The sequence below is a fragment of the Streptomyces sp. NEAU-W12 genome (assembly GCF_026242095.1).
Lineage (GTDB): Bacteria > Actinomycetota > Actinomycetes > Streptomycetales > Streptomycetaceae > Streptomyces.
Window position 1 is genome coordinate 57672 of the sequence record NZ_JAPJDM010000012.1, and the last position, 112063, is coordinate 169734.

Here is a 112063-nt window from a genome sequence, read left to right on the forward strand (position 1 = left end):
GGGCATCGCCGCCTTCGCCGCCGGACTCCTGCTGGGCGGGACGGCGGGCGCGATGTGGCCGTTCGTCCTGGGCCGGGCCGTGCAGGGCCTCGGCGGCGGCATGGTGATCGTCGCGCTGTACGTCGTCGTGAGCCGGGCCTATCCGCAGCGGCTGCGTCCGGCGATCATGGCCGCGTTCGCGGCGAGCTGGGTGGTGCCCTCGATCGTGGGCCCCCTCGCCTCCGGAGCGGTGACCGAACACCTCGGCTGGCGGTGGGTGTTCCTCGGCATCCCGGTCCTCGTCGTGCTCCCCCTCGCCCTCGCCCTCCCGCAGATACGCCGCCTGGCGTCCGGCCCGACGGGTGACGGCACCGACGCACCGGCCTCCTCCGGCGGCCGCCGCATCCGCCTCGCCCTCGCGATCTCCTTCGGCGCCGGGCTGCTCCAGTACGCCGCCCAGGACCTGCGCTGGCTCTCCCTGCTGCCCGGTGCGGCGGGTGTCGCCCTGCTGGTGCCCGCGGTGCTGGGCCTGCTCCCGCGCGGCACCTACCGCGCGGCGCGCGGCCTGCCCTCGGTGGTGCTGCTGCGCGGCGTCGCCGCGGGCTCCTTCATCGCCGCCGAGTCCTTCGTCCCGCTGATGCTGGTCACCCAGCGCGGCCTCAGCCCCACCCTCGCCGGGTTCTCCCTGGCGGCGGGCGGCGTCACCTGGGCGCTGGGCTCCTGGCTCCAGTCCCGGCCCCGCCTCCAGCCCCACCGGGAGCGGCTGACGACCCTGGGGATGGCCCTGGTGGCCGGCGCCATCGCGGCGGCCCCGAGCGTGCTGATCGAGGCGGTCCCCGCCTGGGCCCTGGCCGTCGCCTGGGCGTTCGGCTGCCTCGGGATGGGCCTGGTGATCTCCTCCACCAGCGTGCTCCTGCTCCAGCTCTCCGCCCCCGAGGAGGCGGGCACCAACTCGGCCGCCCTCCAGATGTCCGACGGCCTCTCCAGCGTCCTCCTGCTGGCCGTCGGCGGCGCCGCCTTCGCCGCCCTCGGCGGCGGCACGGTCACCCACGGCGCCGCCCGGGCCTCCGGCTCCCACCCGGCCGCCTTCGCCGCGGTGTTCCTGCCGATGGCGGCGGTGGCACTGGCGGGGGTGTGGGTGACGACGCGGCTGCGGGAGCGAGAGCCGTAAACCGGTCGCATCGGGATGATCACGAACAGTAGTCTGCGGCCATGTCCGATTTCTTCCTTCAGCTCGACCCCGCACGCCTGCACGCACTCCAGGATCTCGCCGACGCGCAGGGCCGCACGCCCGAAGCCGTGGTCGAGGAGGCCGTGTGCGGGTACCTGCGTGACGAGCGCCTGACGGTGCGCGCCGTCGGCGAGCGCCTCGCGCGCGAGCACGCCGACCTGCTGCGGAGGCTGGGCGAGTGACCACGCACCGGAAGTCGGCCGCTCCGCGGGGAGCGGCGAGGCACCTCACCGTCGACGAGGTCACCGTCCTCGCGGAGGTCGCCTTCGGCGGCCGTCCGCCCGAGACACGGGAGCCCGGACTGCTGGCCTCGGCCGTGCACCGCCCCCGCGCCCGGATGTTCGGTACGGCCGCTTACCCGGGCCTGTACGAACAGGCAGCCGCCCTCCTCCACGCCATCGCCACCAACCACCCCCTCGTCGACGGGAACAAGCGCACCGCCTGGCTGGCCGCCGTGACCTTCCTCGCCCTCAACGGCGTCGATCTCGCCGCCGTCGATCAGGACACGGCGTATGCGCTGGTCATCGAGGTGGCCTCAGGGGTGGAGACGGACGTGGGAAGCGTCGCGGAGCGGTTGCGGAGGCTGTGACGTCGGTCCCACCCCCGAGTGCCCCAGCCCGGTCCGGGCGTTGTCCGGACCGGGGCGCGGATAGGGTGGCCCGGTTGCCGTACGCCGACTGCCGGGTGTGGCCGGCTGCCTCGTGCGGCCGGGTGCCCGGTGCGGCCGAGCTGCCCGAACCCGCCCCCGTCCCCCAGCGGAGACCGTGACTACCACCGCCGCTTCTGCCTCGCACCACCTGTCCCCGGCCTTCCCCGGCCGTGCCCCCTGGGGCACCGCCGGGAAGCTGCGCGCCTGGCAGCAGGGGGCGATGGAGAGGTACCTACAGACGCAGCCCCGCGACTTCCTGGCGGTCGCCACCCCCGGCGCCGGCAAGACGACCTTCGCGCTGACGCTGGCCTCCTGGCTGCTGCACCACCACGTCGTGCAGCAGGTGACCGTCGTCGCGCCCACCGAGCACCTCAAGAAGCAGTGGGCCGAGGCCGCCGCGCGGATCGGGATCAAGCTGGACCCCGAGTACAGCGCCGGCCCGGTCGGCAAGGACTACGACGGCGTCGCCGTCACCTACGCCGGTGTCGGCGTGCGCCCCATGCTGCACCGCAACCGCGCCGAGCAGCGCAAGACCCTCGTCATCCTCGACGAGATCCACCACGCCGGTGACAGCAAGTCCTGGGGCGAGGCCTGCCTGGAGGCGTTCGAGCCGGCCACCCGCAGGCTCGCGCTCACCGGTACGCCGTTCCGGTCCGACACCAACCCCATCCCGTTCGTGGCGTACGAGGAGGGCGACGACGGCATCCGCCGGTCGGCCGCCGACTACACCTACGGGTACGGTTCCGCGCTCGCCGACGGCGTCGTGCGTCCCGTCATCTTCCTCTCCTACAGCGGCAACATGCGCTGGCGCACCAAGGCCGGCGACGAGGTCGCGGCCCGCCTCGGCGAACCCATGACCAAGGACGCGATCAGCCAGGCCTGGCGCACCGCCCTCGACCCGCGCGGCGACTGGATGCCGTCCGTGCTGCGCGCCGCCGACCAGCGGCTGACCGAGGTCAGGAAGTCCGTCCCGGACGCCGGTGCCCTCGTCATCGCCGCCGACCAGGACTCCGCCCGCTCCTACGCCAAGCTGATCCGCGAGATCACCGGCAGCAAGGCCACCGTCGTCCTGTCCGACGACACCGGCGCCTCGAAGCGGATCGACGACTTCAGCGGCAGCGACGACCGGTGGATGGTCGCCGTCCGCATGGTGTCCGAGGGCGTCGACGTACCGCGCCTCGCCGTGGGCGTGTACGCGACCACCATCTCCACCCCGCTGTTCTTCGCCCAGGCGGTCGGCCGTTTCGTCCGGTCGCGGCGGCGCGGCGAGACCGCCTCCGTGTTCCTGCCGACCGTCCCGGACCTGCTGGGCTTCGCGAACGAGATGGAGCGCGAGCGCGACCACGTCCTGGACAAGCCGAAGAAGGAGGGCGAGGAGGACCCGTACGCCGAGTCCGAGAAGGAGATGGACGAGGCGAACCGGGAGCAGGACGAGGACACCGGCGAGGAGATGCTGCCCTTCGAGGCGCTGGAGTCCGACGCCGTCTTCGACCGGGTCACCTACAACGGCGCCGACTTCGGCATGCAGGCCCACCCCGGCAGCGAGGAGGAGCAGGACTACCTGGGCATCCCCGGGCTCCTCGAACCCGACCAGGTGGAACTGCTGCTGCAGAAGCGGCAGGCCCGGCAGATCGCGCACAGCCGCAAGAAGCCGGACACCGAGGCCGACCTGATCGAACTGCCCGCCGAGCGGCGCCCCGTGGTCTCCCACAAGGAGATGATGGAACTGCGCCGCCAGCTCAACAACATGGTCGGCGCCTACGTCCACCAGAGCGGCAAACCGCACGGCGTCATCCACACCGAGCTGCGCCGCGTCTGCGGCGGACCGCCCGCCGCCGAGGCCACGCCGGGACAGCTGCGCCAGCGGATCGCCAAGGTGCAGGAGTGGGCGACCCGCATGCGGTGAACTCCCTCCACCCTCCGCGCATAGCGGGACGAAAGGTGCCACTTTGCGATCGCCGGTGCCCGGATTCTGGACGGAGCCTTCCGCTGACCGAACCGGCTCGCTACTGTCCCGCTACGCACACGCCCCGTGGCAGCGCCGCCGCGGAGCGCAGCCGTGAAGCGACTGCGCCCGGGACACAGCCGGGCCGCCGGCCGATCGGCGGCCTCTGGAGCGCGTCACCGACGGGACTCGGTGACGCATACGCCGTGAGAGGGCCGCCGACCTGACCACGAAGGAGTGGGCGTCGTGACCGCGGAGACCTCCCAGACGCTCGACCGGGGACTGCGGGTCCTCAAGCTGCTGGCCGACACGGACCACGGTCTGACCGTCACCGAGCTATCCCACAAACTGGGCGTGAACCGGACCGTTGTGTACCGGTTGCTCGCCACACTGGAACAGCACGCGCTGATCCGCCGTGACCTCGGCGGACGGGCCCGGGTCGGGCTCGGCGTGCTGCGGCTGGGCCGCCAGGTGCATCCGCTCGTACGCGAGGCCGCGATGCCGGCCCTGCGGTCGCTGGCGGAGGACATCGGCGCGACCGCGCACCTGACCCTGGTGGACGGGGCCGAAGCGCTGGCCGTCGCCGTGGTGGAACCGTCGTGGACGGACTACCACGTGGCCTACCGGGCCGGGTTCCGGCATCCGCTGGAGCGGGGCGCCGCCGGCAAGGCGATCATCTCGGCCCGCCTGCAACGGCCCCACGACCCCGGATACACCCTCACCCACGGCGAACTGGAGGCCGGCGCCTGCGGAGCGGCGGCGCCGCTGCTCGGGGTCACCGGCGTCGAGGGCAGCGTCGGTGTGGTGATGCTGGCCGACGTGGTCCCCGAACGGGTCGGCCCGCGGGTCATGGACGCGGCCCGCGAGGTCGCGGACGCACTGCGCTGACACCGGTGCGGGGGCCCGGGACGAGGCCCCGGTGCGGGGGCCCGGGACGAGGACCCGGGGCGGGCGGCCGGGGCAGGCACGGGGCGCCACGTTAGATTGATCCCGTGCTCTCTCGCCTCACGCGCCCCCGGGCCCTCGCCGTCTGCGCCGTTCCCGTCGTCGCCCTGCTGGCCACGGCGGTGTTCGCGCCGCTGCCGTTCTCGGTGGCACAGCCGGGGCTGACGGCCGACGTGCTCGGCGAGGACCGGGGCACGCCGGTCATCACCATCTCCGGCGCGCCGACCCGCGAGACCACCGGCCAGCTGCGGATGACGACGATCGAGGCGACCTCCCCCGACACCCGGGTGAGCCTCCCGGACGTCCTCGACGCCTGGTTCGGCACCGACCGGGCCGTCATGCCCCGCGACTCGGTCTACCCCAGCGGGAACGACCTCGAGGAGATCGAGCGGTACAACGAGGACCAGATGCGCAGGTCCCAGGACGAGGCGACCCTGGCCGCGCTGGACTACCTGGACCTGGACGGCAAGGACGTCGAGGTCGACCTGGAGCTCGCCGACGTCGGCGGCCCCAGCGCCGGTCTGCTCTTCTCCCTCGGCATCGTCGACAAGCTGAACGGCGGCGACCTCACCGGCGGCCGGACCATCGCCGGTACGGGCACGATCGACGCCGGGGGCAGGGTCGGCGCCGTGGGCGGCGTGCCGCTGAAGACGCAGGCCGCCCGGCGGGACGGCGCCACCGTCTTCCTGGTGCCCGAGGCCGAGTGCGCCGACGCGCAGGCCGAACTCCCCGACGGCCTGCGCCTGATCCCGGTCACCACCCTCGAGACCACCGTCGACGCCCTCGTCGCCCTGGAGGAGGACGCGGGCGGGGTCCCGAGCTGCTGACGCGGCCCACCTGCCCGGCCGTGCCTACCCCTCCTCGACGAACCCCTCGTCCACCATCCAGTCCAGCGCCACCTGGTGGGGGTCCTCGCCGTCCACGTCCACCCTGGCGTTCAGGGTCCGCGCCACCTCGTTGTCCAGCTCCGCCGTGACCGGGTCGAGGACCTCGGGGATCGCCGGCCACTCCTCCAGGGTGTCGGTGTTGACCGTCGGCGCCGCGTTGTAGTGAGGGAAGAACGTCCTGTCGTCCTCCATCACCTCCAGGTTCATGGACTTGATCCGTCCGTCGGTGGTGAAGACCTCGCCGTACGTACAGGTGCCCTCGGCCGTCTGGGTGTAGATGATCCCGGTGTCCATCTGGGTGACGTTGCCCGCGGCGATGTTCATGCCGTACGCCTTCTCCATGCCCGGCAGCCCGTCCGCCCGGTTGGCGAACTCGCCCTCCACGCACAGGGTCACCGCCGCCGGATCGGACTTCGTCAGCGCGGCCACGTCCGACAGCGTCCGCGTGCCGTACTTCCTGAAGCCGGCCTGGTTCACGGCCAGGGCGTAGGTGTTGTTCAGCTCCGACGGCTCCAGCCAGGTCACCCCGTTCCCCCGGTCGGCCTCGCGCACCGCCTCCCACTGCTCGCGCGGGTCGGGGAGGGGCCTGCTGTTGCCCTGGTAGGTGATCCACGCTGTGCCGGTGTACTCGTACCCGGCGTCCGCGTCCCCGTTCACGACCGCCTCCCGGGAGCCGACCGAGCCCTGGATGCCGGTGCGGTCGACGACCTCGGCGCCGGCCGCCTGGAAGGCGATGCCCATGATCGCGCCCAGGATCAGCTGCTCGGTGAACTCCTTCGACGTGACGGTGAGGGTCGCGCCCTCGAGCGGTCTCCCCCGCCCGATCGAGCCCGGCTCCACGTCGTCGACCATGGGGGAGCCGCTGGTCAGCCCGCAGGAGGAGACCCCCGCCAGCAGCACACCGGCCAGCAGCACACCGGTGAGCAGCGGACACCCGCGCCGCCTCATCCGCCGGCCTCCAGCCCCCGCGGCCGCAGCAGCAGTTCGGCCAGCGAGGCCAGCCAGTCCACCAGCAGGGCCAGTGCGACGGTGAGGACCGAGCCCAGCATCAGCACCGGCATCCGCTGGCTGGTGATCCCGGTGGTGATCAGGGCGCCCAGACCGCCGCCCCCGCCGAAGGTCGCCAGGGTGGCGGTGCCGACGTTCAGGACGAGGGCCGTACGCACCCCGGCGAGGATCAGCGGGACGGCCAGGGGCAGTTCCACACGGGTCAGCACGCCCAGCGGGGACATGCCGATGCCGCGCGCCGCCTCCAGCAGCGTCGGGTCGTTGGCCCGCAGACCCGCGATGGTGTTGGAGAGCACCGGCAGCACGGCGTAGGCGATGATGCCGATGAGGGCGGCCCGGCGGCCGATGCCCAGCCAGATCACCAGCAGCGCGAGCAGACCGATCGCGGGCGTCGCCTGGCCCGTGTTGGCGAACGCCATCACGGCCGGGGCCGCCCTGCGCAGTGCCGGCCGGGTCAGCAGGACGCCCAGCGGGATCGCGATGACCAGCACGAAGAACGTCGAGATCACGGTCAGCTCGATGTGCTGCCGGAGCGCCCTGGTCACCCGCCCGCCGGAGAGCGCGTTCTGGGACAGCGCGTCCAGGTCGGCCTGCGTGAACCACAGCCAGGTCGCGCACAGGACGACGACCAGCACCACGGGCAGGGCCGTCAGCTTCTGCCACGTCACCCGGGAGGCGTCCGCCGCCGCGGACCCGGCCGGACGTCCCGTCGTCCCGTCTCCGGGCCCGCCGTCGTCCCCGCCCCGGCCCTCGTCGTCCCCGCCCCGGCCCTCGTCGTCCGCGTCCTGGTTCCCGCTCCCGTCCCGGAAGGAGAGTCCCGCGGCCTCGTGCCCGCCCGGGGGACGGCGTCCGCCGGGCGGCTGCCGCGAAGAGGCGCTCACGCGTCCGCCTCCCCGCCCGCGCTCTCCTGCTCGGCGTGCGTCCTCACGGCCCGCTGCCCCTCCAGTTCGTGCTGGGCCTCCATCGCCTCCAGCCGGTCGGCCTCCAGCAGTTCGTGGACGGAGTTCATCAGCGTCTCCACGTCGACGACGCCCTCGTACGCGCCGCGCCCACCGGTGACCGCCACCCGGCCGGAGCTGTCGGTCAGCACCGCCTCCAGCGCGTCCCGCAGGGTCGCGTCCCGGGTCACCGTGTCGTGCACCAGGGTGCCCGCGCGGGCCAGCGAGCCCTTGGCCCGCATCAGGTCGCCGCGCCGGAGCCACTTGTAGGGGCGGCGGCGCCGGTCGAGCAGCAGGATCTCGTTGGAGCCGCTGGAGCGGAGCAGGTTGAAGATCTCCTGGAGCGGGTCGTCGACGGTCACCGTCGGATAGTCGGTGATCTCCACGTCCCCCACGCGGGTGAGGTTCAGCCGCTTCAGCGCGGCCCCGGCGCCGACGAAGCCGGACACGAAGTCGTCCGCCGGGTTGGTGAGGATCGCCTCCGGGGTGTCGAACTGGGCGATGTGCGAGCGCTCCCGCAGCACCGCGATCCGGTCGCCCAGCTTGATCGCCTCGTCGAAGTCGTGGGTGACGAAGACGATCGTCTTGTGCAGGTCGTGCTGCAGCCGGATCAGCTCGTCCTGGAGGTGGTCGCGGGTGATGGGGTCCACCGCCCCGAACGGCTCGTCCATCAGCAGCACCGGCGGATCCGCCGCCAGCGCCCGCGCCACGCCCACCCGCTGCTGCTGCCCGCCCGAGAGGCGGCGCGGATAGCGGCCGTGGAACTCGCCCGGGTCCAGGCCGACCAGGTCCAGCATCTCCTCCACCCGGGCCCGTACCCGGGCAGCCGGCCAGCGCAGCATCCTCGGCACCAGCGCGATGTTCTGGGCCACCGTCATGTGCGGGAACAGCCCGCTGGACTGGATCGCGTACCCGACCTTGCGGCGCAGTCTCACCGGGTCCATGTCGGTGACGTCCTCGCCGCCGATGCGGATGCGGCCGCCGCTCGGCTCGATCAGCCGGTTGATCATCTTCAGCGTGGTCGACTTCCCGCAGCCGGACGGGCCGACGAGGATGACGGTCTCGCCCGCCCGGATCTCCAGGGTGACGTTGTCGACGGCCGGCTGCGGGCTGCCCGGATACCGCTTGGTGAGGGCCTCCAGCTCGATGGTCGCGCCGGTGGTTTCGGTGGTTCCGGTGGTTCCGGTGGGTTCGCCGGCCCCGCCGCCGGGTGCCCCGGGCGTGCCGGGCGTCCCGGGTGCCCCGGGTGTGCCGGGCGCCCTCGGAGCCGGTGGCTCAGGCACGGATCCCCCTGGAGACGGTCAGCCGCCCGATCAGGACGTACCCGGCGTCGAACAGCAGCGCGAGGACGATGATCAGGAGAGTGCCCGCGAGCACCTGGTTGAGCGCGTTGCTGCTGCCCAGCGAGGCGATCCCGCGGAAGATCAGGTTGCCCAGGCCGGGACCGGAGGCGTACGCGGCGATGGCGGCGATGCCCATCAGCATCTGCGTGGAGACCCGGATGCCGGTGAGGATCGGCGGCCAGGCCAGCGGCAGCTCCACCCGCGCCAGCCGGGCCGTGCGGGACATGCCGATGCCGGTGGCCGCGTCCACCAGCGCGGGGTCGACCCCGCGCAGCCCGACGATCGCGTTCCGCACGATCGGCAGCAGCCCGTACAGCGTCAGCGCGATCACCGTCGGCGCCACCCCGAGCCCCACGACCGGGATCAGCAGACCGATCATCGCCAGCGACGGGATGGTCAGCAGGGTCGAGGTGGCGGTCGTGGCCAGGTTGCCCGCCCAGTCGCTGCGGTACGTCGCCACCCCGATCAGCACCCCGATCACGGTCGCCGCCACCATGCACTGGAAGACCACGCTCGCGTGCTGGTACGTGTCGACGAGCAGCTGCTGGTGGCGGTTGCCCAGGTACTCCCAGAAGTTCACGTCCCCTCACCCCAGCTCGGCCATGCCCGTCCGGTCAGTCCGGTCCGTCCGGGTCCCCGCCCGGCGGTTCGAGGAGGGCGGCCTGCTCCACCAGCGGGATGATCCGCAGCGGAACGGGGTTCTCCATCACGATCGCCGTGGCGGCCCGGACGATGCCATCAAAACCGACGACACGGTCGATCACCCGCTGGAGATCGGCGTTGGAGCGGGCCACGAGCCGGCACAGCATGTCCCCGCTGCCGGTCGTGGTGTGCAGTTCCAGGACCTCCGGCACGGTCGCCAAGTGCGCCCGGACATCGGCCCCTTGGCCCTGCCGGATCTCCAGTGTCGCGAACGCCGTGACCGGGTAGCCGAGGGCCGCCGGATCCACCTGGGGACCGAATCCGCGGATGACTCCGTTCGACTGAAGCCGGTCCAGCCGCGCCTGCGCCGTCCCCCGCGCCACCCCGAGCCGCCGGGACATCTCCAGCACCCCGATCCGCGGCTCCCGCGCGAGGAGCAGGATGATCCGGCCGTCCAGCCGATCGATCGCCACGCCGGCCTCCCCTCCTGGTCGCCGGCTCGCCCGGTCGCCTGGTCATCCTGTACGGACAGTCCGCCGATCCCGGCATCCCACTGGACAGAATGCCCAGTGAAGACGCGAACTATTGCGCACCTTGCAGAGCTGTCCCACCCTGCACCTATGACGCAGACCACACACCACACTCCCGACACGACCACCCGGCAGGCCGATCCCTTCCCGGTCAAGGGAATGGACGCGGTCGTCTTCGCCGTGGGCAACGCCAAACAGGCGGCGCACTACTACTCCACCGCCTTCGGCATGACGCTGGTCGCCTACTCCGGACCGGAGAACGGCAGCCGCGAGACCGCGAGCTACGTCCTGGAGAGCGGCTCCGCCCGCTTCGTGTTCACCTCGGTGATCAAACCGTCCACCGAGTGGGGCACCTTCCTCGCCGACCACGTGGCCGCGCACGGCGACGGCGTCGTCGACCTCGCCATCGAGGTCCCGGACGCGCGCGCCGCGTTCGCCTACGCCGTCGAGCACGGCGCCCGCCCGCTCGCCGAGCCGTACGAGCTGAAGGACGAGCACGGCACCGTCGTCCTCGCCGCGATCGCCACCTACGGCAGCACCCGGCACACCCTCGTCGAGCGCACCGGCTACGACGGCCCCTACCAGCCCGGCTTCGTCGCCGCCGAGCCGATCGTCGAACCGCCCGCCCGGCGCTCCTTCCAGGCCGTCGACCACTGCGTCGGCAACGTCGAACTCGGCCGGATGAACGAGTGGGTCGCATTCTACAACAAGGTCATGGGCTTCACGAACATGAAGGAGTTCGTGGGCGACGACATCGCCACCGAGTACAGCGCGCTCATGTCGAAGGTGGTCGCCGACGGCACGCTCAAGGTCAAGTTCCCGATCAACGAGCCCGCCGTCGCCAGGAAGAAGTCCCAGATCGACGAGTACCTGGAGTTCTACGGCGGCGCCGGCGTCCAGCACATCGCGCTCAACACCAACGACATCGTGCACACGGTCCGCCAGATGCGTGCGGCCGGTGTGCGGTTCCTGGACACCCCGGACTCGTACTACGACACCCTCGGCGAGTGGGCCGGCGACACCCGGGTGCCGCTCGACACCCTGCGCGAGTTGAAGATCCTCGCCGACCGGGACGAGGACGGCTACCTGCTGCAGATCTTCACCAAGCCGGTCCAGGACCGGCCGACCGTGTTCTTCGAGATCATCGAGCGGCACGGCTCCATGGGCTTCGGCAAGGGCAACTTCAAGGCCCTCTTCGAGGCCATCGAGCGGGAGCAGGAACGCCGCGGCAACCTGTGACCGGGTGACCGGGTGACCGGGTGACCGGGTGACCGGTAACGGGGGGCGGGGGCAGGGCACCGGCGAGCACCACTCCGTGTCCGGCCCCCGCCGGTTCTCGCCGGTCCTCCTCACGACCAGTCCGGCGGCCCGTCCCCGACCGGTGGCTCGCCCAGCCGTTCCAGTGCCGCGCGCGCCTCGGGCACCCGGAGCGGGGAGAAGTACGGGTTGATGCTCAGGGCCTCCCGCAGATGCCGCCGCGCGGCCCCGTACCGCTCCAGCTCGCGCTCGATCATGCCCCGGTGGAAGGCGTGCAGTGCGCTGCGCACCCCGCCGCCGCGCGTCCCCTCCGTGGCCCGCACCGCGAACTCCAGCGCCTCCTCGGACCGCCCCGACCGGTGCAGCGCCCAGCCCAGCGCGTCGGCCACCGCCGTCGACGGCTGCCGCTCCCACTCCGTCCGCAGCAGCCGCACCGCGGCCCGGGGGTCCCCGTGGTCCGCCTCGAACCGGCCGAGGACCAGGTTCCCGTCCGCCCCGTGCGCGGCGGCCTTCCGCACCTGTGAGCGCAGCTGGTCGTAGGGGGCCCGGGCGGCCTGCCGCAGCCCCAGGGACTCGTACAGCTCGCCCAGTTCCAGCGCGTACTCCGGCAGCGGCTGCCGGGCCAGCGCCTCCCGGTAGGCGCTCAGTGCCTCCGCGTTCCGGCCGAGCGCGGCCAGCGCCCTGCCCTGTCCCGCCTGCGCCGCCCGCTGGTCCGGATCGACCCGCACCGCCTCCCGGAAGTACCGCAGCGCGTCCTCCCGGTCGCCGCGCTCCCAGGCCAGCTGCCCGGCCCGCTCCAGGTACGAGGCCCGCTCGGCCGGTTCCCCCGCCGCCGCGACGGCGTCGGCGAGCTGGGCCGCCGCATCCTCCCGCCAGCCCTTGTCCCGGTACACGGCCGCCGCCCGCGCCATCACGACCGGACCCGACCGCAACTCCTTCAGCCGGTCCAGCATCCTGCCCGCCGCCTCGCCGTCGCCGAGCCCGGCGTACGCCTCGATCAGCGGGGGATACGTCGTCCACCGCTTCGGCTCCAGCTTCAGCGCCCGCTCGCCCCATTCGAGAGCGGTGGGATGGTCACCGCGCGCGTTCGCCAGCACCGCCAGCCCGCGCAGCGCCTCGGCGTTGCCCCGCGGCCTCACCTTCAGCGAGGTGCGCAGCGCACGCTCGGCCCGCGAGTACCGCGCGGGGTCCGCCAGCCGCCGGCCCTGCTCCACCCGGGCCGCCCCGAGCAGCGCCCAGGACCGCGCGTCCTTCGGACGCTCCTTCAACAGCCGTTCCCGCTCCTCGACCAGCACCTCCAGATCGGGCAGCGACGCAGGCACCCCGCCGGCCACCGCCGCCTGCGCCCGCACCCCGGGGGCCGGCCCGGGCGGCCCCTCCGCCCGCTGCCCCCACGGCAGCAGCACCAGCACCCCGCCGAGCACGGCACACCCGGCGGCCGCCGAACCGAACCGCACCCGGCGCCCGTGCCCCACCCGCCCGCGGGTCCCGTCCCCGCCCCCGCTCTCCCGCGGTCTTCCGCCCCCGGCCCTCTGTGGCTTGTCGTCCATGGCGCCCACTGTGCGTCACACCATCCGCCGGTACGACGAACCACACCCCGGCCCACCATGCCGTACGTCCGGGTGACGTACGTGGGGTTCACACCGATGGCCCCGGCTGTCACGCTGTGATCGTGAGCCGTATCGAAGCGCGACGCGATGAAGACGCGGTGGCGGCCGGCCCTCTCGTCGACCGGCTGCTCGACGGCCTGCCCCCCGAGGCGGTCCTCACCGACCCCGGCGTCACGGCCTCCTACGCCAACGACATGGCGAGCTTCTGCCCGGCCGGCACCCCGGCGGTGGTCGTCCTGCCCCGCACGGTCGAACAGGTGCAGCACGTCCTGCGCACCGCCACCGCCCTGCGCGTCCCCGTGGTCCCGCAGGGCGCCCGCACCGGCCTGTCCGGCGCCGCCAACGCGACCGACGGATGCATCGTGCTCTCCCTGACCAGGATGGACGCCATCCTGGAGATCAACCCCGTCGACCGGGTCGCCGTCGTCGAACCCGGCGTCGTCAACGCCACTCTCTCCCGCGCCGTCGGCGAACACGGCCTCTGCTACCCGCCCGACCCCTCCAGCTGGGAGACGTGCACCATCGGGGGCAACATCGGCACCGCCTCCGGCGGGCTGTGCTGCGTGAAGTACGGCGTCACCGCCGAGTACGTGCTCGGCCTCGACGTGGTCCTCGCCGACGGCCGCCTGATGTCCACCGGCCGCCGCACCGCCAAGGGCGTCGCCGGATACGACCTGACCCGTCTGTTCGTCGGCTCCGAGGGCTCCCTCGGCGTCGTCGTGCGCGCGACCCTCGCCCTGCGGCCCCGACCGCCCGAGCAGCTGGTGCTGGCCGCCGAGTTCGCCTCCGGCGCCGCCGCCTGCGACGCCGTGTGCCGCATCATGGCCGGCGGACACGTCCCCTCACTCCTCGAGCTCATGGACCGTACGACGGTCAAGGCCGTCAACGACATGGCCCGGATGGGACTGCCGGAGAGCACCGAGGCCCTGCTGCTCGCCGCGTTCGACACCGCCGACCCCGCCGCCGACCTCGCCGCCCTCGGCGCGCTGTGCGAAGCGGCCGGCGCCACCCGGGTCGTACCGGCCGAGGACACCGCCGAGTCCGAACTGCTGCTCCACGCCCGGCGCCTGTCCCTGGTCGCCCTGGAGGCGGTCAAGGGCACCACGATGATCGACGACGTGTGCGTGCCCCGCTCCCGGCTCGGCGAACTCGTCGACGGCGTCGAGCGGATCTCCGAGAAGTACCGGCTCACCATCGGCGTCGTCGCCCACGCGGGGGACGGCAACACCCACCCGACCGTCTGCTTCGACGCCCGGGACCCCGACGAGTCGCGCCGCGCCCGTGAGTCCTTCGACGAGATCATGGCACTCGGCCTGGAACTCGGAGGCACCATCACCGGCGAACACGGTGTCGGCTTCCTGAAGAAGGAATGGCTGGCCCGCGAGATCGGCCCGGTGGGCATGGAGATGCAGCGGGCCGTCAAACAGGCCTTCGACCCGCTGAACCTCCTGAACCCGGGCAAGCTCTTCTGACCCGCTGACCCGCTGACCCGCTGACCCGCTGACCCGCTGACCCGCTGACCCGCTGACCCGCTGACCCGCTGACCCGCTGACCCGCTGACCCGCTGACCCGCTGACCCGCTGACCCGCTGACCCGGTGGCCCGGTGGCCCGGTGGCCCGGTGGCCCGGTGGCCCGGTGGCCCGGTGGCCCGCTGGCCCGGTGGCCCGGTGGCCCGGTGGCCCGGTGGCCCGGTGGCCCGGTGGCCCGGTGGCCCGCTGGCCCGGTGGCCCGGTGGCCCGCTGGCCCGGTGGCCCGCCACGTCCCCCGTACTCCGCGCCGTCACGGGGCGAGCAGCGCGGCCAGTTCGTCGTCGAGACCGAGCTGCTCGCTCTCTCTGCCCGGCGGCACCACCCGCAGCGTCCGCTCCAGCCACGACGACACCTGCGCCGCCGGTGCCTCCAGCAGGCCGTCCCCCTCGGGCGAGCTCAGCGCCACCAGGACGACACCGCGCCCCTGCGCCTTCGACGGCCACACCCGCACGTCGCCGTGCCCGCAGGGCCGGAACACGCCCTCGATCAGCAGTTCGCGGGCGAACGTCCAGTGCACCGGCTGCCCGGAGCCGAGGTGGAAGGTGAGGTGCACGGCGTAGGGATCGTCGGTGCGGTAGCCGAACAGGGTTGGCACCGGGACGTCCCGCTCCGGGGACAGGATGAGCCGCAGTTCCACTTCGTGCTCCACCACGATGTTCATGGCGCGGGTCCTCTCTCTCGTGAACTCTCGTACGCATGCCCGCGAGGGGCCGTCACAGGTGGAGAGGGGGAGGGCCGGGAGCATTACGCGGGTGCGCGAAAGGTCTTTCGTGGTAGCACATCGGTGCCCGAAAGGGGTGGGTCCGGCCGGACGGGCCCTGATGCCCGCGCCCGTCTGATAAATGTGGTTCCCCCCGACCCACCCGCGAGCAGATACGGGACGACGGACATGAGCGCCCCAACCCCGGCCCCCGGCGACGACACGCCGCGTGAAGGCTTCTACCCGGACCCGTCCATTCCCGGATACGTCCGGTACTGGAACGGTGCCTCCTGGGTACCGGGCACCAGCCGTCCGGCCCCGGAGGGCAGCGGTGCACCGCTCGCACCGTCGGTGTCCGCCGGTGCCGCGCCCCCCGGTTTCGCCCCGGCGGTGCCCACCGTCGAGGAGACCGGCCCGCACTTCTTCGACGATGACCCGGTCGACCAACCGCCGCCGTCACCACCAGCAGCGTCTTCTTCCCTTTCGGCTTCCCCGTCCCCGTCCCCGTCGGCTTCGCTCTCCCCGTCTCCGTCCTCTCCCTTCTCCCCGTCCCCCTCGTCGGCCGACTCGCAGCACGGCAGCCGGCCCGAGCCCGCCTCGGCGTGGGGCGCCGACCGCTCCCGCCAGTCCGGCTTCGGCGGGGACCAGGACCGCCGGATCTCCTGGGGCGCGGACCCGGGAACGGCGCACGCGTCCGGCCCGGCGGGCGGCGAGTCCGCGGGCACGGGCGGTGCGGATGCCGGCGCGGCGCCCGCGGGCAACACGTTCGTGTTCCGTCCGCCGACGGCCACGTCGCAGAGCGCGGACAGCGGTTCCGGCGCGGCCTCCGCCACCGCCGCGCCTTCCGACGGTGCGCCCGCGGACGAGGGGACCATGACCTTCCGTGCCGTCGGCCCGCGGCAGGGCTCCGGCGCCGCCTCCCTCGGGCGGCCCGGTTTCGGTGCGGGGAAGGCCGCCGCCGCCCGTGCCGCGGGTACCGCCTCCGGACAGGCGGGCAGCGGGAGCCCGGCCGCGGCACCGGCGTCCGGGCCGCAGCAGGCCTCCCCGGCCCCGGCCGTCCCGTCACAGGCCACCGCACCGGCACCGGTACCCGCGACCGGGCCCGCCCCCACCACGACCCCCGCCCCCACCACGACCCCCGCCTCCGTCCCCGGACCCTTGACGAGCGGTCACGGCGGCGGTCAGTCGTCCTGGGCGCAGCAGGTGCACCGGCTCGGGGACGGGGAGGAGCCGCCGGTCGCGCCGTGGAAGCCGCCGGTCGAGGACGTCTTCCAGGCCGCCGCCAGGCGTCAGGCCTCGGCCCGCCCCGCGGCGCTCGGCAAGCGGCTGGTCGCGCGGCTGCTGGACACCGTGGTCCTCGGCGGCGTCACCGCCCTGGCCGCCGTACCGCTGGGCATCGCGGCGGCGGACCACATCGACGAGAAGATCGACGCGGCCAGGCTGTCCGGCGAGACCGTCACGGTGTGGCTGCTCGACGGCACCACATCGGTCTACCTGGGTGTCGTCCTCGCCGTCCTGCTCCTCGGCGGCATCCTCTACGAGGTGCTGCCCACCGCCAAGTGGGGCCGCACCCTGGGGAAGAGGCTGCTGGGTCTCGAGGTGCGGGACATCGAGGGGCACGACCTGCCCGGGTTCGGGGCGGCCCTGCGCCGCTGGCTGGTCTACAGCGTTCCCGGAGTGCTCGTCGTCGGTGTGGTGGGCATCCTGTGGTGCCTGTTCGACAAGCCGTGGCGGCAGTGCTGGCACGACAAGGCCGCGCACACGTTCGTGGCGGGCTGACCAGGCCGGAGCCCCGGGGAAGCACAAGGGGAGTCACGCGGGGAACCACACGGGGACCACCCTTGCGGACCGGCCGCGCCGGTGGCCGCGGCGCCGGTACTCCGGACGGCGGCTCGCCGGATGCGCGGCCGGGGGGTTCGCGGTCGACTCGGGCCATGAGCACCGAACCGCCCCCCGGCTCCGGTCAGCAGCCGCCGGACGACGACCCGTTCAAGAAGCACCCGCCACCCGGCAGCCGGCCCCCGCCGCAGCAGGGCGACGGCCCCTACGGCGGCGGCCCGTACGGGAGCGGGGGCGGTGACCCCTACAGCGGAGGGGGAAGCCCCTACGGCGGTGGCGGCGGCGACCCCTACGGCGGCGGCCCATACGGGGGCGGCGGCCCCTACGGTGGCGGCGGTGGCAGCCCGTACGGTCCCGGCCCCGGCGACCCCCTCGCCGGGATGCCGCCGCTCGCCGACAGCGGCAGACGTACCCTCGCCCGCATCATCGACATGATCCTGGTGGGTCTCGTCGTCTGGCTGCTCACCTGGCCGTTCGGCGTGAGCGAGTACACCATGGCCGGCGCCGAGGTCAACGTGGGCAAGTCCTTCACCCAGTCCCTGATCGCCGCGGTCCTCTACATCGGCTACGACACCTTCATGACGTCCCGCTCCGGGCAGACCCTCGGCAAGAAGTGGCTGAAACTGCGGGTGGCCGACCTGTCCAACGGCTCGACGCCCTCCGTGCAGACGTCGCTGATCCGCGCCCTCGTGCTGTGGGTGCCCTTCGCGTTCTGCTGTGCCTGCGTGTGGACCGTGATCGCGGGTGGCTGGAGCTTCTTCGACAAGCCCTACAAGCAGGGCCTGCACGACAAGGCCGCCAAGACGGTCGTGGTCAGCGCCGGGTGACGTGGGGCCGGGTGACGTGGGGCCGGTCGGCGGACCCCGGTGGGAGGGAGCCCGCGACCGGCCGGTGTCAGGAGGCCGCCCGCTGGCGGGCGGCCTGCCGCACGGTCTCCCGGGCCACCGGCACGGCCGCCGGTGACGGCAGGGTCGCCCGGACCTGCTCCCGCGGCACCGACCGCCGCACCGGGGCGGGGCGGGACCTCTGCTGAGGCACCGTCATGGCCACCAGCAGTCCGAGGACGAGCGCCGCGACCACGACGAGCGCGATGCCCCCACCCGAACTCGCCCGCGACAACAGCAGCAGGGCGAAGGCGGAGAAGACCACGGTGCACGAACCGTAGGCGAACTGAGCGACAGTCGGACGGGGCATGGCCATCGTGTCCTCGTGAGTCGGGGGTGTCGTCCTGGCGTGCCACCGGCTCAACGGTGTGCCGCCGGGCGACTCTCACCGCGAGGGTGCCCGAGCGGAACGCACAGTAAGCGTGACCTGACCCACGGGGCCGGTGCACAGGGGGCGCACGGAGTCATCCCGACGGCGAAACGGGTCCTCCGTGTCCGGCGGCGGGCCCTCCGTGTCCGAAAAGCGAACCCCGTCTCCGCATAATGTAGTTGAACTGTTCAAGTCAAGGTCTGTTTTTTCTGCTGAACCTTTAGTCAAATGTGGTCACTTGGCTACACGCGTTGATTACGTGTGCGCGGTCATCCGTCACCCGGACCCCACCTTCGCGCGCACGCACGCCAGAGGAGATCTCAAGTGACCAGTAGATCCTGGACGTTCAGAGCGGCCGCGACAGGCGTGGCACTCGCGGCGGTCACCGCCACCTGCTCTGCGTTCACCGTGGCCCAGGCCGACACGACCGACGGGGCCGACCGGCCGGCCGGTGTGGACCGGCAGGACCCGGCGGAGCACCACCACGTCGAGCACGACCTCGAGGGCCCGCTCTCCAAGACGCAGGACGCCCAGCGCCAGGAGGCGCTGCAGCAGGTCATATCCGGCGACTCCTCGGTCAAGGACCGGGACGGTTCGAAGGTCGTCGAGCTCAAGGGCAAGGGCAGGAAGGGCACCGGCAAGTACGTCGAGCTCGGCCGCGAGAAGACCGACAAGATCTTCACGATCCTGGTCGAGTTCGGCGACGAGATAGACAGCCGCTACGGCGGCACCCCCGGCCCGCTGCACAACCGGATCGCCGAGCCGGACCGCAGCACGGACAACTCCACCGCGTGGCAGGCGGACTACGACCAGAAGCACTTCGAGGACCTGTACTTCGGCACCGGCAAGGGCGTCGAGTCGGTCAAGACGTACTTCGAGAAGCAGTCCTCGGGCCGCTACTCGGTCGAGGGCCAGGTCTCCGACTGGGTCAAGGTCCCCTACAACGAGGCCCGTTACGGCAACAACGCCTGCGGCGCCAGCACCTGCTCGAGTGTGTGGAACGTCGTCAGCGACGGCCTGAACGCGTGGGTCGCCGACCAGAGGGCGGCCGGCGCCACCGACGCCGAGATCAAGACCCAGGTCGCCGAGTTCGACGAGTGGGACCGCTACGACTTCGACGGCGACGGCGACTTCAACGAGTCCGACGGCTACATCGACCACTTCCAGGTCGTGCACGCCGGTGAGGACGAGTCCGCCGGGGGCGGCGCCCAGGGCGAGGACGCGATCTGGGCCCACCGCTGGTACGCCTTCGGCAGCGACGCCGGCGCCACCGGCCCCGACCGGAACAAGCTCGGCGGCGCCCCCGTCGGCGACACCGGCATCTGGGTCGGCGACTACACCATCCAGCCGGAGAACGGCGGACTCGGCGTCTACGCCCACGAGTACGGCCACGACCTCGGTCTGCCGGACCACTACGACACCGCCGGCGGCGAGAACTCCACCGGCTTCTGGACCCTGATGTCCTCCGGTTCCTGGCTCGGCCGGGGCGAGGGCGAGATCGGTGACCTGCCCGGCGACATGACCGCCTGGGACAAGCTCCAGCTGGGCTGGCTGGACTACGACACGGCCAAGGCCGCGACGAAGTCCCGGCACAAGCTGGGCTACGCCGAGTACAACACCAAGGACAAGCAGGCCCTCGTGGTCGAGCTGCCCGAGAAGGCGGTCACCACCGAGGTCGTGGTCCCCGCCGAGGGCGAGACGCAGTGGTGGAGCGGCAGCGGTGACGACCTGCGGAACACGCTGACCCGTTCCGTGGACCTCACCGGTGCCTCGAGCGCCGAGCTGACCCTCGACGGCTGGTACGAGATCGAGGCCGAGTACGACTTCCTCTACGCCGAGGCCTCCACCGACGGCGGCGCCAACTGGACGGCCCTGGACGGCACGGTGGACGGGCAGCCGATCTCGCGCGACGGCAGCGACAAGCCGGCCCTGTCCGGCACGGTCGACGGCTACAAGCCGCTGGCGTACCCGCTGGACGCCTACGCCGGCCAGAAGATCGACCTGCGCTTCCGCTACCAGACCGACGGCGGCCTGGCGATGAAGGGCTTCGCGGCCGACCGGATCTCGGTGACCGCGGACGGCACCCCGCTGTTCACGGACAACGCCGAGACCGCGGACGACGCGTGGACGGCGAACGGTTTCTCCCGCATCGGCGCGTCGTTCACCAACGACTACGCGCAGTACTACATCGCCGAGAACCGTCAGTACGTCTCGTACGACACGACCCTCAAGAGCGGCCCGTACAACTTCGGCTTCGCGAACAGCCGTCCGGACTGGGTGGAGCACTTCCCGTACCAGAACGGCCTGTTGATCTGGAAGTGGGACACCTCCCAGGCGGACAACAACACCAGCCAGCACCCGGGCACCGGCCTGGTCCTGCCGGTCGACGCCCACCCGGCCGCGCTGAAGTGGTCCGACGGCACGCTGATGCGCAACCGCATCCAGACGTACGACTCGACCTTCAGCAAGTACCGCACCGACGGCCTCACGCTCCACAAGAACGACGTCGCGACCAGGATTCCTTCGTCGAAGGGGGTGTCGGTCTTCAACGACCGGGCCCACACCTACTACGACGAGACGAACCCGGCCGGCGGCGTCAAGATCACTGACACCAACACGAAGATCAAGATCGTCAAGGAGGCCAGGAACGGCTCGACGATCCACCTCGAGGTAAGCCCCGCAAGGAGGTAAACCGCCTCTTACCAGGTCAAACCGTGATCGGCGGCAACCCCACTGGCGGGTTGCCGCCGATCCGTGTTTAGGTGCGTCCTGTGACGTCCTTATTGACACCTGGCCCGACGGGGGTATGAATTCCATGGCCGCAGGAGGCTTCAGCAAGCTGCCGAACGGCACCGTGGTGGTGGCACTGAACCTGCCCAGCCCCGCCGCCGGCTCCGCCGGCTCCGTGCGCGTCCTCGTGCACGCGGGCAACAGGGCGCGCGCCCTGACCAGGCTGCGCAACCTGGGCCTGCGGGCCGTCTACCTGAGAGGCAACGCGGCCCCTCCGAGCCCCGACGAGATCACCGCGGTGCTGCACCACCCCGACGGCCTCATATGGCGCACGGCCCCCGACGGCCCGGCCCCCGGCAGCACGGCCCTGACCGGCCGGGACCTGCCCGGCCGCGACGACCTGGTGGTCGAGCTGTGGCACCCGATCCGGGCCCTGCTCAGGCGCCCCACGGCCCCTGCCTGACCGGGACCCGCCCGGACCGGCGCGCGCCCGGCCACGGCCTGTCCGGGCCGGGGCGTGTTCGACCGGGGCCTGCCCGGGCCGGAGCCTGCCCGGGCCGGAGCCTGCCCGGGCCGGGGCCTGCCCGGCTCGGCGCGCGGCTCCGGCGAGGCTCGCCCCTACTGCACGACCGGCTTCCCCGCGAGCTCCACGCCCGCCCCGCGCAGCTCCTCGAGCGCCCGTTCGGTGGTCTGAGCCGCCACGCCCGCGGTGAGGTCCAGCAGGACCTGGGTGTGGAAGCCCTCACGGGCCGCGTCCAGGGCGGTCGCCCGGACGCAGTGGTCGGTGGCGATGCCCACCACGTCCACCTCGTCGATGTCCCGGGCGCGCAGCCAGTCGGCCAGCGGCACGCCGTTCTCCTCGGCCCCCTCGAAGCCGCTGTACGCCGCCGAGTACGCCCCCTTGTCGAAGACGGCGTCGACCGCGCCGGAGGCGACCGAGGGGGCGAAGTTCGGGTGGAAGCCGACGCCCTCCGTCCCGGCGACGCAGTGCGCGGGCCAGGAGTGGACGAAGTCGGGGGCGTCGGCGAAGTGACCGCCGGGGGAGACGTGGTGGTCGCGGGTGGCCACCACGTGCTGGTACCCGGTCGGCACCCGTGCGATCAGCTCGGTGATGGCGGCGGCCACGTCCGCGCCGCCGGACACGGCGAGGCTGCCCCCCTCGCAGAAGTCGTTCTGCACGTCAACGACGATCAAGGCGCGGCGCATGGTCGGATTCCTTCGGCTGGAGGTCGGTCGACGAGGGGCGGACGGGGGGCGGGTTCCCGGGACAGCCGTCAGCTACCCGAGTCCAGGTGCAGATACTCCGTCGGGATGACGGGTTCCCCGCGGGACAGCTGGGTCGCGGACAGCGGCAGGCCGGCGCGGGCCGCCGCGTGCCGGGCACGGAGCCGGTCCAGCGGCTCGCGCGCGGTCGCGGTCACCTCGCCGCCCTTGACCAGCTCCACCAGCAGCTGCCGGTCGGCCAGCTCCTCGGGTATCCGCCCGGTGCCGACCACCTCGGCCTCGGCGACGCCGTGCCCGTCCAGCCGCCGCGCGGCCCACTTGCGGCCGCCGATGGACGTCTTGCCGCCGGAGGACCGCTTCGCCACGGGCTCCAGCGGCGCCCCGGCGTCGGCCGACCGGGCGCGGGCGACCAGCTTGTAGACCATGGAGGCCGTCGGGTGCCCGGAGCCGGTCACCAGCTGGGTGCCGACGCCGTACGCGTCCACCGGTGCGGCGGCCAGTGAGGCGATGGCGTACTCGTCGAGGTCCGAGGTCACGGTGATCTTCGTGCCGGTGGCGCCCAGCTCGTCCAGCTGCCGGCGCACCCGGTGCGCGACCAGCAGCAGGTCGCCGGAGTCGATCCGGACCGAGCCCAGGGACGGGCCGGCGACCTCGACGGCCGCGCGGACGGCCTCGGCCACGTCGTAGGTGTCCACCAGGAGCGTCGTACCGGCGCCGAGGGAGTCCACCTGCGCGCGGAAGGCGTCCCGCTCGCTGTCGTGCACCAGGGTGAAGGCGTGGGCGGAGGTGCCCACGGTCGGGATGGCGTAGCGGAACCCGGCCGCCAGGTCGGAGGTGGAGGTGAAGCCGCCCACGTAGGCGGCCCGGGAGGCGGCCACCGCGGCCAGCTCGTGGGTGCGCCGTGCGCCCATCTCGATCAGCGGCCGGTCCCCGGCGGCCGACGCCATCCGGGAGGCCGCCGCGGCGATCGCCGAGTCGTGGTTGAGGATCGACAGGATCACCGTCTCCAGCAGCACGCACTCCGCGAAGCTGCCCTCGACCCGCATGACCGGCGAGCCCGGGAAGTACACCTCGCCCTCCGGGTAGCCCCAGATGTCGCCGGAGAAGCGGTAGTCCGCCAGCCAGTCGAGGGTCGGTCCGTCGACGACGTTCTTCTCGCGCAGGAAGTCGAGGACGGGGCCTTCGAAACGGAAGTTCTCCACCGCGTCCAGGACCCGTCCGGTGCCGGCCACGACGCCGTAGCGGCGGCCCTCCGGCAGGCGCCGGGTGAAGACCTCGAAGACGCTGTGCCGTTCGGCGGTGCCACCGCCCAGGGCGGCCTGCAGCATCGTCAGCTCGTAGTGGTCGGTGAAGAGCGCCGTCGACGGCACCGTCACCGGCAGCCCAAGGTCCGCTGTGTTCATACGACGGATGCTACCCCCTTTTCGTCGTTCTGACGATTTTGGTTCCGGTCCCCGGTGCCCGGGGCTCGGCGGGGGCCCGCGCGGGCCGGTTTGTACTCCCGGCCCCTTCCGGTGGCAGCATGGGCAGTGTGACGTCACCCGCACCCCTGGAGATCGAACGCACCGAGCCGGCGGAAGAGGCTTTCGCCGTGCCCGAGCCCGACGTCCCCTGGATCACCCTCGTGCACAACGACCCGGTCAACCTCATGAGCTACGTGACGTACGTCTTCCAGACGTACTTCGGCTACTCCAAGGAGAAGGCCACCAGCCTCATGCTCGATGTCCACCACAAGGGCCGGGCGGTCGTCTCCAGCGGCACCCGTGAGGAAATGGAACGCGACGTCCAGGCCATGCACGGCTACGGCCTGTGGGCCACGCTCCAGCAGGACCGGAAGTAGCCCGCCGCCCGGCCCGGGAGCGACCCGCCGGCCGGACCGGAAGCAGCCCGCCCATGACCCGCCCCCGCCCGCAGGACCGGAAGTAGCGAATCGCCTCCATGCCAGGACACTTCGAACCGCTCCCCGGCGGCGGCGCGGCCGTCGCCCTCGACGACGTCGAGATCTCCATCATCCGCTCCCTGGCCGTACAGCTCATGGAGCTGATCGGCCCCGGCCCGGCCGCACAGGCGCCCGACGACCCGCTCGCCGAACTCTTCGCCGAGGGCCCGAGCGAACCGCCCGCCGACCCCGTGCTGCGCCGCCTCTTCCCGGACGCCTACGGCGGCCCCGACGCGTCCGCCCCGGCCGAGGACGCCGAGCAACGGCGGGCGCACTCCGCGGAGTTCCGCCGTTTCACCGAGAACGACCTGCGGGCCGGCAAGCGCGAGAACGCCCTCGCGGTGATCCGCTCCCTGGACGGGCTCGCCGCGGCCGGCGGGGGAGGGGCGGTGCTCGAGCTCTCCGCCGAGGAGTCCCGGCAGTGGCTCGGCGCGCTGAACGACCTGCGCCTGGCGATCGGTTCCCGGCTGCAGATCGACGACGAGGACGACACCGACCTCCTCTTCCACCTCCCGGACGAGGACCCGCGCAAGCCCATGGTGATGGCCTACCTGTGGCTCGGCGGGCTCCAGGAAACCCTGGTATCGACCCTCATGCCGTAAACCCGCGGTCATGCCGTAGCGCCGTGCCGAATGTCCGGACACATCCGCTGATCCGTTCGCTCAGAGGATCCTCAAATCCGGATAACGATCCTGTCACCGACCCTTCTGTTTACCGCCCTCGAGCGACCTGGTGTGACGTGCGTCACTCAACTATGCGTAAACGGCGTGGTAAAACCTGGCAACTCGCTTGCGGCGCCGACCCGCCGTGACCGGGGGAAGCCGCTGTGATCGGGAAGCCGGTTGCTGCCGGTGCTCCGTCGCCGAACGGACGACGGCGTCCGTTCATGTCGCAGGTCATGTGCCGGACGTCGTACCGCTCTGCTGCGCCACGTCAGCACATCCCCACCCCTTGAGGTAGTTCGATGTCACTCGACTCCATCACCACATCCATCGACAACGCAGTCAGCGATTTCTTCGATCCCGTCGCGACCGCGGTCGGCGACATCGTCTTCTACACCGTCCCCGTCGGCGGCACCGACCTTCCGCTCATCGTCGCCTGGCTGGTGATCGCGGGCCTGGTCTTCACCGGCTGGTTCGGCCTCGTCCAGGTGCGCAAGTTCAAGCTCGCCCTCGACGTCGTACGCGGCAAGTACGACGAGGACGGCTCGCCCGGTGAGGTCAACCACTTCCAGGCGCTGACCGCGGCCGTCTCCGGCACCGTCGGCCTCGGCAACATCGCCGGTGTCGCCGTCGCCGTCTCCATCGGCGGCCCCGGCGCCACCTTCTGGATGATCCTCTGTGGTCTGCTCGGCATGGCGACCAAGTTCGTCGAGGTCACCCTCGGCGTGAAGTACCGCGAGCACCACCCGGACGGCACCGTCTCCGGCGGACCCATGCACTACCTGCCCAAGGGCCTCGCCGAGCGCTTCGGCAGCGGCGGCGCCAAGCTCGGCAAGGTCCTCGCCGTGCTCGCCTCGGTCATGATCCTCTTCTTCGGCCTCTTCGGCGGCAACCTGTTCCAGACCAACCAGAGCTACGCCCAGATCTCCTCGACCTTCGGCGGCGAGGACGGCTTCCTGGCCTCCTCCGCGGGCGCGGTGCTGTTCGGTCTGGTCGTCGCCGCCCTGGTCGGCCTCGTGCTGCTCGGCGGCATCCGCTCCATCGCCTCGGTCACCAGCCGGCTGGTCCCGGCGATGGCCGTCATGTACATCGTCGCCTGCCTGGTCGTCATCCTGACCAACGTCACCGCCGTGCCCGACGCGATCGGGACCATCTTCCAGGGTGCCTTCGAGGCCGAAGGCGTAGCGGGCGGTGTGATCGGCGCCCTGATCGTCGGCTTCCAGCGGGCCGCCTTCTCCAACGAGGCCGGCCTCGGCTCCGCCCCGATCGCCCACTCCGCGGTCAAGACCAAGCACCCCGCGAGCGAGGGCCTGGTCGCCCTCCTCGAGCCCTTCATCGACACGGTCGTCGTCTGCACCATGACCGCGCTCACCATCGTCATCGCCAACCCCGCCAGCTGGGGCGAGGCCCGCGAGGGCGAGAGCATCGGCGGCGTCACCATCACCTCCGACGCCTTCGAGACCGTCCTGCCCTGGTTCCCGAACCTGCTGACGGTCGCGGTGCTGCTGTTCGCCTTCTCGACGATCCTGACCTGGGGCTACTACGGCCTCAAGGCCTGGACGTACCTCTTCGGCCGGAGCAAGGCCAGCGAGATCGCCTTCAAGACGGTGTGGAGCGTGTTCGTGGTCGCGGGCTCCCTGCTCTCCCTCGACTCCCTGATCAGCCTCGCCGACTCGGCGCTCTTCCTGCTCGCCGTGTTCAACATCATCGGCCTCTACCTGCTGGCCCCCGTGGTCAAGCGGGAGCTGGACTCCTTCCTGGAGTACGTCCGGGTCCGCAAGGCCGGGGGCCCGGCGCCCGACGCGGACGAGACGGAGACCGCGAAGGCCCTCTGACCCCCGAGGCCACCGGCCGGAGACCTCCGGCCGTCCGGCCGGTGACCCCCAGGTGTCCGGCATCCGGGCCGCTCCGTACCACCCCTCGGTACGGAGCGGCCCGTCTGCTTATCCTGAGCCCCATGCTGACCATCACCCAGGAGCTGTACGACCGGATCGTCGCCCACGCGCGCGAGGACCACCCCGACGAGGCGTGCGGCGTGGTGGCGGGCCCGGCGGGCTCCGGCCGCCCCGAGCGTCTCGTGCCCATGCTGAACGCGGCCCGCTCGCCCACGTTCTACGAGTTCGACTCGAAGGACCTGCTCAGGCTCTACCGCGAGATGGACGACAATGACGAGGAGCCGGTGATCGTCTACCACTCGCACACCGCGACCGAGGCCCGCCCCTCCCGCACCGACGTCTCCCTCGCGAGCGAGCCCGGCGCCCACTACGTCCTGGTCTCCACCGCCGACACCGACGGCCTCGGCGACTTCCAGTTCCGTTCCTTCAGGATCGTGGACGGCGAGGTCACGGAGGAGGAGGTCGAGGTCGTCGAAGCGTACTGAGCCGTGCCGGACCCCGCGCGAGCACCGCGAACCGGGCCCCGACCAGCCTCTTCCCACATACCGGTCGCCCGTCTTCCGGAGTGTGAGACGGCACTCGGATCCGGCTGCCGGGAATCGATACGATGACCCCATGGTTCTCCATGACGTGAGCGACAAGACGCCGGGCAAGCTGCTCGTGGCGCGGCTGCACGTCGACCTGTGCCGACTCGCCAGCGCCATCTGTTGACATCGAGCCTCCCGCCGCAGGGCCCGTGAGCCCCGGCGGCACCACCTCGCACGCACGCGCACGCACCCCCACGCACCGCCCGCGCCGCCGCGCGCCCACCGACAGACGACATCACCGAAGGAGCCCTCCGCCATGGCCATCGAGGTCCGGATCCCGACCATCCTCCGCCAGTACACCGACGGCCAGAAGGCGGTGGAGGGCACCGGGAACACCCTCACCGAGCTCTTCGCCGACCTCGAGACCCGGCACGCCGGCATCCGGGCCCGTCTCGTCGACGACGCCAACGGCGACCAGCTGCGCCGCTTCGTCAACGTGTACCTCAACGACGAGGACGTCCGTTTCCTCGACGGCATCAACACCAAGCTGACCGACGGCGACAGCGTCACGATCCTGCCGGCCGTGGCCGGCGGCATGGCCTGATCCGGATGCGCTACGACTCGCCGCTGGCCGCGGTCGGCAACACCCCGCTGGTACGCCTGCCGCGGCTCTCGCCCTCGGCCGACGTCCGCGTCTGGGCGAAGCTCGAGGACCGCAACCCGACCGGTTCGATCAAGGACCGTCCGGCCATGTTCATGATCGAGCAGGCGGAGAAGGAGGGCCGGCTCACCCCGGGCTGCACCATCCTGGAGCCGACGTCCGGCAACACCGGCATCTCCCTGGCCATGGCCGCCAAGCTCAAGGGCTACCGCATGGTGTGCGTGATGCCCGAGAACACCTCGCAGGAACGCCGGGACCTGCTGTCCATGTGGGGCGCGGAGATCATCTCCTCCCCGGCCGCCGGCGGCTCCAACACCGCCGTACGGGTCGCCAAGGAGATCGGCGCCGAGCACCCCGACTGGGTGATGCTCTACCAGTACGGCAACCCGGACAACGCGGGCGCCCACTACACCACCACCGGCCCGGAGATCCTCGCCGACCTGCCCTCGATCACGCACTTCGTGGCCGGCCTCGGCACCACCGGCACCCTCATGGGCGTCGGCCGCTACCTGCGCGAGCACAAGCCGGACGTACGGATCGTCGCCGCCGAACCCCGCTACGACGACCTCGTCTACGGGCTGCGCAACCTCGACGAGGGCTTCGTCCCCGAGCTGTACGACGCCTCCGTCCTCACCACCCGCTTCTCCGTCGGCTCCGCCGACGCCGTCACCCGCACCCGTGAACTCCTCCAGCAGGAAGGCATCTTCGCCGGTGTCTCCACCGGGGCCGCCCTGCACGCCGCGATCGGCGTCGCGAACAAGGCGCTCAAGGCGGGGGAGAGCGCCGACGTCGTCTTCGTCGTCGCCGACGGCGGCTGGAAGTACCTGTCGACCGGCGTCTACACCGCCGCCACGACGGAGGAAGCCATCGAGACGCTCCAGGGCCAGCTCTGGGCGTGACACGACAGCACCAGGCGCACCAGGCGCGGTACGAAGGGGCCGGAGACCCACTCCGGCCCCTTCGCCCTTCCCTGCGGTGCTCCCGTTCCGTGGGCGCGTCCCGCCTCCGCCGCCGCGCTCACCCCGCCAGGTGCCGGACCCGGTCCCACACCGCCGGGTCCACGACCCCCACCCGGCGCCGGAACTCCCGCACCGGAACCTCGCGCAGCTCGTCCGTCTCCAGGAAACTCGCCCGCCCCCGGGCGTCCCCCACGGACCCCTCGGGCAGCGGGATCACCCCGGCGCGGCCCTCCCGGAAACGGGTCGTGATCTTCGCGACGGTCGCCCGTTCCCCGCGCACCGCCAGCACCAGACACGGCCGGTCCTTCGACGCCCCGTCCCCCGGCGGCCCCCCGTCCCCCGCCCGCGTCCCGTTCCTTGCCCGCGGCACGTCCTCGTAGGGCACGTCGGCCCACCAGATCTCCGCGGGCCGCGGCCGCCCGCCCCTCCCGTCCGTCACCGTCCCCGGCCCGGCCGGCGCGCTCCGGACGCGGGACCGGTGCCCCCGGCCCCACCCGTCCACGAGCGCGGCGACCAGCGCGAGCAGGACCACCGCGACGAGTGCGAGCCACCACGACGTGTTCATGGCCCGACGGTACCGGCGCGGCCCGCACCCGTGCGCCCTCCCGCACGCCCTCCGTGCCCCGCTTCCAGCCGAACCGGTGACAGCACAGGTGAGTTCCCCCACAACCGCCCCTGGCGGAGGAGCGACCGAAGGTTCTGCGCCTTACGCTCGACGAACCGCACGACCCCCGTTTTCACTCCCCGCCAGCGGAGGTTTCTGCTTCATGAAGCTCACCGTCGTCGGCTGCTCGGGGTCGTTCCCGTCCGCGGAGTCGGCCTGCTCGAGCTACCTCGTCGAGGCCGACGGCTTCCGGCTGCTCCTCGACATGGGCAACGGTGCCCTGGGCGAGTTGCAGCGCCACTGCGGTCTCTACGACCTCGACGCGATCTTCCTCAGCCATCTGCACGCCGACCACTGCATCGACATGTGCGCGTACTTCGTGGCGCGCTACTACCGCTACGACGGAGGCCGCTGCGACCCGCTCCCGGTCTACGGACCCGAGGGCACCGAGCACCGGCTGACCACCGCCTACGCGGACACCCCCTCGGCCTCCTCCATGAGCGAGGTCTTCGACTTCCGCACGGTCAAGCCCTCCACCTTCGAGCTCGGCCCGTTCGTCGTGCACACCGAACGCGTCGCGCACCCGGTGGAGGCGTACGCCATCCGGCTCGAGCACGCAGGGAAGTCGCTGACGTACTCCGGCGACACCGGGGTGAGCACGGCGCTCGACGAACTCGCCCACGACACCGACCTGTTCCTGTGCGAGGCCGCGTTCACCGACGGCAAGGAGAACATTCCCGACCTGCATCTCAACGGCCGCGAGGCGGGTGAGACGGCGGCCCGCGCCCGTGCCCGCCGGCTGGTCCTCACCCACATCGCCCCGTGGACCGACCCGCAGGTCAACCTCGCCGACGCCCGCACGGCCTACGACGGTCCGGTGGAACTGGCGGCACCCGGCGCGACGTACGTGGTCTGACCCCTGTACCCCGCCCCGCGCCGCCCCGTGCCCGCACGCGCCGGGGGGCGGGCGGGGGCGGGCGCGCGGGCCGGGGGGGCGCGGGGGGGCCGCCGGCGCGGCCCCGGTCCCCCCCGGCGCGGGGGCCCCGCCCCCGCCGCCCTCGCCGGCGGCGGGGCCCCGGTCACGCCGCTGTCGCCGCGCGGCGACGGGGACCGCTCACGCCTTCGTGGTGTCCTCGACCTCCTCCTCGGGCTCGCGGCCCGGGGTCGGCAGGTCGAACTTGACGATGGCGAAGCGGAAGAGCGCGTAGTAGATCGCCGCGAACACCAGCCCGATGGGGATGATCAGCCACGGCCTGGTCGCCAGGTTCCAGTTGAGCCCGTAGTCGATGGCGCCCGCCGAGAAGGTGAAGCCCGCGTGCACCCCGAGCGCCCAGGTGACCGCCATGGACAGGGCGGTGAGCACCGCGTGGATCACGTACAGCGCCGGGGCGATGAACATGAACGCGAACTCGATCGGCTCGGTCACACCGGTCACGAAGGAGGTCAGCGCCAGGGAGACCATCATGCCCATCACGGCCTTGCGGCGCTCCGGGCGGGCGGCGTGCGCGATGGCGATCGCGGCGGCCGGCAGGCCGAACATCATGATCGGGAAGAAGCCCGACATGAACATTCCGGCGTCCGGGTCACCCGCGAAGAAGCGGTTCAGGTCGCCGTGCACGACCTCGCCCGCCGCGTTGGTGAAGTCACCGATCTGGAACCAGGAGACGGTGTTCACGAACTGGTGCATGCCGATCGGGATCAGCGCGCGGTTGATCAGACCGAACAGACCCGCGCCCACCGCGCCGAGACCGGTGATCCACTCACCGACCGCCGAGATGCCGTCACCGATCGGCTCCCACACCAGGCCGAAGAAGACACCCATCGCGGTGCCGACGAACGCCATGATGATCGGCACGAGCCGGCGTCCGTTGAAGAAGCCGAGCCAGTCCACCAGCTTCTTGCGGTGGTAGCGCTGCCACAGCACCGCCGCCAGCAGACCCATCAGGATGCCGCCGAGGACACCGGGGTTGTTGTAGGTCGCGGCTATGTCCGCGCCGTCCTGGACCTTCGCCTCGGTGACGGGGAACGCCTTCAGGACGTTGCTGTAGACCAGGAAGCCGACCAGGGCGGCGAGCGCCGTGGAACCGTCCGCCTTCCTGGCGAAGCCGATGGCCACACCGATGCAGAACAGCATCGGCAGGTTGTCGAAGATGGCGCCACCGGCCGTGGCGAACACCGCTGTGACCTTGTCGGGCAGGTTCAGCTTCTCCTGGACGTCGGCCTGGCCGAGCCGCAGCAGGATGCCCGCCGCCGGCAGGACGGCGATCGGGAGCTGCAGGCTGCGACCGACCTTTTGCAGGCCCTGGAACAGGCCGGATCCCCGCTTCTTCGCGGGAGCCGCCGAGGCGGTGGCGGAGCTCATACTTCCTCCATCGTGGTGGTCTACACCACCCAGTGGTGTAGACCTGTTGTAGCACGATGAAGGCCGTGTAAGGAACCCGCGAATTGTGCAACCGGAGCACTACGCCCCGTACCCGTGATCCGGGGGTGCGCCCGCGGGCCCGAAGGCCCGAACGGCCGGTACCGGTCAGGCCTTGGTGGTGTCCTCCACCTCCTCCTCCGGCTCCCGGCCCGGAGTCCTCAGATCGAACCTCGTGATCGCGAACCGGAAGACCACGTAGTACACCACCGCGAAGCACAGCCCGATCGGGACGATCAGCCACGGCCTGGTCGCCAGGTTCCAGTTGATGACGTAGTCGATCAGCCCCGCCGAGAAACTGAACCCGTCGTGCACCCCGAGCCCCCACGTCACCGCCATCGACACGCCCGTCAGCACCGCGTGCATTATGTACAGCGCCGGCGCGACGAACAGGAACGAGTACTCGACCGGCTCCGTGATGCCCGTGACGAACGACGTCAGCGCCACCGACAGCATCAGGCCGCCGACCTCCTTGCGCCGGGCCGGCCGCGCGCAGTGCGTGATCGCCAGCGCCGCCGCCGGCAGCGCGAACATCATGATCGGGAAGAAACCGGACAGGAACTGCCCGGCGTCCGGGTCGCCCGCCAGGAACATGTTGATGTCGCCGTGCACCACCGAACCGTCCGGCCTGGTGTAACTGCCGAACTGGAACCACACCGGCACGTTCAGGAACTGGTGCAGCCCCACCACCAGCAGCGCCCGGTTCGCCACACCGAACACACCCGCACCCCACGCGCCCAGCCCCACCATCCAGTCGCTGAGACCCTCCAGCGCGTCACCGACCGGCGGCCAGATCCACAGGCACAGCGCGGCGAACACGATCGCCGCGAACGCCATGATGATCGGCACGAGCCGCCGGCCGTTGAAGAAGCCCAGCCAGTCCACCAGCTTCGTACGGTGGAACCGCTGCCAGAAGTACGCCGCCATCAGCCCGATGACGATGCCGCCGAACACCCCCGGATTCTGGTACTCGAACGCCGTCACCGTCCCGTCCGCCACCCGGCACCCGACGGCGGCGACCGCCTCCGAACCCTCCGGGCAGTCCTGCGGGAACTGACGCAGCACGTTGTAGTAGACGAGGAACCCCGCCACCGCCGCCAGCGCCGTCGACCCGTCCGCCTTCTTCGCCACACCGATGGCCACACCCACGCAGAACAGCAGCGGCAGCCCCAGCGAACCGTCGAGCAGCGCGCCACCCGCCCCCACCATCACCCTGGAGACGTCCGTCCAGCCGAGCCCGCCCTCCCCGAACACGTCCGGCTGGCCCAGCCGGTTGAGGATGCCCGCCGCCGGCAGCACCGCGATCGGCAGCTGCAGGCTGCGGCCCATCTTCTGCAGCCCCTGGAAGAAGCGGTGCCGGCGTTCCCGCGGAGGGCCGGCCGAAGGCCCGGCACCGGCGGGATTCCGCATGCTCATCCGGTCCCCCTCACTGGCAGACGTCCGCGACGGGGTTTGTCGACGGTCCCCCCGGTGGTGTAGACCAGCTGGGGACGGTCCCGCTGTCGTGACGCCATCCTTCGGCACCGACGGCACGACCGCTCGCGAAGATGGGCCAACTGTGGGTTACTGCGACCAAAGCGGTTCGGATCAGGGAGAAGCGAACATGGCCACCAAGGCTGAGAAGATCGTCGCCGGACTCGGCGGCATCGACAACATCGAAGAGATCGAAGGCTGCATCACCCGCCTCCGCACCGAAGTCGTCGACCCCGCCAAGGTCGACGACGCCGCACTGAAGGCCGCGGGCGCCCACGGCGTCGTCAAGATGGGCACCGCCATCCAGGTCGTCATCGGCACCGACGCCGACCCCCTCGCAGCCGACATCGAGGACATGATGTGACAGCCGCACAGCTGTGACAGCCGGAACTCCCGGCCCCCGAGGGCCCCTTTCCCAGCGGCAGCAGCCCGCCGCACGGGAAAGGGGCCCCTCCCGTGCGACTAGGCTCGACGCCATGTCTCGAAACGACGGCCGCACCCCCGAACAACTCCGCCCGGTCACCATCGAACGCGGCTGGAGCAAGCACGCCGAGGGCTCCGTCCTCGTCTCCTTCGGCGACACCAAGGTCCTGTGCACCGCCTCCGTCACCGAAGGCGTCCCCCGCTGGCGCAAGGGCAGCGGTGAGGGCTGGGTGACCGCCGAGTACTCGATGCTCCCCCGCGCCACCCACACCCGCGGCGACCGCGAAGCCGTCCGCGGCCGCATCGGCGGACGCACCCACGAGATCAGCCGCCTCATCGGCCGGTCCCTGCGCGCCGTCATCGACTACAAGCAACTCGGCGAGAACACCGTCGTCCTCGACTGCGACGTCCTCCAGGCCGACGGCGGCACCCGCACCGCAGCCATCACCGGCGCCTACGTCGCCCTCGCCGACGCCCTCAACTGGTCCAGGGACAACAAGCTCATCCGCGCCAGCCGCCAGCCCCTCACCGGCACCGTCAGCGCCGTCTCCGTCGGCATCGTCGACGGCACCCCCCTCCTCGACCTCTGCTACGAGGAGGACGTCCGTGCCGACACCGACATGAACGTCGTCTGCACCGGCGACGGCCGCTTCGTCGAAGTCCAGGGCACCGCCGAGGCCCAGCCCTTCGACCGGACCGAACTGAACGCACTCCTCGACCTCGCCGTCACCGGCTGCGCCGAACTGACTACCGCACAGCGCACCGCACTTGATAGCGTCCTCGAAAGGTAAAAGGCGCACCAAGGGCGTGGCCGACGCGGGCAACCGCGCCGGCCACCCCCGCGTCTACAGGGGTACGGACGTACGGATCGACTCGGCTCCGCCCGACTCGCCCCCGGGCGCCCGGTCAGCGAGGAGGGCCGTCCCGGCCCCACGAGGGAAGGACCGTCCATGGCCGCGAGCCGCCGACGCCGCCGCACCACCACCGTCGCCGCCACACTGGCCGCCGTCGCACTCACCGCCGGACTCACCACCGGCTGCAGCGCCGTCGACAAGGCACTCGACTGCGTCCGCACCGCCGACGCCATCGCCGACAGCGTCACCGAACTCCAGCAGGCCGTCGACAACGCCTCCAACGACGCCACCCAGCTCGAGGAGTCCCTCGACTCCATCGACCAGAACCTCGGCGAGATAGGCGACCAGACCGACAACGCCGACGTCGGCAAGGCCGTCGACGACCTCGACAAGGCCGTCGGCAACGTCCGCACCTCCATCGACAACGGCGACCCCACCCCCGACATCAGCCCGGTCACCGACGCCGCCGGCGAGCTGACCAAGGTCTGCACGCCGTAGGAACCGCCGCAGGACCGGGCGGGGAGCAGCCGGCGGGGACGGCCGTGGGGCCCGGAATACTGGACCCCATGACCCGCCTGATCCTCGCCACCCGCAACGCCGGAAAGATCACCGAACTCCGGTCGATCCTCACCGAAGCCACACTGCCCCACGAACTCGTCGGCGCCGACGCCTACCCCGACGTCCCCGACGTCAAGGAAACCGGCACCACCTTCGCCGAGAACGCCCTCCTCAAGGCCCACGCCCTCGCCCGCGCCACCGGCCACCCCGCCGTCGCCGACGACTCCGGCCTCTGCGTCGACGTCCTCGGCGGCGCCCCCGGCATCTTCTCCGCCCGCTGGGCCGGCCGCCACGGCGATGACCGGGCCAACCTCGAGCTGCTCCTGGCCCAGCTCTCCGACATCGCCGACCCCCACCGCGGCGCCCACTTCGCCTGCGCCGCCGCCCTCGCCCTCCCCGACGGCACACAGCGCGTCGTCGAAGGCCGGCTGAGGGGCACCCTGCGCCACGCCCCCACCGGCACGAACGGCTTCGGCTACGACCCGGTCCTCCAGCCGGAGAACGAGACCCGCACCTGCGCGGAGCTCTCCCCGGCGGAGAAGAACGCCATCAGCCACCGCGGCAAGGCCTTCCGGGCCCTGGTGCCGGCGGTACGGGAGCTGCTGGGCTGAGCCCACATGGCAACGGCCTGCACATCATCCTTCGATGCGCAGGCCGTTAGTGTGCGGCGGAAGGGATTCGAACCCTCAAGCCCGATCAAGGGCCACAGATCCTAAGTCTGCCGCGTCGCCGTTGCGCCACCGCCGCTGGTGCCTGTCATGGTACCGGGGGTCGTGCATTGCCTGGCGCCTCCCCTGCACCACGTGCTGGTGATCGCGTGGCAGTTGGGACAGAGCAACCGCAAGTTCTCACGCCGGTCGTCCCGCCATTCTCCGTTGATGTGATCGACCTCCAACGTCATCGGCATCCCGCGCCAGTTGGGCCCGATGCCACACGTGGCGCAGCGTTCGGGTACACCGATCTCGCGTAGGGCTCGACGGAGTTGTGGTGTTCTCGTGCGGTGCTTGCTGCTGTGCAGGACCAGGATGTCTTCAGGGCTCTTCACAGGGTTGGAGCTCGACCTTCCTCGCCGGTGCGCCTGTCCCAGAAAGTGCGCGGTTGAAATCCGCTCCTCCGCGATCCATGACCGCACCATTGCGCGCTGGCTGGTGTTGTCGGGGCGACCCAAGCGGCTCAGGACCTCAGCCATGGAGGTCGACGCCGTGACGACTGTGCGTAGTTCGTTCCTTGCGGGCCTCGCGCGGCGCATGGTGAGTCTGCCTCGATGACGGAAGTGAGAGACGTCGATGCCGTAGTGCTCGAAGCGCTTGTACAGGTATCGCCGAAGCGTTTCGTAGGGCCGGGTGCCGAAGAAGGCGATGACTTCGTCGATGTCGGAGCAGCGTGTGGCTGCCTCGGCCATGCGCTCACGGGTGTACAGCATGCCGCGGCCCCTCAGGCACCGCTCCTTGTGCGTCCCGTGCCACGCCCTCGGTAGCTGTCCGTCGTCGAGTGGCAATTGGGGCAGAGCAGGCGCAGGTTCTCGATCCGGTTGTTCCGCCAATTACCGTCGATGTGATCGACCTCGAGCGGCAGTGGCTTTCCCAGCCACAGGGCGTCCAACCCGCACAGGGCACAGTGTTCGTTCATTCCCGTTTCAAGCATCGCGCGCTTGAGTCGGCTGCCGTCGATGCGTCTGGCCCCACTGGGCGACCGCTCGAAGAGGATGCCCCTCCCGGTCCGGGCGCGCGCGGTCGGCACTTCAAAGTGCGAGGTGTCGATGCCGTACCCCCTGATACGACGGCTGATGTGCGTGTGATGACCTCCGACCACTTCGAGACCGAGATGGCGCAGTACCTCGCACATGTTGGTCGAAGCGGATACCGCTGCTTGCAGAACGTCCCTGGTCCATCGCACTCCGCTCGGTTCGAAGTGTGAAACGTCCACGTCCAATCTCTTCACCCGTTCCCGGATGTACGCCCGCGTCGAACTTTTCGGATCCACCCCCAACCGCACCAACGCCTCCGACAACGTCCGTGCCCCCCCGGCCGCCTCATCCAGGCGCTCCTTGGTGTACGCGCTTGCCCCCATTGGGCCCCTCCGTTCCCGGCCACCCGTTCGTGGACTCGTACGGAGTAACGAACCGTTTGTCGGACGGTCACGCACGACATGCGGAACGGCCCTTACCGGGGCGTGGGCAAGGGCCGTTCGCGGGTACCGCGTCTCAGACGCCCAGGTCCCTGATGATCTTGGCCACGTGGCCCGTCGCCTTGACGTTGTAGAGGGCGCGTTCGACCTTGCCCTCCTCGTCGACGACGACCGTGGAACGGATCACGCCGACGACCGTCTTGCCGTACAGCTTCTTCTCGCCGAAGGCGCCGTACGCCTCCAGGACCTGCTTGTCGGGGTCGGCGAGGAGGGTGACCTTCAGGGACTCCTGCTCGCGGAACCTGGCGAGCTTCTCGGGCTTGTCGGGGGAGATGCCGACGACGTCGTAGCCCGCCCCGGCCAGCAGGTCCAGGTTGTCGGTGAAGTCACAGGCCTGCTTGGTGCAGCCGGGGGTGAGGGCCGCCGGGTAGAAGTAGACGACGACCTTGCGGCCCTTGTAGTCGGCCAGGGACACCTCGGTGCCGTCCGCGTCGGGCAGGGTGAAGGCGGGGGCCACGTCTCCGGGCTCGAGGCGTTCGCTCATCGGTCGGGTCTCCTCTTACGTACACACTGGGGGGGGATCGGATGCCGGGATCGAGGGTATCCGGGTGCCCTGACCGTGCGGTGCGGCGCGAAGCTGACAGACTGTCCGGCACAGGTACGGCTTTTATGGTTTCAGCGGATTTCGGAGGCGACACGGTGGCGGACACGGCGGACACCAGGACCCCGGCGCAGATCGAGGCGGACATCAGTCGCCGTCGCGCGGTGCTGGCCGAGACCCTGGACGAGATCGGCGTGCGGGTGCATCCGAAGACGATCGTCGGGGACGCGAAGGCCAGGGTCGCGTCCAACGTCGACCACACGCTCGGCAGGGCGTACGTCGGCGTCAATCGGGTGGTGAGCGACGTCAAGGCGCAGTTCGTGGACGTGGACGGGTCGCCGCGGCTCGAACGGGTCGTGCCGGCCGCGGTCCTGGTGGTGGGCGTGGTGGGGCTGCTGGCCCTGGGGTCCCGTCGGCGCGGGCGCTGATCCGGACCCGAGCGCGTACGTCCGTGGTGAAGGCAGGTAGGTTTCAGGCGTGAGCGCCAAGAAGAACGAGCACGACCCCCGGCACGACGACAAGCTGCCCATCCGGATGCTGCACGACCGCGTGCTCGTGCGGCAGGACGCGAGCGAGGGCGAGCGGCGGTCCGGGGGCGGCATCCTGATTCCCGCGACGGCGGCGGTCGGCCGTCGGCTGGCCTGGGCCGAGGTCGTCGCGGTGGGACAGAACGTCCGGACGGTGGAGGCGGGGGACCGGGTGCTGTACGACCCGGAGGACCGCGCGGAGGTCGAGGTGCGGGGTACCGCGTACGTGCTCATGCGCGAGCGTGATCTGCACGCGGTGGCCGCGGACCGGTTCGAGGGGTCGGAGGACTCGACGGGCCTGTACCTGTAGCTCTGTGGGCCGGTGGCTCTGGGGGCCGGTGGAGCTGTGCGGAAGGGCTGGTGACCGTGGTCACCAGCCCTTCCGGCCGCCCCGGCCGGGGACCTAGAGTGGACGGACCCGACACCGGGCCCCGACGAGACGCGCCGTACCGGGGTGAGGCAAAGACGACGCACTCCCGTTTCGATACGTCGAGTGGTGTCCCGGAGGTGCCTGTCGTGGCGTGGGTCCTGTTGGTCGTGGCCGGTCTGCTCGAGGTGGGCTGGGCGATCGGGATGAAGTACACCGAGGGGTTCACCCGGCTGGTGCCCAGCCTGTTCACCGGCGCCGGCATCGTGGCGAGCATGGTGCTGCTGTCGTACGCGGCGAAGACGCTCCCGATCGGTACGGCGTACGGCGTGTGGGTGGGGATCGGTGCCGCCGGGGCGGCGGTGCTGGGCATGGCGGTGCTGGGGGAGCCGGTGACCGCCGCCCGGGTCTTCTTCGTGTGCCTGCTGGTGGTCGCGGTGGTGGGGCTGAAGGCGACGTCGGGGCACTGAGCCCCGCCGGTGCGGGGGAGCCGCGCGGCGCGGTCAGTCGCCGCGGGGGCGGGGGATGAATCCGGTGAGGCCGCCGCGGTCGCCCGTGCCGGTGTCCTCGCCGGTTCCGCCCGCCCCGCCGGTTTCCCCGGGTCCGTCGCCGTCCGTGTCGCCCGTGGTGCCGGTCGGCCCGTCCGTGGTTCCGCCGGTCTGCCCGGCTCCGCCGTCCGTGCCGCCACCGGCCGTGGTGTCGCCGTTGGTGCCGTCGCTCGTCCCGCCTCCCGTGCTGTTCCCGTCCTCGCCGGTGCCGTCGCCCGGGCTGCGGCTCGCGCTCCCGTCCGTTCCGGGGGTCCTGGACGTGCCGTCGCCCGGGGCGGTGGCGGAGGGGAGGGCGCTGGAGTCGGCGGTCGGTGGCGCGGTCCGTTCGGCGCCGGCCTGCAGGTCGAGGTCGAAGTCGCTGACGGGTTCGCCCTCCAGCGCGTCCCGGGTGAACTGGGCCCAGATCTCGGCGGGTGCCCCGCCGCCGTTGACGCGGGGCATGCCCATCGCGCCGTACAGCTTCTCCTGTGCGGCGGTGTCCGGGTTCTGGCCCATGACCGCGACGACGGTGGCGAGTTCGGGGGTGTAGCCGGCGAACCAGGCGGCCTTGTCCTCCTCCGCGGTGCCGGTCTTGCCGGCGGCGGGGCGGCCCGCGGCCAGGGCGGCGGCCGCGGTGCCGTTCTGGACGACGCCGCGCAGGACGGCGGTGGTGGTGTCGGCGGCTTCGCGGCTGACGGCCCGGCGGGTCTTCCGTTCGGGCAGCGGCACCGTCTCCTTCCCGTCCTTGGTGACCTTCTCGATCAGGACGGGGTCGCCGTGCACGCCGTGGTTGGCGAGGGTCGCGTAGGCCTCGGCCATGTCCAGGGTGCTGGCGGTGGCGACGCCGAGGGCGATGGACGGGGAGGGGGTCAGTTCGGGTGTGGTGGAGGGGATGCCGAGACCGATGGCGGTCTGCTGGACCTTGTCGGAGCCGACGTCGACCGCCATCTGGGCGTAGACGGCGTTGACGGACTTGTCGGTGGCCTCGCGGACGGTGATGTGGCCGTACGACCGGTCGTCCTCGTTGGCCGGGGCGTAGCGGCCGCCGGGCCAGCCCTCGACGGGCCGTTTGTTGGTGCCGTCGTAGACGGTGTTCGGGGTGATGGGGCGGCCACCCTGGGTGCTGGAGTCGTTCTCGACGGCCGAGGCGAACACGAACGGCTTGAAGATGGAGCCGACCTGGTAATCCCTGCGGGTGGCGTTGGGGGTGTACTGCTTGACGTAGTCGATGCCGTTGTACATCGCGCGGACCTTGCCGGTCCTCGGCTCGACGGCGGTGCCGCCGGCACGGACGTACGTGTCGACCTCGCGTTCCTCCGGGTCGAGCCGGTCCATCAGGTTGTCGTTGACGGAGTCGACGAAGGCGTCCTGCTTGTCCTTCTGCAGGGTGGTGGTGATGCGGTAGCCGCCGGCGTCGAGTTCCTCCTCGCCGACGATCCCGTTCCCGGTCAGGTGGTCCTTCATGATCTGCACGATGTAGCCGCGCTGGCCCGACATGCCGGTGGAGTTGGTGTTCCCCTTGGGGGTGGGGAACGTCAGCCCGGCCCGCTCGGTCGCGCCCAGCCAGCCCTTCTCGACCATGCCGTCCAGGACGTAGTTCCAGCGGGACTCGGCGGCCGACCGGTTCTCCGGGTGGGCGACGACGTCGTACTGGCTGGGGGCGTTGACCAGGGCGGCGAGGTAGGCGGCGCGGCCGGCGTCGAGGTCCTGCGCGTCCACGCCGTAGTAGGCGTGGGCGGCGGCCTGGATGCCGTAGGCGTTGCGGCCGAAGTAGCTGGTGTTGAGGTAGCCCTCGAGGATCTTGTCCTTGCTCTGCTCGCGGTCCAGCTTGATGGCGATGAAGAACTCCTTCACCTTGCGGGTGACGGTCTGCTCCTGCTGCAGGTAGTAGTTCTTCACGTACTGCTGGGTGATGGTGGAGCCGGACTGCTTGCCCTTGCCGGTGGCGGTGTTCCAGGCGGCGCGGATCATGGCCTGGGGGTCGACGGCGGACTCGGTGTAGAAGTCGCGGTCCTCGGCTGCGAGGACGGCGTGCTGCGCTTCCTCGGAGACCCGGCCGAGGCCGACGTTCTCCCGGTTGACCTCGCCGTCCCGGGCGATGACGGAGCCGTCGGCGTAGAGGTAGACGTTGGCCTGTTTGATCGCGAGGGCGTTGGCGGGCGGGATCTGCACGAGGGTGTAGCCGAGGAGGAAGACGCCGAGGAGCAGGAGTGCGCCGAGGAGGAGGGCGCTGAGCGTCGTCCGCCAGGTGGGGACGGCCCGGCGCCATCCGGTGCGCCCGCGCCTGGGCTCTCGGGGGCCCCGGCCCCGGCCGGACTGCTGTGGCTGCGGCTCGTCGCTCATCTCGTGCACGGACTCCTGTTTCGCCTTGTTCCTGCCGGTACGACCGGTACAGCCGGTACAGCCAGTACAGCCGATACGGCCGATACGGCCGATACAACTGTTGTGGCCGATACAGCCGTAACAGTCGGTACGCGTGATGCATGTGTGTACGCGTCGTGCGTCCCCTTATAGAAGACTCTCGCATCCGGCGAACCGTTCCTGTCGGCGGCGCGTGTCGGCCCGCCGTACGGCATCTCCCACTCATGGCCCCGAAGCGCCGGAAAATGCCTGGCAGTGCGTCGGCCGCGGGTACTAGGTTCGTGCGCTCGGGCGTTTTCGAAGGCGTCGGACGAGTACGCCGGGCGGGTGCGCCGGGCGGGGCGAGGACCGGAGGCGGTGGTGGGGGGAGGCACGGCCCGGCTGTACACGGCGGTGGCGGCGGGCGGTTTCCGGCGGTACGCGACCTACCGGGCGGCGACGGCGGCCGGGGTGTTCACCAACACCGTCTTCGGCCTGATCCTCGTGTACACCTACCTGGCGCTGTGGAACGAGCGGCCGGACCTCGGCGGCTACGGGCAGGCGCAGGCGGTCACGTACGTGTGGCTGGGGCAGGCGCTCTACGCGACGCTGGCCGTTCAGGGCGGCGGCTTCGAGGTCGAGCTGATGGAGCGGATCCGTACGGGTGCCGTCGCGATCGACCTGTACCGTCCCGCCGACCTGCAGGGATGGTGGCTGGCGCAGGACCTGGGCCGCTCGGTGTTCCAGCTGCTGGGGCGGGGCGTGGCCCCCTTCCTGTTCGGGGTGGCGGTCTTCCCCGTGGAACTGCCGGACGCTCCGCTGACCTGGGCCGCCTTCCTGGCGGCGGTGCTGCTGGCGATGGTGGTCAGTTTCGCGATCCGCTACCTGGTGGCGCTGAGCGCGTTCTGGCTGCTGGACGGCACGGGGGCGCTGCAGATGCTGATGATCGTGGGGATGTTCTGTTCGGGCATGGTGCTGCCGCTGAACGTCTTCCCGGGCGTGCTCGGCGAGGTCGTACGGGTGCTGCCCTGGGCGGCGCTGCTCCAGGGGCCGGCCGACGTCCTGATGGGGGAGGCGAGTGTGCTGCGGGTCTTCGCGCTCCAGGGCGCGTGGGCGGTGGCGCTGCTGGCGGTGGGGCGGCTGCTGCAGACGGCGGCGACCCGGCGGGTGGTGGTCCAGGGTGGCTGAGGGCGGCGGGCGGATCGGAGGATTCGATTCCGTTCCTGGTGCAGGGCGGCTCGGCAGGTGGTCCGGGGCGGCGCGGGGGGCGCGCGCGTACGGGCTGATCGCGGGGATGTGGATCCGCTCGACCATGGTGTACCGGACGTCGTTCGTCCTGACGACCATCGGCGGTGTCGCGGTGACCGGCCTTGACTTCGTCGGCATCGCGCTGATGTTCTCGCACGTCGACGTGCTGGCCGGCCACACTCTGGCCGAGGTGGCCTTCCTGTACGGCCTGTCCATGGTGTCGTTCGGCCTCGCGGATCTGGCGCTGGGCTCGATGGACCGGCTGGGGCGCCGGGTGCGGGACGGCACGCTCGACACGCTGCTGGTGCGGCCGGTGCCGGTGCTCGCGCAGGTCGCCGCGGACCGCTTCGCCCTGCGCCGCGTGGGGCGCCTGCTGCAGGGGCTGGTGGTCCTCGGCTGGGCGCTCGCCGCGCTCGACGTCGACTGGACGGTCCCGAAGCTGCTGCTGATGCCGGTGACGGTGGTCAGCGGCGCGGCGATCTTCTGCGCGGTGTTCGTGGGGGGCGCGGCCTTCCAGTTCGTGGCGCAGGACGCGTCCGAGGTGCAGAACGCGTTCACCTACGGCGGTCAGACGATGCTGCAGTATCCGCCGGTGCTGTTCGCGCAGGAACTGGTGCGCGGGGTGACGTTCGTGCTGCCGCTCGCCTTCGTCAACTGGATCCCCGCGTGCTACGTGTTGGGGCGGCCGTATCCGCTGGACCTGCCCGGGTGGGCGGCGTTCGCGGCACCGGCCGTGGCGGCGGTGTGCTGCGCGGCGGCCGGGTGGGCGTGGCGGGCGGGGCTGCGTTCGTATCGGAGTACAGGGAGTTAGCGGGCCGTGGGCAACGACAGCGCGTACGACGAGGGTGGAGGCGGCGACGGGAGCCGTGACGGCGGTGGCGGAGGCCGCCGGGCCGGTGGTGGCGGAGGCCGTGAGGACGGCGGCGGGAGCCGTGAGGACCGGGAGTTCATCCTTCTCGACCGGGTCGAGAAGGTCTTCGACGTGCGGAAGAAGACCGGGTTCATGAAGCGGGAGCGGCGGAGGGTGCGGGCCGTGGACTCGCTCTCGTTCTCCGTGGCCCGCGGTGAGATGGTCGGCTACATCGGGCCGAACGGCGCGGGCAAGTCGACCACGATCAAGATGCTGACCGGGATCCTCACCCCGAGCGGCGGCCGGCTGCGGGTGGCCGGCATCGACCCCACCCGGGAGCGGATGCGGCTGGCGCACCGCATCGGGGTGGTGTTCGGGCAGCGGACGACGCTGTGGTGGGATCTTCCGCTGCTCGACTCGTACCGGCTGATGCACCGCATGTACCGGATTCCCGACGCCCGTTACCGCGCGAACCTGGACCGGCTCGTCGAACTCCTCGACCTGGGCGACCTGCTGGACACCCCGGTACGGCAGCTCTCCCTGGGGCAGCGGATGCGCGGCGACATCGCGGCGGCGCTGCTGCACGACCCGGAGGTGCTGTACCTGGACGAGCCGACCATCGGCCTGGACGTCGTCTCCAAGACCAAGGTGCGGGACTTCCTGCGGGAGCTGAACGCCGAGCGGGCGACGACGGTGCTGCTGACCACGCACGACCTGCAGGACATCGAGCAGCTGTGCTCGCGGGTGATGGTCATCGACCACGGCCGCCTGGTGTACGACGGTGCGCTCGCCGGCCTGCACCGGGCGGGGGAGAGCGAACGGACGCTGGTGGTGGACCTGGAACGGGAGGTGCCGCCGATCGACGTGCCGGCGCCCGCGCGGGTGGTGCGGGTGGAGGGGCCGAGGCAGTGGCTGGCGTTCCCGGCGGCGCAGTCGGCGGCCCCGCTGGTGGCGCGGATCGCGGCGGAGTACCCGTTGGTGGACCTTTCGGTGCGGGAGCCGGACATCGAGGCCGTGATCGCGAAGATGTACGCGGAGCGGGCGGACCGGGGGCATCAGGCGGACCGGGGGCGCCAGGCGGAGGAGGCCCTCGGGGGCACCTCGCCCGACGCCCGGGACGAGGGCGCAGGGCGGGTGGTCTCGTAGCCCTCGGCCGGGGGACCTCGTAGGCTGCCGTGTATGACCGACGACGCAGTCCCGGACCTCCGCGCCTCCGATGCCGACCGCGAGCGGGTCGCCGCCGTTCTGCGGGACGCCGTCGCCGAGGGGCGTCTGGACATGGAGGAGTTCGAGGAGCGGCTGGACGCGACGTACAAGGCGCGGACCTACCGGGAACTCGAGCCGATCACCCGCGACCTGCCCGCCCCCGGGGTCTCCGCCCCCGTCGTCGACCTGGCCAAGTCCCCCGAGCCGGGCGGCGGCTGGGCGAGCCGGGTGGGCGTCGGCGGTGACGCGCCGTCGACGTGGGCCGTCGCCGTGATGTCGGGGTTCCAGCGCAAGGGCCGGTGGACGGCGCCGCGGAGGTTCAACTGCTTCGCCTTCTGGGGCGGCGGCGAGATCGATCTGCGCGAGGCGGACTTCGCGGACCGCGAGATCGTGATCAACGCGGTCGCGATCATGGGCGGCGTCAATGTCATCGTCCCGCCGGGTGTCGAGGTCGTCGTCCGCGGCATCGGCATCATGGGCGGCTTCGACCACCGTGAGGAGGGCGTGCCGGGCGACCCGGGCGCCCCGCGCGTGGTCCTCTCGGGCTTCGCCTTCTGGGGCGGCGTCGGCGTCGAGCGCAAGCTGCCCCGGGCGGAGAAGCAGCGGCTCCGGGAGGAGCGCCGCCGCGAGAAGCTGGAGCGCAAGGCGAACGGCCGCGGGAAGCCGGCGGGCGACGACGCCGACCGCCGCGAACTGGGCGCCTCCTCGTCCGGCCAGGCCTCCCCCGGCTTCGGCCACGGCGGCCTGGGCCACGGTTCCCTCGGTTTCGACTCCCTGCACGGCCGCCGGGCCGAGGAGCAGGGCGACCGCCGCCGCGACCGGGACCGCTGACGCGACCGGAGCAGAGCAGGGCGGAGGGGGGGCCGGGCCGGGGAGCGGCCGGCCGCCCCCTACAACTGCGCCGGGGCCCCGCCCGACAGGTCGTCCAGGTCGAAGACCTCGGCCATCCGGGTGTACCCCCGGTCGCTCGGGTGCAGGTGGTCGCCCGAGTCGTAGACGGGGCGCAGCCGGCGCGGGTCGTACGGGTCGCGCAGGGCCCGGTCGAAGTCGACGACGGCGTCGAAGACGTGCCCCGCGCGGATCTCCGCGTTGATCTCCTGCCGTACGCCCTCGCGCGCGTCGGTGTGGCCGCGGTGGCCGCCGAACGGCATCAGGGTCGAGCCGACGACCTTCAGCCCGCGGGCGTGGGCGCGGTCCACGAGTGTCTCGAGCCCGCCGACGACCGCGTCCGGGTCGGCGAGGTCCGGGTCGCGCAGGATGTCGTTGACGCCGAGGAGGACGACGACGGCCTTGACGTTCGTACGGCCGAGGACGTCGCGGTCGAAGCGGTTCAGGGCGCTGGTGTTCTCCGCGGGGCGGCCGAGGCCGTCGGCGAGGACCCGGTTGCCGCTGATGCCTCCGTTGACGACGCTGTAGCGCGGTACGTCCCGGCCGGCCGCGGCCGCTTCGCGCAGCCGGTCGGACAGGATGTCCGGCCAGCGGTTGTTGGCGCCGGTGGTGGAGGTGCTGCCGTCGGTGAGCGAGTCGCCGAGGGCGACCACGGTGCCCTGCGCGTCCTTGCTCAGCACGTCCAGCGCGGTCAGGTAGCGCCAGTAGGCGCTCTCCTCCGTGTACACGGTGCCCGCCGTGTCCCGGGTGTGCTCGCCGACGGCGGCGTACGAGGTCTGGCGCGCGTACGTGTGGCGGGTGACCGGCCCGGAGCCGGTGGGGGAGTACGTGGTGACCAGCACGTCCCCGTCGGACGGGACGGTGATGCGTACGGCGTCGCTCACCACCTGGCCGCCGGGCGGGACGACGACGGCGGTCTGGCCGCGGAAGGTGACCTGCCGCATCGTGTCGGCGAGTGCCGCCGCGCCGCCCCGGCCCGCGGACAGGGCGATCGAGGCGTGGCTGATGGTGAGCGGGGCCTGTCCGTAGAGGTTGGACAGGGTGATCCGGGCGGCGGTGCCGCCGACGCTGGTGTGCACGACGTTGCGCAGCGAGCGGTCCGCGAGGCCGGTCATCTCGGTGCCGGGCTCGCCGCCGACCGGGGAGGCCGCCCAGGAGGAGACCCAGGTGCCGGTGGAGGCCGGTGCGGCCGGGTTCTGGCGGCCGTCGCGGCCGCCGGCGAGGGTGTCACGGTCCCTCGTGCCGTCGCCGTACAGGCCGGACGCCGGCCCGGACACCCCGACGTACAGGGCGGCGGACACTGCCACGATCGCGGCGATCACCGCGGCGAGCAGGGCGCGGTACTTCGTGGGAGACGCTCCCGCGCCCCCGTCACGTCCCCCGGTCATGCTGTTTCTGTTCTCCTCGGACGATCGGAGCCCGAAGCTCCGTACGGATGAGCCCATGATGCGTCATGGACGGGTGACGGCCCGACAGGGCCTCACCAGGAAACCGCCAGGGCTCCGCCGGGGTACCCCGGCATCTCCCCGGCATCTCCCCGGCATCTCCCTGGCGTTCCCCGGAGGCCCACCCTGGGCACCCTTCTGCTGGATCCCCCTGATTTTTCCCTGAGTTCTCCCTGAAGCCCGGGCGGGGCCCCCTTTGAACCCCTGGTCGGAGCGTTCGTCGGGGTGTTCTCGGGGCACTCTCGGGTAACGGTCGGGCCGCCCGGGGGACAGACGCCGGGAACTCCTGTTCCGTTCCGGGAGTCGGTCGGGAAGGGACAATGTGTGAAGGATCACCGGACAGGCGGAGCGGACGGAGCGGGGCGGAACAGATGGAACCGATCGAGCGGACCGGGCGGAGGGGAGAGGTGAGCGGCACCGACACCCCGGGCAGCACGGACGGCCCGGGTGCCACGGGCGCCCCGGAAACCCCGCGCGCCACCACGGACACGGCCTCCGCCGAAGGCACCGGCGACGCGGACACCCCGTCCGCCGGGGGCGGACGCACGGAGGCCCGCTCCCGCCCCGGTGCCGTCCCGCACCGCGCGATGACGACGTTCAGCCCGGCGGACGAGGAGAAGCGGCGCGGAGTGCGCCGGATGAAGCTCATCGCCACCGGGCTGCTGCTGTTCGTCGCCCTGGTGTACGTCCTCGCCGAGTGGGCGTCCCACGCGGGCGCCGGCGCCTGGGCGGGCTACGTCGCCGCGGCGGCCGAGGCGGGCATGGTCGGCGCGCTCGCCGACTGGTTCGCCGTGACCGCCCTGTTCCGCCACCCCCTGGGCCTGCGCATCCCGCACACCGCGATCATCCCCACCAAGAAGGACCAGCTCGGCGTCTCCCTGGGTGACTTCGTCGGCGAGAACTTCCTCTCCGGGGACGTCGTCCGCGAGCGGCTGCGCTCCGTCGGCATCGGCAGCCGGCTCGGCGCCTGGCTGGCGGTGCCCGAGCACGCCGACCGGGTCACCGCCGAGCTGTCGGCCGCCCTGCGCGGCGCGCTGACCGTCCTGCGCGACTCCGACGTCCAGGCGGTGGTCGGCGAGGCGATCACGCGCCGCGCGGACGCCCAGGAGATCGCGCCCGGCATGGGCAAGATGCTGGAGAAGATCGTCGCCGACGGCGGCCACAAGAAGGCCGTCGACGTCATCGTCACCCGCGCCCACGACTGGCTCGTGCTGCACGGCGACTCCGTGATGAACGCCGTGCAGGGCGGCGCCCCCGGCTGGACCCCGAAATTCGTGGACCGCAAGGTCGGCGACCGCGTCTACAAGGAACTGCTGCGCTTCGTCACCGAGATGCGCGACATGCCCGCCCACCCCGCGCGCGGCGCCCTCGACCGCTTCCTCACCGACTTCGCCTCCGACCTCCAGTCCGACACCGAGACCCGCGCCCGGATCGAACGGCTCAAGGGCGAGATCCTCGACCGCGACGAGGTCCAGGACCTGATCGCCTCCGCCTGGACCGCCGTACGATCCATGATCGTCTCCGCCGCGGAGGACGAGCGGAGCGAGCTGCGGCTGCGCGTACGCGCCTCGCTGCTGTCGCTGGGGGCGCGCATGTCCGCCGACACCAGGCTGCAGGGCAAGGTCGACGGCTGGCTGGAGAGCGCCGCGGTGTACGTCGTCACCACCTACCGGGGGGAGATCACCTCCCTGATCACGGACACCGTGGCGGGCTGGGACGCCGAGCACACGACGAAGAAGATCGAGGCCAACATCGGCCGCGACCTCCAGTTCATCCGCATCAACGGCACGGTCGTCGGCTCCCTGGCGGGCCTGGCGATCCACACGGTGTCGCAGGCGATCGGGGGGTAGGGCCACCGGCGGGCAGGGCAGGGCAGGGCAGGGCAGGGCGGCCGGCGAGGGCTCCGCGCGAGGCGTGGGCCTACGGCCCACGGGGAACCGGGCGGAGGTGCGCCCCGTCGAGCAGTGCGTCCGTGGCCGCACGGAGCGGCGCGTCCGGCCCGGCCGACGGCCGCGCCGGACGCCGCGGCCGCACGGTCGTGATCCGCACGGTCGTGATCCGCACGGTCGTGATCCGCACGGACGTGACTCGCATGGTCGCGATCCGCGCCGCTCAGGCCGATGCCTCCGGAGCCGACCGTGATGCGCGTGCCTGACCTGTCGTTATGTCGTTATGCCGTGATGCGGGCGGTGTGGAGGGCCCGCTGTTCCACGGGACGACGGGAGAGACACGTACATGGCGTGGGAACAAGGGGGTCGGGGCGAGGGCGAGGGCGAGGGCCAGGAGCAAGGGGCCGGGGTGCGGTTGGCGCGACTGCTCCGACGCTGGTGGGAGGAGGCCGGAAGTCCGTCCGGCGGCACGCGGCCGACACAGCAGGCGCTGGCCGCGCGTCTGGGCGTCGACCAGACGACGCTCTCGCGCTACCTGAATCCGAAGCACACGTCGACCGCCCCTTTGAGGGTGGTCGAGGCGCTGCACGCCCACCTGCGCGCTCCGGTGGTGGAGCTGGACCGGGCAAGGGTGCTGTGCCGGGCGGCGCTGCGGGAGAACAGCCGCCACCGTGCCGTCGACGCCGTAGGCGAACCCACCGCCCCGGCCGACCCCACGGACGGACCCGGTGCGACCGCAGGCCCCCGTCAGCCCGTCGGCCCCCCTCAGCCCGCAGGCCCCCATGAGCCCGTCGGGTCCCGTGCGACCGCCGACTCCGTCGCCGCCCCCGGGCCAGGGGACGGGGCCCCCGCCGGCACCGCTGCCGCGCACGGAACGGGCGGGCGCGGCAGCGGTGCCGGCGGCCCGCGCCTCCGGTGGCACCTGCACGTCCTGGTGTGGGCCGCGGTGGTCCTGTCGTTCGCCGCCGGAGTGCTCGTGCACGAACGCCTCGCCGTCCAGGACCACAGGGCCGTCACGGCGGACGGTCCGGCCGGTGGCGGGGGCGCCGTGGCCGGGAGTGGGACGCCGTCCCAGTGGCCGCTGCTGGTCATGGGCGAGCAGGACCAGTTCACCCGTGCCCGGGCCCTGCAGAACCTGCTGAACGCGCACGGCCACGAGGTGAGGGCGGACGGCTTCTTCGGGGAGGACACCCGGGACGCCGTCATGGCCTTCCAACGGAAGAGGGGCCTGTCGCCCGACGGCAAGGTCGGCAAGCACACCTGGCCGGAACTGGTGAAGGACGTCAAGCCCGGGTCCGGGACCTACGAGGTGCGGGCCGCCCAGGAGCTTCTGAACAACGTGGGCCAGGGCGGCACGGTGGTGTCGGGAGAGTTCACCGCGGTGACCGCCGAGGACCTGAGGTTCTTCCAGAGCACGCAGGACCTGCCCGTGACCGGCGGGGTGGACGTGGACACCTGGCTGGCCCTGCTGGTGGCGCAGCTCCCACCCGCCGGAGCCCCGGCGTACCAGAGGCCCACGAGCCCACTGCCCTCCGTGTCCGCGTCCGCGTCCGCGTGAAGAGCGGCACACGCGGTGCCCGACCGCCCCGGCCATGCCGCACACGCCGCACATGCGTCACATGCAGTGCAGCCCTCCTGCATGAGGGCATAACGGCAGGTCAAGGCGTCGTCAGGCAGAGTGCATCGATGTGCCTCGGCACGTGGTCGGAAACGTCTTCTCCCACCCGGCCCCGCCGGTGATGCTGGTTCTGCGACCGGCGCTCCCGGACAGCCCGCCCCGTCGGCGGGCAGCACGTCCAGGGCCTCCCGCCGGTCCGCTTCCTGTCAGCACTCCACCCGAAGGGGTCATCCATGTCTGCTGTCCGCAACACCCTCGCCTCCCTCGTGTCCACCGTCGTCCTCGCCGGGGGGCTGGCCGTCGGGGCCGCCGGCCCGGCGAGCGCGGCCACCTGCCCGTCCTCCGCCTCCCCGGTGATCAGCGGGGCGAAGGCCGGCTGGACCCTGAGCTGCTCGGGCGGCGGCGTGAAGGTGTACGGCTGGCTCGAGGACACCCGGATGGACGGCAAGTGCGCCGTGGTCCGCATCAACGCCGGCAACGGCGCCTACCGCACCAAGTCCGCCTGCGGCTCCGGCGTCCGGAAGCAGTTCTCCTTCACCTTCGCCGGGACGGGCTCCGCCCAGGTACGCCTGGCCATCGCCTGACCATCCCCTGACCACGGCCCCCGGGGGCGGGTTGCGACGCCCGCCCCCGGGGCCCTCGGTGTCGATCGCCCTCCGACGGGGACTTCACGCTCGCATCGGCCCGGATGACGTGCTGTGCGCGGCCGTCCGGCCCCGCTGCGACGTGAATCACCGCGACGCGGTCCGCTCTGCGGACAGGGAGGGGTGTGGAGATTTCATCGCGCGCTCGCGCCCGCGTACCCGCGTGCGAGCCGGAGATCCGGATGTTTTCAGGCAACTGGGTCGGTTTCGATGCCGGTTACCTCACGCCGCAGGTCAACCACCGAGGCCAGCGGCGCATCAGAAGCCGAGAGGACTCGTGAGAGGGGGCGAGCGTGAGTGTTCAGCCCGTGTTCTACGCTGCCGCCCATGATTCGCGCAGTGGTGTTCGACGTCGGTGAGTGCCTGGTGGACGAGACCCGTGAGTACGGGACCTGGGCGGACTGGCTGGGGGTGCCTCGGCACACCTTCGCGGCCATGTTCGGAGCGGTCATCGCACAGGGGCGGGACTACCGTGAGACCTTCCAGGTGTTCCGGCCGGGCTTCGACCTGACCGAGGAGCGGGAGAAGCGGGCCGCGGCGGGCAAGCCCGAGTGGTTCGGGGAAGACGATCTGTACCCGGACGTGCGCCCGGCGCTGACGGCGTTGCGGGAGGCCGGGCTCTGGGTGGGCGTTGCCGGGAATCAGACCGTACGCGCCGGCGGGCTGCTGCGCGGCCTCGACCTGCCTTCCGACCTGATCGCCACAAGTGACGACTGGGGTGTGTCGAAGCCTGACGTGGCGTTCTTCGAGCATGTCATCGAGGCCGCGCCGGCCGCGCCGGGCGAGATCCTGTATGTGGGCGACCGGCTCGACAACGACATCCGGCCCGCCGTGCAGGCCGGCCTCCTGACAGCACTGATCCGGCGCGGGCCGTGGGGCACCATCCAGCAGCACGACGCGGACGCGGACGCGATCACGACGATGCGGATCGACTCACTGGCCGAACTTCGGCAGGAGATAGCGAAGTTCAACGCTGGAGAGCGCTGACGGTCGTGCCCCAGTCGTAGAGACGGTCGTCGAGGTTCCGTACGTACCGCTCGTTCTGCCACGGGGCGAGCGTGCGACGGACTTCGCGGACGCGTTCCATGCCGGTCGCATACCAGGTGAAGGCGAGCTGGTCGAGGGCCTGTTCCGCGTAGGCGCAGGCTTCCTGCGGGTTGCGGGCGTTCATTAGGCAAGTGCGTTGTCGGGCAACGAGGTGTCGGCTGCTTTCGGCCGTGGGACTGGTGGGCTCGCATGTTGAGGTGTCGCGTATTCCTCGTGCCGATGTGGGCACTGGGGGACGGCACCCGACTGGTGCTGACCTGTCCCGAGCCCGGATCACTTGCGAAGCCGAGAACGGTACTCGCCCGGGGCCGTGCCTCGGGCACGTCTGAAGGCACGGCTGAAAGCGTGCGGAGAGCCGTATCCGACCGCGCCGGAGATCGACTCGACCGGCTCATCGGTATCGCGGAGCCGGACGGACGCCAGGTCGATGCGCCACTGCGTCACGTACGCGCCCGGCGTCTGTCCGAGGGCGGACCGGAAACGCCTGGACAGCGTCGCCCGGGAGACGCTCGTCGCGGCGGCCAGGGTCTCCGTGGTCCAGGGGTGTTCCGGTTGGGCGTGGACACATGCCAGAGCGTCGCGCACGACCGGATCACGCATCGCTCCCAGCCATGAGCCGGACTGCTCTTGCGGGCGGCGGGCCAGCCAGGCGCGTACGAACTGGACGAGCAGAAGGTCGACGATGCTGTTGATGGCGGCGGTGGTGCCGATCTGCGGCTGTGCGAGCTCAGCAGCGAGAAGTTCGACGGTCCTTCTGAGCTGCGCGTTCTCCCGGGCTGTGACGTGCATCGGCCGAGCGAGGGAGGTGAGCACCGGTGTGCGCACCTCCGGGTCCTGCTCGTAGTGCAGGACGATCACTTCCGTCTGCACCGGCGCCGAGCCCAGCCGCAGGGCCCGGCCATCGCCGAAAGCCCGGGCCGCCTCTTCCCGGTCGCAGGAGCCCATCGTCACGTCGGCGCCGCCGGCTATCCCGTGTGCGGTGCCCGGCGACACCAGGACGGCGTCTCCGGCCTGCACCTGAAGAGGATTCTCGCCTGGGACGTGGAGCCACATAGTGCCGCGGGACACCACGTGCAGTGCCGCTCCTGGAGAGGAATCCAGCCACAGGCCCCAGGTTCCTCCGGCCTTCAGCATGACCCCGAGCGCCCCACGCGCACCCGAAACACGCAAGACCTCCGCCAGCACATCCATGGGCGTCCATTCTCGTCCACCACCGCGAACCGCCCACCGACGGCCGACGGCGCATGTGTCCTCGTCCACAGCTTCAAGCCACGTCAAGAACGACCTTTCCGTGCACCTTCCGCGCGAACAGCGCCTGGACGGCGTCGCCCACGTCCTGCCAGTCGCCTCGCAGTCCGACCGGTGCCGAGAGCCTCCCGGCGGCCATGAGGCCCAGCAGGTCCGTCAGCTCCCCGCCGGTCGGCGTCATGTCGCCGTAGGTGGCGATGCTGCGGGGCTCACCGAAGCCGAACAAGGCCCCTGACGGGAACGTGGTTTCCTGCCCCGAGGAGTAACCGACCAGGTGGATGGTGCCGCCCTCGGCGAGGGAACTCCACGCCTGGGCCACCAGCGGCCCGCCGACCGTGTCCAGGACGAGGTCGAACCGGTCCCCGGTCTCGGCCAAGTCGGTCAGGACCCTGTCGGCGCCGAGTTCACGGAGTCCGGCGGCCCGCTCCGGCGAACCGACGAGTGCCGTCACCCGGGCGCCCGCCAGCGCCGCCAGCTGGACGGCGAAGTGCCCCACGCCCCCGCTGGCGCCGGTGATCAGCACGTCGCGCGCCAGCAGGGAACGCTTGCGCAGCACCCGGAATGCGGTGACCCCGGCGATCCCCAGCGCGGCGGCGTCGGCCAGGTCCACGCCCTCGGGGACGGTGCCGAGCGAGGCGGGGCTGACTGCCACCCGCTCCGCCCACGCGTGGGGAGCCATTCCCACGGCGACGCGCGTACCTTCGGGCGGCCCCGAGCCGTCGGATGCGGCGCGCACCACGACGCCGGCCGCGTCGTGACCGTGCACAGCGCCGGCCGGCCACTGGTGCACGTAATTCAGCTCTCCGAAGTTGAGACAGATGTGCCGTATCTCCACCAACGCCTCACCGGTGGACGGTACGGGCTCATCGACATCGGCGAACCGGACGGGTCCGGCCTCACTGTGATCGACCACAAGGGCGCGCATAGGGGGTGTGTTTCCTTCTCTCGTGGATGTGCCTGAACACTCGGCGCGGCAACAGATCGAGTGCGCAAATGCCGCACTGACGCCTTCTTGGAACCCTACGCAGGACCGGGACAGCGACCAGCCCCGTGAGAATCAATCAGTTGACGATCTGTGTCAGTGCGGCTCACGGCGCGTCGAGCGCCTGGTCACCGAGGTCGGAGGCACCTGGGCCCGCGCCCCCGGCGACCACACACGGTGACACCAGGCACGGCCTCAACGAGGAATACGCGACACCTCAACATGCGAGCCCACCAGTCCCACGGCCGCCTTTGCACACGTGCTGGCCCTCCTGGAGAGGACCCTCACCCGGACCGGTTCCGCCGACGTGCGGCGGGAAGACGGGTGACGGTCCCCGACTGTTCGAGTTGCTCCCGGGTGTGCGCGAGCTCCAAGTCGAGCTCGGCCACGATCCGCCGCAGCGCGGCGCTGAGGGCTTGCTCGTTCGCGAGCCTTTTCGTGACGGCCGCCAGCTTCTCTTGCACCTCGCCGTAGCGGTCCGTGAGTTCATGCATGGCAGCTGGCGTCGCGTTCTGAGCTTTGACGCGGGCCTGGAACTCTTCGATGAGGTCTCTGTGGTCGCCGTAGGCGACGTCTCGTCTCAGGCTGGACTCGCGCAGCAGCTCGGTGGCCGTGAGCCTCCCGGATTCCGACCGCAGTGGGGTGCCGGCAAGGAGGCGGTCCGCAGCATTGCGCAACGCCGCACGCTCGGCTTCTCGGTCTCGGACGCGTCGATTCGTCAAACCATGCCCCTTTCGTCTTCCGTCGCACTGGCGTGGTGGCGCTCGATGATGGTCAGGTGCTGAGCGGCTTGGGCGGCAGCCCGGTCCCGACGCGGCTGGGGCGCCAGCAGGTCCACCGCGTCAGCTTGCAACTCGACGAGTTCCTGCTGGAGCTCGGTGATGTCGCGGTCGGTGTACGCGAGATTCGCGCACGTTGATCGGCAGTCGGTTTCATCTGGGGCGTCAGCGCCGGGCAGGCCCAGGGCGAGCTTCGCCGTTCGGCAGGCGGCTGTCGCGGCCCGCCACACGCAGGTCATGCCCTGGCCGTGGTGAACGGCTGGGTCGGCTTGTTCGAGGAGCCGCTCGGCGTTGCGCACTCCCGTCACGACGCGTCCGGCGAATGGAGCGGATTGCGTAACGCGGTCACGGTAATCCTGGGCGGAGGGGCCGCTGACGTGCTCACCGGCTTCAAGACGGCGGGTGTCCTCCTCAATCTGGTCGATGATCAATTCGAGTCTCTCCACGGCGACGTCCTGGAGCCACGAGGGGTCCTCGTTGCCCGCGTAGCTGAGAGTTACTTTCGTATCCACATGTCCGTACTGCAGTGCGGCCGCGATCAGCCCTCGTGGTCTGCGGACGATGAATCGGGCCAGGGTGCGGCGGAAGCGAGTTGCGTTGATGCGGCCAGCGGGGTCGGCTGGAATGGCGTCGGCGCCGTCTGCTCGCCGGAACTCGGAATTGATCCAGGAGATCAGGTCCTGGATGTCGTCGTTCATGGCCGTGCCCTTGCGGGCGTTGGCACTGGACGGACGCTCATGGTGCGCGGAGGCGAGGCTGGAAGGGAAGAGCAGTGGAAGGTCGTGCAGACTCTCGGCAAGCGCGATGGCCGCGTGAACCGCGTCCACCACGACCCACGGCCTTGAGGGCTCCGTGACGTCCGGGCTGTCCGGTGCACGGTCGAAGCCTTTGCCACGGTGTCCGTTGACCTGCAGTTCACCTGTCTCGGCGTCGTGACTGCGACAGCCGCGGCGCAGGTTGAGTACTTCTCCCGGGCGCATGCCGGAGAGGTAGCAGATGGCCGTGAACAAGGCGCCACTCAGCAGCCGGACCATGGTTGGGAGTTCGCTGACATCGATCGGGGTCGGTCGCCAGGGTCTGCCGTTGACGCGACCGGTGATCTTTCCGATGCCGGCCACGGGACTCAACGGTAGACCGCTGAGGGCGAAGAGGCGCCTGTGCCCCGGGGTGAGGCCGCTGCGCAGGTCCTTGCGGACGCCGACGAGCCGAAGGACGTGGTTGCCGGCTAGCTCCAGGCCGTGCTCACCCACCTGACCTGGCAGAGTGAGGCCGTTCTCCGTGCAGTGCTCGATGTAGGCGAGGAACCGCTGCTGCGTTGTTCCGGTGTACTTCGTCTGTGAGGAATGCTTGCCGGCTTCGAGCTGCTGGTATTCGCGCCAGGCGTCCCGGATGTCGGGTCCGATCTCTTCGATCATCACCAGCGCCGAGGCCAACAGGGCCTCCACGGTCGCGTCCGAGATGCGTGGGGTCTTGTTCTCCCGTCGCTTCCTCACCACCGCGCCGACGACTTCGTTGGCGGTTCGGCCGTGCCAGGGGAAGTCGCCGCCGAGCCGGCCTTCATCGGGAAGGTGGTCGTGGAAGAGCCACAGGACACGCACCGCGCCGATCAGGTCAGCTTTCCGGCCATCGGTGCGGTCAAGGTCGAGGACGTACGTTCGGAAGGCGTCGAGGTCCCCGTTCCGAACGTCAGAGAGGTTCTCGAAGTGCTGGTCGGCCAGCCAGCGGGCAATCACCCGCATGTCGATGATCCAGTAGGGGAACGTTCCGATGCTGGCCTGCTCGCCTGGACTCTGCCGGCCGTTGGGCTCGACGGGGACAGGATGATCGAGGGCGGCCAGGAAGAAGGCGCGGAAGTGCTGGCGCAAGGAGGCGGGGAAGGTCGACCACCATACGGCCGGGATGGCGGCATGGGCGTCTCGGCGTCCCACGCGATGACCGCCTCCCGGAACGCCCCCATGTCAGCCATGCCACGAGTCTGGTCCCTCCTCGCCCCTTCCGGCACGGATTTTCCGCCGGAGCCCTCGGCGATCTTCTCCCCGGCCCGATCGCACAGCAGGATGAGGGGCCTGCCGCAAGGCGCGGGGAACACGCTGGAAAGGACACGGTGGAGCCGACATGACCGTCCCCTGGGTGAAGCTCGAACTGGACGTCGCAGCCTTCGACGCACCGCACTTCGAGACGTACGTGACGCGGTGCCGCGAGGACGGCATCCGCCTGACCACCCTCGCCCAACTGGGCGACACGCCGGAACACCGTCGGCCCCGTCGAACGCCACGACCGCCTTCCACCCGAGGACCGGACCGCGTCTCGAAAGCCGCTCGCCGAAGCGCCGCGCCGGGCAGAACAGGCCGGTGAGCCCGGGATCGCGTGAGCGGACCCCGACACGGATGCCCACGACCGTCTGCCGCACGGGCTCGACACCGGGGTATACGGCAACGGGGCACGCGGCACCGGGATACGCGGCAACGGGGCCTGCCCCCCACGCTTCGCGGCTTGTCGGGAGACCGGTGCCCCGGGTCTGGAGCACGCCTTGGCGGACAACGCCGCACTCTGCGGCATTCCTCAGGGGCAGGTGACGGTCTGCCGGCACGTCTCCCTCGCCAGGAACTCGGGGACGCGCTCGGACCGCAGGGCGAAGGCGGCCGACGCCTGGTCCTGAGCCTGCGGCGTGTCCCGCCTCGTGCCTCGTGGTGCAGGCAGATCTTGCTGGTCACGGCTGCGCCGGCTGTTCGGAGAGGGGCGTTCGAGGTGCATCACGACGGTCGGTCAGTGAATCTTCCAGCCGTGCCCTCTCCGGAGAGGGCCGCCGAGATCAGCGAGGTCATCGACCGGATCACACGCTGGGCGAGGGGCCGTGAAGACATCGTCGGCCTGCTCTTGGTGGGATCGTGCGCCCGCAACGCCGCGCGACCGGACTCCGACATCGACGTCGTCCTGCTCAGCACGGATGAGTCGCGGTATCTCCTCGAGGACGGCTGGGCCGTGGAACTCGGGCTGGGCGGACCGGTCCGCACCCAGTCGTGGGGGCCGATCACAGAACGACGCTGTTCCACGGCCTCCGGCCTGGAAGTCGAGCTGGGCATCGGCTCTCCGGCCTGGGCGAAGACAGATCCCGTCGAGCGCGGGACGCGTCGTGTCGTCACCGACGGCGCCCGGGTGCTGCACGACCCGGCCGGTGTCCTTGCCGGCCTTCTCGCCGCCTGCTGACCGGTCGGCGGCCTGCCGGTGGGGCCCTCGGGCCGCTTGTCGGGCCGGTGTCCGGGGCCGCTCATGAGGACAACTCCCGGGGCCGGCCTGTGCCACGCTGTCATCCGGGACGAACGGGGGCAGGCATGGCGGAGGGCGCGGCCGACGGCACGGAGCGGGAAGTCACCAGGAACGACCTGTCGGGGACCGTCTTCGGGCCGGTCGTCCAAGCCGGCACGGTCAAGGGCGGCGTGCACACGCACTTCCACGCGTCGGGACTGCCGCTGGCGTCGGACGTCCACGCGTTCACGCCGGTGGCGAACCCGCCACGGGCCCCGTCCGGTCGGCTGTGGGGCCGCGACGACGACCTGAACGAAGTCGTCCGGCTGCTTGAGGCGCCCTCGGACGACAGCTTCGGCGTGGCACTCGTCGGCATGCCCGGTGTGGGCAAGACCGAACTCGCCCTGCACGCTGCCCGCGCGCTGCGAGGGCGGTATCCGGTCACCTGGTGGGTCAGCGCGCAGGACGGCGAGGCCGTGACTAGGGGCCTCGCAGCCCTGGCCCATCATCTGCTGCCCGGACACCGGCACTGGCGCACACCGGCGGACGCGGCCGCCTGGGCCACGGACTGGCTGCACCACCACGACGGCTGGCTGCTCGTCCTCGACGGTGTCGAGACGCCGAGCGAGGCGGCCGTCGTGCTGGCCCGGATCGATCGCGGGCCGGTGGCCGTGACCACGCGGTGGGACGTGGACTGGACGGAGTGCGGGCTGGCCGCGAGGACCGTCGAGCCCCTCCCCGCCCCCGTCGGCGCGGCGTGGCTCTCCGGGCACACGGGCCTGGACGCCGGCGACGGCGCCCACCGGCTGGCGGCGGACCTGGGAGGGCTCCCGCTCGCCCTCCAGCAGGCCTCGGCCTACCTGCGCGAACAGGGCCTGTCCTACGAGAGGTACCAGTGGCTGCTCGACGCCGAGCCCGGCGAACTCCTCGACTCACCGGCATGGACGGACGTACACCGCCGCAACACGGCGCGAAGCCTTCGCCTGAGTGTCGACGCCGTCGCTGCGCTACGGCCGAGCGCCGTCCGCCTCCTCAGGACTGCCTGCTGCTACGCGCCCGAGACCATCCCGCTCGGCCTGTTGACGCCGGAATCCCGGACGTCGATGCGCCACCGCTCCGACATCGAACTCCTGCGCGCCTATTCGTTGATCACGGCGGACCGCGGAAGCGTGAGCGTCCACCAACTCCTGCGGCGGCTGCTCCGGTCGGACATGACGGCGGTCGGCGGAGAAGCGGCCATGGCCTGCGAGCTGCTCAGGTCCGCCCTCCCGGAGGACCCGTTCTCGACGGTCGCCGACTGGCCGCACTGGCTCGGCCTGATCTCGCACACCGAGGCCCTGGACGCCTTCGTCGACTCGATCGGTGAGGTGCCGGGGCAAGCGGTCGCCGACCTCGCAGGAGCACTGCACGGAGTGGGGACGTTCATGCTGGCCCAGGGGTGGACCGGCCAGGCGCGTACGTCTCTGGCGCGGGCCGCCGAGCGGCGGACGACGGCACTGGGAGAGGGGCACGCGGACACCCTCGCCTCCCGCCATCGTCTTGGCGAGGCGCTCCGCGCTCTCGGCAGCCTCGAGGAGGCGTTCGACGTCCACTCCGCGACGCTGGAAGCCCGGTTGAGGCTGCACGGTCCGGAGCACCGGCTCACCCTGCAGACGCGGGAGGCGCTGGCCATCACCTGCAAGGCCATGGGACGAACCGACGAGGCCATCGTCCAGCACGAGGCCGTCCTGCGCGATCGTGCCGCGGCCCTCGGCGACGATCACACCGACGTGCTGTGGTCGATGCACAACCTCGCACTCACCTACAAGCAGGCAGGCCGGCTCAATGAGGCGCTGGATCTGCACCAGCGGGTTCTTGAGCGCCGCACGGCCGTGCTGGGGCCGGACCACCCGGACACCTTGCGGTGCCTGCACAACATCGCCAACACCCACCACGACGCGCGGCGCTACGAGGAAGCCATCGCCGCGCAGGAGCAGAGCGTCGCGGACCGCACGCGTGTCCTGGGGCCGGAGCACCGCGACACTCTCCGGTCCCAGTCCAATCTGGCCGACTCGTATCTCGCCGCGGGCCGGGTGCCCGAAGCCGTCGCGCTGCACCAGCGCACGCTCGCCCAGCGGGAGCGGGAACTCGGGCCGGAGGAACCGGACACCCGCCGGTCGCGTGAGCGACTTGAAGCCGCCCGGGCACAGCAGCACCCTGCACCGGATCACGACGGTTCCCCCTGAGCGGCGCAGGCCCGGCACACTTCCGTGCTCCCCGGGCGGTGATCGCTCCCGGCACGCCGGGCCGGCACGCCGGGCCGGCACGCATCCGCCCCGCGCGCATCCGCCCCGCGTGCATCCGCCCCGTGCGGGGCGGCCCCAGCGCCGCTCAGTCCCGCGCCGCAGGGGTTCCGCTCTCAGGGGCGGCCGGCGGCGGAGGCTGCGTGCCGAAGGAGAGCCCGGAGAAGTCCCGGCCCTGGATCACAGGCCCGTACTGGTTGCCCCCGCTGATGCTGTTGCGCACGCCGCCGTCCTCCGTGAGGGCCAGCCTCGCCCCTTCGTGCCACTGCCGCAGGCCGGCGTCGAAGTCGGGGTCCAGCGAGGTGCGAGCGGCGAGCGCGGCGCTGAGGGCCCGTGCGCGCTCCTGGTCGTCCGGCGCCTGCCCCAGGGCTGCCAGCTCCGGCTCCCCGGTACTGACCTGAGGGGCCTCCGCCGCGTCCCGCCCGCGCCGGAACGGCTGCCGCACCAGGGCACTCAGCCCAGCCCACGCCTGCCGCCCCAACTCGCCGCCTGCGCCGCCCGCCAGGGCCGCGAGCAGCCCTACCGCTATCGGATCCATACCGAGACACCCTCCGTGAATGGATGTTCACCATGAGTGGAACGCCTCGGCGGGCGGCCCGGTTCCCGTCGGGGTCCGGTTCACCGCTCCCCCCGCCCGCCGTCCGGCCGGCGTTCCGGGGCTGCCCCGGCGCGGGCCGGGGGCAGCAACGGACGTATCGGATCCCCCTCGGCACCGGACGGTTCATGGAGGCGCACCACCGCACCGTGGCCCGCGAACCCGGACCGGTGCGACGACAGGCCTAGCGCATCGCGACCAGGACGACGCTGTTGAGCACGCTCGTGATCACGAAGAACGGCGCGTTGAGGATGCCGTAGTAGAGCGGGCGCGGAAAGTTCGGGTTGATGGCGATCTGGAAGGTCATCGCGCCGAGATAACCGACGCCGACGAGGAGCCCGAAGGTCACGGCGTCACCGATGCCGGTGACGTCGAGGGCCTCGACGAGTACGGCGCTGGTCAGCACGGTGACGAGGAGGCACACCAGAGGGCCCGCCGTGGTGACCGCCGTCGGTGCGGGCGCCGGCGCGCCCTCGCGGCCGAGGGCGACGGCGTACGGCTTGGCGATCACGACCGCGAACCACACGCCGGCGAGCAGGAACGATGCCACGGCTGTGATCGCGACGGCCAACCAGTCGATGTCGGCGAGAACGGAGAACACGCGCAACTCCTTGTGAACGAGCGGCCCCTGTGACCGCCGAGGGCACGAGTCTCTGCGGTGTACAGGACAGGTTGGGTCCGCTTCTCCGGGAGAGCGGGAGCGGGGTTGAGCGCGCCGGGAGGGAAAGGCCCCGGGCGGGGCGGACGCGTCGATCACCTCACGGTGATCCCGCCGGCAGCCACCCGCTTCGGCGTCCGGACCGGGAGCAGCGGCTCGCTCCGCGCCCACGGCGCGTCGGCCCGGTCCGGCTGGCTCCGCCTGCTGGAGCCGCCATGCCCGGCGGACGGACTCGAAACAATCGCCGTATGGCGCATATTCGGCACCTCGCTTTTTGCGCGCCATAAGGAATGGTGCGGCGCCTCTCCTTGCCGGCAATGCGGCCACAGGAACCAGGAGGGTGACCGATCTTCCTGGTGCACGGTCTTCCTGACATGCCGTCCTGCGCAGTCACGACGGTAAGGAGGGCGCCGGCCGCCATTGCGCCCGGTGGCCTCCGCCGGTTAATGGTCCGCGGCCTTTGAGCCGGTGTCATCGCTCCTGTCGCCGGGGTGTTCACGGCGTCCGACGGCGCGCACTGCGGCGGACGAGGCCCCGGCTGCCCGGCCGTCGTGCCTGCAGCGGTCACGAGCGGGCTCCGGACCCCGTCGCGTCGCACGGGAGGCCGGCCGGACCCACCACTCGAAAGCAACGACAACACCCTCGCCGGATTTTACGGCGACCGCGTCATTGGCGACCGGTAACGCCCGCACAAGCCCAGGAGGCGCCAATACCAGGCCTTGTGCGAAAACAAGACACTCTCCTCGGCGAAGTGCCTGTGCCGCCGGGTTTCGGTCATATTCCCTGCCTCGAGCGCGCGCTAACAAGATCGCCTGAGAAGTGCAAGAACGCGAGTCACTTGTACCTGTCATGCGTCTCGCGAATGATCGCTTCTGTTCGGACCTGGTGCCGTCTGCCGCGCCAGGTGGGGCGAAGTGGGAGGGCATGTGACGCAGGTGCTGGACGTGGCCGACGCCATCAGCGGTCTTCCTGAAGCGGTACCTCTGCGACGGGCTTTCGATCCCGAGCTCTTGCGGAGAGACCTCGACTCACTGGGCGACCGCACGTGGGGTGCTCAGCAGTCGGTCGTGGACGGGGGAGACCTGACTGATCCAGCGGAGATCGACTGGCGGTGCCTGGCTCTCCGCAGCCCCGCGGGCGACCCCAGCCGCACCGACCCGGGAGGGCCCGGAACCGACGGGTTCGCGGACACCCCGTGGCTCAGGCGCACACCGTACATGGCCGAGGTGCTCGCCTCCCTGCCCACTTCTCTGCGCTGTGCCCGGTTGATGTCCCTGGCCCCGGGAGTGGAGGTCCCGGAGCACCGCGACACGCCGACCGGGCTCCTCTACGGTTTCGTACGGCTCCATGTGCCGATTCGCACCAACCCCGGTGCTGTGCTTCGCATCGACGGCAAGGAGCACCGCTGGCAGCCCGGCCACCTGTGGTACGGCGACTTCAGCCGCCCGCACAGCGTCGTGAACACCGGCAGCCGGCCGCGTGTCCACCTCGTCGTCGACTGCGTCGTCACCCCTGAACTGCTGGACCTGTTTCCCGAGGACTTCCTGCAGCGCGTTCCCTTGAGCGACGTGGCGTTCTCGCGCCCCGAGATACCCCTGCGCCCGTTCGAGCTGGCCGACTTCCAGTGCACGCTGACCGTGCCGCCCTGCTTCCTGCGCCTGGACGAGCCGGTCGCCGAACACGGGGAACGGGACCTGGACGCCCGGGTGGTCGCCAAGCACGGTCGCCTGGTGCTGGACATCGGCGACGGGCCCGGCTTCGGCCTGACCCATGTGGGCGGCGGTGAGTTCCGCCTCCAAGGCTGGATCGAGGAACGCGGCATGCACCTGGGGCTTTCCGGCAGTTCCCCGCGTGCCGTCTTCTTCTCACGGCGTGGCCGCCACCACCAGAGCGTCGAGCGCCCGGCCCGGCCGGCCCGCCCGTGAGGTAGCACCGGTCCGACGAGGCCACGGTCGGACACGGCCTCGGTTCGTGGCCGCCCCCTCCCAGAGCCCGCGGGGCGCTTCCCGCTGCACGTTCGGATGCGGCCCGCGTCCGTCCCGACCACCCGGTACCGAGGAGGTGCGTCATGCGCTACCTGCACTGATCTCCCGTAGACCCGGTCCCGCCGACCAGCCGAGGAGGACTCATGCGCTACCTGCACTGACGCGGATCACGACAGCCGGTGACCGAGCGGAAACCCCGCCGGTCACCGGCTGTCCCGGGGCGGCGGCGGACCGGTTCGGACCGCCGCAGCCGACTTCCACCCGTACCACCGATACGCGGGAGAACCGAGGATGGACCTGTTCCGGCCGCTGGACGACGCGACCATCAACGATCCGCAGCCGATGTACCACCGTCTCCGGTCGGCCGAACCGGTCCACTGGTACGCGCCGTTGAGCGCCTGGGTGGTCAGCGGATACGACGACTGCCTGTTCGCCCTGCACCGCACCGACCTCTTCTCCTCCGACTGGCGGCGGGCCGGTGCCGAGATCCCCGACAACCTGCTCAGCATCCAGACTCTGGACCCGCCGGAGCACGGTGCCGTACACCGCGTGCTGATGGACGCCTACCGGCGCCAGGACTTCGCCGCCCTCAGGACGAAGCTGGAGGACCTGGCGGACGCACTCCTCGTCAGGCTGTCCGCCCAGCCGTCCTTCGACCTGGTCGAGTCCTTCACCGCCCCGCTGTCCTTCGCGGCGGTGGCTGCACTGTTCGGAGTTCCCGACGCCGACGAGAAGAACATCGTCGCCTGGTCCGAGGCGATCGTCGCGGCCATGGACTCCGGCCTCACCCCGGACGCCGCCGCCCCCGGAACGCGGGCCCGCGACAAGCTCAGCGAGGAGATCTCACGCCGGCTCGACGGCGAGCCGGACAGCGGCCTGCTCGCGGACCTGCGGCGGGCCGAAGCGGCGCAGAGCATCTCCCGCGACATGATCCTCAACACCCTGCGTGCCATGCTCCACGCCGGGTACGCCCCGACGAGCCGGTTCATCGCGGCTTCCACACTGGCTCTGCTGCGCGCACCCGGGGCGTGGAAGGAACTCCAGGCCACCGGCGTGACCGAGAACGCGCTCAGGGAACTGCTGCGCCACTCCGGCCCCGTACAGGCCGTCGCCCGCGTGTGCACCCAGGACGTGGAACTGGGAGGCCGCCTCCTTCGAGGAGGAAGCGACGTGATCCTCCTGATCGCTGCCGCGAACCGCGATCCCCGCCGGTTTCCGCAACCCGACGAACTGGACTTCACCCGCACCCCGAACCACAACCTGGGGTTCGGCTGGGGCGCGCACGCGTGTGCGGGTGCGTCACTGGCCCGCCTGACGTGCGCCGTCGCGCTGGGCGCCCTCCTGCGGCACACCCCGCGGCTGAGGCTCGCCGGAGAGCCGGTCCACTGGCGTCACGCCACCCTGCGCGGGCTCCGCACACTGCCGGTGAGCGGGGGTGCCGCGTGAGCCCTCTCGGTACCGGTACCTCCTCCGACGGCGGCCCGGTGGCACCGGACGGCAGCCCGGTCGGCCTGTACCGTTCGTTCCCTCCCGGCGGGGAACCGGCGCTCATCCACGAAGCGGTCCCTCCCGGATGCGCCGTACTCGAACTCGGCTGCGGCGCAGGCAGGATCACCCACGCGCTCGTAGACCTCGGGCACCCCGTGGTCGCGGTCGACCAGAGCGCCGACATGCTCGCCTGCGTGCGGGGTGCCACACGCGTCCACGCCGACATCGAGGAACTCGACCTGCCGCGGGAGTTCCCCGCTGTGGTTCTCGCCAGCTTCCTGGTCAACACCGTCGTTCCCGGCCAGCGGGAAGCCTTCCTGGCCACCTGCAGACGGCACGTCGCGGACGACGGCGTCGTGCTCGTCCAGCGGACCTCTCCGCACTGGGCCGCGTCATTGCGGCCCGGCCGGGAGCACCGGTCCGGCGAGTTCCTGATCACCGTCACAGAGGCCCGGCTGGAGGGCGGCTTCCTGCACGCAGCCCAGGAATGCCGCCGCGGGGAGACGACGTGGACACACGCGTGGACCGACGTCGTCCACTCCGACGAGGACATGGAGAAACTGGCCGCTTCCGCCGGGCTGCTCCTGCACCGGTGGCTCGACGAGGAACGGGAGTGGGCACTGCTTCGCCCCGCCGGGTAGAGGACCGTCCCCGTCCCTGCCGGATGCCTGCCGGATGCCTGCCGGATCCCCGCCGGATCACGAAGGCGACCGCTCGGCGGGTGCGTCCGTGTTCCCCGTACTGAACCGACCGGTGCGCCCATGCGGCGAGAGGCGCACGCCGCACACCACGACACCGGCCAGTCCCAGGACTCCGGCCCCCGCGACCACGAGGTGAGCGGGCAGGAACTCGGCCGTGGCGCCGGCCGCGGCGAACCCGACGCCCTGACCGATCATGAGCCCCGCCATGGTGATCGTGAGCGCCCTGCCCCGCAACTCCCCGGGCGTGGCATCCAGCACACGCTGGTCCAGCCCCATCGCGTAGGTGAATCCGAGCCCGCACACCACCAGCAGGAGTGTCGCCGGGACGAGCCCGGGGGCGAAAACGAAGAACAGCAACGGCACGAACATCAGGCAGCCGAGCGGCAGCACCAGCCTGACGCGGGCACCGGGCCGCAGCAGCGTCCCCGCCAGGATCTCACCGATCACCGAACCCGCCGGCGCGGCGCCCAGCAGCAGGCCGGTCGCCGTGGAGCCGCCGCCCAACCGGTCGGCGTACGTGGCAGCCAGCGCCTCCGGCGCCACGACGAGCGTCGGCGGGAGCCAGGTGAACAGCAGCAAGGGCCGCAGGCCGGGAACAGCGAACACCTGCCGAACACCACTCAGCGAGGAACGCGTCACCGACGAGCGGTCGGGCCCCTGACGAGCCGGCAGCCGCCGGGTACCGAACCGGAGCATCAGCGCGGCGACCCCGAACCCCACCGACGCCAGCAGCAGCGCCTGCGTGGACGTCAGAACGATCAGCAGCACCCCTCCGGCAGCGAAGCCGATGATCTGAGTACTCTGCGACACCAGCCGCAGCAGAGAGCGGCCCAGGACGTACCCCGCACCCGACAGCAGATCCGGCAGGCTGGCCGCACGAGCCCCCTGGAACACCGGGGCAACGGTCCCCAGGACCAGCAGAAGCAGGAGGAGGACGGGGATCGGGGCCGACGGAACGGCCATGAGACCGACGGCCGCGCAGCTGACGACCTGGCAGACCACGAGCACGTCACGGCTGGAATACCGGTCGGCGACCGCGGACAGGAACGTGGCGCCGAACAGATAGGGGGCGAAGCCCAGCGCGAAGGTCAGGGACGACAACAGGGGAGACCTCGTCCGCTCGTACACCACCACCGAGAGCGTGATCTGGGTGGTCGCGTTGCCCAGCGTGGCGACGATCTGCGCGAGGAACATCACGCGGAACTCGGGGACGGCCAGAATCGACCGGTAGGTGGGGGACTTCGCAGTTCCCTGGGGGGCCGCGGCAGGGGAAGAGGAAGGAGAACTCTGCTGTGACATGGCCGCAGCATCGCGGGACACGGCGCCACGGCTCAATCGATTCGGACATACTCGAAACCGCCGGGGAACCAGAGGGAGGGAATCACCAGGCGGAGGCAATCACCGGACGGAGGGAGCCAGGAGAGCGTATGGCGGTGCAACTCCTGGTGGAGACCGAAGACCTGCTCCGGTGCCGCTTCGCGCTCTCACCCCTCTGGGAGACCGTGGCCGCGGTCCGTACCCTCGCCGACCCACGGCGCCAGGCGTACCACCTCCCCTGGATACGGCAGGTGCGCCCGCTCGTCGACGACGCCGCGCTCGCCCCGCTGCTCACACTGCTGCCGCGTACGGGATACACCCCCGACTTCCTCACACCGCCGCCCTCCGGCCCCATGGCGACCTTCGACGACGAGCTGGAGCAGGTGACCGCCACGCCCCTCGCCCAGGTGGAGGCGGAACTGCACCGATGCCTCCACGGGCCTGAACGCGGTGCCCCGCCGGACCGGGACCTCGCCGACCACCTGCTCGGCGACCCCGCACACACCGTGGCCGAACTCGGCACCCTGATCCGCCTGTGCTGGAACCGCCTGGTCGCCCCGCAGTGGGCACCGCTGCGCGACCTCCTGCACGCCGACATCGCGGTGCGCTCACAGCAGGTCGCCACCGGCGGATTCCAGCACATGCTCGGGGAACTGCACTCCTCCCTGCAGTGGCGCGAGGACCGCCGACTGGTGATCGCGACACCTCACCGCATCACCCGGCGCCTCAACGGCCGCGGCCTGCTCCTCCTGCCGAGCGTGTTCGTCTGGCCGGCCCTCACCGTCGTGGCCGAGCAGCCGTGGCAGCCCACCGTCATCTATCCCGCCCGCGGGATCGGCGACCTGTGGCGCTCCACCACGGACACCCGCAGCACGAACGCCCTCGAGTGCCTCATCGGCCGCACCCGGGCCCGCATCCTCAGCGGCCTCGACCGGCCCACACCGACCAGCGCCTTGGCCCGGACCCACGGCATGAGCCCTTCCACCGTGTCCGGGCACGTCTCCGCGCTGCGTCATGCGGGCCTGGTGACTAGCTACCGCGTGGGACGCTTCACCCACCACGAACGAACCGCTCTCGGCATCGCCCTGTCCGGCACGCCCGGGGAGAGTTCGGGGACGCCGTGACGGGTGGCGTGCGCCGGCTTCTCGGTTCGGGGGGGGGCATGATCGTCGGCGGTGCGTCGGGTGTGCTGGTTTCTAGTGACCGCGACCCTCCCTGTCCCCTCAGTCAAACTGCGCTCCGAAAGCGACTCGGTAGTTCTGAGCCGCGCCATGCCTTGACGTGGGATCACGATCCGAGCGGGACCTCGAAGCCCCACTCGTTTCGAATCGCCTGTACGAACGGGTGCCAGGCCTCGTATCTCACCGAGACGGCCCGGCCCTCCGCGTTCTCCTTGGAGTCGCGTATGAGCACACCCTGCGTGACATGTGCGCACTCCACGCACTCAGTCGCGTTGCCGCCGCTGTGCGAGGACTTGAACCAGTTCAGCTCGATGCCGGGCTGATGGGCGACGGACATTCACAGCTCCTTGCGGGCGCGTTGGATCAGGGCGGAGGAAGCCTCCATGTCCAACGCTTGTGCGCGGAGGTACTCGAACGCAAGTCTGTATCGCTCCAGTTCCTCCTCCTGCTCCAGGAAGAGCGAACCGGTGTGGAAGTCGACGTAGACCACGTCGAGAGCTGACTCGGTGCCCCCGAGGATCACGAAGCTGCCGAGCGCCGCGGAGTGGGCGCCCTTGGAGAACGGCAGGATCTGAAGCGTGATGTGTGGGGACTCGTTGGCCTCAAGCAGCCGGTCCAGCTGCTCCTTCATCGCCTCCGGTGATCCGACGACCCGGCGGATCACGGACTCGTCGAGGATCGCCCACAGGCGGGGCGGTTTCGGCCGGGTGAGGATCTCCTGCCGCTTCATGCGGATGTCCACCAGCCGCTCGATCTCGGCCTGCTCCAGGGGAATCTCGTTGGCCTTCTGCAGAGCGGTGCTGTAGGCGCGGGTCTGGAGGAGGCCGGGGACGTAGACGCAGGAGAAGTGGTCCTCCCGTACGGCCTCGTCCTCCAGCGTGAGCAGCAGGTTCATGCTCTCTGGGATGGAATCGGCGAACGAACTCCACCAGCCTTGCTGCTTGGCGTCCTTGGCCAGTCGTACGACAGCCTCCCGCTCGGCGTCCGCTGCCCCGTACTCACGGCACAGCGCGTCGACGACGATCCATTTCACCGGGCCCGCCTGGGTCTCGTACCGGCTGACCGTCGCCTTCGATACGCCCACCAGCCGTCCGGCTTCCTCAAGGGTCATCCCCTTGCGGGCGCGCAACTTGCGGAGCATCGCGCCTAGTTGCCGACGGCGCGTGGTGGTCCTGACGGGCATGGGGCTCCTCTGTGCGTAACCCCGGGCAGCCGCTCGGGGCCTGAACAGGCTAGGCAGCACAGCGGCTCGCTCACTACGGAATTCACCCGATAGAGGTTCATGAGAAGTTACACAGTGAGAGTTCTCTGTGTCATTCTCGCATCCGGACCGCTACGCAATGCAGCCGTACGGATACGGCAGGCGCAGCATGAGCGTGGCCGGGAGGGAGGAACGCCCATGCCTGGTATCGATGCCGGGAACCGTCAGCACCGTTGTGTCCTGCCCTTTGCCGCGTTGCCGGCGGAGGTGCAGCTGCTGCGGAGGATCGCTGCCGCACAACTTGACCAGTGGGGTGTGCCCGCGGCCGGCGATGAGGCGGGGCTCCTCGTCACGGAACTCGCGACGAACGTCATCAAGCACGTCGGCGAGGGCACATTGGCCACTTTGATCCTGGAGTGGAAGTGCGACCGGCTGCGCGTCGAGATGCACGACAAGAGCCACGCACTGCCTGCCGTGCGCGGCGCTGACCGTGACGCGGAGTGCGGCCGTGGTTTGTATCTTCTCGCCGCCATGGCGGCGGACTGGGGGACCGTCGTCACGGCGCTCGGTAAGGCGGTCTGGTGCGAGATCGAGCTGGGCCCCGAGGTCACGTGCCGCCGTGTGGAGCGTGCTGTCGAGACGCTGGAGAGCTATCGGGGGCGCGGCGGTGCCGTCCTAGAGGGCCGACGGCGCGAATCGGCGTTGGAGGAGTCGGCGATCGAGCTGATCGCCGACTTGCTGCACTGGACCTCCGCGCGCGGCCTGGACCCGGATGACGTGCTGGACCGGGCTCAGATGCACTACGAAGCGGAGGCCGCTTAGGTGAATAAGATCCGCTCCTCCAGGTGAAGGTCAACCCGTAGCTACCGCCTTGGCGTATGACAGCACGTCCGCCGGGATGGTGTGCTTCACCTTCCAAGTGATAGCCATGGGCTTGCTGCCCTCGTGCTTCTCGTACTCAGCAGGGCCTAGCAGCATCCACGGCTGAGCGCCGCCGATGTCTGTGGTCTTGTAGCGGCGGACAAACAGCAACACCTGGCTGCCCTGGGCGACGTGATGCCGGTATCTCAGCCCCGTAGTGGATGTTTCTGAGGTCTGGTTTTGGGATTCCCAGTGGAACTGGGTCTCGCTCAACGCGAAGTCACGGTAGCGAGTCTGTGGCGAAAAGTCCTTCTCATCCTTTTCGAGCGTGATGAGGAGAATGTCATTCTTTACGGACTCGCACCATCTCACTCCTTCGCGGAAGTCGCCCGGCATGAAGCCTCCGATATCAGCTTGGCCAAGGGCGGGAAGGATCTCTTCGCGACTGTAGGAGGCATGCACAGTTAGCGGGATGCCACGGTCGCCGGCCGCACCGAGGAGAGGGATGGGCACGTGCTCGGTGTGGGCGAGGTTGTATGCCAGCACCTGGCGCAGCTCGCTGCGAACAGCATGTTGCTTGCGGAGAGCAGTAAAACCGGCGTCGTACCTCGCGAAACCCTTTCTCGTCACGCCACCCAGCGGCCATAGCTGGAAGAAGAGCATGCGTGCGTATGCTTTCCCCTGCTCATCAAGATCGCTGTAGGTAGGGGCGTCATCTTCCAGCATGCGCGTGTATGCGGCCACGCGTAGCGGATCGTCGACGTGGAGGAAAGCAGGTACTCGATTGAGGAGCGCGGTTTCTCCCTCGGGCGCCTCGCGGTCCATCAAGCCGGCGCGGCGGAGCAGCCCGGTCCAGGAGTTTCCGTTCCCTCGATAGACCTCCTTGATCTCCCGCCCGCTCTCCTCCAGATAGCGGCACAGGCCGGGCTCTGCACAGTCAGCCACTTCACGAGCCAGCGTGGTTACATTGACGCCGAGTTGGCCCTTGATGTTGGCGATGATGGTGTGCTTCGCCTTCTCCTCCAGAATGATTTCGCAGCCGGAGGGGAGCTGAGGGAAGTCGTGCGCGATGTGGTCCAACAGCCTCTTGCGTGTCAGATTCGTCAGGGCGCGGAACTGGTTCTCGAAGCGAAACTCCTTGCGGTGTTGGCCAATGAAGTCCAAGACCGTCAACACCGCCTTGTTGTCAGAGCGCCGAAGACCACGGCCGAATTGTTGGAGGAACACGGTCGCGCTCGACGTGGGGCGGAGTAGGAGCAGGGTGTCGACATCGGGCAGGTCGACGCCTTCGTTGAAGAGGTCGACCGAGAAGATCACTTGTAGTTTTCCGGCCTTCAGGTCTGTGAGAGCCTCCCGCCGCTGGTCAGCCGGCGTCTCCCCGAAGACAGCGACGGCGCTGAAACCTGCGGAGCGGAAGGACTCTGCCATGAAGTGGGCATGGGCGACGGAGACGCAGAACCCCAATGCCCGCATACGGCCAGGGTGCGCAACCTTCTCCCCGACGGCCTTCACGACGAGACCAGCACGAATCTTGTTGCCTGTCAGGACGTTGCTGAGCGCGTTCACGTCATACGCTCCGCGCTTCCACCCCACGGTGCTCAGGTCGGTGTTGTCGCTGATGCCGAAGTAGTGGAAGGGGCATAGAAGCTTGTTGTCCAGCGCTTCCCACAGGCGCATCTCGGCCGCGATACGGCCGTCGAAGAACTCGTCCTGGATGTTCTTGCCATCCATACGTTCAGGTGTTGCAGTCAGACCAAGTAGCTCTATGGGCTGAAAGTGATCAATGATCTTCCGGTATGTCGGAGAGATTCCGTGATGGAACTCGTCGATCACGATGACATCGAAGTGATCGGGGGTGAGACGGTCAAGTCTCCTTGTATTGAGTGACTGAATGCTTGCGAAGACATGCATCCAACGCTTCGGAATTTCCCCGCTGTGCAGGTGTTCTCCGAAGTTCGCGTCAAGCAGGATGTCCTGATAGGACCGCAAGGACTGCTGCAAAATTTCTTTGCGGTGAGCGACGAAGAGGAGGCGTAGGTCGCGGCCGTGCTTCTGACGGAGGCGCTTGTAGTCCAGGGCGGCCATGACCGTCTTGCCCGTGCCTGTTGCAGCTACCAAGAGGTTGCGGTGGCGATCATGTACTTCACGCTCGACGTAAAGTCGCTCAAGCATGTCCCGTTGATGGGGGTACGGTCGCACTTCGAGGCCGGACAATGTGATGGATCGATCTGCTGACGATGCGCCACTGGCCACTGTCAGCGCTTCCTGAAGGCGAGCGCCATCGGCGTGGGGTTCGTACGTCTCGAAGGACGGGTCGTTCCAGTACGACTCGAACGTTGCCTCGAACTTCCGCATCACCTCGGGTGTGGCTACGGAAGAAAGGCGTACATTCCACTCAAGTCCGTCAAGGAGTGCAGCCTTCGATAGATTCGAGCTCCCGACGTACGCCGTGTGGTAGCCGCTGTTTCGCTGGAACAGCCATGCCTTGGCGTGAAGTCGGGTCGATCGCGTCTCGTAGTTGACTTTGACCTCGGCATTGAAATCTTTGACCAAGCGGTCCAGGGCTCGCCTTTCGGTGGCCCCGATGTACGTGGTGGTCAACACTCGTATCGGTACACCCCGGTCGTGGGCTGCTTGCAAGGACTGCTCGATGACCCGCAGCCCGTGCCACTTGACGAAGGCGCAGATGAGGTCCACGCGGTCGGCAGTGGCGAGCTCTGCGCGCAGTTCAAAACCGAGGCTTGGGTCCTCTGGGGAGTTCGTCAGGAGGGCGGTGTCGGAGAGAGGGATGCCGGGGCGCACGGCGAAGACTCCGGGCGCTTCTTGCTGGGTGATCGCCAGGAGTTGCCGAGGGCCGTCTGCGACGAGGTCCACCCACTCCTGCGTTCCCTTGAGTGTGCCGATGGATTCCAGGATGTGATTGGCAGCGTGCACGCGATCCTCAACAGGCAGGCTCTGCAGGACGCGACGCACAGTGTGAGAGACGTGTCGTGCAAGCAAGTAGGGGGTCGACTCGGGACCCACTGCGTCACTCACTGGGCTCCAGCCGAGTTGGGAGAGCTCCTTCAGCTTTTGCTCGAAGCGGAGCGTGATCAGTTGCTCGTACAGGCCTGGCGCGGGGTGGTCCAGGTCCTCCAACTCGGACACGTGGGCTCCTCTGAGCGCTCGGGGCAGCGGGCTCCTGTGTAACAGAGGGCTCTGACATCCGGGCAGAGTTGGTCCGAGAGGGTAGACCTTGATGCTGCCAACACAAGTTATTTAAAACGTAGTTGACAAAGTCGATCACTCTCATTCAAGTATGGGTGGATGGGAATCGAACGAGTCATCGGGCATGTGGACGGTGTTCCTGTGGGCGCGGTCTTCCATCGGAGATTGGACGTGATGCGGGCGAAACTGCACCAAACGAACCAGCGAGGCATCTCCTGGCTCGAGGACGAAGACGGCAGCAAGGTCGGAGACGCGATCGTCCTGCATGGAGGCTATGAGGACGACGAAGATCACTGGGATTGGATCCGGTACACCGGGGCTTCTAAAAACAAGGACAAGGATCCCAGCGGCAGGCTGCTCCGACGCCAGTCGTGGTCGTATGAGGACAACGCTGCGCTCCGGCTCAGCTACGAGCGGGGGCACCCCATACGCGTGATCCGAGGATACGAGGGAGACCCTAGGTACTCACCGTTCGACTCCTACAGGTATGACGGTCTGTACGTAATCACGGAGGTTCGTACAGCCACCTCCAAACGTCCGGCTCCTGATGGGTCACCGATTGACATTTGTCAGTTCGATCTACGTCGCTTGCTGGATCGTGAGCAAGTGCAGACCCCGCTCGAACGCCACGTCGTTGATGTGCTGGCAGAGCTCGAGGACGAGCAAGAGCGGCAAGGTGACGAGCGGCAGTACGTGGAGAAGTTCCCGCGATCGCGCAGCATGTGGGTGCGTCGTCTGATCCGGGATACGGCTGCCGCAGAGCGGATCAAGGAGCTCTACGAGGGCAAGTGCCAGCTGTGCGGCCTCCAACTGGTCGGGCCGGACGGCAAGCAGTACAGCGAGGGCGCCCATATACGGCCTTTGGGGAAGCCTCACCATGGCCCCGACGTCGAGCGCAACATCCTGTGCCTCTGCCCGAACTGTCATGTGCGGTTCGATATTGGTGCGATCACGATAGGCGAGGACTGGTCCGTCATCGTGCGTGCAGATGCGTCGGGTGTGAGGCTCTTGCCGAAGCTGATCCTGAAGGACAGTCACCGAGTCCAGCAGGAGTACCTCCGCTACCACCGGACGTACTGGGAGAAGCAGGGCGCTGGTCGAACACGCTAAAGGTCACGCGGGAGGCGTCCGCTTCTCGGTAGGGATGAGAAGCGGACGGAGGTCCAAGTATGGGAGTGGCTGCCGACACGTGGGAGAGGAGTAGAGAGCAGCCGAGGACTTCACTCGCGGCAGACCGGCCGACAAAAGATCCACGTCGAGGGTCTCCGGATGCTTCTCCGGAAGGAACTCGATCAGGTCCTCGCAGACCACGTTCCAGTGCGGTCGATTGGCCAGGAGCGTCTCACATGCCTGGTGCTTGTTGTCGAGCAGGAGCACCGGCGAGAATCCCGCACTCTCCAGCCCTGACGCCAACCCGCCCGCACCGGAGCAGACGTCCACGAACCCCAGTCGATCAACCATCCGCTCCCCCTTGGGTCGGCCGCCCCCGAACCTGCTTCTCGTGCTCCACCGCCGCGCGTACCGTCGCCGCGATCTCTTCTGCCGGTATGTGCTCCCAGAACCTCAACACTGTCCATCCGGCCGCCCGTAGGTACTCGGACGTCTCCTGGTCCCGCGCCATGTTCTTGTCGAGCTTGGCCCGCCACCACTCGGCATTCGACTTCGGGCTCGTCGCGTGCTGTGGGCAGCCGTGCCAGAAGCAGCCGTCGAGGAACACCGCGATCCTGGCCCTGGGGAAGACGATGTCGATGGTGCGACGGGGCATTCCGATCACCGGTGCGTTCACGCGGTAACGGAGCCCTTCGGCGTGCAGCAGTTTTCGGACCGCCACCTCTGGTGCCGTGTCGCGGGAGCCCTGGCGGCTCATTCGGGCGGATACGGCGGGAGAGGAGGGAGGTGCTTGTGCCACATGAGTATTTTGCCGGCGTGTTCCCCTTCACGGGGGCCGAGTGGGTTTTCTGTCCAGCCGGAGTCCGCGAGGAGGCGGGCATGGGCGGGCGGGCGCGGTCCCTGGGTTCTCGGTGTGAGGGTTCACTCTATCGAGTGTGGCCTTTGACCTGTTGCTATCACTCTGAGTGAGCAAGTATGGAGTGGTCGAACCCGTCCGCTGGAGGCGGGCGTTTGGCTCTGTCGTTCGTGTGGGCTGTCTTGTTCATGCCGTGCTGGGGGTGAGTGGCGTGTCCGTGGATGATCTGGTGGGGGAGGCCTCTGCCCCTTGGGGAGGAGTGATCCTCCAGGGGCCGTTGGACGGTTGGGTGGCTGAGCTGCGGGAGCGAGGGCCTGCGGCCGAGAGTGCGGGGCGGCTCGGCGGGCTGGAGGTGGCGCGTCTGTCGGCGCGTGGGCGGATCGACGCGCTTGTCGTGCTGGAGCAGCATCTGGCGTGGTTGCAGGCCAAGCAGGTCGAGGTACTGGCGGCCATCGCCGGGCACAGCGATCTTCCCGAGGCGGTCGTCATCGAGGCCGGCGGCAAGCTGGACGACGTCTTCGCCGCTACCTGGGACGGGGCCGTGGAGGAGGTGGCGTGTGCTTTGCGGTTGTCCCATCTGGCGGCCGGGCAGCGCCTGAGGGCGGCCACTTTGCTGGCGACCCGGCACGAGGAGACGACGGGGCTGTTGGCCCACGGGCGGATCTCCTACATCCAGGCGCAGGCGGTCGCCGAGCAGTTGGAGTGTCTCGATGACGAGGTGGCACGCCGCGTGGAGTCGGTCCTGGCGGCGAGGATGCCGGCCCAGACGGTGGGGCGGACCAAGGCCGTGCTGCGCCGCGAGATCCTCCGTGCCGATCCGGAGGGCGCGGAGCGGCGTCATCAGGAGCGGGTAAAGGCGCGGCACGTCGTGCGGTATCCGCAGGACGACGGCATGGCGCTGTTCGGTGCCGTGGTGCCCGCCCAGCAGGCCGCGCTGATGGAGCAGGCGGTCGATGCGCGTGCGGCTGGTTACGGAGACGATGGGCGGACGCTGGACCAGAAACGGGCGGACGCGCTGTTCGACCTTGTCGTCAACCAGCCCGGGGTCACGGGCGGCGGCGAAGGACGGGCGGCGGCCGTGGTGCAGGTGACGGTGCCGTTCGACATCCTGCTGGGCTCGGAGGACGGGCCGGCGGAGCTGAAGGGGCACGGGCCCATCACCGCCGGTCAGGCCCGGGAGATCGCCTTCGCGCCGGGTACCGTCTGGCGGCGGTTGCTGACGCATCCGAAAACCGGGCTCCTCGTCAAGACCGACCCGACGACCTACCGGCCGACAGCCGAGACCGAGCGGCACGTGATCGCCCGGGATCAGTACTGTGCCTTCCCCAGCTGCCGGATGCCCGCTCACCGGTGCGACCTCGACCACGTCCGGCCGTTCGACCACCGGCATCCGGAGCGGGGCGGGCAGACGGTGCCGGAGAACCTTCAGCCGTTGTGTCGTCGGCATCATCGGCTGAAGACGCATCATCCCGGGTGGAAGGTCACGCGTGATCCGCACTCCGGGGTCAGCACCTGGACCGCGCCCACGGGGCACACCTACACCAACACCCCGCCGGTCCGACGGTGGTGAAGCACCGGAAGACGTCGTGCGGGCCGGCGACTCAGGTCCGCGGTACCGGCTGTACCAGCCCCGTGTCGTAGGCCAGGATCACCGCCTGGGCTCGGCTGCGCAGGCGGTACTTGTCGAAGATGCTGGAGATGTGGGTCTTGACCGTCGTCTCGCTCACCGTGAGTTCCCGGGCGATCTCGGCGTTGGTCAGGCCGCGGGCCACGGCGCGCAGGACGTCGGTCTCGCGCGTGGTGAGGGCTGAGAGGCCGGGTGGGGAGGCGGGGCGGAACCGCTGGGCGTCGTCGTCCTCCAGCTGGGCGAAGCGGGACAGCAGGCGGTGGGTGACTCTGGGGGCGAGGATGGCCTCGCCGGCGGCGACGGTGCGGACGGCGTGGACCAGGGAGTCCGCCGGGCCGTCCTTCACCAGGAAGCCGACGGCGCCCGCGCGCAGAGCGTGCACGACGTGGGCGTCCAGGTCGAAGGTGGTGAGGATGATGACCCGGCATCCCGGCAGTTCCTCGGTGATGCTGCGTGTGGCATCGACGCCGTCCACGTGCGGCATGCGGATGTCCATGAGGACGATGTCCGGCTGCAACGCTCTGGCCTCGTACAGGGCGGCCCAGCCGTCCGCGGCCTCGCCCACGACGACGATGTCGTCCTCGGCCTCCAGGATGTAGCGGAATCCGGTGCGGATCAGGGGCTGGTCGTCGACCAGGAGGACACGGATCGGAGTCACTTGGCTCCTTCGGCGGTGGTGGCAGCGGCGGCAGTGACCGTGGTGGTGGCGGAGCGAGTCGAAGCGGGCAGCGCGGGGTGGGCGAGTGTGCGGGGGCGGAGCGGGATGCCGGAATGATGACATGAACGCAGAATTCTTCGTGTGGCCCGTGGCCCGTGGCCCGTGGCCCGTAGGGAGGGATCCGCCCACCGCCGTCCTGCGCGTGCCCGTGTCCGTGCCCGACAGGCCATGTCCCGGGGTCTCCTGCGAATTGAGGGGGCAGCTCCGAGGGAAGCCCAGGGACCGCCACTGCTTGATCTTGTCGCCCCGAGAGGACCGGGTCGCCTACACGGTTCCCGTGCTCCGGAGCACCTGCTCCTGGAGCTGTGGACGGAGGTCGGCCACCTCGGCCGTGATCGGGTCGTCGGGGCACCGGAGGCGGGCTCGGCGGGGGACGGGGGACCCCGCCGGCGTCCAACTGCCCGCAGCCGCCACCGCGAACAAGGCTCTGGTCGACGCCGCAACCTGCGCCATGCTCGGCAAGTCCCTCCCCGCCACGACCGCCACGACCGCCACGACCGCCACGACCGCCACGACCGCCACGCTGAGCCAGAGTGCGAGTGAGGCCAGGTGGGGCCCGGCCCGGTGGCGGGCGGCGAGTTCGTCGCGGCGGGACTGCTGTCCACGGAACGATCACGGGCCGGTGCAGGGCAGGGACACTCCCCGGCACGGAGGCGCGCAGCCGACTCCTCGACAGTTGGGTCGTGGTCGTCGTTCATCCGTGTCGTTCCGGCACCGTGATCGTTGTGGCAGGTACAGGGGGCCGGTTACGGGTGGGGGGAGTGCGGGCGTGGAGGTCGAGGGTGTGCACCATGCCTACGGTCGGCGTGTGGTCCTGCGTGGCGTCGACATGCGGCTCGGGACAGGGAGGCTGTGCGGGATCGTCGGGGAGAACGGCGCCGGCAAATCAACGCTGCTGAAGATCCTTTCCGGCGAGTTGCGGCCCTCACGCGGCACGGTCCGTCATGGTGGCCGGTTCGGTTACTGCCCGCAGCACGTGGTTCTCAACGACGCGCTGACTGTCCGCCAGCACTTGGCGTTCTTCCAGAGGGCCTATCGCCTGCCAGATCTGCGGTATGCCGAGGAGATCACGGACGTGCTGGGATTCGCCGGTTACGCCGATGAGCGGGCCGGGGTCCTCAGCGGCGGGACGCGGCAGAAGCTGAACGTGACGCTGGCGCTGATGCACGATCCGCAGGTGCTCTTGCTGGACGAGCCGTATCAGGGGTTCGACTGGGACACCTACCAGCGGTTCTGGGACCTTGCCGTGCGGCTGCGTGATGCGGGACGCTCCGTACTGGTCGTCTCCCACTTGGCGTACGACACCGAGCGTCTGGACGAGTTGTGGCGTCTGGAGGACGGGCTCCTCCGCCCGGACCAGGCGGTTGCCGCGTGAGGTTTCACTTGGCCCGGTTTGCCCTCGCCACCGGGTTCGCGCTGACCGAGCACGGCCGCAACCGGTTCGCCGTGGTCCTGGTGATCCTGTTCGTCCCCCTGTGGACGACCCTTGCCTATCTGGCGATGCCCGACACCCCGGCCCTCATGCGGCTGCAGGCCACCGGGGAGACGCTGAGGCCCCACGGCAACGAACTGACCGAGATCAGCGGCGCACTCAACGCGGTCACTCTGATCACCGGTTTCATGATGTTCGCCGCCACCTTCTCCGGCAACCGCTTCGACCGCCGGCTCGCGATGGCCGGCTACCCCCGCATCCATCTCGTCCTGGCCAAAGTCACCGCACTGGCTCTCATCTCGGCGACGGTCGCCGCCTACGCCACCGCGGTCACCTGCCTGGCATGGACACCCCGGCAACCTCTGCTGCTCGCCGCCGCACTGTTCAGCGCCGGCCTCACCTACGGAGCCCTCGGCGTCGGCTTCGGCTCGGTGCTGCGCCGGGAGGTCGAGGGCATGTTCGCCCTCGTGATGACCAGCATCATCGACCTCGCACTGCAGAACCCGATCACGAGCTCCGGGGCCGACAACCCGATCATGCGCTACCTGCCCTCCTACGGAGCCATGCAGGCCGGCACGGCGGCGGGATTCTCCACCAACCCGGTGCCGCGGCACCTGGCCATCCAGCTCTCCTGGTTCGCGGGAGCGGCCCTGGTCGCCCTGATGGGCTTTCGCCGCAGCACCCGCAGCACCCTGCTCGCCAACCCACAGCCCACTGAGCCCGGGTCGGGAAGCGGTACTCCCTGCCTCCCCGCACGGCGCCACGCCGCCGCGCCCTCGGCTACGGCGTCCCACACGGAAGCACCCTGAGGTCCACGCCCCGAGATGTGCACGACACCGCAGCCCACCCCCGCGCCCCTCGACACAACCAGACACGCGCGACGCGGCCGAGCCGCCCCCCGTGCGCTGCGGGGCGAGGACCCCGCCCTGCGTGCGGCATACCGGCTGTGCCGCCGCATTACACGGCAGCATGATCCCGGGATCCACGCCCTCATCCAGTTGATGCCGGCCATCCTGCGCCCGGCGTGCTGGGCACTCTGGGCGGCCGCCAGCATCCTTGACGACCTGGCGGACCAACCGGATGTGGAGCCGGCCCGGCGCGCGGCCCGTGTCGAGGCGTGGACCAGGGCACTGAAGCACGACACGCGGGCGGGCACGAGCACCGACCCGATCCGGTATGCCCTGGTGGACACGGCAGGACGGTGGCATCTGGACCTGACCAGCCTGCAGGGCGCGATGGCCAGGACACGGGACGACGCCCACGGTCCGCGCTTCCCCGACTGGGCCGCGTGGCGGGCCGGGTGCACCGAGGGAGTCGTGCCCTGGGTCGACCAGGTACGGCACCTGTTCGAGCAGGCCGGCGCGCCGATGACGCTCCGGCTGGACCGGCAAGCCGACTACGAGCACTTCATCGACGGTGCCCAGCTCACCGACATCCTCACCGACCTGAGCACCGACCTCGCCCAGGGCCACCTGCTCCTGCCACAGGAAGCACTGGAACCCTTCCCCGGCGCAGAGGCGGATCTGCTCGAGGGGCGCTGGAGTCCAGTCGTGGCGGCGCTGATCGCCGAACTGACAGCCCTGGCCCGCCGACGGGTGACCAAGCCCGCCGTGACGAGAGGAATGCACCCGGGTCCCGCCACCGTGCTCGACACGGCGGCCGACCTGATGCGCGCCCAACTCGACGCCATCAACGCGGCCGGCCCCACCCTGCTGAAGCGCCCCCCACGCCCCTCCGCCGTGGCACGCGCCCGCGTACTGGCCCCCGCCCGCCTCCGCGCGGCCCTGGCCTGGCGCCTGACCCCCCTGACCGTGCCGGGCCCCCGGCCCCCCGCGGTGGAGTCGAGCGATCCGGGCCAGGCGGCCGAGGACGCCGGTCTCCGGCCCCCGTCACCGCACCGCGACGGCGTTCGGCCCCCGCGGATCGCCGCCGACCAGATGCCCCGCCACGTGGCGGTCATCATGGACGGTAACGGCCGCTGGGCCGAGCAGCGCGGCCTGCCCCGGCATGAAGGCCACCGCGTCGGCACCGCCGCCGTGCACGAGATGGTTCACGGCGCCCTGGAGATCGGGCTGCGCCACCTGACCCTCTACGCGTTCTCCACCGAGAACTGGAAACGCGGCACAGAGGAGATCGCCACGATCCTGGAGGCAGCCCAACGCGAACTCGACGAGGGGCCCCTCCGCGACTTGGACGTGCGCCAGCGCTGGTCCGGCCGCCCTGACAAACTGCCCGAGGACCTCGTCCGTGCCCTCAGGCGCGAACAGCACCGCACCCGCAACCGCACCGGACTGACCCTTACCCTGTGCCTCGACTACGGCGGCCGCGACGAGATCACCCGGACCGCCGCGGCACTGGCCCGGGCAGCCCGAGAAGGTGAAGTGGACCCCCACCTCCTCGGCGAGGACGACTTCGCCCGCCATCTGCCCCACCCCGACATGCCGGACGTGGACCTGTTGTGGCGCACCGGCAACGAACAGCGCACCTCCAACTTCCTGCCCTGGCAGGCCGCCTACGCCGAGCTGTACTTCACCCCCGGCTACTGGCCCGACAACGACCGACGGGACCTGTGGCAGGCCATCACCGAGTACAGCCGACGCCAACGCCGCCACGGTGCTGTCCCCGCCCCCCTGGCCTCTCCCGAGGACCGCCGTTCGTCTCCGCACCCTCGACCCGGCCCCCGCCACTGACCCGCTCCGGATCAGACGTCCCGTTGTTCCGTTCCGGAACCACCGGCTGGTGTGATCTCGCTTGGCCGCAGCAGGACTTGATGCTCTCACCGGTGAGTCGGGTCTCCCCGACCGGTGTGGGCTCGACCGGGCCGGTTCCGGACACCGAAGCCTTTCATGATCATTTGTTGGACGCGCCCCAGTCGGCCGCCTCGCCTTCAACGGCACCATCATCGGGACCGGAACCGCCTTCTGCTGCCTCGCCGACACCCGGGCCCGAACCGGAGAACCCGCCGGGGAGGACCGACCTGTGCCGCGACCGGGTTCGGGAAGCGCCCCATCCGCTGAGACAGCTGACACGGCCGGCACGGCTGACACGACTTCAGTGCCGTCGGCGACGCCGGCCGATGGCCGTCGGAGTCCATCCGCTCGGCCGCCCGCACTGCCTCCCCCCGCGTCAGCGCCAAGAACGGGTGCGGCTCATGCGCGGTGATCAGCCGCCTGAACCGCGGCGGCGCGGTCCGCTCGGCCGAGGTCACGGTCCCGCCCAGGCCCGGACGGCAGTCGGCGTCACCATCGACGGCCCCCTGTCGAACGGGTGACGGCCGCCATCGAGGCGGACCCCGAGAGCAAGTAGTGGCGGCTTCCGGGCTCACCCCGGCGCTGCCCCCACGAGGAGCCCGCGTGCTCCGTTCCGCCGTGGATCGGCGGACGGGCCGGACCGGAGGGCGAGTGGCGACTCCGACGTTCGTGGGATGCCGGGACCCGTCTCCTTCGTTCGGCCGAGTGGTGATCTGGGCCCGGCGGCTGACGTGCCGGCCGGTGCCGGGGGGTGGAATGGGAGCTGCGGCCGGGAAGGGGGCGCCGGCAGGGCCGAGCAGGGGTGGACGAGTCCGTCGGCGCCGTTCCGTTCGTCTGCCCCTCGTCCCCCATCACCCGCCCCCCGCCCCCCGCCCCCGTCCCCCGCCCTCCGTCCGCCGCTCTCCCCGGCCCTCTGTCGGCCTGCCCCCTCCGGCGGAACGATCTCCTCCATTTCGGTTGTGCACAATTTAGTTGTGTGCAACCGAATTATGCGCTACCTTTTCCGTGCAGCGCGACCGCAAGGCTCCACCACACCGAACACGAAAGGCGGCGACCACCATGCCGTTCATCACCGTCGGCCAGGAGAACTCCACCTCCATCGACCTCTACTACGAGGACCACGGCACCGGGCAGCCGGTCGTGCTCATCCACGGCTACCCGCTCGACGGCCACTCCTGGGAGAAGCAGTCCGCCGCCCTGCTGTCGGCCGGCTACCGCGTCATCACCTACGACCGCCGCGGCTTCGGCCGCTCCGGCCAACCCACCACCGGCTACGACTACGACACCTTCGCCGCCGACCTGAACACCGTCCTGGAGACCCTCGACCTGCGCGACGCGGTCCTCGTCGGCTTCTCCATGGGCACCGGCGAAGTCGGCCGCTACCTGGGCACCCACGGCTCCGACCGGATCGCCAAGGCCGCCTTCCTCGCCTCCCTGGAACCGTTCCTGCTCAAGACCGACGACAACCCCGAGGGCGTCGACGGCGCCGTCTTCGAGGGCATCGAGCAGGCCGTCACCGCCGACCGCTACGCCTACTTCAGCGCGTTCTTCAACGACTTCTACAACCTGGACGAGAACCTCGGCACCCGGATCAGCGAGGAAGCCGTCCGCAACAGCTGGAACGTCGCCGCCGGCGCCTCCTGGCACGCCTCGCTGGCCTGCGTGTCGACCTGGACCACCGACTTCCGCGCCGACCTCCCCAAGGTCGACGTCCCGACGCTGATCCTGCACGGCACCGCCGACCGCATCCTGCCGATCGAGGCCACCGCCGAGCCGTTCCGCCGGGCGCTCCCGCAGGCCGAGTACGTCGTCATCGACGGTGCCCCGCACGGCCTGCTGTGGACCCACGCCCAGGAGGTCACCGACGCCCTGCTCGCCTTCCTGGCCAAGTGAGCGGCGGCGACCGGACTCCACGGCCCCGGATCACCTGTGCGCCCCTCGCCCCGACCGGTGAGGGGCGCACGGCCCGGCTCGGACCCACGGCCGCATCCGGGTCCGGGAGGCCGCCGTCCCTCTCGGAAGCCCGTCACGGCAGTTCCGGCCCCCGAGTCTGCCGTCGCGCGCCATTCCGTACGTGAGCGCGGAGCACCCACCCACCGCGCACGACAGGCGTCGCTGCCCGCTGCCGTCCGCTGCCGTCAGCCGCTGGACAGCTGCCGCCGGCCCTGTCCCCGGCGCGAGGCCCGCGATACGATCCGCGGCCTGCTGCCGACCCGACAAGGAGAGCGACGACCGTGACGACCCTCGCGGTGACCGGGCACATCAACCTGACCGAGGGCAGCGTCCCCCTGGTCCGCGCCGCCCTGGACGACCTGCTCGAGCAGTACGCCGGCGACGGCGATCTCGTCGGTGTCTCCTGCATCGCCGAGGGCTCCGACTCCCTCTTCGCCCAAGCCGTCCTCGCCGCCGGCGGGCGCCTGACGGTCGTCGTCCCCTCCCGGGACTACCGGCGGAACAGGGTCAAGCCCGACCACGCCGCCCTCTTCGACCACCTCGTCGAAGCCGCCGGGGAGGTCCTCGTCCTCCCGTGCGAAACGGCCGGCCGGCCGGCGTACGCGGCCGCCAACGCCGTCCTCGTCGAACGGGCCGACCGGCTCGTCGCCGTGTGGGACGGCCGGCCGCCCACCGGCTGGGGCGGCGGCACCGCCGACACGGTGCTCGAGGCGCGGGCGGCGGGCGTCCCGGTGGACGTGGTGTGGCCGGACGGCGCCGCCCGCCGGGGCCGGGCACCGCGGCGATCCGGCCACGGAGGTGGCGGAAGCGCTCTCACAGGGCGCGCAGGCCGCGGTCGGTGAAGGCGACGAGCCACTCGAAACTCTCGTCGACGTCGGTGCTCCACTGGAAACCACGGGCCACCTGCAGCGTGGCGAAGCCGTGGAAGAGGCTGCGGAGCAGGCGCAGGGCGTGGTCCACGTCGGCCTCCTCGATCTCGTAGCCGCGCAGGACCGCCGTGAGCGAGTCCATCAGCCGCCGGCCCGCGGTGGCGACCGGGTCGTCCGGGCCGGACGGTTCCACGCCGATCGTCGCGGCGTACCGGCCGGGGTGCTCCAGGACGAAGGTGCGGAAGGCGCGGGCCGCGGCCGCCAGGGCGTCGCGGCCCGCGTATCCCCGGATCGCGTCGCCGACGGCGTCGGCGGCCTCGGCGCACGCCAGGGCCGCGATGCGCCGGTTGAGGTCCTCCTGGCCGCCCACGTGCTTGTACAGGGACGGGGTGCGCACGCCCAGCCGCTCGGCGAGCAGACCCATCGTCAGGTGGGCGAGGCCCACCTCGTCGGCGAGGGCGGCGCCGGCCGCGACCACGGCCGCCGGGTCCAGGCCGGCCCTAGGCACGGGCGGCGTCCGGGCGGAGGAAGGCGAGCACGAGCGACGCCACCCGGTCGGGGAACTGGTCGTGCGGGTAGTGCCCGGCGCCCTCGATCATCTCGAGGCGGCCGAGGCCGGACGGCAGGGCGTCGACGATCGCCGACCCCTCGGCGTGCGGGTCGGCCCAGTCGGGGTCGAGCGTGCCCATCACGACCAGGACCGGGCAGCGGACGCCGCCGAGCTGCGCGCCGGCGTCGGTCGGGGCGCTGCGGCCCATGCCCTGCAGGGCCTTCATCCGGCCCGGCTCGCGCAGCAGGGACTCGACGCGGCCGAGCCGCTCGGCCCAGCCGGCCGGCTTCGCGCCGGGGTAGGCCACGTCGAGGTACGAGCGCCACAGCGGCACGCTGCCGAGGACGCCCGCGCCGAGCAGCCGCAGCATGCCCCGGCGGAAGCGCCGCACCCGCAGGTCGCCGAGGCGGAGCGACTGCCCCCGGGTGAACGGCGCCAGCTCGACCACCGCGGTGACCAGCGAGGGCTCCCGAGCCGCGGCGATGGTGGCGGCGCCGCCGGAGAACGAGTGGCCGACGAGCACGGCCGGCCCGCCCAGGTGGCGGATGACGGCGATCAGGTCGCCGGCGACGGCGGTGCGGCTCCAGGCCGGCCAGTCGGCGCTCGACTCGCCGCAGCCGCGCAGATCGACCGCGGCGACCCGGTAACCCGCCGCCACCAGCTGCGGGATCACGGCGCGGTACGCGGCTCGGCTGTCGCCCATGCCGTGCGCGAGGACGACCAGCGGACCGGCCCCCGCCACTTCGTAAGCGATCGTGCCGCCGTCGACGGCGAGGTGTTCGGTCATGACGGCCTCCAGGTGTGGCTAACTTGAATAGCTAAAAGCTAATCTCATTAACCAAACCTGTCAATGGCGGGACCCCCTGGCGCCTGCTCCTGGCGCTGCGCCCTGGCGTCGTGCCCCCGTCACGCCGCCGTCGTGCCGTGGCACTCCCCGTACGTCCGCCCCGAGCCGCACCAGCAGGCGGCCGACCGCAGCGGGGGCCACGGCAGGGCGCGGCCCCGGGCCGCCAGGGTGGTGGCGTACTGCGGGAGGAGGCCGGTGTCGTCGGGGACGGTGCCCTCGGAGGCGGCGAAGGCCTCGTACGAGGGGACGGTGCCCGTGACGATGCCCAGGTTGGGGGTGCCCGAGGCGGCCAGTTCGCGCAGGGCCGCCTCTATCGTGGCCAGGTGCTCCTCGTGCGACGGGTACTCGTCGGCCAGGACGGGATACGCCTCCAGGAGCTCGGCCAGTTCGTCCGCCGGCCAGTGGAGGACCGCCACCGGGAAGGGGCGGGACAGCGCCGTCCGGTACGCGCCCAGTTCCGCCCGCAGGCGGCTGATCTCCGCCTCCAGCTCCGCCGGGTTCTCCGAGCCCAGCGACCAGACGCGCTTCGGGTCGTGGAGCTCGTCCAGGGTGATCGGCAGGGTGTGCACGGAGTCCGCCAGGGCGTCCCACTCGTCGTGCGCCGCGCCCAGCATCCTGCGCACGCGGTGGCGGCCGAAGAGGAGCGGGTGGGTGGCGGCCGGAGGCTCCGGCGCGTCGGTGAGGAGCAGGAGTACCGCCTCCGTGAACGTCTCGTGCGCCTGCTCCAGCTCGTCATGGGCCTCCAGGGACTCCGCGACGATCACCCAGGGGGCCGGGTCGCGCGGGGCCGCGGTGCGGATGCCGTCGATGACGGCGCGGGCCTCCGCCTCGTGGCCGTACTCCCAGAGGTTCGAGGCCTTCAGGGCGCGGACCAGGTACGGGCTCTCCAGCTCCGCGTCGGCGGCCAGTAGCCGGTCGTAGAGGGTGGCCGCGGCGGGGCGGTCGCCGGAGAGTTCGAGATGGGCGGCGGCCCGTAGCAGCAGGGCTTCGACGTCCTGGGGATACAGGCCGGCGGTCCGCTCCAGGCGTGCCGCTTCCGCGGCGTGGTCGACGTTTTCGGCGGGCGTGTCGGGGCGCATGGAGGACACCGTACTGCCGACCGGTGACATGGGAGGAGACGGCCGCGGGCCGGAGGCTTCCCCGAGGGCGAACCCGGGCCCGGGTGGCAAGGGGCGGGAGCGGGGGTGACGTGGGCTTCCCGTTCTCACCGTGCGGCAGCGGCGCGGCCCGCCCCTTCGGCCCCGCTCGTGCGGGGCGCGGACCGTCGGGGCCGGTCCTGGCGTGTCTCCGCTGCTTGTACGGCCGCAGCGCTCTCCGGGTCGTCGATGGTGCCGGACATGATCGTGCGGACGTGTTCGGTGGTGCGCCGGAGCGGCCGCCCCCCAGGCCGGGGCCAGGAGGCGGTTGACGTCCGCGTCGCTGGAGCGGCGGGGGATGAGACGGGCGGGGTGCCGCCGACGACGCGGTGGTCGGGGGCGTCGTCGACGACTGCGGAGCCGGCGTCATGCCTGACGGCAACCGTGGCGACGGCTCCGCTGTACCCGGGCGGAGCGGTTTTTGGCCCCGGCGAGGGGGGCGACAGATGGTCGGCGGGTTCGTCGGGCAGCAGGACGTCCGACGGCTCGCCGAGCGATCGCGCCAGGGCGGGACGCCGCAGCTGCCCACCCGGCGGTCTGCCCACCCGGCGGTCCGTCCACCCGGCGGTCCGTCCACCCGGCGGTCCGTCCACCCGGCGGTCCGTCCGGGCCGGCACCGTGAGCCGGTCGCGGCCGGACAGGCCGCCGGGCAGGGTGCTCCTGCCCGCTTCGTCGTACCGAGGCTTCCCCGGGCCGTGCACCATGGCTCATGAATACAGGGTTCTCTGAATTCAGGATTCTGTGTACTGTCAGTGGTGTGCTGACTCTCGCTGCCGACATCGAGGTGCTGGCGCGGTTCGGCCGCGCCCTCGCCGACCCGATCCGCTGCCGGATCCTCCTCGCCCTGCGCGAGGCCCCGGCCCACCCCGCCGACCTGGCCGACGCTCTGGGGATCTCCCGCACGCGGCTGTCGAACCATCTGGCGTGCCTGCGCGACTGCGGCCTCGTCGTCGCGGTACCGGTCGGCCGCCGCACCCGCTACGAGCTGGCCGACGAACGCCTCGCCCATGCGCTGGACGACCTGCGCACCGCCGTGGTCGCGGTCGAGGCCGACAGGACCTGTGCGGACGCGGACGACAAGGGCTGCTGCTGATGGCCGCCGGGACATCCATCGGCACAGGACCGGCTCCCGCCCGCCGTGACGCGCTCACCCGCCGCATACGGCTGCTGGTCGCCGTCACCATCACCTACAACGTCATCGAGGCGATCGCCGCGATCACCGCCGGGACCATCGCCTCCTCCACCGCTCTGATCGGCTTCGGCCTGGACTCCGTCATCGAGGTCTCCTCCGCCGCCGCGGTCGCCTGGCAGTTCTCCGCCCGCGACCACATGGTGCGCGAGGCGAGGGAGAGGGCCACCCTGCGGATCATCGCGGTGTCGTTCTTCGCACTTGCCGCCTACGTCACCACCGACGCCGTCCGCGCGCTGGCCGGCACCGGCGAGGCCGAACGCTCCGTCCCCGGCATCGTCATCGCCGCCCTCTCGCTCGCGGTCATGCCGTTCCTGTCCGCCGCTCAGCGCAAGGCCGGCCGCGAACTCGGCTCCGCCAGTGCGGTCGCCGACTCCCGGCAGACCCTGCTGTGCACGTACCTCTCCGCCGCCCTCCTGGTCGGCCTGGTCCTCAACGCCGCCCTGGGCTGGTCCTGGGCCGACCCGGCCGCGGCCCTGCTCATCGCCGCCATCGCCGTCAAGGAAGGCCGCGACGCCTGGCAGGGCAAGGGGTGCTGCGCGACACCCGCCGCCCCGACGGTCCCCTCCGCCGGCGCCGGGACGGAGGTGTGCGGCTGCCGCCCCGGCGGCGACTGCTGCGGCTGAACCGGCACCCGCACACGCGAAGGCCCGGGCCGGGCTACACCGTCACCCCGTCGAGCTGCAGGGTCTGGACCGACTTCGGGGCGAAGGGCACGCTCACCGAGGCGCCGTCCAGGCGGGCGTCCGAGTGGGCCGTGTAGAGGTCGCCGCCGCCCGTCGTCACGGTGTTCCAGCGCGGGACCAGGCCGCCCGGGCCGCCCGTCACGGAGGAGAAGCGGGAGAGGTCGAACCTCAGGGTCTGCGACGACGCCGACGCGTTCGCCGCGACGACCACCAGACGGCGGGCGGCGCGGTCCAGGGCGGCCACCGCGTGGCTCGCCCCCGTGTCGAGGATGGTCATGCCGGGGCGGATGTGGCGGCTGAACTGGGCCATCACGTAGTACTTCGGCTGGATGGCGCCGGGCTGGAGCGTGTTCGGGTCGTACGCGATCATCGCCCAGCCCGGTGACGGGTCCATGACCTGCCAATAGCACCAGGCCGTCGGGTGCAGCCAGCGGAAGTCGTACAGGAGGTTGCCGGCCATGGTCATGCCGGTGCCGTCGCTGTCACCGGTCTCCGAGTTCCAGAGGATCTTGCGGCCGTTGGTCACGACGTCCGCGTACAGCAGGTCGCGGCGGCCGCCCGAGCCCTGGTAACCGTGCACGTTGACCTGGCCGACCAGCGCCCGGGTGGAGGAGCCGAAGGAGTTCCACGTCGTCCGCGCGAGGTCGTAGCCCGTCTCGTCCGAGGCCGAGACGCGCAAGCCGGTCAGGCCCCGCCGGTCCAGTTCGGTGCGCAGGTGTGCCAGGACGGACGCCTGCGTCGGTGCGTCGATGTGGCAGCCCTCCTGCGTGCCCGTCGCCGTCCACCAGCCGGAGCTCGGCTCGTTGAACGGGTCGACGGTCGCGAAGTCCACGCCCCAGTGGTTCCGCGCGTACAGGGCGACGGCGGCCAGGTGGGAGGCGTGCTGGCGGTGGTTCCAGGGCTGCAGGTTGTTGCCGCCGCCGGCCGCCCCGGACGGGTTGTGGTTGGCGCACATCCACCACATCGGGGAGTTGGCGAACAGCTCGGTGGTCGCGCCCCGCTGCACGGCCTTGAGCAGCATCGCGCGCTGGGTGGCGTCCGCCGTCCACTTCCAGGCGGAGGACGCCGGGTCCTCGTTGTTCCAGTCCTGCCAGTAGCCCTCGATCTGCTTGAAGCCGGGGATGTTGGGGGACTGCACCATCGTCTCGCCGCCGACGCTGTTCCAGCCGCACGCGCCGAGGTTGTAGCGGGCGATGTTCAGGCCCAGACCGGGGAGTGTCCGGCCGCCGTACGGGACGGAACGGGTGGTGAAGAAGAGGTCGGCGAAGTCGTCCCGGCCGCCGAAGACGTTCGCCCACCAGGCCAGTGAGGTGCCCCAGCCCTCCCAGGTTCCGAACGCCGCCGACGGGTCGACGGCGATGGTGGCGTCCGCGTGGGCGGTGCCGGTGGCCAGGGCACTTCCGAGGACCGTCCCGCCGGCCGCGGCGAGCAGGCTTCTGCGTCGGATCATCCGGTTCATGGCGCCTCCACGTCTCTGCGTCTGCACGGCTGCACGTCTGCACGTCTCTGTGTCTGCACGGCTGCAGGTCTCCGGGTCTTCGCTTCACTCGGCACCGGGCGGCGGTGCCGGTCGTGAATTTATGTCGCGTGCATGCCATGCATGGTCAGGTGAAGCATCGGAGTACCGGGCGGGGTTGTCGAGAGTTGTCACAGTCCTTTCTCAAACCTGTGTACGAAGGGAGCGGGGTCGCTTCTCCCGGGCGCGGCTGCGGCGGACGACGGGACGCCGCTCCTCCGGAGGCGTGCGGAGGCGTACCGGGGCGTACGGAAGCGTGCGAAGCCTGCGGAACTGTTGTGCCGGTACCGGACGTTAGAGTGAAGGACGGGGCAGGACCGCGCTTGGTCCGGCCGGGTGCGAGGCGACAGGGGGAGGGGGCGTCAGTGATCCGTACCGCGAAGCGTGGTCGTGGCGGCCTGCGCGGTGTCTTCGCCGCGGTCGCCGTGCTGCTCCCGCTGCTCCAGGTCCTCCTGCTCGTGCTGCCGGCCGCCGGCGGTCTCTTTGGGCTCTCCGGCACCGTCGCGCTCGCCGCGACCACGGCTGCCGCCGCCACGCTCACCGTGTGCGCCGTCGTCCTCGCGCGCTGCGCTCCCGTCGTGCCGCCCACCCGGGTGCGCACGGCGATACGCGACCGTGACCGGCGTACCGCCTTCCTGCCCCAGCGCGACCCCGACGCCAGGGGCCGCACCCGGCCCAGAGCCCCCGGGCACGCCCTTCCGGCGACCGCCGCCTAAGGGCACGACACCGGTTGCGGGGCGGCCCGTCGGCCGTCCGTGGAGGGCTTCCCGCCCTTCCGGGGCTTTCCGTCCCTGTCACCGCGCGTGCCCGCGTGCGGGTCGTCATGCCGTCATCGCGTTCTTCCGTTCCGGCACGACGAGACCCCCGGAGGGCTCACCACCCATGTCCGTTTTCGCCCACCTGGTCGGGCAACTGGCCGACCTGCTCCAGCCGTTGTTCGGCCTCTCCGCGGCCGCCGCCGCGATCGTCCTGTTCACCGCGCTCGTACGGCTCCTCGTCCACCCCCTGTCCCGGGCCGCCGCGCGCGGGCAGAAGGCGAGGACCCGGCTCCAGCCGAAGATCGCCGAGTTGCGGCGCCGGTACGGCCGCAGCCCCGAGAAACTCCAGCGGGCCCTCCTCGAACTGCACACCCGGGAGAAGGTGTCGCCGCTGGCCGGCATCCTGCCCAGCCTCCTCCAACTGCCCGCCTTCTTCCTGCTGTTCTACCTGTTCTCGAACACCACGATCGGCGGGCGGCCCAACGAGCTGCTCGGCCACGAGCTGTTCACCGCGCCGCTGGGCGGCCGATGGGCCGACGCGCTGGGGGACGGGGGCCCGCTCGGCGGGGCGGGGCTCGTGTACGTCGGGCTGTTCGCGGTCGTGGTGGCGGTCGCCGCCTTCAGCTATCGGCTCACCAAGCAGTCCATGGCGGCGAACTCGGCCCTGACCGGCGCGGAACCCGTCGCCGTGCCGGGGACCGGCGCGGTGGTCAAGGTGATGCCGTTCCTGTCGTTCTTCACGCTCGTCACCGTGGCCGTCGTGCCACTGGCCGCCGCGCTGTACGTGGTCACCAGCATGGCGTGGGGCGTGGTGGAGCGGGCGGTGCTCTACCGGTGACGCCGCCCCGGCCACCGCGCCCGGCCCGGTCCAGTACGTGAACGGGGGCTTGCGGACCGGACGCCGTCCTTGGAGGATCGACCAGTCCTCCGATGGCTGTGCCTGGCGGCGTCCGCCGCATCCGGGCCGTGTTCGTCGGGCGGACCCGCTATCGAGGGAGAGACGTCTCATGAAGCTGCTGCGAGTCGGTCCGGCGGGACAGGAGCGGCCCGCGCTGCTCGACGCCGGCGGGACCCTGCGGGACCTGTCGGGTCTCGTCGCCGACATCGACGGGGCGCTGCTCGCCGACGAGGCGGCGCTCGGCCGCGTCCGGGCCGCCGCCGACGCCGGTGAGCTGCCCGCGCTCGACGCGGTGGGGCTGCGCACCGGACCGCCGCTGGCACGGATCGGCAAGATCGTCTGCATCGGGCTGAACTACCACGACCACGCCCGCGAGACGGGGGCCGAGCCGCCCGCCGAGCCGGTGATCTTCTTCAAGGCGGCGGACACCGTCGTCGGGCCGCACGACACCGTGCTCGTGCCGCGCGGGTCCACGAAGACCGACTGGGAGGTCGAGCTGGCGGTCGTGATCGGGCGTACGGCGCGGTACCTCGAGTCGGCGGAGGAGGGACTCGCGCATGTCGCCGGGTACGCCGTCGCGCACGACGTCTCCGAGCGGGAGTTCCAGATCGAGCGGGGCGGCACCTGGGACAAGGGGAAGAACTGCGAGACGTTCAACCCGCTCGGGCCGTGGCTCGTCACCGCCGACGACGTCGCCGATCCGCAGGACCTCGCGCTGCGGCTGTGGGTCAACGGCGAGCTGAAGCAGGACGGGACGACCGCCGAGCAGATCTTCCCGGTGGGCGAGGTCGTCCGCTACGTCAGCCGGTTCATGACGCTGTACCCGGGAGACGTCATCAACACCGGCACGCCGGCGGGGGTGGCGCTGGGGGAGCCGGAGCCGAAGCCGTTCCTGCGGGCCGGGGACGTGGTGGAGCTGGAGATCGACGGGCTGGGCAGGCAGCGTCAGGTGTTCGGCGCCGCGTAGCCGCACAGCCCCACAAGCCGTACAGCCGCACGCTCCCCTCCGGCCCCTGGGCGGGCGGGGAGCGCGGGCCGGCGGACGGGTCAGGCGGCGCCGGCGTCCAGGAAGCGGGTCAGGGCCTCCACCACCATGAGGTGGTCCTGGAGCTGGGGGAGACCGGAGACCGTCACCGCGCCGATCACCCCCGTGCCCTCGAGGACGATCGGGAACGAACCGCCGTGTGCCGCGTACGTGTCCGGGTCGAGGCGCGACGACTCCTCGAACGTCGTCCCCTTGGCCCGGCACCGGGCGCCCACCAGGTACGACGCGCAGCCGTACCGCTCGACGACCCGTCGCTTGCGGGCGATCCAGGCGTCGTTGTCGGGAGTCGAACCGGGCAGCGCCGCGTGGAAGAGCTGCTGGCCGGCGCGGTGGATGTCGATGGCGACGGGGGCCTGCCGCTCCCGGGCCACGCCGACGAGGAGCGAGCCCAGCGCCCAGGCGTCCTCGTGGCCGAACCGGCGGAAGACCAGACGGCGTTCCTGCTCCTCCAGCTCTTCGACGGTGGGGGAGGAGGGGGCGGGGGAGGGGGCCGGTCCGGGCTGCGTCACAGTGTCACCGTCACCTTCTCGTCGGCCGAACGGCGGGCCGCCTCCAGGACGTCCAGCGCCACGGCGGCCTCCTGAGCGGTCACCGGGTTGGGGCCGCCCTCCAGGAGTGCCTTCGCCACGGCAGCGTAGTACGCGGGGTAGTCGCCGGGCAGGGTCGGCTCCACGCGGCCGCCGCCGGTCACCGGGGACTCCCCGGAACCGACGCGGCCCCACAGCTCCTCGGGCTCGACGCCCCACCCGGCACCCGCGTCGGCACCGGGGCGCAGACCGTCGCGGAGGGCGGCCTCCTGGGGGTCGAGACCGTGCTTGACGTAGCCCGCCCCGGAGCCCAGGACGCGGAAACGCGGGCCGAGCTGGGCCGTGGTCGCGGAGACGTAGAGGTGCGAGCGGACGCCGTTCGCATGCGTGAGCGCGAGGAACGTGTCGTCGTCCGCCTGCGCGCCGTCGCGGCGGACGTCCGTCTCGGCGTACACGGAGGTCACCGGTCCGAAGAGGACCAGCGCCTGGTCGACGACGTGGCTGCCGAGGTCGTAGAGCAGACCTCCGATGTCTGTGGGGTCGCCGGACTCCCGCCAGCCGCCCTTGGGCTTCGGCCGCCAGCGCTCGAAGCGGGACTCGAACCGGTACACGTCACCCAGCGCGCCCTCGGACAGCAGCTTGCGCAGGGTGAGGAAGTCGTTGTCCCAGCGGCGGTTCTGGAAGACGGAGAGGAGCAGGCCGCGCTCCTCGGCGAGCGCGGCCAGCTCGCGGGCCTCGGCGGCCGTACCGGCCACGGGCTTGTCGACGACGACCGGCAGGCCGGCCTCCAGGGCGGCGGTGGCGAGCGGCACGTGCGTCCTGTTCGGCGACGCGACGACGATCAGGTCCAGCTCGCCGGCGCGCTCGAAGAGTTCGTCCGGGGTGGCCGCGGCACGGACGTCCGGGAACTCGGCGCGGGCCTGCCGCTGCCGCTCGGGGTTCGAGGTGACCACCGTGTCGAGGGCGAGGCCCTCGGTCGCGGCGATCAGCGGGGCGTGGAACACGGAGCCCGCGAGGCCGTAGCCGACGAGGCCGACGCGAAGGGGAGTACCAGTCATGGTCCTACTTTCGCAACGCTGTTGCGAAAGTGCAAGCACGGGAGAGAATGGGCGGGTGAACAGGACGAACGGCGGACCGGACGGCAGGGGCGGAGCGGGCGGTGCGGGCATGACGGGCGGCGGGGTCAACCTGCTCGGCCTGCGCAGCCACAACACCGCGCTCGTGCTCGACCTGCTGCGGACCGCGGGGACGGAGGGCATCAGCCGCCTCGAACTCGCCGAGCGGACCGGACTCACCCCGCAGGCGGTCAGCAAGATCACGGCCCGGCTGCGGGCGGACGGCCTCGCGGCGGACGCGGGACGCCGGGCCTCCACCGGGGGCAAGCCCCGGACGGTGCTGCGCCTGGTGCCGGAGGCCGGACACGCGGTGGGCGTGCACCTGGACCGGGACGAACTGCGGGCCGTCCTCGTCGACCTCGACGGGACGGTCGTGGGGGAGCGGAACACCCCCCTGGACCTGGGCGCGGGCGCGGAGGCGGTACTGACCCGGGTGGCCGGGGCCGTCGAGGAACTGCGGGACGGCCGGGCCGTGCGCGGACGCCGCGGTCTCTCCCTCCTCGGTGCCGGGGTCGCGCTGCCCGGACCGCTGGACCACGCCCGGGGCGTGCTGCACCGGGTGACCGGCTTCCCCGAGTGGGACGGGTATCCGCTGCGGGACGCGCTGTCGAAGCGGCTGGGGGTGCCGGTCGTCGTCGACAAGGACACCAACGCGGCGGCGCTCGGCCTGGCCGTCGGCGGCGAGGGCGGCTCCTTCGCCTATCTGCACCTCGGTACGGGGCTCGGGGCGGGACTGGTGATCGGCGGCAGCGTGCACCGGGGGCCGCGGACCGGGGCGGGGGAGTTCGGCCACCAGGTCCTCCAGCTCGACGGGCCGCCCTGCGGCTGCGGTGACCGGGGCTGCATCGAGGCCCTGTGCCTGGGCGCGGTGGCCAGGGGCGACACGGACGAGGCCGCACGGGTCCTGGGCGCCGGCGCGGCGAACCTGGTCGGCCTGCTGGACATCGACCGCGTCCTGCTCGGCGGCCGGATCGTCGAGGCGGCCCCGGAGACCTTCGTGCGGGGCGTGCGCGAGGTCCTGGAGGCCCGCGCCCGGCGCACCGGGGACACCCCCGTCCCGGTACGGACCGCCTCGGGCGCCGGGCACGAGGGCGGGCACGGCGGCAACCGGACAGGGCGCCGGGGGAGCGGGCAGCGGGTCGCCGAGGGGGCCGCCCAGTGCGTCCTGGCCCCGGTGTTCGGACGGGGTGGCGGGTAGGGACGGGGCGGCGGGTAGGGACGGGGCGACGGGCAGGGACGGCCGGCGGGCTCCGCCGAGCGGGGGGAACCGTGCCGCCGTGCGGGGGTGTTCGGAGGCGTTGCCGTGGTGTCCGCCGGGCGAACGGCAAGGCCACAGGGCATGCGATTCTGCACGCCCGCGTCCCTGTTCCTGGCGGTGGTGGCCGTGGTCCTTCCCGGCGCGGCCCCGGCCCACGCGGAAGCACCGCCGCCCGCCTGCGCCACCGCGGGCGAGCCCGACTTCCCGCTGACCACCCGCATCCACGGCGGCCCCGACTCCTACCGGGCCGGTGGCGGCTTCGGCACCTGGTACCTCGAGCTCACCAACACCACCGGCCGTTCCTGCGCCGGCATCCACCCGGTCGTCGTGCTCGTCGACGACGACCGGGTGCTGCGGGCCTCGCAGCCGGTGCTGGAGTTCTACACGCAGGACCGGGAACTGCCGCACACCGTCCGCTTCGAGACCACCGACGAGGACGAACTCGTCGGTGCCCTCGCCGACGACGCCGCCGGCTTCGAGGGGTTCACCGTCGGGGCCGGCCGGACGCTCACCGTGAAGCTGCGGCTCGCCCTCACGTCCGACGCCGTGGCGGGGGAGGTCGTCGCCACGGCCGCCGTCGTCCAGCGGCGCGAGGACGACGGCGACTGGGTCGGACAGTCGGACGAGTACCGCTTCCGCATCGGGACGGGCGCCGGGACGGAGCCCGCGCCAAAAGCCGACGATCCGGGCCCCGGCGCCGACCCCGGCCCCGACGGCGCGGACCCTGCCTCTGCCGCCCCCCGTGACGGTGGCCCCCCGACCGCCCGCGAACTCTCCGGCACCGGGCTCGGAGGGCTGGACACGGCCCTGGCGGCTGCCGCGCTGCTGCTGGCCGCCGGGGGCGTGGCCGTACTGCTGGGGCGACGGCGCCGCTGACGCCGTCTCAGACGAGGTCCACCAGGTCCGCGATCGAATCCACGATCCTGGTCGGCCGGTAGGGGTACTGGTCGATGTCGTCCTTCGCCGTGAGGCCCGTGAGGACGAGGAAGGTCTCCATCCCGGCTTCGAGCCCGGCCAGCACGTCCGTGTCCATCCGGTCGCCGATCATGGCGCTGGTCTCGGAGTGCGCTCCGATGACGTTGAGGCCGGTGCGCATCATCAGAGGGTTCGGCTTGCCGACGAAGTACGGCTCCTTCCCGGTGGCTTTCGTGATCAGCGCGGCCACGGAACCCGTCGCGGGCAACGCGCCCTGGGGGGACGGTCCGGTGCTGTCCGGGTTGGTGGCGATGAACCGGGCCCCGTTGTCGATCAGACGGATGGCCTTCGTCAGGGCCTCGAACGAGTACGTACGCGTCTCGCCCAGGATCACGAAATCGGGATCGGCGTCGGTCATGATGTAGCCCGCGTCGTGCAGGGCCGTCGTCAGGCCGGCCTCGCCGATGACGTAGGCCGTACCGCCGGGGTGCTGGGTGTCCAGGAACGTCGCCGTGGCCAGGGCGGAGGTCCAGATGTTCTCGACCGGCACGTCGAGCCCGATCCGGTTCAGGCGGGCGTGCAGGTCCCGGGCCGTGTAGATCGAGTTGTTGGTGAGGACGAGGAACGGCCGCCCCGAGTCGCGCAGCTTCCTGATGAAGGCGTCCGCGCCGGGGACCGGCACCCCTTCGTGCATCAGCACCCCGTCCATGTCGGTGAGCCACGATTCGATGGGCTTGCGCTCTGTCATGGAGGGGGACTCCTACCGTTCGTGTACCGCTCGTGGGCCGTGGGGATGACCTCATGCTATGCACAGTGGCCCACCTCCGATGTCACCCGTACGGAGCAGGTGCCGCGCCCCCGGCGTGCGGTGCCCCGCCCGGCGGGGGAGGCTCCCGGTATCTGGAGGTCCACGATGGGTTCACTGCGAGTCGCTCTCTGTGCCGGAGTCCTGGCCGTCGCCGCGCTCACCCCGACCGCGTACGCGGTGGACGGCGACACGGGTGTCTCGGTGAGGCCGGCCGCCCCCGCCCCCGGCACCGACGTCACCCTCGAGGTGGCGGAGTGTGCCGAGCGGACGGCGGTCGCCGTGTCCTCGGCGTTCGTCTCCGAGGTCCGGCTCACCGTCGCCGACGGCGTACTCGTCGGCGAGAGCCGGGTCCGCTCCACGCTCACCGCCGGGACGTACCCGGTGCTGGTCAACTGCGGCGAGCGGGCCCGCCAGGGCACGATCACGGTCGCCCCCGCCCGCGACCGGCCCACCGAGCAGGCCGAAGCGGCCGAAGCAGCCGAAGCGAGCGAGCCGGCCGGACCGTCGAAGCCGGGGGCCGGCGAGCCGGCCGCGCCCGCTTCGCCCGTCGCCCCCGTCGACGCGGGCGGGGGCGGCACCGCCCCGCTGGCCGCCGCCGGCGCCGGCCAGGACGGGCCGGGCGTCGCGCAGACGCTGACCGGACTGCTCCTCGCGGCAGCCGCGGCGGGAGCCGCCGTACGCGGCCGCGTACGCCGGAACCGTGGAACGACGACCGGCTGAGGCGGCCGACGGTGTCCGATCACGACGAGGTGCGCCCGGCGCCGCAGGTACGCCCCGGGCGGCTGCTCACCGGTGTGGTCTGGGCGGTGCTGCTGCTCGTGCTCTGGCTGTGCGGCCGGGAGGCGACCGGCCTGCACCCCGGCGGGGCCGGACCCTCCACCGGTGACATGGCGGCCGCCGGCCGGCCGCCCCAGGTGGACCTTCCGCCCGAGCACCGACCGCTGGGCGAGGCGCAGCCGCGGCGCCTCGACATCCCCGGCCTGGACGTCCGGGCGCCGGTGGTCTCCCGCGGCCTGGACGAGCGGGGTGCCCTCGATCCGCCGCCGTTCGACCGACCGGACGCGGTCGGCTGGTACGCGGGCGGGGTGACGCCCGGGGCGCCCGGTACCGCGCTGGTCGTGGGGCACGTCGACACCGAGACCCGGCCCGCCGTGTTCTACAAGGTGAGCACCCTGCGGCCCGGCCAGAAGATCCGGGTGGTCCGCGAGGACGCCGGGGTCGCCGAGTTCACGGTCGAGGACATCCAGGTCATCGACCGGGACGGGTTCGACGCCCGGCAGGCCTACGGGCCCCGCCGCTCGGGCCGGGCCGAACTGCGCATCGTCACCTGCGGCGGCACCTTCGACACGGCACGCGAGCGCTACACGGCCAACGTGGTCGTCTACGCCTACCTGACCGGTACGACGGCCTGAACGCCCCTGCTCACCCGGCCCGGGCCCGGCCCGGGCCCGGCCCGGAGGGTGGCCGAGGCCGAGCCTCCCGCCGGTCGCGTTCGGTGATCGTCCCAGGTGGCCCACCACGGTACGACGGCGGTAACAGCTCGCGGGCAAGAACGGCTCGGCTCCGTGACCGCCGCGGGGCGTATGCCAGGATTGGGACCCGGAGCACCTCGGAACACACGGAACAAGTGCACCCAAGGGGGGTTGGATGTACGGCAGCAAGGGGGTCGGGGCGTTCGCCGGGAGGCGGGCGTCCGCAGCGGTACTGGGGGCGGCGCTGCTGATGACAGCGTGTTCCTCCGGCGACGGCGGCGGCCCGGACGGGGCGGCGGGCGCGGAGATCACGCAGCAGCCCAAGGGTGCCAACCCCTTCTGGGTCAACCCGGAGGGGACCGCCGCGCGGCAGATGGCCGGTCTGGAGAAGGACGGGAAGAAGGCGGAGGCCGAGCGGATCCGCAGGATAGCGGAGCAGCCCGTCGCCGAGTGGATCAGCCCGGAGAACCCGGAGGAGCAGGCCCGCGGGTTCACCGAGGCCGCCGACAAGGCGGGGCGCACCGCGCTGCTCGTCCTCTACAACATCCCGCACCGCGACTGCGGCCAGTACTCGCAGGGCGGTGCCGCCGACGGCGACGCCTACCGCGCCTTCGTCGACGGGGTGGCCAAGGGCATCGGGGACCGGGCGGCGACCGTGATCCTGGAGCCCGACGCGGTGCTCCACCTGGTCGACGGCTGCACGCCGGAGCAGTTCCACGAGGAGCGCTACGACGTCCTCAGCGGTGCGGTCGCCAAGCTCAAGAGCCTGAAGAACACCACGGTGTACCTGGACGCGGGCAACGCCGGCTGGGGCAACCCCGACCAGATCCACGAGCCGCTCACGTGGGCCGGTGTCGACCAGGCCGACGGCTTCTCGGTGAACGTCTCCAACTACTACTCCACCGAGGACTCCATCGCCTACGGCAAGCAGCTCTCCGCCAAGGTCGGCGACAAGCCCTTCGTCATCGACACCAGCCGCAACGGCAACGGCCCGTACACCGGGGGCGACGCGGACGAGCGCTGGTGCAACCCGCCCGGCCGCGCCCTCGGCGAGACGCCGACGACCAGGACGGCGGACCCGCTGGTGGACGCGTACCTGTGGGTGAAGCGGCCCGGCGAGTCGGACGGCGAGTGCAAGGGCGGCCCGAAGGCCGGCGAGTGGTGGGAGGAGTACGCGCTGGACCTCGCCGGGGCCGGCGACTGAGGCTGCCCCACCCACCCACCCGCCCGCCGCGCACCCGCCTCTCGGCGCGTGCGGGCGGCGGACCGGCCGGCCGTTAGGGCACCCGCACCCACTGCGCCCTGCTCGGTGTCCCGTCCGCGGCGGTGGCGAACAGCATGTACCAGCCCGCCTGGACCAGGTTCCGGCTCTCGGGCACGGTCACCGTCAGCCGGTCGCCGTCGGCCTCGAAGTCCAGGGCGACGGAGCGCTGGTCCACGTCGGTGACGTGGGTCGAGGCGCTCGGCCGGATCAGCCGGACCTTCCTGATCGACGCGGCGTCCTTCGAGGTGAAGGTGCCGGACTCGCCGTGCGCGATGGTCTGCGGGCCGCCCGACAGGTCGGGCTGCTCGTTCTCGCCGTAGAGATACGGCGGCGTGTAGATCTCGATGCGCTGCTCGAACGTGCCCGGCCTGGTGTTGGCCTTGTCGCCGTAGAGGGAGTCCGAGCCGAAGAACATCACGCGGCCGTCGGGCAGCAGGATCGAGCCGGAGTGGTAGTTGCGGCCCACCAGCGGGTCGGCGACGCGCCTGAGCTCGTTCTTCGCCGTGTCGTACATCCGCGCCTCGAGGATGTCGGAGTCGCTGCGCCCGCGGTAGTCCTCCGAGCCGCCCGAGATCAGCACGCTGTCGTCGGGCAGGACCGAGGCCTGCGGGTAGCGGGTGCCCCTGTCCATGGAGGGGCCGTCCTCGAAGCGCGGGCTGTCGGCCTTGAGGTCGACGATCCGGGTCTTCTCACTGGACAGCCGGGACTCGCCGACCCCGCCGCCGCCGATCACCATGTACTTCTCGTCCTGCGCCGGGGGCAGCAGCACGGTGTTCGCCGTCTCCAGCATGTCGGCGTCGCTCAGGCCGGGGACCTTGGTGAACTTGTTGGTCTCCACGTCCCAGACGCCCGGGTCGCGGCCCACGTCGTCGGGGCCGTAGCCGGCGTTCGCGCCCGAGTAGAAGATCTTGCCGTTCTGCATGAGGAACAGCGCCGGGTAGGTCGGGAACTGGCGGACCTCCTCGGTGTAGGTCCACTCCTTGGTCTTCGGGTCGTAGACCTCGTTCTTGCCCGGGACGAGCTGGCCGATGTCGTCGAGGCCGGAGACGCTGAGGATCTTCCCGTCGCTCAGGGTGGTGAGCGTCGGGTACCAGCGGGCCTCCTTCATCGGGTCGACCTTGATGTACTTCTCCGCCACCGGGTCGAACTCGAAGGCGTCCCGGATGCCCTGGAAGTCCTTCTTGTCCAGGGCGAGCTTCTCGGCGATGCCGTACGTGTTCTTGGCGTCCTCGCCGGTCAGGCCCGCCACCCTGTAGTTGTCCTGGGTGCCGGTCTCGTACCTGGCGCCTTCCTTCTGCGCCTCGACGTAGATCCGGCCGACGCCCGGGGTGGTGCCCAGGAACTCGCCGGTCACCGGGTCGAAGTCCTTCTCCGCGCGGGGGACGAGCACCGGGTCCTTCGAGACGAAGGTCTTGCCGTTCTCCTTGCCGGTGAACCTGGTTCCCGCGGGCAGGGTGACCGGCTTGTCCGGGTTCTCGTTGTTGACGATCATCAGGCCGCCGGCCTTCTTCACGTCACCCTTGAGCTTCTCGTACCGCTTGGTGCCGCCGGCGATCAGGAGATTGCCGTTGGCGAGCTGGGTGTGGCCGGTGCAGAACAGGTCGGTCGGCGTCGGCACCTTCTTGACGGTGCCCTTGACCGGGTCCCAGACGCGGGTGTCGTACCGCTTGGCGTCGAAGTTGTCCTGGTTGTTGCCGGAGCCCGCGACGAGCAGCACCTTGCCGGTGCGCAGCAGCGCCGCGTGAATGGTGTTCTGGCGGTACTCCTCCGGGAACTCGACGATCTCCCAGCGGCCGTTCTGCGCCTTGTACTCCGGCTGATTGATCTCGTACTGGTGGTATTTCTCGGACCCCTCGCGGTACAGCCACGGCCCGTTCATGCCGGCCAGCGCGAGCACCACCGCCGTGCCTATCGCGATCCGACGGGCGCGACGGCGGCCTGCACGGTCGTTCATTCCTTACGTCCCCCAAGTCCACCCAGGGCGATCTGCATCGTCTGGTCGTTGCCGGAGCCGTTCCCGGCACCTGTCGCTCCACCCGGTCCACCCGGGCCTTCTGGTCCCGCGGAGGCCTCCGGCTCTCCCGGCCCCGCCGGTCCGCCGTGGGAGGCGGCCCAGCCGGGCCGGTCCGGCCGGCCGTGCGCGGCGTGCTGCTGCTGGACGCGCGGGAGTACCTGCAGCTGCTGTGTCGCCGGTTCGTGGGCGAAGTCCTTCGGCGGGTCCGCCGCCGGCCGGTCGTCCGGGTGCCGGCCCGCCGCATGGGCGCCGGGCGGCCTCTTCCTGTCCTGGCGCATGCCGTGCCGCCAGGCGAACATGGGCGCGGCCGTGATCAGCAGGGCGAACGTCGCCCAGATGACCATCGCCGGGTGCGAGTGTCCGTAGACGAAGCCGGCGGCGAGGGAGCCACCGAAGATCAGGATGAAGTACCAGTGGTACCGGAAGGTGCCGAACCAGGTGTCCGGGCTGGCCGAGTCGCCCTTGGGCGTGACGACGAACTTGCTCTTGCGGCGCAGGACGGAGTCGATCAGCGCCTTCGCGTAGAGCGGCGCCGACAGCGCGGACATGACCATACCGGCCACACCGCCGGAGCCCTCCGGCTCGTGCGGGGAGACGTTGTGGCGGCGGTTCCAGATGTAGAGGCCGATCTGGAGCGCGGAGGCGTTGCCGTAGAGCATCAGCCAGACCGCGGGGTCGATGTTCACACCCGAGGCGCCCAGGCCCAGGAACAGGGCACAGCTCAGTGCCGCCAGGATCCAGTTGAGGGCCGACATCGGGTAGAAGATGATCATCATGGTGTAGTTGAAGAGCTTGCTCGGCGGCAGCGAGTACCAGCCCTTCCAGTACTGCTTGAGGATCGTCTCGTACGTCCCCCGGGACCAGCGCATCTGCTGGGTGAAGAAGTCCGTCCAGGCGTTGGGGCCCTCGCCGACCGCGAGCACGTCCGGGGTGTAGACCGAGCGCCACTTCCTGCCCGTCGCCGGGTTCTTGGCGCGGTGCATCTCGAAGCCGGTCGCCATGTCCTCGGTGATCGAGTCGTACAGACCGCCGATCTGCTGGAGCGCCTTGATGCGCACGGCGTTGGACGTGCCGACGAACATGGGGGAGCCGTAGCGGTTGCCGGCCCGCTGGATGAGCGCGTGGAAGAGGAACTGCTGCGACTCGGCGGCCTTGGTGACGAAGTTGTCGTAGTTCCCGTAGACCTGAGGGCCGATGACGAAGCCGACGTTCGGGTCGCGGAAGAAGCCGAGCATCCGCTCCAGGTAGTTCGGCAGCGGGATGTGGTCGGTGTCCACCGAGGCGAAGAACTCGTAGTCGTCGCCGTGCGCGTCGAGCCAGGCGTTGTAGTTGCCGTGCTTGGTCTTGGCGCGGTGCGGGCCCTTGGGCTGGTTCCACTTCGCGACGCCCTTGCGGGAGAAGTGGCGCACACCGAGGCGCGCGCAGACCTCCTTCACCTCGGGGTCGTCGCCCTCGTCGAGCAGCCAGACGTGCATGGTGCCCCGGTGGCGGATCCTGACGGCCGCCTCCAGGGTCTTCGTCACCATCTCCAGCGGCTCCTTGCCGGGCACGAAGGAGGTGAGGAAGGCGACCCGGGTGCCGGTCTCGGGCACCACGGGGACCGGGTCACGGGCGACCAGCGTGGCGTGCGCGTTGGACAGCACGTTCATGCAGCGGAAGAGCTCGATCAGACCGATCGAGACGAGCATCACGACGTCGAGGGCGGGCAGCCAGTCGAACGCCGGGTAGTCGCGCTCCGTCCAGTGCGCGGGCTGGAGCAGCCACACCAGCAGCACCACCGACAGCAGCGGGGCCGCGGCCAGCATCAGCGCGATGCGGATGCGGTGCGGCTCCTGCGAGATCAGCGAGCGGTACTGCACCTGGTACGGCTTGCCCGGATCGGGCTGGGTGAGGGGGCCCGAGAGCCGGCTGTAGTGCTCGTAGTCGTACTTCGGCAGCGTCTTCTTGATCCGACGGAAAGCGCCCGTGTTTCCGGTCCGGTGCGCAGGCACTCTGAGCTGGGTGGTCTGGGACGGGTCGTCGTCCCTCTGGGCGCCCGACGGCGTCGACGTCATGAGTGTCATCCCCCCACACGCGGTCCAGCCGCGTGTTTCGTCGCTTTCTTCCGCCCGCTTCCGGTCCCCCTCGACCTTCACGGACGTGTCAGTGGTGGACCGCTGTCACCACGTCACCCACACCATATAGACACGGCACAGCGCTCCATCCGGTTGCACGGCGCACCCCGTCGGCATGGTCCGGGGAACGGGTTCCCCTGCCCCGCACCGTCCGCAACCGGTCCCCGGTCCCCAACGGCCGCGGACCCGCGGCGTCGTGAAGGGACCAGGCTGTACAGGTTTCACCATGATCGCAAGGTGTGACATCCGGTGCTCACCGGTCATACGATCCCATTGTGACCGCTGGGAGGGTCGCGTGGGGCCCATGTTCCATACGGGCGGCGAAGGAGAACCGTTCAGTGGGAACGAGAGGATTTCCGGCCAAAAAGCGACGGGCCCCTCGGTCGCGAGGGGCCCGTCCTGTCGGTGCGCCGCCAGGGACTCGAACCCCGGACCCGCTGATTAAGAGTCAGCTGCTCTAACCAACTGAGCTAGCGGCGCTCACTGACGAGGAAACTCTACCGGACCCCGCGGGGTGCTCCCGACCGCCGCCCGGAGCGCGCTCCCGGATTCCGCCCGCCGCCGTCGCCCGCGCCGGCGCGCTTGCGTCCTTCGGACCGTCAGGGTGCAGGCCCTGTGGACAGTTGAGAAGCTGACATTTGTGTGCAAATGTGAGGTATCCCACAGGGGGTGTGATCGAGCAGGTGGCCGGAACTGTGAGGGGATTCGCATGGACCGCACGGAGTCTCCGGTGTTCGAGGGGGCCGACCCCGCGAGCGAGCGCTCGGCGGCGGGGCGGCCCGCGCGGGTGATCCGCACCGAGGGCACCACCGAGATCCCCGTCCATCTGCTCTTCCGGGACGGCCCCGACCCGGCGCCGGGCCGGCTGCGGTCCGCGGTCGTCGGGCGCCGCCAGGGCACGGGGGAGCAGCCGCGACTGCGGCGTCCGGCCGCCGCGCCGGCCCGGCCGTCCGTACCACGGGTCGACCCCGAGCTGGTGGAGCGGCCCGCCCGGGTGCTGCCCGGGGGTGCGGGAGCGCTGGCCGGGGCGTGCGGGGTGGCCGGGTGCGTGGCCACCTCGTGGTGGGCGGGCGTCCTGCCGTCGTCGGCGGCCGCCGCGCTCGGGCTTCCGGCGCACGCGGGAGCCGCGGGGGCCGCCGGACTCGGGCCCGCGCAGTGGGCGGCGTACGCGGCGGCCGGGGCGCTCGGCCTGTTCGGGTTCGGCGGGCTGGCGCGCGGCCGGACCGGGCGGGCCTGGGTGCTCGGCCTGTTCGGCCGCTACCGCGGAACCGTCCGGCGCACCGGCCTGCTGTGGGTGAACCCGCTGCTGCTGCGCCGCCGGGTCGACGTACGGCTGCGGCACTGGCGCAGCGAACCGATGCAGGCGGCCGACCGCGGCGGGGTGGCGCTGCGGGTGGTCGTCCTGGTCGTGTGGCGGGTGCGGGACACCGTGCGGGCCACGCTGGGCGTCGAGGACCACGAGGCGTACGTGCGGGAGTGCGTCGAGGCGGCGCTGCACCGGGTCCCGGTGGAGGCGCCGGGCGGAACGGACGGGGCGGCGGACGCGGCGCAGGACGCGCTGACCCGGCTGGTCGCGGCGGACGCCGGACCGGTGGGGATCGAGGTGTTCGCGGTGCGGCCGGTCCGGGTGGAGTACGCACCCGAGGTGGCCGCCGCGATGCACCGGCGCCGGATCGCCGCGCTGGACGCCCGGCACCGGGCGAGCATGCTCACTTCGGTCGTGGACTCGGTGGAGGACACGGTGACCCGGCTGACCCTGCGGGGCCTGGTGGAGCTGGACGACCACGAGCGCAAGGCGCTGGTGAAGGACCTGACGGTGGCGTTCTGCGCGGGGCGGGGGGAGGCGGGGCCGTAGGGCCGGACGCGCGGACCGGGCCGGCCCGGGGAGCGGGGCGAGCCGGGTGGGGAAAGCGTCGAATGGGTTGCGTTATTGGTATGGACATGCTCAATCGGTGGTCATACTCTGAGACTTGGTCTAGACCTACCTGTACCGGCTCACTGAAACTCCCCCCACGTTCTCCAGGAGCGGCAGCATGCGCACACAGACCAAGCTGTACGCGGCCGCGGTGGGACTGGCCACGACCGGAGCGCTCGTGCTCTCCTCCGGCGGTGCCAGCGGCCACGGCTACACCGACCTGCCCGTCAGCAGGCAGAAGCTCTGCCAGAGCGGCGGCGTGACCAACTGCGGCGCCATCCAGTGGGAGCCGCAGAGCGTCGAGGGGCCGAAGGGCTTCCCCGGCTCGGGCCCCGCCGACGGCCGGCTCTGCTCGGCCGGCAACACGCCGTTCGCCCAGCTCGACGGCCCGAGGACGCCCTCGGGCGGCACCTGGCCGGCGACCAGGGTCTCGGGCGGACAGAACTACACCTTCCGGTGGCAGTTCACGGCCATGCACGCCACCAGCGACTTCTCGTACTACATCACCAGGCCGGGCTGGAACCAGAACCACAACCTGGCCCGCTCCGACCTCAACCTCACCCCGTTCCTGAAGGTGCCCTACAACGGGCAGCGCCCGCCGCAGACGCTCTCGCACAGCGGCACGCTCCCGTCCGGGCTGAGCGGGCGCCACGTCATCCTCGCGGTGTGGTCGGTCGCCGACACCGGCAACGCGTTCTACGCCTGCTCGGACGTCACCTTCTGAGACCGCTTCCGGGCACGTCAAAGGGCCTCTCGCTCTCACGAGAGGCCCTTCGGTGTGCGCCGCCAGGGACTCGAACCCCGGACCCGCTGATTAAGAGTCAGCTGCTCTAACCAACTGAGCTAGCGGCGCATGACTCCCGCCGTCCGCTTCCGCGGCCGGCGACGCGGAAAATACTACCCGCTCGTGAGGGGTGCTTCCGACCGCGCCGGGGCGGCGCCCCCGCGGGGGCCCCCCGGCGGCGGGGGGGACCGGCGGGCCCCCGGGGGGCCCGTGCGGGGTGCTACCGCCCCGGCCGGGCGGGCGCCCAGAGGGCGCCGGCCCGGCGCGGTCGGCAAGGGGATGCCCCCGTGGTCACAGGACCGCGCTGAGGAACTCCCGGGTCCGGTCGTGCTCGGGCTCGCTGAAGAGCTTCTCCGGCGGGGCCGACTCGATGATCCGGCCCTGGTCGAACATCAGGACGCGGTCGGAGATGTCCCGGGCGAAGTTCATCTCGTGGGTGACGCAGAGCATCGTGATGTCGGTGGAGCGGGCGATGTCCCGCAGCACGTCCAGGACACCCGCGACCAGCTCCGGGTCGAGCGCCGAGGTCACCTCGTCGAGGAGCAGCACCTGCGGCCGCATCGCCAGCGCCCGCGCGATCGCCACCCGCTGCTGCTGACCGCCGGACAGCTGCGAGGGGTGCTTGTCGACGTGTTCGGTCAGCCCGACCATCTCGAGCAGCTCCCGCGCCCGCTCCTCGGCCTCGTCCTTGGACATGCCGAGCACGGTCACCGGCGCCTCGGTGATGTTGCGCAGCACGGTCATGTTCGGGAACAGGTTGAAGTGCTGGAAGACCATGCCGATCTTCTTGCGGATCTCGCGGACCTGCTTCTCCGGCGCGGGGAACAGCTGCTCCCCGTCGACGGTGATCGTGCCCTCCTCGGGCTTCAGCAGCGTCATCAGCAGCCGCAGGATCGTCGTCTTGCCCGATCCGGACGGCCCGATCAGGGTCACGTGCTTGCCGGCGTCCACGGAGAAGTCGAGGTGGTCGAGGACCGTGTTGTTCCCGAACCGCTTGGTGACCTTCTCCAGCCGGATCAGCTCACTGCCGGCACCCGCCGCGGCACGCGTGGTGCCGACGTCCGGCTCGGGGGTCCTCTCGGGCTCGACGGGGTGGGGGCCGGGCAGGGTGCTGTCAGTGGACAAGGCGTCGCTCCAGGGCTCGCAGGGCAAGGGAGGCCAGGTAGGAGATGACGATGAAGGCGAAGCCGATCACCGTCAGGGGCTCGGTGAACTGGAAGTGCTGCTGGGAGAACAGGCGGGCCTCACCGAGCATCTCCAGCACGGTGATCGCCATCAGCAGGGGCGTGTCCTTCAGCATCGAGATGACGTAGTTGCCGAGCGCGGGGACCACCCTGCGCACGGCCTGCGGCAGGATCACCGCGGTCCACGTCCGGCGCAGCGGCAGGTTCAGGGCCGTCGCCGCCTCCCACTGGCCCACCGGCACGGCCTCGATGCCCGCGCGGTAGACCTGCATCGTGTACGTCGAGTAGTGCAGACCGATGGCGACGACACCCGTGGTCAGTGCCGAGAAGGTCACTCCCCACTCGGGCAGCACGTAGAACAGGAAGAACAGCTGCACCAGCAGCGGGGTGTTGCGGATGAACTCCGTCACGCCGCCGACCGGCCAGGTCACCCAGCGGGACGGCACCCGCATCAGCAGGGCCCACACCAGGCCGAGGACGAACGAGATCAGGGAGCCGAGGACGAGGATCTGCAGGGTGACCAGCAGGCCGTCCCAGAAGTACGGCATGAATTCAAAGACGGCGCTCCAGTCCCACTTCATCGGACCGCACCCCCCACGGTGGTCGTCTCGGCCCGCTTCAGGTCCGTCTTGGGATCGGGCACGGGCTTCTTTCCGACGCCGGCCTTCAGCTTCTTCTCCAGACCGCGCATGATCCGGGTGAGCAGGAAGGCGATCACGAAGTAGATGACCAGGATGTACGTGTAGATCTCGGCGCTCTCCTGCAGCGCGAGGCGCACCAGGTTGCCGCTGAACGCCAGATCGCCCATGCCCATGATCGACACCAGGGCGGTGCCCTTGAGCAGCTCGATCAGCAGGTTGGAGAACGGCGGGATCATCTCCGGCACCGCCTGCGGCAGCAGGACCAGCCGCATCCGCTGCGCGGGCGTGAAGCTGAGTGCGATCCCGCCTTCGATCTGGGCCGGGTCGACGGCGGCCAGCGCGCCGCGCACGATCTCCGAGCCGTAGGCGCCGTAGGTCAGGCCGAGCGCCAGCGTGCCTGCCCACAGCGGCACCAGCTGCCAGCCGAAGGCCGGGGGCAGCACGAAGAACACCCAGAAGATCATCACCAGTGCCGAGGTGCCGCGGAACACCTCGGTGTAGAAGCCCGCGAGGAAGCGGACGAACTTCGAGTGGTGGGTGCGCGCGATGCCGACCACGAAGGAGACCGCGGTCGCGAGCAGCGTGCTGAGCACCAGCAGCTGGATCGTGACCCAGACGCCCTTGAGTACGAGTTCCCAGAGTCCTGAGGTCATCCGCCGCACAGCTCCTTCGCGGTCAGATCCGTCATCTCGTCCTCCGTGAAGCCGAACGGCCGCAGGATCCGCAGCAGTTCGCCGCTCTCCTTGAGCTTGGCCAGCTCGGCGTTGAAGGCGTCCCGCAGGTTCGTCTCGGTGGGGCGGAACGCGAAGCCGCCGCCGTCGGTGTGCGGCTCACCGTCGACGATCGGCTGGAACGGTTCGGTGACCTCGGTCTTGGTGGACTTCTTCACCACCTCGCGGGTGGTGAGCGCCGTACCGGCGAAGACGTCGACCCGGCCGGCCTCCACGGCGTTCAGCCCGGCGACCTGGTCGGGGACGATCAGTATGTCGCCCTCCGGGTACCCGGCCTCGACGGCGTACGCGATCTCCGCGTACCCGGTGCCGGTGGCGAACTTCGCCTTCTTCTCGACGACGTCCTTGTAGCTGGTCAGCCCTTTCGGGTTGCCCTTGCGCACGATGAACGAATCGAGCATCTGGTAATCGGGGTCGGAGAATATGACCTGTTCGCAGCGCTCGGGATTGATGTACATCCCGGCGGCCACGACGTCGAACTGCTGCGAGTTCAGACCCGGGATCAGCGAGCCGAACTCGGTGGGGACGGGCTGGACCCGGTCCACGCCGAGCCGTTTGAAGATGACCTTCGCGAGTTCCGGCGCCTCGCCGGTCAGCTCGCCGTCCTTGTCGATGTAGCCGAAGGGGATCTCGCCGGCGATGCCCAGGCGGACCACCCCTGCCGCCCTGAGCCGTTCGAGCTGTTCACCGCCGTTCGTGCTCGCTTCGGTGGGCACGCGCGAACAGCCCGCGGCGCCGAGTGCGCCGAGCGCCGCCACCCCCGCGAGCAGCGACCGGCGGGAGGGTCCGGCGGACACGGACGCTTCCCCGCGTCGTCTCAGTGGTTTTCCCAGTGGTGGAGCCATGGCGGCGCGGCTACCCGAAGTGATGCCGAGTATTCCCGCCAGTTTCGGCCCCCTTCGGCGGTCGGGCGGTCTTGACCGGTGCGGGAGGATGGGTCTCATGATTGACCGATATGTCGAGGTCTCGCTGGTCAAACGCGGAATCACCTGTACGGCCCGGCTGCTCGACGACCGGGCACCGGTCACCTGCGCGGCCGTCTGGGGCTCCCTGCCTCTGTCCGGCGACGTCTACCACGCCAAGTACGCCCGCAACGAGATCTACGCGCTCT

Annotated in this window: 108 protein-coding genes, 3 tRNA genes, 2 pseudogenes and 1 riboswitch (2 of these 114 only partly in view); of the genes and pseudogenes, 65 read left to right on the forward strand and 48 right to left on the reverse strand. The window is 71.1% G+C overall.

What is annotated here, in order from left to right; all coding sequences use genetic code 11:
* The 6 genes from ORI94_RS16795 to ORI94_RS16820 form a co-directional block, all read left to right on the forward strand.
* A protein-coding gene (locus tag ORI94_RS16795; RefSeq protein WP_266076096.1) for an MFS transporter crosses the window boundary here: on the forward strand, positions 1-1150 show its 3' portion. 362 nt of this gene lie to the left of the window's left edge; 1150 of the gene's 1512 nt are visible here — the last part of the coding sequence; the start codon falls outside the window, past its left edge; the stop codon is at positions 1148-1150.
* A 41-nt stretch (positions 1151-1191) separates the two neighbouring features.
* Positions 1192-1392: a hypothetical protein gene (locus ORI94_RS16800; RefSeq protein ID WP_266076098.1), complete on the forward strand. Its 201-nt coding sequence runs from the start codon at positions 1192-1194 to the stop codon at positions 1390-1392.
* Positions 1389-1799, forward strand: a complete 411-nt coding sequence (locus tag ORI94_RS16805; RefSeq protein ID WP_266076100.1) for a type II toxin-antitoxin system death-on-curing family toxin — start codon at positions 1389-1391, stop codon at positions 1797-1799. Before ORI94_RS16800 ends, ORI94_RS16805 begins: the two co-directional genes overlap by 4 nt.
* Before the next feature lie 175 nt (positions 1800-1974).
* Positions 1975-3765 carry a DEAD/DEAH box helicase gene (locus ORI94_RS16810; RefSeq protein ID WP_266076102.1) on the forward strand — a complete coding sequence of 597 codons (1791 nt, stop codon included), beginning with the start codon at positions 1975-1977 and terminating at the stop codon, positions 3763-3765.
* Positions 3766-4050: 285 nt separating this feature from the next.
* On the forward strand, positions 4051-4692 hold the full coding sequence (locus ORI94_RS16815; protein ID WP_266076105.1) for an IclR family transcriptional regulator: 642 nt from the start codon (positions 4051-4053) through the stop codon (positions 4690-4692).
* Between the two features lie 104 nt (positions 4693-4796).
* Complete coding sequence (locus ORI94_RS16820; protein WP_266076106.1) at positions 4797-5576, forward strand: S16 family serine protease; 780 nt, start codon at positions 4797-4799, stop codon at positions 5574-5576.
* A 24-nt stretch (positions 5577-5600) separates the two neighbouring features.
* Here ORI94_RS16820 and ORI94_RS16825 read toward each other — a convergent pair whose 3' ends face one another.
* From ORI94_RS16825 to ORI94_RS16845, 5 genes are all read right to left on the reverse strand, one after another.
* On the reverse strand, positions 5601-6584 hold the full coding sequence (locus ORI94_RS16825; protein WP_266076108.1) for a glycine betaine ABC transporter substrate-binding protein: 984 nt from the start codon (positions 6582-6584) through the stop codon (positions 5601-5603).
* Positions 6581-7525: an ABC transporter permease gene (locus ORI94_RS16830; protein ID WP_266076110.1), complete on the reverse strand. Its 945-nt coding sequence runs from the start codon at positions 7523-7525 to the stop codon at positions 6581-6583. The genes ORI94_RS16825 and ORI94_RS16830 overlap by 4 nt, the downstream gene beginning before the upstream one ends.
* A complete protein-coding gene (locus ORI94_RS16835) occupies positions 7522-8730 on the reverse strand; it encodes an ABC transporter ATP-binding protein (RefSeq protein WP_266076488.1) in 1209 nt (402 codons plus the stop codon). The genes ORI94_RS16830 and ORI94_RS16835 overlap by 4 nt, the downstream gene beginning before the upstream one ends.
* 127 nt (positions 8731-8857) lie before the next feature.
* Complete coding sequence (locus ORI94_RS16840) at positions 8858-9505, reverse strand: ABC transporter permease (protein WP_266076112.1); 648 nt, start codon at positions 9503-9505, stop codon at positions 8858-8860.
* 34 nt (positions 9506-9539) lie between these two features.
* Entirely contained in the window at positions 9540-10040 is a 501-nt protein-coding gene (locus tag ORI94_RS16845; protein ID WP_055572607.1) for an Lrp/AsnC family transcriptional regulator, read from the reverse strand.
* Positions 10041-10187: 147 nt separating this feature from the next.
* On the opposite strand from ORI94_RS16845, the gene hppD reads away from it, so the two are divergent.
* A complete protein-coding gene (hppD, locus tag ORI94_RS16850) occupies positions 10188-11336 on the forward strand; it encodes a 4-hydroxyphenylpyruvate dioxygenase (protein ID WP_266076117.1) in 1149 nt (382 codons plus the stop codon).
* 110 nt (positions 11337-11446) lie between these two features.
* On the opposite strand, the gene ORI94_RS16855 is transcribed toward hppD, so the two are convergent.
* Complete coding sequence (locus tag ORI94_RS16855; protein WP_266076118.1) at positions 11447-12904, reverse strand: tetratricopeptide repeat protein; 1458 nt, start codon at positions 12902-12904, stop codon at positions 11447-11449.
* 116 nt (positions 12905-13020) lie between these two features.
* Between ORI94_RS16855 and ORI94_RS16860 the strand changes: the two genes are divergently transcribed.
* On the forward strand, positions 13021-14436 hold the full coding sequence (locus tag ORI94_RS16860; RefSeq protein ID WP_266076121.1) for an FAD-binding oxidoreductase: 1416 nt from the start codon (positions 13021-13023) through the stop codon (positions 14434-14436).
* A 308-nt stretch (positions 14437-14744) separates the two neighbouring features.
* Here the strand turns inward: ORI94_RS16860 and ORI94_RS16865 are convergent, their stop codons facing one another.
* The gene (locus ORI94_RS16865; protein WP_266076123.1) at positions 14745-15155 is read right to left on the reverse strand and encodes an SsgA family sporulation/cell division regulator; all 411 of its coding nucleotides are present in this window, start codon (positions 15153-15155) and stop codon (positions 14745-14747) included.
* 228 nt (positions 15156-15383) lie between these two features.
* Between ORI94_RS16865 and ORI94_RS16870 the strand changes: the two genes are divergently transcribed.
* Positions 15384-16973 (forward strand): RDD family protein, encoded by a 1590-nt coding sequence (locus ORI94_RS16870; protein ID WP_266076125.1) that lies wholly within the window; start codon positions 15384-15386, stop codon positions 16971-16973.
* A 155-nt stretch (positions 16974-17128) separates the two neighbouring features.
* Positions 17129-17860, forward strand: coding sequence for an RDD family protein (locus tag ORI94_RS16875; RefSeq protein ID WP_266076127.1), 732 nt, complete (start codon positions 17129-17131; stop codon positions 17858-17860).
* A 67-nt stretch (positions 17861-17927) separates the two neighbouring features.
* Here the strand turns inward: ORI94_RS16875 and ORI94_RS16880 are convergent, their stop codons facing one another.
* Positions 17928-18233 carry a hypothetical protein gene (locus ORI94_RS16880; protein ID WP_266076129.1) on the reverse strand — a complete coding sequence of 102 codons (306 nt, stop codon included), beginning with the start codon at positions 18231-18233 and terminating at the stop codon, positions 17928-17930.
* Between the two features lie 378 nt (positions 18234-18611).
* On the opposite strand from ORI94_RS16880, the gene ORI94_RS16885 reads away from it, so the two are divergent.
* Positions 18612-20978, forward strand: coding sequence for an immune inhibitor A domain-containing protein (locus ORI94_RS16885; protein WP_266076131.1), 2367 nt, complete (start codon positions 18612-18614; stop codon positions 20976-20978).
* 124 nt (positions 20979-21102) lie between these two features.
* Positions 21103-21480: a hypothetical protein gene (locus ORI94_RS16890; RefSeq protein WP_266076133.1), complete on the forward strand. Its 378-nt coding sequence runs from the start codon at positions 21103-21105 to the stop codon at positions 21478-21480.
* A gap of 155 nt (positions 21481-21635) precedes the next feature.
* Here ORI94_RS16890 and ORI94_RS16895 read toward each other — a convergent pair whose 3' ends face one another.
* Both ORI94_RS16895 and ORI94_RS16900 read right to left on the reverse strand, forming a co-directional pair.
* Positions 21636-22223, reverse strand: coding sequence for an isochorismatase family protein (locus ORI94_RS16895; RefSeq protein ID WP_266076135.1), 588 nt, complete (start codon positions 22221-22223; stop codon positions 21636-21638).
* A 68-nt stretch (positions 22224-22291) separates the two neighbouring features.
* Positions 22292-23644, reverse strand: a complete 1353-nt coding sequence (locus ORI94_RS16900; protein ID WP_266076137.1) for a nicotinate phosphoribosyltransferase — start codon at positions 23642-23644, stop codon at positions 22292-22294.
* A 119-nt stretch (positions 23645-23763) separates the two neighbouring features.
* Here ORI94_RS16900 and clpS point away from each other — a divergent pair, with 119 nt between their 5' ends.
* From clpS to ORI94_RS16930, 7 genes are all read left to right on the forward strand, one after another.
* Positions 23764-24081 (forward strand): ATP-dependent Clp protease adapter ClpS, encoded by a 318-nt coding sequence (gene clpS, locus ORI94_RS16905; protein WP_266076139.1) that lies wholly within the window; start codon positions 23764-23766, stop codon positions 24079-24081.
* 98 nt (positions 24082-24179) lie between these two features.
* Positions 24180-24782: a DUF2017 domain-containing protein gene (locus ORI94_RS16910; protein ID WP_266076141.1), complete on the forward strand. Its 603-nt coding sequence runs from the start codon at positions 24180-24182 to the stop codon at positions 24780-24782.
* Between the two features lie 362 nt (positions 24783-25144).
* Positions 25145-26677: an alanine/glycine:cation symporter family protein gene (locus tag ORI94_RS16915; protein WP_266076143.1), complete on the forward strand. Its 1533-nt coding sequence runs from the start codon at positions 25145-25147 to the stop codon at positions 26675-26677.
* A gap of 122 nt (positions 26678-26799) precedes the next feature.
* Positions 26800-27222 carry a M67 family metallopeptidase gene (locus tag ORI94_RS16920; protein WP_266076146.1) on the forward strand — a complete coding sequence of 141 codons (423 nt, stop codon included), beginning with the start codon at positions 26800-26802 and terminating at the stop codon, positions 27220-27222.
* 130 nt (positions 27223-27352) lie between these two features.
* Positions 27353-27448, forward strand: coding sequence for a putative leader peptide (locus ORI94_RS35335; protein ID WP_323056066.1), 96 nt, complete (start codon positions 27353-27355; stop codon positions 27446-27448).
* Positions 27449-27580: 132 nt separating this feature from the next.
* A complete protein-coding gene (locus ORI94_RS16925) occupies positions 27581-27868 on the forward strand; it encodes a MoaD/ThiS family protein (protein WP_062194342.1) in 288 nt (95 codons plus the stop codon).
* A 5-nt stretch (positions 27869-27873) separates the two neighbouring features.
* On the forward strand, positions 27874-28824 hold the full coding sequence (locus ORI94_RS16930) for a PLP-dependent cysteine synthase family protein (protein WP_266076149.1): 951 nt from the start codon (positions 27874-27876) through the stop codon (positions 28822-28824).
* Between the two features lie 118 nt (positions 28825-28942).
* On the opposite strand, the gene ORI94_RS16935 is transcribed toward ORI94_RS16930, so the two are convergent.
* Positions 28943-29449 carry a type II toxin-antitoxin system PemK/MazF family toxin gene (locus ORI94_RS16935; protein ID WP_266076151.1) on the reverse strand — a complete coding sequence of 169 codons (507 nt, stop codon included), beginning with the start codon at positions 29447-29449 and terminating at the stop codon, positions 28943-28945.
* Between the two features lie 202 nt (positions 29450-29651).
* Here ORI94_RS16935 and ORI94_RS16940 point away from each other — a divergent pair, with 202 nt between their 5' ends.
* The gene (locus ORI94_RS16940) at positions 29652-30404 is read left to right on the forward strand and encodes an MBL fold metallo-hydrolase (RefSeq protein ID WP_266076153.1); all 753 of its coding nucleotides are present in this window, start codon (positions 29652-29654) and stop codon (positions 30402-30404) included.
* Positions 30405-30602: 198 nt separating this feature from the next.
* Here ORI94_RS16940 and ORI94_RS16945 read toward each other — a convergent pair whose 3' ends face one another.
* Together ORI94_RS16945 and ORI94_RS16950 are read right to left on the reverse strand one after the other, a co-directional pair.
* Positions 30603-31850 (reverse strand): PTS transporter subunit EIIC, encoded by a 1248-nt coding sequence (locus tag ORI94_RS16945; protein WP_266076155.1) that lies wholly within the window; start codon positions 31848-31850, stop codon positions 30603-30605.
* Positions 31851-32015: 165 nt separating this feature from the next.
* Positions 32016-33317, reverse strand: coding sequence for a PTS transporter subunit EIIC (locus tag ORI94_RS16950; protein WP_416237837.1), 1302 nt, complete (start codon positions 33315-33317; stop codon positions 32016-32018).
* On the opposite strand from ORI94_RS16950, the gene ORI94_RS16955 reads away from it, so the two are divergent.
* The 4 genes from ORI94_RS16955 to rdgB all read left to right on the forward strand — a co-directional run bounded on the left by ORI94_RS16955 (position 33316) and on the right by rdgB (position 35826).
* Entirely contained in the window at positions 33316-33744 is a 429-nt protein-coding gene (locus ORI94_RS16955) for a PTS glucose/sucrose transporter subunit IIB (RefSeq protein ID WP_266076157.1), read from the forward strand. The two genes, ORI94_RS16950 and ORI94_RS16955, sit on opposite strands and share 2 nt — an antisense overlap.
* 112 nt (positions 33745-33856) lie before the next feature.
* Complete coding sequence (gene rph / locus ORI94_RS16960; protein WP_266076159.1) at positions 33857-34594, forward strand: ribonuclease PH; 738 nt, start codon at positions 33857-33859, stop codon at positions 34592-34594.
* A gap of 159 nt (positions 34595-34753) precedes the next feature.
* Complete coding sequence (locus ORI94_RS16965) at positions 34754-35155, forward strand: hypothetical protein (RefSeq protein ID WP_266076161.1); 402 nt, start codon at positions 34754-34756, stop codon at positions 35153-35155.
* Positions 35156-35223: 68 nt separating this feature from the next.
* The gene (gene rdgB, locus ORI94_RS16970) at positions 35224-35826 is read left to right on the forward strand and encodes an RdgB/HAM1 family non-canonical purine NTP pyrophosphatase (protein ID WP_266076163.1); all 603 of its coding nucleotides are present in this window, start codon (positions 35224-35226) and stop codon (positions 35824-35826) included.
* A 52-nt stretch (positions 35827-35878) separates the two neighbouring features.
* Here rdgB and ORI94_RS16975 read toward each other — a convergent pair.
* The 4 genes from ORI94_RS16975 to bcp all read right to left on the reverse strand — a co-directional run bounded on the left by ORI94_RS16975 (position 35879) and on the right by bcp (position 37886).
* A tRNA-Leu gene (locus tag ORI94_RS16975) sits at positions 35879-35962 on the reverse strand.
* Entirely contained in the window at positions 35928-36638 is a 711-nt protein-coding gene (locus ORI94_RS16980) for an HNH endonuclease signature motif containing protein (protein WP_266076165.1), read from the reverse strand. Before ORI94_RS16980 ends, ORI94_RS16975 begins: the two co-directional genes overlap by 35 nt.
* A gap of 11 nt (positions 36639-36649) precedes the next feature.
* Positions 36650-37285: an HNH endonuclease signature motif containing protein gene (locus ORI94_RS16985; RefSeq protein WP_266076167.1), complete on the reverse strand. Its 636-nt coding sequence runs from the start codon at positions 37283-37285 to the stop codon at positions 36650-36652.
* Between the two features lie 133 nt (positions 37286-37418).
* The gene (bcp, locus tag ORI94_RS16990) at positions 37419-37886 is read right to left on the reverse strand and encodes a thioredoxin-dependent thiol peroxidase (RefSeq protein WP_266076169.1); all 468 of its coding nucleotides are present in this window, start codon (positions 37884-37886) and stop codon (positions 37419-37421) included.
* 155 nt (positions 37887-38041) lie between these two features.
* Here bcp and ORI94_RS16995 point away from each other — a divergent pair, with 155 nt between their 5' ends.
* The 3 genes from ORI94_RS16995 (at position 38042) to ORI94_RS17005 (ending at position 39307) form a co-directional block, all read left to right on the forward strand.
* Positions 38042-38371 (forward strand): DUF3618 domain-containing protein, encoded by a 330-nt coding sequence (locus ORI94_RS16995; RefSeq protein ID WP_266076494.1) that lies wholly within the window; start codon positions 38042-38044, stop codon positions 38369-38371.
* 49 nt (positions 38372-38420) lie between these two features.
* Complete coding sequence (locus tag ORI94_RS17000) at positions 38421-38780, forward strand: GroES family chaperonin (protein ID WP_042173343.1); 360 nt, start codon at positions 38421-38423, stop codon at positions 38778-38780.
* Between the two features lie 102 nt (positions 38781-38882).
* Positions 38883-38945: riboswitch (guanidine-III (ykkC-III) riboswitch) on the forward strand.
* Between the two features lie 41 nt (positions 38946-38986).
* On the forward strand, positions 38987-39307 hold the full coding sequence (locus ORI94_RS17005) for a DMT family transporter (RefSeq protein WP_062193523.1): 321 nt from the start codon (positions 38987-38989) through the stop codon (positions 39305-39307).
* A gap of 33 nt (positions 39308-39340) precedes the next feature.
* Here the strand turns inward: ORI94_RS17005 and ORI94_RS17010 are convergent, their stop codons facing one another.
* The gene (locus tag ORI94_RS17010; RefSeq protein WP_266076174.1) at positions 39341-41707 is read right to left on the reverse strand and encodes a transglycosylase domain-containing protein; all 2367 of its coding nucleotides are present in this window, start codon (positions 41705-41707) and stop codon (positions 39341-39343) included.
* Between the two features lie 378 nt (positions 41708-42085).
* On the opposite strand from ORI94_RS17010, the gene ORI94_RS17015 reads away from it, so the two are divergent.
* The 4 genes from ORI94_RS17015 (at position 42086) to ORI94_RS17030 (ending at position 45839) form a co-directional block, all read left to right on the forward strand.
* Entirely contained in the window at positions 42086-42892 is an 807-nt protein-coding gene (locus ORI94_RS17015) for an ABC transporter permease (RefSeq protein ID WP_266076175.1), read from the forward strand.
* Between the two features lie 106 nt (positions 42893-42998).
* Positions 42999-43763: an ABC transporter permease gene (locus tag ORI94_RS17020; RefSeq protein WP_266076177.1), complete on the forward strand. Its 765-nt coding sequence runs from the start codon at positions 42999-43001 to the stop codon at positions 43761-43763.
* A gap of 138 nt (positions 43764-43901) precedes the next feature.
* Positions 43902-44948, forward strand: coding sequence for an ABC transporter ATP-binding protein (locus ORI94_RS17025; RefSeq protein WP_266076497.1), 1047 nt, complete (start codon positions 43902-43904; stop codon positions 44946-44948).
* A gap of 33 nt (positions 44949-44981) precedes the next feature.
* Positions 44982-45839, forward strand: a complete 858-nt coding sequence (locus tag ORI94_RS17030; RefSeq protein ID WP_266076179.1) for a DUF1707 SHOCT-like domain-containing protein — start codon at positions 44982-44984, stop codon at positions 45837-45839.
* A gap of 59 nt (positions 45840-45898) precedes the next feature.
* On the opposite strand, the gene ORI94_RS17035 is transcribed toward ORI94_RS17030, so the two are convergent.
* The gene (locus ORI94_RS17035; RefSeq protein WP_266076181.1) at positions 45899-47284 is read right to left on the reverse strand and encodes an SGNH/GDSL hydrolase family protein; all 1386 of its coding nucleotides are present in this window, start codon (positions 47282-47284) and stop codon (positions 45899-45901) included.
* 428 nt (positions 47285-47712) lie between these two features.
* On the opposite strand from ORI94_RS17035, the gene ORI94_RS17040 reads away from it, so the two are divergent.
* The 5 genes from ORI94_RS17040 to ORI94_RS17060 all read left to right on the forward strand — a co-directional run bounded on the left by ORI94_RS17040 (position 47713) and on the right by ORI94_RS17060 (position 52479).
* Positions 47713-49191, forward strand: coding sequence for a DUF445 domain-containing protein (locus ORI94_RS17040; RefSeq protein ID WP_266076183.1), 1479 nt, complete (start codon positions 47713-47715; stop codon positions 49189-49191).
* Between the two features lie 122 nt (positions 49192-49313).
* Complete coding sequence (locus ORI94_RS17045; RefSeq protein ID WP_266076185.1) at positions 49314-49496, forward strand: hypothetical protein; 183 nt, start codon at positions 49314-49316, stop codon at positions 49494-49496.
* A gap of 80 nt (positions 49497-49576) precedes the next feature.
* Positions 49577-50788 carry a peptidoglycan-binding protein gene (locus tag ORI94_RS17050; protein ID WP_266076187.1) on the forward strand — a complete coding sequence of 404 codons (1212 nt, stop codon included), beginning with the start codon at positions 49577-49579 and terminating at the stop codon, positions 50786-50788.
* 293 nt (positions 50789-51081) lie between these two features.
* Complete coding sequence (locus tag ORI94_RS17055) at positions 51082-51432, forward strand: hypothetical protein (protein ID WP_266076189.1); 351 nt, start codon at positions 51082-51084, stop codon at positions 51430-51432.
* Between the two features lie 387 nt (positions 51433-51819).
* Entirely contained in the window at positions 51820-52479 is a 660-nt protein-coding gene (locus ORI94_RS17060) for an HAD family hydrolase (protein WP_266076191.1), read from the forward strand.
* On the opposite strand, the pseudogene ORI94_RS17065 reads toward ORI94_RS17060, so the two are convergent.
* The 5 genes and pseudogenes from ORI94_RS17065 to ORI94_RS17085 all read right to left on the reverse strand — a co-directional run.
* Positions 52460-52657 (reverse strand): annotated as a pseudogene (locus ORI94_RS17065) (transcriptional regulator); the annotation flags it as partial. The gene ORI94_RS17060 and the pseudogene ORI94_RS17065 sit on opposite strands and share 20 nt — an antisense overlap.
* 155 nt (positions 52658-52812) lie before the next feature.
* The gene (locus ORI94_RS17070; protein ID WP_266076193.1) at positions 52813-53730 is read right to left on the reverse strand and encodes an AraC family transcriptional regulator; all 918 of its coding nucleotides are present in this window, start codon (positions 53728-53730) and stop codon (positions 52813-52815) included.
* A gap of 73 nt (positions 53731-53803) precedes the next feature.
* Positions 53804-54712 carry a zinc-binding dehydrogenase gene (locus tag ORI94_RS17075; RefSeq protein ID WP_266076195.1) on the reverse strand — a complete coding sequence of 303 codons (909 nt, stop codon included), beginning with the start codon at positions 54710-54712 and terminating at the stop codon, positions 53804-53806.
* A gap of 341 nt (positions 54713-55053) precedes the next feature.
* Positions 55054-55491: a hypothetical protein gene (locus tag ORI94_RS17080; protein ID WP_266076197.1), complete on the reverse strand. Its 438-nt coding sequence runs from the start codon at positions 55489-55491 to the stop codon at positions 55054-55056.
* Positions 55488-57476 (reverse strand): integrase, encoded by a 1989-nt coding sequence (locus tag ORI94_RS17085; protein WP_266076199.1) that lies wholly within the window; start codon positions 57474-57476, stop codon positions 55488-55490. The genes ORI94_RS17080 and ORI94_RS17085 overlap by 4 nt, the downstream gene beginning before the upstream one ends.
* 187 nt (positions 57477-57663) lie before the next feature.
* On the opposite strand from ORI94_RS17085, the gene ORI94_RS17090 reads away from it, so the two are divergent.
* The 4 genes from ORI94_RS17090 to fxsT all read left to right on the forward strand — a co-directional run bounded on the left by ORI94_RS17090 (position 57664) and on the right by fxsT (position 61019).
* Positions 57664-57903 carry a hypothetical protein gene (locus ORI94_RS17090; RefSeq protein WP_266076200.1) on the forward strand — a complete coding sequence of 80 codons (240 nt, stop codon included), beginning with the start codon at positions 57664-57666 and terminating at the stop codon, positions 57901-57903.
* Positions 57904-58078: 175 nt separating this feature from the next.
* A complete protein-coding gene (locus ORI94_RS17095; RefSeq protein ID WP_266076202.1) occupies positions 58079-58207 on the forward strand; it encodes a hypothetical protein in 129 nt (42 codons plus the stop codon).
* 110 nt (positions 58208-58317) lie between these two features.
* Positions 58318-58755 (forward strand): nucleotidyltransferase domain-containing protein, encoded by a 438-nt coding sequence (locus ORI94_RS17100; protein WP_266076204.1) that lies wholly within the window; start codon positions 58318-58320, stop codon positions 58753-58755.
* Between the two features lie 125 nt (positions 58756-58880).
* The gene (gene fxsT, locus ORI94_RS17105; protein WP_266076206.1) at positions 58881-61019 is read left to right on the forward strand and encodes an FxSxx-COOH system tetratricopeptide repeat protein; all 2139 of its coding nucleotides are present in this window, start codon (positions 58881-58883) and stop codon (positions 61017-61019) included.
* A 145-nt stretch (positions 61020-61164) separates the two neighbouring features.
* Here the strand turns inward: fxsT and ORI94_RS17110 are convergent, their stop codons facing one another.
* Both ORI94_RS17110 and ORI94_RS17115 read right to left on the reverse strand, forming a co-directional pair.
* On the reverse strand, positions 61165-61614 hold the full coding sequence (locus tag ORI94_RS17110; protein ID WP_266076208.1) for a hypothetical protein: 450 nt from the start codon (positions 61612-61614) through the stop codon (positions 61165-61167).
* A 241-nt stretch (positions 61615-61855) separates the two neighbouring features.
* Positions 61856-62272 (reverse strand): DUF1761 domain-containing protein, encoded by a 417-nt coding sequence (locus ORI94_RS17115; RefSeq protein WP_266076210.1) that lies wholly within the window; start codon positions 62270-62272, stop codon positions 61856-61858.
* Between the two features lie 971 nt (positions 62273-63243).
* On the opposite strand from ORI94_RS17115, the gene ORI94_RS17120 reads away from it, so the two are divergent.
* The 3 genes from ORI94_RS17120 to ORI94_RS17130 all read left to right on the forward strand — a co-directional run bounded on the left by ORI94_RS17120 (position 63244) and on the right by ORI94_RS17130 (position 66443).
* The gene (locus tag ORI94_RS17120) at positions 63244-64254 is read left to right on the forward strand and encodes an aspartyl/asparaginyl beta-hydroxylase domain-containing protein (RefSeq protein ID WP_266076212.1); all 1011 of its coding nucleotides are present in this window, start codon (positions 63244-63246) and stop codon (positions 64252-64254) included.
* Between the two features lie 351 nt (positions 64255-64605).
* Positions 64606-65760 (forward strand): cytochrome P450, encoded by a 1155-nt coding sequence (locus tag ORI94_RS17125; protein ID WP_266076214.1) that lies wholly within the window; start codon positions 64606-64608, stop codon positions 65758-65760.
* The gene (locus tag ORI94_RS17130) at positions 65757-66443 is read left to right on the forward strand and encodes a class I SAM-dependent methyltransferase (RefSeq protein ID WP_266076216.1); all 687 of its coding nucleotides are present in this window, start codon (positions 65757-65759) and stop codon (positions 66441-66443) included. The genes ORI94_RS17125 and ORI94_RS17130 overlap by 4 nt, the downstream gene beginning before the upstream one ends.
* Positions 66444-66500: 57 nt before the next feature.
* On the opposite strand, the gene ORI94_RS17135 is transcribed toward ORI94_RS17130, so the two are convergent.
* Positions 66501-67802: an MFS transporter gene (locus tag ORI94_RS17135; RefSeq protein WP_266076218.1), complete on the reverse strand. Its 1302-nt coding sequence runs from the start codon at positions 67800-67802 to the stop codon at positions 66501-66503.
* Positions 67803-67930: 128 nt separating this feature from the next.
* Here ORI94_RS17135 and ORI94_RS17140 point away from each other — a divergent pair, with 128 nt between their 5' ends.
* Positions 67931-68944, forward strand: a complete 1014-nt coding sequence (locus ORI94_RS17140) for an ArsR/SmtB family transcription factor (RefSeq protein ID WP_266076220.1) — start codon at positions 67931-67933, stop codon at positions 68942-68944.
* 163 nt (positions 68945-69107) lie between these two features.
* On the opposite strand, the gene ORI94_RS17145 is transcribed toward ORI94_RS17140, so the two are convergent.
* Positions 69108-69338: a DUF397 domain-containing protein gene (locus ORI94_RS17145; RefSeq protein ID WP_266076222.1), complete on the reverse strand. Its 231-nt coding sequence runs from the start codon at positions 69336-69338 to the stop codon at positions 69108-69110.
* Positions 69339-70184 carry a helix-turn-helix domain-containing protein gene (locus ORI94_RS17150; protein WP_266076224.1) on the reverse strand — a complete coding sequence of 282 codons (846 nt, stop codon included), beginning with the start codon at positions 70182-70184 and terminating at the stop codon, positions 69339-69341.
* Positions 70185-70400: 216 nt separating this feature from the next.
* Here ORI94_RS17150 and ORI94_RS17155 point away from each other — a divergent pair, with 216 nt between their 5' ends.
* A complete protein-coding gene (locus tag ORI94_RS17155; RefSeq protein WP_266076226.1) occupies positions 70401-71024 on the forward strand; it encodes an ATP-binding protein in 624 nt (207 codons plus the stop codon).
* Positions 71025-71054: 30 nt separating this feature from the next.
* Here the strand turns inward: ORI94_RS17155 and ORI94_RS17160 are convergent, their stop codons facing one another.
* Positions 71055-74210, reverse strand: coding sequence for a DUF3427 domain-containing protein (locus tag ORI94_RS17160; protein ID WP_266076228.1), 3156 nt, complete (start codon positions 74208-74210; stop codon positions 71055-71057).
* A 159-nt stretch (positions 74211-74369) separates the two neighbouring features.
* On the opposite strand from ORI94_RS17160, the gene ORI94_RS17165 reads away from it, so the two are divergent.
* Positions 74370-75380, forward strand: coding sequence for a YDG/SRA domain-containing protein (locus ORI94_RS17165; protein ID WP_266076230.1), 1011 nt, complete (start codon positions 74370-74372; stop codon positions 75378-75380).
* Between the two features lie 93 nt (positions 75381-75473).
* On the opposite strand, the pseudogene ORI94_RS17170 reads toward ORI94_RS17165, so the two are convergent.
* Together ORI94_RS17170 and ORI94_RS17175 are read right to left on the reverse strand one after the other, a co-directional pair.
* Positions 75474-75731: pseudogene (locus ORI94_RS17170) on the reverse strand (DNA cytosine methyltransferase); the annotation flags it as partial.
* Positions 75724-76137 (reverse strand): very short patch repair endonuclease, encoded by a 414-nt coding sequence (locus ORI94_RS17175; RefSeq protein WP_266076232.1) that lies wholly within the window; start codon positions 76135-76137, stop codon positions 75724-75726. The pseudogene ORI94_RS17170 and the gene ORI94_RS17175, both read right to left, overlap by 8 nt.
* A gap of 223 nt (positions 76138-76360) precedes the next feature.
* Between ORI94_RS17175 and ORI94_RS17180 the strand changes: the two genes are divergently transcribed.
* Positions 76361-77806: an HNH endonuclease signature motif containing protein gene (locus tag ORI94_RS17180; RefSeq protein ID WP_266076234.1), complete on the forward strand. Its 1446-nt coding sequence runs from the start codon at positions 76361-76363 to the stop codon at positions 77804-77806.
* Between the two features lie 31 nt (positions 77807-77837).
* On the opposite strand, the gene ORI94_RS17185 is transcribed toward ORI94_RS17180, so the two are convergent.
* Positions 77838-78521: a response regulator gene (locus ORI94_RS17185; protein WP_266076236.1), complete on the reverse strand. Its 684-nt coding sequence runs from the start codon at positions 78519-78521 to the stop codon at positions 77838-77840.
* A gap of 829 nt (positions 78522-79350) precedes the next feature.
* Between ORI94_RS17185 and ORI94_RS17190 the strand changes: the two genes are divergently transcribed.
* The 5 genes from ORI94_RS17190 (at position 79351) to ORI94_RS17210 (ending at position 85558) form a co-directional block, all read left to right on the forward strand.
* Positions 79351-79956 (forward strand): ABC transporter ATP-binding protein, encoded by a 606-nt coding sequence (locus ORI94_RS17190; protein ID WP_266076238.1) that lies wholly within the window; start codon positions 79351-79353, stop codon positions 79954-79956.
* Complete coding sequence (locus ORI94_RS17195) at positions 79953-80822, forward strand: ABC transporter permease (RefSeq protein WP_266076240.1); 870 nt, start codon at positions 79953-79955, stop codon at positions 80820-80822. The genes ORI94_RS17190 and ORI94_RS17195 overlap by 4 nt, the downstream gene beginning before the upstream one ends.
* 192 nt (positions 80823-81014) lie before the next feature.
* The gene (gene uppS, locus ORI94_RS17200) at positions 81015-82703 is read left to right on the forward strand and encodes a polyprenyl diphosphate synthase (protein ID WP_416237834.1); all 1689 of its coding nucleotides are present in this window, start codon (positions 81015-81017) and stop codon (positions 82701-82703) included.
* Between the two features lie 1119 nt (positions 82704-83822).
* Positions 83823-84656: an alpha/beta fold hydrolase gene (locus ORI94_RS17205; RefSeq protein WP_266076244.1), complete on the forward strand. Its 834-nt coding sequence runs from the start codon at positions 83823-83825 to the stop codon at positions 84654-84656.
* Between the two features lie 341 nt (positions 84657-84997).
* Positions 84998-85558, forward strand: coding sequence for a hypothetical protein (locus ORI94_RS17210; RefSeq protein WP_266076246.1), 561 nt, complete (start codon positions 84998-85000; stop codon positions 85556-85558).
* On the opposite strand, the gene ORI94_RS17215 is transcribed toward ORI94_RS17210, so the two are convergent.
* The 3 genes from ORI94_RS17215 to ORI94_RS17225 form a co-directional block, all read right to left on the reverse strand.
* Positions 85530-86063, reverse strand: a complete 534-nt coding sequence (locus ORI94_RS17215; protein WP_266076499.1) for a TetR/AcrR family transcriptional regulator — start codon at positions 86061-86063, stop codon at positions 85530-85532. The two genes, ORI94_RS17210 and ORI94_RS17215, sit on opposite strands and share 29 nt — an antisense overlap.
* Before the next feature lie 22 nt (positions 86064-86085).
* A complete protein-coding gene (locus tag ORI94_RS17220) occupies positions 86086-86922 on the reverse strand; it encodes an alpha/beta fold hydrolase (protein ID WP_266076248.1) in 837 nt (278 codons plus the stop codon).
* 119 nt (positions 86923-87041) lie between these two features.
* Positions 87042-88061: an SEC-C domain-containing protein gene (locus tag ORI94_RS17225; RefSeq protein ID WP_266076250.1), complete on the reverse strand. Its 1020-nt coding sequence runs from the start codon at positions 88059-88061 to the stop codon at positions 87042-87044.
* 814 nt (positions 88062-88875) lie between these two features.
* On the opposite strand from ORI94_RS17225, the gene ORI94_RS17230 reads away from it, so the two are divergent.
* Together ORI94_RS17230 and ORI94_RS17235 are read left to right on the forward strand one after the other, a co-directional pair.
* On the forward strand, positions 88876-89211 hold the full coding sequence (locus tag ORI94_RS17230) for an ArsR/SmtB family transcription factor (protein WP_266076252.1): 336 nt from the start codon (positions 88876-88878) through the stop codon (positions 89209-89211).
* Positions 89211-89933: a cation transporter gene (locus tag ORI94_RS17235; RefSeq protein WP_266076254.1), complete on the forward strand. Its 723-nt coding sequence runs from the start codon at positions 89211-89213 to the stop codon at positions 89931-89933. The genes ORI94_RS17230 and ORI94_RS17235 overlap by 1 nt, the downstream gene beginning before the upstream one ends.
* Before the next feature lie 34 nt (positions 89934-89967).
* On the opposite strand, the gene ORI94_RS17240 is transcribed toward ORI94_RS17235, so the two are convergent.
* Positions 89968-91443 carry a glycoside hydrolase gene (locus tag ORI94_RS17240; protein WP_266076502.1) on the reverse strand — a complete coding sequence of 492 codons (1476 nt, stop codon included), beginning with the start codon at positions 91441-91443 and terminating at the stop codon, positions 89968-89970.
* A 434-nt stretch (positions 91444-91877) separates the two neighbouring features.
* On the opposite strand from ORI94_RS17240, the gene ORI94_RS17245 reads away from it, so the two are divergent.
* The 3 genes from ORI94_RS17245 to ORI94_RS17255 all read left to right on the forward strand — a co-directional run bounded on the left by ORI94_RS17245 (position 91878) and on the right by ORI94_RS17255 (position 94132).
* On the forward strand, positions 91878-92225 hold the full coding sequence (locus tag ORI94_RS17245; protein WP_266076505.1) for a DUF6412 domain-containing protein: 348 nt from the start codon (positions 91878-91880) through the stop codon (positions 92223-92225).
* Positions 92226-92391: 166 nt separating this feature from the next.
* The gene (locus ORI94_RS17250) at positions 92392-93105 is read left to right on the forward strand and encodes a YidC/Oxa1 family membrane protein insertase (protein ID WP_266076256.1); all 714 of its coding nucleotides are present in this window, start codon (positions 92392-92394) and stop codon (positions 93103-93105) included.
* A 169-nt stretch (positions 93106-93274) separates the two neighbouring features.
* Positions 93275-94132, forward strand: a complete 858-nt coding sequence (locus ORI94_RS17255) for a fumarylacetoacetate hydrolase family protein (RefSeq protein WP_266076258.1) — start codon at positions 93275-93277, stop codon at positions 94130-94132.
* Positions 94133-94212: 80 nt separating this feature from the next.
* Here the strand turns inward: ORI94_RS17255 and ORI94_RS17260 are convergent, their stop codons facing one another.
* The gene (locus ORI94_RS17260) at positions 94213-94719 is read right to left on the reverse strand and encodes a heme-degrading domain-containing protein (RefSeq protein ID WP_266076260.1); all 507 of its coding nucleotides are present in this window, start codon (positions 94717-94719) and stop codon (positions 94213-94215) included.
* Positions 94716-95795 carry a Gfo/Idh/MocA family oxidoreductase gene (locus ORI94_RS17265; RefSeq protein WP_266076262.1) on the reverse strand — a complete coding sequence of 360 codons (1080 nt, stop codon included), beginning with the start codon at positions 95793-95795 and terminating at the stop codon, positions 94716-94718. The genes ORI94_RS17260 and ORI94_RS17265 overlap by 4 nt, the downstream gene beginning before the upstream one ends.
* 109 nt (positions 95796-95904) lie before the next feature.
* Here ORI94_RS17265 and ORI94_RS17270 point away from each other — a divergent pair, with 109 nt between their 5' ends.
* Together ORI94_RS17270 and ORI94_RS17275 are read left to right on the forward strand one after the other, a co-directional pair.
* Positions 95905-97050 carry an ROK family transcriptional regulator gene (locus ORI94_RS17270; protein WP_266076507.1) on the forward strand — a complete coding sequence of 382 codons (1146 nt, stop codon included), beginning with the start codon at positions 95905-95907 and terminating at the stop codon, positions 97048-97050.
* 141 nt (positions 97051-97191) lie between these two features.
* Positions 97192-97986 (forward strand): hypothetical protein, encoded by a 795-nt coding sequence (locus ORI94_RS17275; protein ID WP_266076264.1) that lies wholly within the window; start codon positions 97192-97194, stop codon positions 97984-97986.
* 7 nt (positions 97987-97993) lie between these two features.
* On the opposite strand, the gene ORI94_RS17280 is transcribed toward ORI94_RS17275, so the two are convergent.
* Positions 97994-98773 carry an HAD-IIA family hydrolase gene (locus ORI94_RS17280; RefSeq protein WP_266076266.1) on the reverse strand — a complete coding sequence of 260 codons (780 nt, stop codon included), beginning with the start codon at positions 98771-98773 and terminating at the stop codon, positions 97994-97996.
* 165 nt (positions 98774-98938) lie between these two features.
* Here ORI94_RS17280 and ORI94_RS17285 point away from each other — a divergent pair, with 165 nt between their 5' ends.
* From ORI94_RS17285 to ORI94_RS17295, 3 genes are all read left to right on the forward strand, one after another.
* Positions 98939-99553 (forward strand): hypothetical protein, encoded by a 615-nt coding sequence (locus tag ORI94_RS17285; RefSeq protein ID WP_266076268.1) that lies wholly within the window; start codon positions 98939-98941, stop codon positions 99551-99553.
* A gap of 11 nt (positions 99554-99564) precedes the next feature.
* On the forward strand, positions 99565-100245 hold the full coding sequence (locus tag ORI94_RS17290; RefSeq protein WP_266076270.1) for a class F sortase: 681 nt from the start codon (positions 99565-99567) through the stop codon (positions 100243-100245).
* Positions 100246-100480: 235 nt separating this feature from the next.
* Positions 100481-101509 carry a glycoside hydrolase family 6 protein gene (locus ORI94_RS17295; protein ID WP_266076272.1) on the forward strand — a complete coding sequence of 343 codons (1029 nt, stop codon included), beginning with the start codon at positions 100481-100483 and terminating at the stop codon, positions 101507-101509.
* A 73-nt stretch (positions 101510-101582) separates the two neighbouring features.
* Here the strand turns inward: ORI94_RS17295 and ORI94_RS17300 are convergent, their stop codons facing one another.
* From ORI94_RS17300 to ORI94_RS17310, 3 genes are all read right to left on the reverse strand, one after another.
* Positions 101583-103523 carry a kelch motif-containing protein gene (locus ORI94_RS17300; protein WP_266076274.1) on the reverse strand — a complete coding sequence of 647 codons (1941 nt, stop codon included), beginning with the start codon at positions 103521-103523 and terminating at the stop codon, positions 101583-101585.
* Positions 103520-105637: a glycosyltransferase family 2 protein gene (locus ORI94_RS17305; RefSeq protein ID WP_266076276.1), complete on the reverse strand. Its 2118-nt coding sequence runs from the start codon at positions 105635-105637 to the stop codon at positions 103520-103522. Before ORI94_RS17305 ends, ORI94_RS17300 begins: the two co-directional genes overlap by 4 nt.
* Before the next feature lie 466 nt (positions 105638-106103).
* Positions 106104-106177 (reverse strand) — tRNA-Lys (locus ORI94_RS17310).
* Positions 106178-106406: 229 nt separating this feature from the next.
* On the opposite strand from ORI94_RS17310, the gene ORI94_RS17315 reads away from it, so the two are divergent.
* Both ORI94_RS17315 and ORI94_RS17320 read left to right on the forward strand, forming a co-directional pair.
* Positions 106407-107552: an SPFH domain-containing protein gene (locus ORI94_RS17315; RefSeq protein ID WP_266076277.1), complete on the forward strand. Its 1146-nt coding sequence runs from the start codon at positions 106407-106409 to the stop codon at positions 107550-107552.
* Positions 107553-107730: 178 nt separating this feature from the next.
* Positions 107731-108336, forward strand: a complete 606-nt coding sequence (locus ORI94_RS17320) for a lytic polysaccharide monooxygenase auxiliary activity family 9 protein (RefSeq protein WP_266076279.1) — start codon at positions 107731-107733, stop codon at positions 108334-108336.
* Between the two features lie 55 nt (positions 108337-108391).
* Here the strand turns inward: ORI94_RS17320 and ORI94_RS17325 are convergent.
* The 5 genes from ORI94_RS17325 to ehuB form a co-directional block, all read right to left on the reverse strand.
* Positions 108392-108465: transfer RNA gene (locus tag ORI94_RS17325), tRNA-Lys, on the reverse strand.
* Positions 108466-108687: 222 nt separating this feature from the next.
* The gene (ehuA, locus tag ORI94_RS17330) at positions 108688-109416 is read right to left on the reverse strand and encodes an ectoine/hydroxyectoine ABC transporter ATP-binding protein EhuA (protein WP_266076509.1); all 729 of its coding nucleotides are present in this window, start codon (positions 109414-109416) and stop codon (positions 108688-108690) included.
* Positions 109417-109510: 94 nt separating this feature from the next.
* Positions 109511-110161 (reverse strand): ectoine/hydroxyectoine ABC transporter permease subunit EhuD, encoded by a 651-nt coding sequence (ehuD, locus tag ORI94_RS17335; RefSeq protein WP_266076281.1) that lies wholly within the window; start codon positions 110159-110161, stop codon positions 109511-109513.
* Complete coding sequence (gene ehuC, locus ORI94_RS17340) at positions 110158-110874, reverse strand: ectoine/hydroxyectoine ABC transporter permease subunit EhuC (RefSeq protein ID WP_266076283.1); 717 nt, start codon at positions 110872-110874, stop codon at positions 110158-110160. The genes ehuD and ehuC overlap by 4 nt, the downstream gene beginning before the upstream one ends.
* Positions 110871-111797: an ectoine/hydroxyectoine ABC transporter substrate-binding protein EhuB gene (gene ehuB, locus ORI94_RS17345; protein WP_266076285.1), complete on the reverse strand. Its 927-nt coding sequence runs from the start codon at positions 111795-111797 to the stop codon at positions 110871-110873. Before ehuB ends, ehuC begins: the two co-directional genes overlap by 4 nt.
* A 97-nt stretch (positions 111798-111894) precedes the next feature.
* On the opposite strand from ehuB, the gene ORI94_RS17350 reads away from it, so the two are divergent.
* Positions 111895-112063, forward strand: the beginning of a protein-coding gene (locus tag ORI94_RS17350; protein WP_266076287.1) for a DUF3830 family protein. Its footprint extends 326 nt past the window's final position; only the first 169 of its 495 coding nucleotides appear in the window; its start codon is at positions 111895-111897; the stop codon falls past the right edge of the window.

Coding starts and splice junctions, on each gene's coding strand:
- ORI94_RS16800 (WP_266076098.1), top strand. CDS start 1,192: ATGTCCGATTTCTTCCTTCAGCTCGACCCCGCACGCCTGCACGCACTC.
- ORI94_RS16825 (WP_266076108.1), bottom strand. CDS start 6,584: ATGAGGCGGCGCGGGTGTCCGCTGCTCACCGGTGTGCTGCTGGCCGGT.
- hppD (WP_266076117.1), top strand. CDS start 10,188: ATGACGCAGACCACACACCACACTCCCGACACGACCACCCGGCAGGCC.
- ORI94_RS16855 (WP_266076118.1), bottom strand. CDS start 12,904: ATGGACGACAAGCCACAGAGGGCCGGGGGCGGAAGACCGCGGGAGAGC.
- ORI94_RS16865 (WP_266076123.1), bottom strand. CDS start 15,155: ATGAACATCGTGGTGGAGCACGAAGTGGAACTGCGGCTCATCCTGTCC.
- ORI94_RS16870 (WP_266076125.1), top strand. CDS start 15,384: ATGAGCGCCCCAACCCCGGCCCCCGGCGACGACACGCCGCGTGAAGGC.
- ORI94_RS16875 (WP_266076127.1), top strand. CDS start 17,129: ATGAGCACCGAACCGCCCCCCGGCTCCGGTCAGCAGCCGCCGGACGAC.
- ORI94_RS16880 (WP_266076129.1), bottom strand. CDS start 18,233: ATGGCCATGCCCCGTCCGACTGTCGCTCAGTTCGCCTACGGTTCGTGC.
- ORI94_RS16890 (WP_266076133.1), top strand. CDS start 21,103: ATGGCCGCAGGAGGCTTCAGCAAGCTGCCGAACGGCACCGTGGTGGTG.
- ORI94_RS16895 (WP_266076135.1), bottom strand. CDS start 22,223: ATGCGCCGCGCCTTGATCGTCGTTGACGTGCAGAACGACTTCTGCGAG.
- ORI94_RS16900 (WP_266076137.1), bottom strand. CDS start 23,644: ATGAACACAGCGGACCTTGGGCTGCCGGTGACGGTGCCGTCGACGGCG.
- clpS (WP_266076139.1), top strand. CDS start 23,764: ATGGGCAGTGTGACGTCACCCGCACCCCTGGAGATCGAACGCACCGAG.
- ORI94_RS16910 (WP_266076141.1), top strand. CDS start 24,180: ATGCCAGGACACTTCGAACCGCTCCCCGGCGGCGGCGCGGCCGTCGCC.
- ORI94_RS16915 (WP_266076143.1), top strand. CDS start 25,145: ATGTCACTCGACTCCATCACCACATCCATCGACAACGCAGTCAGCGAT.
- ORI94_RS16920 (WP_266076146.1), top strand. CDS start 26,800: ATGCTGACCATCACCCAGGAGCTGTACGACCGGATCGTCGCCCACGCG.
- ORI94_RS35335 (WP_323056066.1), top strand. CDS start 27,353: ATGGTTCTCCATGACGTGAGCGACAAGACGCCGGGCAAGCTGCTCGTG.
- ORI94_RS16925 (WP_062194342.1), top strand. CDS start 27,581: ATGGCCATCGAGGTCCGGATCCCGACCATCCTCCGCCAGTACACCGAC.
- ORI94_RS16930 (WP_266076149.1), top strand. CDS start 27,874: ATGCGCTACGACTCGCCGCTGGCCGCGGTCGGCAACACCCCGCTGGTA.
- ORI94_RS16935 (WP_266076151.1), bottom strand. CDS start 29,449: ATGAACACGTCGTGGTGGCTCGCACTCGTCGCGGTGGTCCTGCTCGCG.
- ORI94_RS16940 (WP_266076153.1), top strand. CDS start 29,652: ATGAAGCTCACCGTCGTCGGCTGCTCGGGGTCGTTCCCGTCCGCGGAG.
- ORI94_RS16945 (WP_266076155.1), bottom strand. CDS start 31,850: ATGAGCTCCGCCACCGCCTCGGCGGCTCCCGCGAAGAAGCGGGGATCC.
- ORI94_RS16955 (WP_266076157.1), top strand. CDS start 33,316: ATGCTCATCCGGTCCCCCTCACTGGCAGACGTCCGCGACGGGGTTTGT.
- ORI94_RS16950 (WP_416237837.1), bottom strand. CDS start 33,317: ATGCGGAATCCCGCCGGTGCCGGGCCTTCGGCCGGCCCTCCGCGGGAA.
- rph (WP_266076159.1), top strand. CDS start 33,857: ATGTCTCGAAACGACGGCCGCACCCCCGAACAACTCCGCCCGGTCACC.
- ORI94_RS16965 (WP_266076161.1), top strand. CDS start 34,754: ATGGCCGCGAGCCGCCGACGCCGCCGCACCACCACCGTCGCCGCCACA.
- rdgB (WP_266076163.1), top strand. CDS start 35,224: ATGACCCGCCTGATCCTCGCCACCCGCAACGCCGGAAAGATCACCGAA.
- ORI94_RS16980 (WP_266076165.1), bottom strand. CDS start 36,638: ATGCTGTACACCCGTGAGCGCATGGCCGAGGCAGCCACACGCTGCTCC.
- ORI94_RS16985 (WP_266076167.1), bottom strand. CDS start 37,285: ATGGGGGCAAGCGCGTACACCAAGGAGCGCCTGGATGAGGCGGCCGGG.
- bcp (WP_266076169.1), bottom strand. CDS start 37,886: ATGAGCGAACGCCTCGAGCCCGGAGACGTGGCCCCCGCCTTCACCCTG.
- ORI94_RS17010 (WP_266076174.1), bottom strand. CDS start 41,707: ATGAGCGACGAGCCGCAGCCACAGCAGTCCGGCCGGGGCCGGGGCCCC.
- ORI94_RS17020 (WP_266076177.1), top strand. CDS start 42,999: ATGTGGATCCGCTCGACCATGGTGTACCGGACGTCGTTCGTCCTGACG.
- ORI94_RS17030 (WP_266076179.1), top strand. CDS start 44,982: ATGACCGACGACGCAGTCCCGGACCTCCGCGCCTCCGATGCCGACCGC.
- ORI94_RS17035 (WP_266076181.1), bottom strand. CDS start 47,284: ATGACCGGGGGACGTGACGGGGGCGCGGGAGCGTCTCCCACGAAGTAC.
- ORI94_RS17040 (WP_266076183.1), top strand. CDS start 47,713: ATGGAACCGATCGAGCGGACCGGGCGGAGGGGAGAGGTGAGCGGCACC.
- ORI94_RS17050 (WP_266076187.1), top strand. CDS start 49,577: ATGGCGTGGGAACAAGGGGGTCGGGGCGAGGGCGAGGGCGAGGGCCAG.
- ORI94_RS17055 (WP_266076189.1), top strand. CDS start 51,082: ATGTCTGCTGTCCGCAACACCCTCGCCTCCCTCGTGTCCACCGTCGTC.
- ORI94_RS17060 (WP_266076191.1), top strand. CDS start 51,820: ATGATTCGCGCAGTGGTGTTCGACGTCGGTGAGTGCCTGGTGGACGAG.
- ORI94_RS17070 (WP_266076193.1), bottom strand. CDS start 53,730: ATGGATGTGCTGGCGGAGGTCTTGCGTGTTTCGGGTGCGCGTGGGGCG.
- ORI94_RS17075 (WP_266076195.1), bottom strand. CDS start 54,712: ATGCGCGCCCTTGTGGTCGATCACAGTGAGGCCGGACCCGTCCGGTTC.
- ORI94_RS17090 (WP_266076200.1), top strand. CDS start 57,664: ATGACCGTCCCCTGGGTGAAGCTCGAACTGGACGTCGCAGCCTTCGAC.
- fxsT (WP_266076206.1), top strand. CDS start 58,881: ATGGCGGAGGGCGCGGCCGACGGCACGGAGCGGGAAGTCACCAGGAAC.
- ORI94_RS17110 (WP_266076208.1), bottom strand. CDS start 61,614: ATGGATCCGATAGCGGTAGGGCTGCTCGCGGCCCTGGCGGGCGGCGCA.
- ORI94_RS17125 (WP_266076214.1), top strand. CDS start 64,606: ATGGACCTGTTCCGGCCGCTGGACGACGCGACCATCAACGATCCGCAG.
- ORI94_RS17135 (WP_266076218.1), bottom strand. CDS start 67,802: ATGTCACAGCAGAGTTCTCCTTCCTCTTCCCCTGCCGCGGCCCCCCAG.
- ORI94_RS17140 (WP_266076220.1), top strand. CDS start 67,931: ATGGCGGTGCAACTCCTGGTGGAGACCGAAGACCTGCTCCGGTGCCGC.
- ORI94_RS17145 (WP_266076222.1), bottom strand. CDS start 69,338: ATGTCCGTCGCCCATCAGCCCGGCATCGAGCTGAACTGGTTCAAGTCC.
- ORI94_RS17150 (WP_266076224.1), bottom strand. CDS start 70,184: ATGCCCGTCAGGACCACCACGCGCCGTCGGCAACTAGGCGCGATGCTC.
- ORI94_RS17155 (WP_266076226.1), top strand. CDS start 70,401: ATGCCTGGTATCGATGCCGGGAACCGTCAGCACCGTTGTGTCCTGCCC.
- ORI94_RS17165 (WP_266076230.1), top strand. CDS start 74,370: ATGGGAATCGAACGAGTCATCGGGCATGTGGACGGTGTTCCTGTGGGC.
- ORI94_RS17175 (WP_266076232.1), bottom strand. CDS start 76,137: ATGAGCCGCCAGGGCTCCCGCGACACGGCACCAGAGGTGGCGGTCCGA.
- uppS (WP_416237834.1), top strand. CDS start 81,015: ATGCCGGCCATCCTGCGCCCGGCGTGCTGGGCACTCTGGGCGGCCGCC.
- ORI94_RS17205 (WP_266076244.1), top strand. CDS start 83,823: ATGCCGTTCATCACCGTCGGCCAGGAGAACTCCACCTCCATCGACCTC.
- ORI94_RS17220 (WP_266076248.1), bottom strand. CDS start 86,922: ATGACCGAACACCTCGCCGTCGACGGCGGCACGATCGCTTACGAAGTG.
- ORI94_RS17225 (WP_266076250.1), bottom strand. CDS start 88,061: ATGCGCCCCGACACGCCCGCCGAAAACGTCGACCACGCCGCGGAAGCG.
- ORI94_RS17235 (WP_266076254.1), top strand. CDS start 89,211: ATGGCCGCCGGGACATCCATCGGCACAGGACCGGCTCCCGCCCGCCGT.
- ORI94_RS17240 (WP_266076502.1), bottom strand. CDS start 91,443: ATGATCCGACGCAGAAGCCTGCTCGCCGCGGCCGGCGGGACGGTCCTC.
- ORI94_RS17250 (WP_266076256.1), top strand. CDS start 92,392: ATGTCCGTTTTCGCCCACCTGGTCGGGCAACTGGCCGACCTGCTCCAG.
- ORI94_RS17255 (WP_266076258.1), top strand. CDS start 93,275: ATGAAGCTGCTGCGAGTCGGTCCGGCGGGACAGGAGCGGCCCGCGCTG.
- ORI94_RS17265 (WP_266076262.1), bottom strand. CDS start 95,795: ATGACTGGTACTCCCCTTCGCGTCGGCCTCGTCGGCTACGGCCTCGCG.
- ORI94_RS17270 (WP_266076507.1), top strand. CDS start 95,905: ATGACGGGCGGCGGGGTCAACCTGCTCGGCCTGCGCAGCCACAACACC.
- ORI94_RS17275 (WP_266076264.1), top strand. CDS start 97,192: ATGCGATTCTGCACGCCCGCGTCCCTGTTCCTGGCGGTGGTGGCCGTG.
- ORI94_RS17280 (WP_266076266.1), bottom strand. CDS start 98,773: ATGACAGAGCGCAAGCCCATCGAATCGTGGCTCACCGACATGGACGGG.
- ORI94_RS17285 (WP_266076268.1), top strand. CDS start 98,939: ATGGGTTCACTGCGAGTCGCTCTCTGTGCCGGAGTCCTGGCCGTCGCC.
- ORI94_RS17295 (WP_266076272.1), top strand. CDS start 100,481: ATGTACGGCAGCAAGGGGGTCGGGGCGTTCGCCGGGAGGCGGGCGTCC.
- ORI94_RS17300 (WP_266076274.1), bottom strand. CDS start 103,523: ATGAACGACCGTGCAGGCCGCCGTCGCGCCCGTCGGATCGCGATAGGC.
- ORI94_RS17305 (WP_266076276.1), bottom strand. CDS start 105,637: ATGACGTCGACGCCGTCGGGCGCCCAGAGGGACGACGACCCGTCCCAG.
- ORI94_RS17315 (WP_266076277.1), top strand. CDS start 106,407: ATGGACCGCACGGAGTCTCCGGTGTTCGAGGGGGCCGACCCCGCGAGC.
- ORI94_RS17320 (WP_266076279.1), top strand. CDS start 107,731: ATGCGCACACAGACCAAGCTGTACGCGGCCGCGGTGGGACTGGCCACG.
- ehuD (WP_266076281.1), bottom strand. CDS start 110,161: ATGAAGTGGGACTGGAGCGCCGTCTTTGAATTCATGCCGTACTTCTGG.
- ehuC (WP_266076283.1), bottom strand. CDS start 110,874: ATGACCTCAGGACTCTGGGAACTCGTACTCAAGGGCGTCTGGGTCACG.
- ehuB (WP_266076285.1), bottom strand. CDS start 111,797: ATGGCTCCACCACTGGGAAAACCACTGAGACGACGCGGGGAAGCGTCC.